Source organism: Streptacidiphilus melanogenes, assembly GCF_000787835.1.
Lineage (GTDB): Bacteria > Actinomycetota > Actinomycetes > Streptomycetales > Streptomycetaceae > Streptacidiphilus > Streptacidiphilus melanogenes.
This window is the reverse complement of sequence record NZ_BBPP01000006.1, coordinates 34,186-117,923: the sequence shown is the minus strand read 5'-3', so window position 1 is coordinate 117,923 and position 83,738 is coordinate 34,186. Positions and strand designations below refer to the sequence as shown.

66 protein-coding genes, 1 tRNA gene and 3 pseudogenes are annotated in these 83,738 nt (G+C 72.5%); 22 read left to right on the top strand and 48 right to left on the bottom strand.

Going from position 1 to position 83,738, the window contains the following annotated elements; all coding sequences use genetic code 11:
• Window positions 1-1,352 (bottom strand): helix-turn-helix domain-containing protein (locus TR49_RS09245; RefSeq protein WP_439654093.1); only part of this gene is annotated, 1,352 nt, incomplete at its 3' end.
• Between the two features lie 616 nt (window positions 1,353-1,968).
• Here TR49_RS09245 and TR49_RS09240 point away from each other — a divergent pair.
• The gene (locus tag TR49_RS09240; protein WP_042379313.1) at window positions 1,969-2,793 is read left to right on the top strand and encodes a GNAT family N-acetyltransferase; all 825 of its coding nucleotides are present in this window, start codon (window positions 1,969-1,971) and stop codon (window positions 2,791-2,793) included.
• Between the two features lie 145 nt (window positions 2,794-2,938).
• On the opposite strand, the gene TR49_RS09235 is transcribed toward TR49_RS09240, so the two are convergent.
• On the bottom strand, window positions 2,939-3,625 hold the full coding sequence (locus tag TR49_RS09235; RefSeq protein WP_042379310.1) for an HAD family hydrolase: 687 nt from the start codon (window positions 3,623-3,625) through the stop codon (window positions 2,939-2,941).
• A gap of 355 nt (window positions 3,626-3,980) precedes the next feature.
• Here TR49_RS09235 and TR49_RS09230 point away from each other — a divergent pair, with 355 nt between their 5' ends.
• Window positions 3,981-4,511: a universal stress protein gene (locus TR49_RS09230; RefSeq protein WP_042379308.1), complete on the top strand. Its 531-nt coding sequence runs from the start codon at window positions 3,981-3,983 to the stop codon at window positions 4,509-4,511.
• A gap of 87 nt (window positions 4,512-4,598) precedes the next feature.
• Here the strand turns inward: TR49_RS09230 and TR49_RS09225 are convergent, their stop codons facing one another.
• The 4 genes from TR49_RS09225 to TR49_RS09210 all read right to left on the bottom strand — a co-directional run bounded on the left by TR49_RS09225 (window position 4,599) and on the right by TR49_RS09210 (window position 10,761).
• Window positions 4,599-5,774 carry an acyl-CoA dehydrogenase family protein gene (locus TR49_RS09225; RefSeq protein ID WP_042379549.1) on the bottom strand — a complete coding sequence of 392 codons (1,176 nt, stop codon included), beginning with the start codon at window positions 5,772-5,774 and terminating at the stop codon, window positions 4,599-4,601.
• Window positions 5,775-5,943: 169 nt separating this feature from the next.
• Complete coding sequence (locus TR49_RS09220; RefSeq protein WP_042379548.1) at window positions 5,944-6,876, bottom strand: hydroxymethylglutaryl-CoA lyase; 933 nt, start codon at window positions 6,874-6,876, stop codon at window positions 5,944-5,946.
• Between the two features lie 81 nt (window positions 6,877-6,957).
• Window positions 6,958-9,066 carry an ATP-binding protein gene (locus TR49_RS09215; protein WP_042379305.1) on the bottom strand — a complete coding sequence of 703 codons (2,109 nt, stop codon included), beginning with the start codon at window positions 9,064-9,066 and terminating at the stop codon, window positions 6,958-6,960.
• Between the two features lie 27 nt (window positions 9,067-9,093).
• The gene (locus TR49_RS09210; RefSeq protein WP_042379302.1) at window positions 9,094-10,761 is read right to left on the bottom strand and encodes a carboxyl transferase domain-containing protein; all 1,668 of its coding nucleotides are present in this window, start codon (window positions 10,759-10,761) and stop codon (window positions 9,094-9,096) included.
• Window positions 10,762-10,933: 172 nt separating this feature from the next.
• Here TR49_RS09210 and TR49_RS09205 point away from each other — a divergent pair, with 172 nt between their 5' ends.
• From TR49_RS09205 to TR49_RS09195, 3 genes are all read left to right on the top strand, one after another.
• Window positions 10,934-11,551 (top strand): SACE_7040 family transcriptional regulator, encoded by a 618-nt coding sequence (locus tag TR49_RS09205; RefSeq protein WP_042379544.1) that lies wholly within the window; start codon window positions 10,934-10,936, stop codon window positions 11,549-11,551.
• A gap of 147 nt (window positions 11,552-11,698) precedes the next feature.
• Window positions 11,699-12,157 (top strand): PPOX class F420-dependent oxidoreductase, encoded by a 459-nt coding sequence (locus TR49_RS09200; protein ID WP_042379300.1) that lies wholly within the window; start codon window positions 11,699-11,701, stop codon window positions 12,155-12,157.
• A 72-nt stretch (window positions 12,158-12,229) separates the two neighbouring features.
• On the top strand, window positions 12,230-16,444 hold the full coding sequence (locus TR49_RS09195) for an ABC transporter ATP-binding protein (RefSeq protein ID WP_042379298.1): 4,215 nt from the start codon (window positions 12,230-12,232) through the stop codon (window positions 16,442-16,444).
• A gap of 108 nt (window positions 16,445-16,552) precedes the next feature.
• Here TR49_RS09195 and TR49_RS09190 read toward each other — a convergent pair whose 3' ends face one another.
• Both TR49_RS09190 and TR49_RS09185 read right to left on the bottom strand, forming a co-directional pair.
• Window positions 16,553-17,404: a hypothetical protein gene (locus tag TR49_RS09190; protein WP_042379297.1), complete on the bottom strand. Its 852-nt coding sequence runs from the start codon at window positions 17,402-17,404 to the stop codon at window positions 16,553-16,555.
• A gap of 97 nt (window positions 17,405-17,501) precedes the next feature.
• On the bottom strand, window positions 17,502-18,794 hold the full coding sequence (locus tag TR49_RS09185) for an MFS transporter (RefSeq protein ID WP_052434136.1): 1,293 nt from the start codon (window positions 18,792-18,794) through the stop codon (window positions 17,502-17,504).
• 107 nt (window positions 18,795-18,901) lie between these two features.
• Here TR49_RS09185 and TR49_RS09180 point away from each other — a divergent pair, with 107 nt between their 5' ends.
• The 4 genes from TR49_RS09180 to TR49_RS09165 all read left to right on the top strand — a co-directional run bounded on the left by TR49_RS09180 (window position 18,902) and on the right by TR49_RS09165 (window position 22,808).
• Window positions 18,902-19,501, top strand: coding sequence for a winged helix-turn-helix domain-containing protein (locus TR49_RS09180; RefSeq protein WP_042379296.1), 600 nt, complete (start codon window positions 18,902-18,904; stop codon window positions 19,499-19,501).
• A 137-nt stretch (window positions 19,502-19,638) separates the two neighbouring features.
• Complete coding sequence (locus TR49_RS09175) at window positions 19,639-21,009, top strand: restriction endonuclease (RefSeq protein ID WP_152627146.1); 1,371 nt, start codon at window positions 19,639-19,641, stop codon at window positions 21,007-21,009.
• A gap of 242 nt (window positions 21,010-21,251) precedes the next feature.
• A complete protein-coding gene (locus tag TR49_RS09170; RefSeq protein WP_042379291.1) occupies window positions 21,252-21,695 on the top strand; it encodes a DUF6278 family protein in 444 nt (147 codons plus the stop codon).
• Between the two features lie 225 nt (window positions 21,696-21,920).
• Window positions 21,921-22,808, top strand: coding sequence for a ZIP family metal transporter (locus TR49_RS09165; RefSeq protein WP_042379289.1), 888 nt, complete (start codon window positions 21,921-21,923; stop codon window positions 22,806-22,808).
• A gap of 20 nt (window positions 22,809-22,828) precedes the next feature.
• Here TR49_RS09165 and TR49_RS09160 read toward each other — a convergent pair whose 3' ends face one another.
• On the bottom strand, window positions 22,829-23,767 hold the full coding sequence (locus tag TR49_RS09160) for a LysR family transcriptional regulator (protein ID WP_042379288.1): 939 nt from the start codon (window positions 23,765-23,767) through the stop codon (window positions 22,829-22,831).
• Between the two features lie 116 nt (window positions 23,768-23,883).
• A complete protein-coding gene (locus tag TR49_RS09155) occupies window positions 23,884-24,645 on the bottom strand; it encodes a trypsin-like serine peptidase (RefSeq protein WP_042379536.1) in 762 nt (253 codons plus the stop codon).
• 172 nt (window positions 24,646-24,817) lie between these two features.
• On the opposite strand from TR49_RS09155, the gene TR49_RS41270 reads away from it, so the two are divergent.
• Window positions 24,818-25,858 (top strand): EamA family transporter, encoded by a 1,041-nt coding sequence (locus tag TR49_RS41270; RefSeq protein WP_201776167.1) that lies wholly within the window; start codon window positions 24,818-24,820, stop codon window positions 25,856-25,858.
• A 103-nt stretch (window positions 25,859-25,961) separates the two neighbouring features.
• Here the strand turns inward: TR49_RS41270 and TR49_RS45400 are convergent.
• Window positions 25,962-26,168 (bottom strand): annotated as a pseudogene (locus TR49_RS45400) (MarR family winged helix-turn-helix transcriptional regulator); the annotation flags it as partial.
• Between the two features lie 239 nt (window positions 26,169-26,407).
• Between TR49_RS45400 and TR49_RS09140 the strand changes: the two are divergent.
• Entirely contained in the window at window positions 26,408-26,752 is a 345-nt protein-coding gene (locus TR49_RS09140) for a DUF2218 domain-containing protein (protein ID WP_042379284.1), read from the top strand.
• Window positions 26,753-26,762: 10 nt separating this feature from the next.
• On the opposite strand, the gene TR49_RS09135 is transcribed toward TR49_RS09140, so the two are convergent.
• The 3 genes from TR49_RS09135 to TR49_RS09125 form a co-directional block, all read right to left on the bottom strand.
• Window positions 26,763-27,218, bottom strand: a complete 456-nt coding sequence (locus tag TR49_RS09135) for a GNAT family N-acetyltransferase (protein WP_042379531.1) — start codon at window positions 27,216-27,218, stop codon at window positions 26,763-26,765.
• Between the two features lie 38 nt (window positions 27,219-27,256).
• Window positions 27,257-27,745 (bottom strand): glutathione peroxidase, encoded by a 489-nt coding sequence (locus TR49_RS09130; protein ID WP_042379283.1) that lies wholly within the window; start codon window positions 27,743-27,745, stop codon window positions 27,257-27,259.
• 156 nt (window positions 27,746-27,901) lie between these two features.
• Window positions 27,902-28,675, bottom strand: a complete 774-nt coding sequence (locus TR49_RS09125; RefSeq protein ID WP_042379281.1) for a VOC family protein — start codon at window positions 28,673-28,675, stop codon at window positions 27,902-27,904.
• A 177-nt stretch (window positions 28,676-28,852) separates the two neighbouring features.
• Here TR49_RS09125 and recD2 point away from each other — a divergent pair, with 177 nt between their 5' ends.
• The 3 genes from recD2 to TR49_RS09110 all read left to right on the top strand — a co-directional run bounded on the left by recD2 (window position 28,853) and on the right by TR49_RS09110 (window position 33,690).
• Entirely contained in the window at window positions 28,853-31,072 is a 2,220-nt protein-coding gene (recD2, locus tag TR49_RS09120) for an SF1B family DNA helicase RecD2 (protein ID WP_042379529.1), read from the top strand.
• A 167-nt stretch (window positions 31,073-31,239) separates the two neighbouring features.
• Window positions 31,240-32,529 carry a citrate synthase gene (locus TR49_RS09115; RefSeq protein ID WP_042379279.1) on the top strand — a complete coding sequence of 430 codons (1,290 nt, stop codon included), beginning with the start codon at window positions 31,240-31,242 and terminating at the stop codon, window positions 32,527-32,529.
• 441 nt (window positions 32,530-32,970) lie between these two features.
• Window positions 32,971-33,690 carry an SDR family NAD(P)-dependent oxidoreductase gene (locus tag TR49_RS09110; protein WP_042379277.1) on the top strand — a complete coding sequence of 240 codons (720 nt, stop codon included), beginning with the start codon at window positions 32,971-32,973 and terminating at the stop codon, window positions 33,688-33,690.
• Between the two features lie 149 nt (window positions 33,691-33,839).
• Here TR49_RS09110 and TR49_RS09105 read toward each other — a convergent pair whose 3' ends face one another.
• From TR49_RS09105 to TR49_RS09085, 5 genes are all read right to left on the bottom strand, one after another.
• Entirely contained in the window at window positions 33,840-36,110 is a 2,271-nt protein-coding gene (locus tag TR49_RS09105; RefSeq protein WP_042379275.1) for a heavy metal translocating P-type ATPase, read from the bottom strand.
• A 44-nt stretch (window positions 36,111-36,154) separates the two neighbouring features.
• Window positions 36,155-36,370: a heavy-metal-associated domain-containing protein gene (locus TR49_RS09100; protein ID WP_042379274.1), complete on the bottom strand. Its 216-nt coding sequence runs from the start codon at window positions 36,368-36,370 to the stop codon at window positions 36,155-36,157.
• 205 nt (window positions 36,371-36,575) lie between these two features.
• Complete coding sequence (locus TR49_RS09095) at window positions 36,576-37,379, bottom strand: SGNH/GDSL hydrolase family protein (protein ID WP_042379272.1); 804 nt, start codon at window positions 37,377-37,379, stop codon at window positions 36,576-36,578.
• 181 nt (window positions 37,380-37,560) lie between these two features.
• Window positions 37,561-37,986 (bottom strand): hypothetical protein, encoded by a 426-nt coding sequence (locus TR49_RS09090; RefSeq protein ID WP_042379270.1) that lies wholly within the window; start codon window positions 37,984-37,986, stop codon window positions 37,561-37,563.
• A 151-nt stretch (window positions 37,987-38,137) separates the two neighbouring features.
• Window positions 38,138-39,148, bottom strand: coding sequence for a PrsW family intramembrane metalloprotease (locus TR49_RS09085; RefSeq protein ID WP_063770056.1), 1,011 nt, complete (start codon window positions 39,146-39,148; stop codon window positions 38,138-38,140).
• A gap of 120 nt (window positions 39,149-39,268) precedes the next feature.
• On the opposite strand from TR49_RS09085, the gene TR49_RS09080 reads away from it, so the two are divergent.
• A complete protein-coding gene (locus TR49_RS09080) occupies window positions 39,269-40,429 on the top strand; it encodes a PP2C family protein-serine/threonine phosphatase (protein ID WP_152627145.1) in 1,161 nt (386 codons plus the stop codon).
• Between the two features lie 29 nt (window positions 40,430-40,458).
• On the opposite strand, the gene TR49_RS09075 is transcribed toward TR49_RS09080, so the two are convergent.
• Complete coding sequence (locus TR49_RS09075) at window positions 40,459-42,111, bottom strand: alkaline phosphatase family protein (protein ID WP_042379265.1); 1,653 nt, start codon at window positions 42,109-42,111, stop codon at window positions 40,459-40,461.
• 420 nt (window positions 42,112-42,531) lie between these two features.
• Here TR49_RS09075 and TR49_RS09070 point away from each other — a divergent pair, with 420 nt between their 5' ends.
• Window positions 42,532-43,572: a hypothetical protein gene (locus TR49_RS09070; protein WP_152627144.1), complete on the top strand. Its 1,041-nt coding sequence runs from the start codon at window positions 42,532-42,534 to the stop codon at window positions 43,570-43,572.
• Between the two features lie 7 nt (window positions 43,573-43,579).
• On the opposite strand, the gene TR49_RS42565 is transcribed toward TR49_RS09070, so the two are convergent.
• Together TR49_RS42565 and TR49_RS09065 are read right to left on the bottom strand one after the other, a co-directional pair.
• Window positions 43,580-43,804, bottom strand: a complete 225-nt coding sequence (locus TR49_RS42565; RefSeq protein WP_152627143.1) for a hypothetical protein — start codon at window positions 43,802-43,804, stop codon at window positions 43,580-43,582.
• A 76-nt stretch (window positions 43,805-43,880) separates the two neighbouring features.
• On the bottom strand, window positions 43,881-44,867 hold the full coding sequence (locus tag TR49_RS09065) for an aldo/keto reductase (protein ID WP_042379260.1): 987 nt from the start codon (window positions 44,865-44,867) through the stop codon (window positions 43,881-43,883).
• A gap of 118 nt (window positions 44,868-44,985) precedes the next feature.
• Here TR49_RS09065 and TR49_RS09060 point away from each other — a divergent pair, with 118 nt between their 5' ends.
• A complete protein-coding gene (locus tag TR49_RS09060) occupies window positions 44,986-45,408 on the top strand; it encodes a MarR family winged helix-turn-helix transcriptional regulator (protein ID WP_042379259.1) in 423 nt (140 codons plus the stop codon).
• A gap of 39 nt (window positions 45,409-45,447) precedes the next feature.
• Here TR49_RS09060 and TR49_RS09055 read toward each other — a convergent pair whose 3' ends face one another.
• The 11 genes from TR49_RS09055 to TR49_RS40770 form a co-directional block, all read right to left on the bottom strand.
• The gene (locus TR49_RS09055; RefSeq protein ID WP_042379525.1) at window positions 45,448-46,764 is read right to left on the bottom strand and encodes a M1 family metallopeptidase; all 1,317 of its coding nucleotides are present in this window, start codon (window positions 46,762-46,764) and stop codon (window positions 45,448-45,450) included.
• A gap of 112 nt (window positions 46,765-46,876) precedes the next feature.
• The gene (locus tag TR49_RS09050; protein ID WP_042379257.1) at window positions 46,877-50,815 is read right to left on the bottom strand and encodes a Pls/PosA family non-ribosomal peptide synthetase; all 3,939 of its coding nucleotides are present in this window, start codon (window positions 50,813-50,815) and stop codon (window positions 46,877-46,879) included.
• 304 nt (window positions 50,816-51,119) lie between these two features.
• Entirely contained in the window at window positions 51,120-55,181 is a 4,062-nt protein-coding gene (gene hrpA, locus TR49_RS09045) for an ATP-dependent RNA helicase HrpA (RefSeq protein ID WP_084724709.1), read from the bottom strand.
• 132 nt (window positions 55,182-55,313) lie between these two features.
• The gene (locus tag TR49_RS09040) at window positions 55,314-55,790 is read right to left on the bottom strand and encodes a GNAT family N-acetyltransferase (protein ID WP_160311559.1); all 477 of its coding nucleotides are present in this window, start codon (window positions 55,788-55,790) and stop codon (window positions 55,314-55,316) included.
• Window positions 55,791-55,852: 62 nt separating this feature from the next.
• Window positions 55,853-56,827, bottom strand: coding sequence for a quinone oxidoreductase family protein (locus TR49_RS09035; protein ID WP_042379255.1), 975 nt, complete (start codon window positions 56,825-56,827; stop codon window positions 55,853-55,855).
• 88 nt (window positions 56,828-56,915) lie between these two features.
• A complete protein-coding gene (locus TR49_RS09030) occupies window positions 56,916-58,730 on the bottom strand; it encodes a bifunctional 3'-5' exonuclease/DNA polymerase (RefSeq protein ID WP_369405301.1) in 1,815 nt (604 codons plus the stop codon).
• Between the two features lie 147 nt (window positions 58,731-58,877).
• Window positions 58,878-60,152, bottom strand: a complete 1,275-nt coding sequence (locus TR49_RS09025; RefSeq protein WP_042379251.1) for a DNA polymerase III subunit beta — start codon at window positions 60,150-60,152, stop codon at window positions 58,878-58,880.
• Between the two features lie 332 nt (window positions 60,153-60,484).
• A complete protein-coding gene (locus TR49_RS09020) occupies window positions 60,485-61,138 on the bottom strand; it encodes a DUF8010 domain-containing protein (protein WP_042379250.1) in 654 nt (217 codons plus the stop codon).
• Window positions 61,135-61,578, bottom strand: coding sequence for an acyl-CoA thioesterase (locus TR49_RS09015; protein ID WP_042379246.1), 444 nt, complete (start codon window positions 61,576-61,578; stop codon window positions 61,135-61,137). The genes TR49_RS09020 and TR49_RS09015 overlap by 4 nt, the downstream gene beginning before the upstream one ends.
• A 96-nt stretch (window positions 61,579-61,674) precedes the next feature.
• Window positions 61,675-63,339, bottom strand: a complete 1,665-nt coding sequence (gene ettA, locus TR49_RS09010) for an energy-dependent translational throttle protein EttA (protein ID WP_042379244.1) — start codon at window positions 63,337-63,339, stop codon at window positions 61,675-61,677.
• 91 nt (window positions 63,340-63,430) lie between these two features.
• Window positions 63,431-64,117, bottom strand: a complete 687-nt coding sequence (locus TR49_RS40770) for a single-stranded DNA-binding protein (protein ID WP_063770055.1) — start codon at window positions 64,115-64,117, stop codon at window positions 63,431-63,433.
• A gap of 401 nt (window positions 64,118-64,518) precedes the next feature.
• Between TR49_RS40770 and TR49_RS09000 the strand changes: the two genes are divergently transcribed.
• Window positions 64,519-64,591, top strand: a tRNA-Arg gene (locus TR49_RS09000).
• A gap of 247 nt (window positions 64,592-64,838) precedes the next feature.
• Here TR49_RS09000 and egtD read toward each other — a convergent pair.
• The 4 genes and pseudogenes from egtD to egtA form a co-directional block, all read right to left on the bottom strand.
• Window positions 64,839-65,828, bottom strand: coding sequence for an L-histidine N(alpha)-methyltransferase (gene egtD, locus TR49_RS45395; RefSeq protein ID WP_169789977.1), 990 nt, complete (start codon window positions 65,826-65,828; stop codon window positions 64,839-64,841).
• Between the two features lie 198 nt (window positions 65,829-66,026).
• Window positions 66,027-66,797, bottom strand: a pseudogene (locus tag TR49_RS45390) (class II glutamine amidotransferase domain-containing protein); the annotation flags it as partial.
• A complete protein-coding gene (egtB, locus tag TR49_RS08990) occupies window positions 66,797-68,185 on the bottom strand; it encodes an ergothioneine biosynthesis protein EgtB (protein WP_042379505.1) in 1,389 nt (462 codons plus the stop codon). The gene egtB and the pseudogene TR49_RS45390, both read right to left, overlap by 1 nt.
• A 110-nt stretch (window positions 68,186-68,295) precedes the next feature.
• Window positions 68,296-69,606, bottom strand: coding sequence for an ergothioneine biosynthesis glutamate--cysteine ligase EgtA (gene egtA, locus TR49_RS08985; protein ID WP_042379240.1), 1,311 nt, complete (start codon window positions 69,604-69,606; stop codon window positions 68,296-68,298).
• A 359-nt stretch (window positions 69,607-69,965) separates the two neighbouring features.
• Between egtA and TR49_RS45385 the strand changes: the two are divergent.
• Window positions 69,966-70,502, top strand: a pseudogene (locus TR49_RS45385) (Pr6Pr family membrane protein); the annotation flags it as partial.
• 5 nt (window positions 70,503-70,507) lie between these two features.
• On the opposite strand, the gene TR49_RS41260 reads toward TR49_RS45385, so the two are convergent.
• The 6 genes from TR49_RS41260 to TR49_RS08955 form a co-directional block, all read right to left on the bottom strand.
• A complete protein-coding gene (locus TR49_RS41260; RefSeq protein ID WP_236653281.1) occupies window positions 70,508-71,452 on the bottom strand; it encodes an STM4011 family radical SAM protein in 945 nt (314 codons plus the stop codon).
• A gap of 4 nt (window positions 71,453-71,456) precedes the next feature.
• On the bottom strand, window positions 71,457-72,893 hold the full coding sequence (locus tag TR49_RS08975; protein WP_236653280.1) for an STM4012 family radical SAM protein: 1,437 nt from the start codon (window positions 72,891-72,893) through the stop codon (window positions 71,457-71,459).
• A complete protein-coding gene (locus tag TR49_RS08970; protein WP_169789976.1) occupies window positions 72,890-73,756 on the bottom strand; it encodes an STM4013/SEN3800 family hydrolase in 867 nt (288 codons plus the stop codon). Before TR49_RS08970 ends, TR49_RS08975 begins: the two co-directional genes overlap by 4 nt.
• 47 nt (window positions 73,757-73,803) lie before the next feature.
• Window positions 73,804-74,949 (bottom strand): STM4014 family protein, encoded by a 1,146-nt coding sequence (locus tag TR49_RS08965; RefSeq protein ID WP_236653293.1) that lies wholly within the window; start codon window positions 74,947-74,949, stop codon window positions 73,804-73,806.
• Between the two features lie 68 nt (window positions 74,950-75,017).
• A complete protein-coding gene (locus tag TR49_RS08960) occupies window positions 75,018-75,209 on the bottom strand; it encodes a hypothetical protein (RefSeq protein ID WP_042379235.1) in 192 nt (63 codons plus the stop codon).
• Window positions 75,210-75,229: 20 nt separating this feature from the next.
• Complete coding sequence (locus TR49_RS08955; protein ID WP_042379233.1) at window positions 75,230-76,177, bottom strand: STM4015 family protein; 948 nt, start codon at window positions 76,175-76,177, stop codon at window positions 75,230-75,232.
• A gap of 204 nt (window positions 76,178-76,381) precedes the next feature.
• Here TR49_RS08955 and TR49_RS08950 point away from each other — a divergent pair, with 204 nt between their 5' ends.
• Together TR49_RS08950 and TR49_RS08945 are read left to right on the top strand one after the other, a co-directional pair.
• Window positions 76,382-76,708, top strand: coding sequence for a DUF8820 family protein (locus tag TR49_RS08950; RefSeq protein ID WP_042379232.1), 327 nt, complete (start codon window positions 76,382-76,384; stop codon window positions 76,706-76,708).
• Window positions 76,709-76,861: 153 nt separating this feature from the next.
• Window positions 76,862-77,986, top strand: a complete 1,125-nt coding sequence (locus TR49_RS08945) for a DUF6745 domain-containing protein (protein WP_042379230.1) — start codon at window positions 76,862-76,864, stop codon at window positions 77,984-77,986.
• A 30-nt stretch (window positions 77,987-78,016) separates the two neighbouring features.
• Here the strand turns inward: TR49_RS08945 and TR49_RS08940 are convergent, their stop codons facing one another.
• Both TR49_RS08940 and TR49_RS08935 read right to left on the bottom strand, forming a co-directional pair.
• A complete protein-coding gene (locus tag TR49_RS08940; protein ID WP_052434133.1) occupies window positions 78,017-78,793 on the bottom strand; it encodes a 4'-phosphopantetheinyl transferase family protein in 777 nt (258 codons plus the stop codon).
• Complete coding sequence (locus tag TR49_RS08935; protein ID WP_042379227.1) at window positions 78,790-79,659, bottom strand: ATP-grasp domain-containing protein; 870 nt, start codon at window positions 79,657-79,659, stop codon at window positions 78,790-78,792. The genes TR49_RS08940 and TR49_RS08935 overlap by 4 nt, the downstream gene beginning before the upstream one ends.
• Before the next feature lie 228 nt (window positions 79,660-79,887).
• Between TR49_RS08935 and TR49_RS08930 the strand changes: the two genes are divergently transcribed.
• On the top strand, window positions 79,888-81,159 hold the full coding sequence (locus TR49_RS08930; RefSeq protein ID WP_052434132.1) for a glycosyl hydrolase family 8: 1,272 nt from the start codon (window positions 79,888-79,890) through the stop codon (window positions 81,157-81,159).
• Between the two features lie 133 nt (window positions 81,160-81,292).
• Here TR49_RS08930 and TR49_RS08925 read toward each other — a convergent pair whose 3' ends face one another.
• From TR49_RS08925 to TR49_RS08915, 3 genes are all read right to left on the bottom strand, one after another.
• Entirely contained in the window at window positions 81,293-81,835 is a 543-nt protein-coding gene (locus TR49_RS08925; RefSeq protein ID WP_174501560.1) for an MOSC domain-containing protein, read from the bottom strand.
• 89 nt (window positions 81,836-81,924) lie between these two features.
• On the bottom strand, window positions 81,925-82,425 hold the full coding sequence (locus tag TR49_RS08920) for a hypothetical protein (RefSeq protein WP_063770053.1): 501 nt from the start codon (window positions 82,423-82,425) through the stop codon (window positions 81,925-81,927).
• A 2-nt stretch (window positions 82,426-82,427) separates the two neighbouring features.
• A complete protein-coding gene (locus TR49_RS08915) occupies window positions 82,428-83,597 on the bottom strand; it encodes a molybdopterin-dependent oxidoreductase (protein WP_084724704.1) in 1,170 nt (389 codons plus the stop codon).
• Between the last annotated feature and the right edge of the window lie 141 nt (window positions 83,598-83,738).

Below are 83,738 nucleotides of genomic sequence, written 5' to 3'. Positions count from 1 at the left end.
CTGTCGGGGTGGCTGAGGGCCTGAGCGGGCCCCGGGCGGCCGTCCTCCGTAGGGGAGGAGTGGTCGGCTGACGCGGGGCGGCTGGGGGCGGGCTGGCGTGAGCGGCTGCTCACGCGCGGGGCCGGGCGGCCGCGGCTCGGGCCGCCCTGGGGCGGCACCGTGGGCAGCGAGGAGCCGAACTGGTCCCCGCCGGCCGTCGTCGTCGCACCCTGCGTCGGCACGGACGTCCCGGTGCCCGTCGTGGTGCCACCGGCGAGCCCGCCCGTTCCGCCGTTCCCGGCCGACGTGCCGGGCTCCGGGCGGCGGGCCCGGAACGTGCTGCGGTACACCGCGGGGGAGACGCCCAGCTGACGCCGGAAGTGGCCGCGCAGCGCCACGGGCGAGCGGAAGCCGCAGCGGCGTGCGACCTCGTCGACCGAGAGCTCTGTGGTCTCCAGCAGCCGTTGCGCCTGCAGTACGCGCTGCGAGATCAGCCACTGCAGCGGCGCGCTGCCGGTCAGCGACCGGAAGCGCCGGTCGAACATGCGACGGCTCATGTACGCGCGGGCCGCCAGCACCTCCACGTCGAACTGCTTGGAGAGGTTGTCCAGCGCCCAGGTGACGACCTCGGCGAGCGGGTCGTTCCCGATTTCCTCGGGTAAAGACCGATCGACGTAGGGGGCCTGTCCGCCCGAGCGGCGGACCGGCACGACGAGTCGGCGGGCCAGGGCAGCCGCCGCCTCCGCGCCGTGGTCGGTGCGGACCACGTGCAGGCACAGGTCGATGCCCGCGGCCGTCCCGGCGCTGGTCAGCACGTCGCCCTCGTCGATGAAGAGCTCTCGCGGGTCGACCTGGATCTGCGGGTAGCGCTTGGCCAGGGTCGGCGCGTACATCCAGTGCGTGGTCGCGGGGCGGCCGTCCAGCAGGCCCGCTGCGGCGAGGACGAAGGCGCCGGTGCACAGGCCGATGATCCGCGCGCCCTCGGCGTGGGCCTTGCGCAGCGCCGCGAGCGCCTCGGCCGGCGGGGTCTGGCCGGCGGAGCGCCAGGCGGGCACGACGATGGTGCCGGCCCGGGCCAGACCCTCGAGGCCGTAGGGCGCCGTCATGGTGAGGCCGCCCGTCGTGGACAGCGGGCCGTTCTCGCCCGCGCACACGAGCAGGCGGTAGTGCGGGAGGCCGGTGTCCTGGCGGTCGATACCGAAGACGGAGAGCGGGATCGAGCTCTCGAAGATCGGACCGCCGCTGAAGAGCAGCACCGCCACGATCTCGGCGCGGCGGCGGCTCGAGAGTTTGCGGGGGGCGGCGGTGGCGAGGCCGGTTGATCCGCTGGCGAGGCTGCCGGAACCGGTGGCGCCGACCGGTACGCCGGCGATCGCCTCGTCCCCGGTGACGGTAGTCCTGCTGACCCTGCTCAAGGCGCTCCGGCCCCCCTCGCTGTCATGGTCGTCCCGGTCCTGTGGTTCCGCGGTGCCGTCCGCACCCGTCCTTCGATGGCGCTTGGGAGCCCCCGCCCTCTCGCATGCTTCCATCAAGATCGAATCTACTGGCTCGGATACGACTGTTGCGACTAGTTCACCATCAGACGCTATGTCGACATGGCAATTTGGCGTGAAGCATTCGATCTCGAAGCGTGGCACCCATCACCCCGTCAGGGAAGGGGGCATGCCGCGCTGTGGCCAGTTGTCGCGCGGTTCCAACACAGTTGACGACCGGCCGGAGTCTCGGCCGAGGGGCCTGGACTGGGCATATGGCCAACCACGACCATGTGTCCCGAAGTTGACCGAAAAGAGGCGTCCTGGAGCGCAGGGGGCGCACGGACCGCGCACAATTTCTCCTGCACTCCACGCCGAGCCGGTCCGTGCGACATCACTACCTGGCGGCCACCGGATCGGCTCGGAGGCGCCATCGCTCCCTGTGAGGCGAGATGGGACGTGCCCGGATGAGGTCGTCGCCACCCGGGCGGAGGGGGTCAGGCCCTAGGGTGAACGGATGGGAGTCGAACTCGCGGTCGGCAATGCCGCAAGCCACTGGACGGCCATGGCGCGGGCACGTGGCTGGGCGTGGGTCGACGGTCCCGGCTTCCTCGCGGTGCGGGCCGACAGCGCCCACCGGGTCCTGCTGGCGGCCCGGCCGGTCGCGGACCAGGCGGCGCTGCGAAGTGAGTTGCTGGCGGTGTTCCGGGCATGGGAGTCCCGACAGCTCTGCATCGAGGACCCGACGCGGTCCCTCGACTTCACCGACCTGGGGTTCGAAGCCGCCCTGACGATGCCCATGATGGTGCGTGAGCCGGGTGCGTCCGAGACGCCGAGCCTCCGTCGTCGGGCAGCCGCTGTGGTTGATGCCCAGGTGTCGGACGGCGGCGCGTCCGCAGGGGCGCCGGCGGCGGACGGCGTGTCCGTGGGCGAGGCGGTGCGCGAGGAGGATCTGGCAGCCGTCGAGCGCGTGGTGGTGGAGGGCTTCCCGATACTTCCTCGGCTGCCTTGGCGCCGAGGTGAGCAGTTCCCGGCGCACGCCGCGGTGCCGGGGCAGCGGAGCTGGCTCGCACGGGTGGACGGTCGTCCGGCCGCGGCTTGTGTGACGCACGACGACGGTGCGGCGGTCGGCTTCTACTGGGTGGCCACCCTGCCGGAGTTCCGCTCGCGCGGTGCGGGCCGGGCGGTGATGCGCGCGGGGCTGGCGGCCCACGCGGACCGCCCTGCCACGCTGACGGCCACCCTGCTCGGAGAGCCGCTCTATCGCCGCCTCGGCTTCACCGAGCGCGGCCTCGCCCGCTGGTGGCAGTTCCCGGCCACGCCCGAGGAACTGCGGCGCTGAACCACCGCCTCGGTTCGAGCTGCTCCGACGGGTGGCGGTGGCTCGGGTGACTCGCAGTGGCCCGAACCGGCGGGCCGGTGGGCCACGTCGGATTGTGCGGGCCCTTCCCGGCAGTCCGCCCCCTGTCAGGTGAGCAGCGGGGCCGTCACGTGAGCAGCGGGGCGCTCAGCACCTCGTCCACGGCCTCCGGGATGCCGGTCGCCGTAAGGGTGGGCCGGTAGTCCAGCTCGGGCCAGGGTCGCCCGTGGTCGAGCCATACGCTGCGAAGGCCGGCCACGGCCGCGCCCGCGATGTCGGCCGGGGCGTGGTCGCCGACCATCCAGGTGCTGCGGGTCCAGTCCGCTTCGTCCGTGAGGGCCGGGCTCCGTCTGCAACGGTCCGCCGCGAGCCGGAAGATCAGCGGATCGGGCTTCTCGCAGTCGGCCTCCTCGGAGATGATCCAGCCGTCCACGAGGTCGTCCAGCCCGGTCCGCTCGATCTTCGCCCGCTGTTGCTTGGTCGAGCCGTTGCTCACGATGCCCAGCGTCCATCCGGCCGCCCGTGCCTTCCGCAGCGCCGTTCGGTGCTCCTCGGGGCAGTCGATGAGCTCGATCATGGTCTCGGCGTAGTCGTCGAGCAGTTTCTCCAGTGAGACGTGCAGGCCGTAGCGGGCGACCGTCGCCCGCATCAGGGCCTCGCGGGGGAAGTACCCGCCGCAGTCCAGGGTGGACAACCAGCCGAGATCCTCCAGGGGGAGCGCCCGTGCGCGGAGGAAGCGCTGCGCCCAGCCACGGAAGGCCTGGTTCCGATCGATGAGGGTGTTGTCAAGATCGAACAGGAGGAGAGGCGGCATGAGCGCATGGTTTCAGTCTGCTGGCATATGCGACAGGCAGATCGCATGCTTTTGTCCGAAAGTGAATCGGGCGTGAGCGCCAGCTGACCGCGCCTGCACCGTTGCACATGGCCCGGAGCTCAGGCATGCTCCATGCACGCCCCAGGCGTGCGCATCCTCCTTTCGCGGGAACTGCGCGGCCTGTGCGCTCCGCATCTGGGCGCGGACACAATGTCGCCGTACCCTTGAGGGAAGGGGAAAACCGGCCGCTCACGGCCCACCTCGCCACGACTGCCGCCTGCTTCCCCGCGCTCCGCCCCACGTTCCGCCCCGCGCACCACATCTCGTATCCCACCTCGCGAAACGTCCTCAAGCCATGGCCGGTTACGAGCACCGAGAGCCCCGCGACCCCAAACAGACGACGGGACCCCAGCTGCCGATGCCCAGTTTTGAAGTCAAGTCACAACGGGTCCGCCCCTGCGACCCCGCGTTCCTCCACGGTGTCGTGGTTGGCTTCGACGGTTCCGTGTCCAGCGAGCGGGCGCTCGCCTACGCGGTCGGGATGGCACGGCGGTCAGGTTCCGGACTGGTACTGGTGCATGTGGCCAACAGACTCCCCGCGACAGTCTGGGCCGGTTGCGAGCCGCCCGTCTTCGTCGACGTGCCGGACCACCGCACCGAGGTGCTGGGCCTCGAGCTGGCCTGCGCCGACTACCTGGCCGACGTCCCCTGGGTGCTGGTCGAGCGTGGCGGAGACATCTGCCACGAGCTCGAAGAGGTCGCCAAGGAGTACGCCGCGGACGCCATCGTCGTGGGCGGCTCGCACGGCTGGCTCGGCCGCCTGTTCGGCTCGGTGGCCGGACGGCTGGCGAAGCGCGCCAACCGCCCGGTCGTCGTCATTCCCTGAGCCGTCCCGCCCCGAGCCGTCCGTGCGGAGCGGGCCGTCCCGAGCCGTCCGTCCCTGAATCGTGCGCCTGGGTGTCGGCGCCGGCCGTCAGGCCGGCATGCCCAGCTCGCGCGAGATCAGCATGCGCTGCACCTCGGAGGTGCCCTCGCCGATCTCGAGGATCTTGCAGTCACGCCAGAAGCGGGCTACCGGGAACTCGTTCATGAAGCCGTAGCCGCCGTGGATCTGCGTGGCCTCGCGCGCGTTGTCGACGGCCGCCTCGGAGGAGTACAGCTTGGCGATCGCCGCCTCCTTCTTGAACGGCTCGCCCGCCACCATCCTGCTGGCGGCGTGGTACCAGGCCAGGCGGGCCATGTGCGCCCGCGTCTCCATGTCCGCGACCTTGAACTGGATCGCCTGGTTGGCGCCGATCGGACGGCCGAAGGCGTGCCGCTCGGCGGCGTAGCGGACGGACTCGTCGACGCAGCCCTGAGCCAGACCGGTGGCCAGCGCGGCGATCGCGATCCGCCCCTCGTCGAGGATCCGCAGGAACTGGGCGTAGCCGCGGCCCAGCTCGCCGACCAGGTTGGCGGCCGGCACGCGGCAGTCGGTGAAGGAGAGCTCCCGGGTGTCCGAGGCGTTCCAGCCGACCTTCGAGTACTTCTTGGAGACCGTGAAGCCCGGCGTTCCCGTGGGGACGATGATGCTGGAGATCGAGCGGGTGGGCGAGGACTTGTCCGATTCTTCGCTCGAACCGGTGATCGCCGTGACGGTCACCAGGCCGGTGATGTCGGTGCCGGAGTTGGTGATGAAGCACTTCGTGCCGTTGATCACCCACTCGTCGGTCGCCTTGTCGTACCGGGCGGTGGTGCGGGTGGCGCCCGCGTCGGAGCCGCCCTCCGGCTCGGTGAGGCCGAACGCGCCGAGCATCTCGCCGGAGCAGAGCTTCGGCAGCCAGGTGCGCTTCTGCTCCTCGGTGCCGAACAAGTAGATCGGCATGGCGCCGAGCGAGACGGCCGCCTCCAGGGTGATCGCCACGGAGGAGTCGACCCGCGCCAGTTCCTCCAGGGCCAGGCCCAGGGTGAAGTAGTCGCCGCCCATGCCCCCGTACTCCTCCGGGAAGGGCAGGCCGAACAGGCCCATCCGGCCCATCTCGCGGACGATCTCGTAGGGGAACTCCTCGTGCTCGTAGAACTCGCCGATCTTGGGGGCGACCACGTCGTGGGCGAACTCCCGGACAGTGCGGCGCAGTTCCTCGTGCTCTGGCTCGAGACGGTGGTCCAGCATGGTGGTCTCCTGAGGGTGGGGAGGCGGAAGAAGGGAAACGGGTAGCCGCCGTGCGGCCTTGTGGGCGATCTCGACGGCCGTCCGGTGGTGGTGCGTGGGTGGTGTGCAGTTGTGTGTGGTCAGCTCCGCTGCGGGGCGGCCGGTCGGTCGGCCGGTCGGTTGCCGTTCAGTCCGATCCGACGAGGGCGCGGACCGCCCGGGACGGGCTCGGCCTGCCGAGGTGTCCGGCCAGCCACTGGCTGGTCGTCGCCAGCGCGGCGAGGTCGACGCCGGTCTCGATGCCGAGGCCGTTCAGCATCCAGACCAGGTCCTCCGTGGCGAGGTTGCCCGTGGCGCTCTTGGCGTAGGGGCACCCGCCCAGCCCGCCGGCCGAGGCGTCCACGACGGAGACACCGCAGCGCAGGGCCGCGAGCGTGTTGGCGAGCGCCTGGCCGTAGGTGTCGTGGAAGTGCACCGCGAGCTGCTCCGGGCCGACGCCGGCCGCGGCGAACGCGCCGAGCAGCGCCTCCACCTGACCGGGCGTGCCGGTGCCGATGGTGTCGCCGAGGCTCAGCTCGGCGCAGCCGAGCTCCAGCAGCGCCTTGCCGACGGACACGACCTGCTCGGCCCCGACGGGGCCCTCCCACGGGTCGCCGAAGCACATGGAGAGGTAGCCGCGGACCCTGACCCCGGCCTCCGTGGCCCGGTGCACCACGGGGGCGAACATCTCCAACGACTCGGCGACGGTCCGGTTCAGGTTCCGCGCGGCGAACGTCTCGGTGGCGCTGCCGAAGACGGCGATCTCGGTGGCGCCCAGGGCCAGCGCCCGGTCGAGCCCGCGCTCGTTGGGCACCAGGACCGGGAGCCGCAGCCCAGGGTACTTCTGCGGCAACGCCGAGACCTGCGGGAAGAGTTCCTCGGCGTCCGCCAGCTGGGGGACCCACTTGGGGTGGACGAAGCTGGTCGCCTCGACGGTGGTCAGGCCCGCCTGGGCGAGCCGGGCGATGAACTCCGCCTTGACCCCCACCGGCAGTGCGACGGACTCGTTCTGGAGCCCGTCGCGGGGGCCGACCTCGTGGATCCGGACACGCGTCGGGAGGCCGTCCGCGCGTACCGACATCGGCAGCCCGAGCTCCAGCACCGTCGGCTCGTGCGGCGCATTCCGGTCGGTGCGGTCAGTCTGATCGGTCATCACCACTCCTCAGGATTCCGCGGTCTCGCCGGTCGGGTCGTCCGCGGGAGCGATCACCGCGAGCAGGTCGTCCATGGCGACGGTGGCGCCCGGGACGACCTTGAGCTGCGCGACCGTGCCGTCGTGCGGCGCGGTGATGACGTGCTCCATCTTCATCGCCTCCAGTACCAGCACGGCCTGACCGCGCTTCACCGTCTCGCCCACGGAGGCCTTGACCAGGGTCACGGTGCCGGGCATCGGCGCGGTGAGCGAACCGCCATGGGCGCCCGCCCCACCCAGGGCGAGCTCGGCGAGCGGGTCGTGGACGTGGCAGGCCCAGCTGTCGCCGTCGCGGGAGAGCCAGACGGTGCCGTCGCCGTGCTCGGCCCCCTCCACGCCGCAGGCGAACCCGCGCGTCACGCCGTCGACGGTGACGGCCAAGCGGCCGGCCCCGCCGGACAGCTGCGCACGGGCCTCGGCCCTCAGGATCTCGCCGTCCCCGATCCGGACCTCGAAGGCGCCCGCTCCGGCGTCGACACCGGCTGCGGTGTTCTCCGCGCCGCGCCGCGGACGGACCAGGACGAGTACCGGGTCGGCGCCGGGAAGCCGCAGATGGTGCCTGGTCCAGGCGGGCGTGCCGCCGATCCGCCAGCCGCTGGGCCGGGCGAACGGGTCGGTCCACCCCGAGCCGTCGGTGGCCCGGGCGGGCGCGAGAGCCAGCTGGCGCAGCAGCGAGGCGGCCAGCAGCGGGAAGTTGTCCACAGGCTGCGCGGTGCCCGCTTGGCCGGTGTCGCCGGTCGGGACTAGCGTGAGCTCCGGGTGGCGCTCGACCAGACCGGTGTCGAGGCGCCCCGCGACGACGTCGGGATGAGAGATGAGCCGGCGCAGGTAGCCGGCGTTGGTGACGACCCCGAGCACGACCGTGTCCGCAAGGGCGGCGCGCAGCCTGCGCAGGGCGGTGTCCCGGTCGGGGCCGTAGGCGATGACCTTGGACACCATCGGGTCGTAGGTGCTGCCGACGACCAGCCCGGGGGCCAGTCCGGAATCCACCCGGACCCCCTCCCCTTCGGGCTCCTGGAGCAGCAGGACCTGCCCTCCGGAGGGCAGGAACCCGCGGCTCGGGTCCTCGGCGCAGATCCGCGCCTCGATGGCGTGTCCCGTGAGCGTGACGTCGTCCTGGGCGAAGGGGAGCACTTCGCCCGCGGCCACGCGGAGCTGCCACTCCACCAGGTCCAGGCCGGTGACCAGTTCGGTCACCGGGTGCTCCACCTGGAGCCTGGTGTTCATCTCCATGAAGAAGTGGGAGGAGGGATCACTGCCTGGAACGATGAATTCGACGGTGCCTGCGCCCGTGTAGCCGCAGGACTTCGCCGCACGCACGGCCGCCGCACCCATCTCGGCGCGCGTGGCCTCGTCGAGGAGCACGGAGGGGGCTTCCTCGATCAGCTTCTGGTGGCGCCGCTGGAGGCTGCACTCACGCTCGCCCAGGTGGACGACGTTGCCGTGCGTGTCGGCGAGGATCTGGATCTCGATGTGGCGGGGGCGGTCGATCCACCGCTCCAGCAGGAGGGTGTCGTCGCCGAACGAGGTGCGGGCCTCGCGCCTCGCGGCGGCGATCTCCTCGGCCAGCCGGTCCGCCTCGCGGACGAGTCGCATGCCCTTGCCGCCGCCACCGGCGGACGGCTTGAGCAGCACCGGGAAGCCGATCTCGGCCGCGGCCGCGATCAGGGCCGCGTCGTCGAGGTCGTCGCCACTGCTGCCCGGGACGACCGGAACGCCGGCGGCCTTGACGGCCTCCTTGGCGTTGATCTTGTCGCCCATCAGCTCGATCGCCCCGGCGGGCGGGCCGATGAAGACCAGGCCGGCCTCGGCGCAGGCGCGGGCGAAGCCGGTGTTCTCGGCGAGGAAGCCGTAGCCGGGGTGGACGGCCTCGGCTCCGGCCCTCTGGGCGGCGGCGACCAGTTCGGCGCCGTCGAGGTAACTGTCGATCAGAACGGCGGTGTCCGCGGCGAGAACGTGCGGCGCGGAGGCGTCGGCGGCGCTGTGCACGGCGACGGAGCGGACACCGAGCCGCTTCAGCGTGCGGATGACCCGGACCGCGATCTCGCCGCGGTTGGCCACCAGAACACTTTCGAACATAGGCACTGGAGGTGACCTCTCGTCATGTCACATGCGGAAGACGCCGTAGGGGCGCGGCTCGGGCAGGGGCGCGTTGGCGCAGGCGCTCAGCGCCAGGCCGAGCACGGTGCGGGTGTCCAGCGGGTCGATCACGCCGTCGTCCCACAGGCGGGCCGTCGCGTAGTAGGCGTTGCCCTGGCGGTCGTACTGCTCGCGCACCGGGCGGCGGAACTCCTCCTCCGCCTCGCTCGGCCAGTCCTCGCCGCGGGCCTCCATCTGGTCGCGACGCACCGTCGCCAGCACCGAGGCGGCCTGCTCGCCGCCCATGACGGAGATCTTGGCGTTCGGCCACATCCACAGGAAGCGAGGGGAGTAGGCCCGCCCGCACATCGAGTAGTTGCCCGCGCCGTAGGAGCCGCCGATGACGACGGTCAGCTTCGGCACCCGGGTGGTGGCCACGGCCGTCACCATCTTGGCGCCGTGCTTGGCGATGCCGCCGGCCTCGTACTTCTGGCCGACCATGAACCCGGAGATGTTCTGCAGGAAGAGCAGCGGGATGCCGCGCTGGTCGCAGAGCTCGATGAAGTGCGCGCCCTTGAGCGCGGACTCGGCAAAGAGGATGCCGTTGTTGGCGACGATCCCGACGGGGTGGCCCTGGATCCGGGCGAAGCCGGTGACCAGCGTCGGGCCGTACTCGGCCTTGAACTCGGCGAAGCGGCTGCCGTCCACGATGCGGGCGATGACCTCGCGCACGTCGTAGGGGGTGCGGGAGTCGACGGGGACGGCTCCGTAGAGGCTCGCCGGGTCGACGGCGGGCTCCTCGGAGGCCTCGACGGTCCACGGACGCGGGGCGCGGGGGCCGAGCTCGCCGACGATGGTGCGCAGGATCGAGAGCGCGTGGCCGTCGTTCTCGGCCAGGTGGTCGGTGACGCCGGAGGTGCGGGAGTGCAGCTCGCCGCCGCCGAGCTCCTCGGCGGTGACGACCTCGCCGGTGGCGGCCTTCACCAGCGGCGGCCCGCCGAGGAAGATCGTCCCCTGGTTGCGGACGATGACGGCCTGGTCGCTCATGGCCGGCACGTAGGCGCCGCCCGCGGTGCAGGAGCCCAGCACGGCGGCCAGCTGGGGGATGCCGGCGGCCGAGAGGCGGGCCTGGTTGTAGAAGATCCGGCCGAAGTGGTCCCGGTCGGGGAAGACCTCGTCCTGCATCGGCAGGAAGGCGCCGCCCGAGTCGACGAGGTAGACGCAGGGCAGGCGGTTCTCGAGGGCGACCTCCTGGGCACGGAGGTGCTTCTTGACCGTCATCGGGTAGTAGGTGCCGCCCTTGACGGTGGCGTCGTTGGCGACGATGACCACCTCGCGGCCCGCGACCCGCCCGATGCCGGCGATCACACCGGCGGCGGGGGCGTCCCCGTTGTAGAGGCCGTCGGCCGCCAGCGGCGCGAGCTCGAGGAAGGGCGAGCCGGCGTCGAGCAGTGTGTCGACGCGGTCGCGCGGCAGCAGCTTGCCGCGGGAGGTGTGGCGTTCGCGGGCGCGCGCTCCGCCGCCCGCCGCGGCCGCGGCCAGCTTGGCCCGCAGTTCGTCGGCCAGGGCCTGGTGTCCCTCGGTGTTGCTCCGGTAGGAGGCCGAGGTGGGGTCCACCGTGCTCTCCAGCCGCGGAGCGGCGGCCCGGGCCTGTGGGCTCGGGGGAAAGCCGGTGGGGAGTGGAGCGGGTGCCATCGCCGAGAGCTCCTTTGCTCCTGTGAACGAGCGTTAACTTATACGCCTCAGGTTAACGCGGCCTAACAGGTCTGTCTACGATGGCCCAATGGTCAAGCCTTCGAGTCCCTCCGGCGCGGCGACCGGGACGTCGGCCGGCGCTTCCGGTGGCGGTGCGGGTTCCGCCGCGTCCATGGGTTCCACCGGCGTCGCGCCGGAGAACCCCAGGCGGGCACAGATCCGCCGTGAGGCGGCTCGTCTCTTCGCCGAGCGAGGCTTCCTCGGCGTGGGCGTGGACGAGATCGGCCGGGCCGTCGGCATCAGCGGGCCGGGCCTGTACCGGCACTTCGCCGGCAAGGACGCGATGCTGGCCGATCTGCTGATCGGCATCAGTGAGCGGCTGCTGGAGCAGGGAAGGCAGCGGGTCGACGCCTCCGTCGATCCGCAGGAGGCGCTGGAGTCGCTGCTCCAGTGCCACATCGACTTCGCCCTGGACGAGAGCGCACTGATCACCCTGCACGACCGGGAGCTGCTCAACCTGCCGGACCGGGAGCGCCGCAAGGTCCGCAGCCTGCAGCGTCAGTACGTGGAGCTGTGGGTCGGCGTCGCCCGGGACGTGTTCCCGGGGTTGGGGGAGGAGGCACGTCCGGCCGTCCATGCCGTGTTCGGGCTGCTCAACTCCACACCCCACAGCGCCGCCGTCGGCCCGTCCGTCGCGGGTCACCCGGACGGACGCGCGGCGATGGCCGCACTGCTGCACCGGCTCGCCCTCGGTGCCCTGGGGGCGGCGACGGAGTCGCGCGGCCGGTAAGACCCTCCGTGGACGGCGTCTCCGTCCACGGACCTACGACCATCGCGGAGTCCCACCGCGACCGTCGGCCGGTGCGCGACGGGAACACCCGGCGGCAGTCTGGTGCTGTGCCCAAAGGGCATCATCAGGCGCACGGGAGGACGCACGATGGCGAACAAGGACCTGCTGGATCTGGTCGCGCGGTCGCAGACCGGAGCGGTGGTCACCCTCAAGCGGGACGGTCGACCGCAGCTCTCGAACGTCAGCATCACCTTCGACCCCGGCTCGGACGGCACCACGGGCGGCCGTGCGGACGGTGGCGGAGTGATCCGCTTCTCCACCACCGCGGACCGTGCGAAGGTGGCGAACCTGCGGCGGGACGCCCGGGTGAGCCTCTATGTCACCCGTCCCGACTTCGGCGGCTACGCCGTCGTCGAAGGCACGGCGCAGCTCACGCCGGTCGCGGCGAAAGCCGACGACGCGACCGTCGACGAGCTGGTCGACGTCTACCGGCGGATCGCGGGCGAGCATCCGGACTGGGACGAGTACCGCGCCGCGATGGTGGCCGATCGGCGCCTGGTGGTGCGGATCCCGGTCGAGCGGGTCTACGGCTGGGGTGGCTGGTGACTCGAGCGGGGGCGGGTAAGCCCCTCAAGTGGCATGGACAGCTGACCGACGAGAAGATTAGTATCGCTAAATATGTCTCAGGCTCATAAATCTCCGGGGGAAGTCGCAGCCCCCTCCACCGGTTCCGGCGCCGAGCGCGGGTCCGGCTGGGTGCGTCGGCTGAGCGGGTATGCCTGGCGCTACCGCACCAACGTCCTTCTGTCGTTCGGCGCCTCGCTGGTCGGCATGGCGATCAGCGCCCTCGTGCCGCTGATCCCGCGCCACATCATCGACGACGTCATCACCACCCACAGCAGCTCGCTGGCCCCCTGGGCGATCGCGCTGGTCGCCGCCGCGGTCGCGGTCTTCGTTCTGACCATGGTCCGCCGCTACTGGGGTGGACGCCTGGCCATGGATGTGCAGCACGACATGCGCCAGGACCTCTTCGACTCGCTGACCCGGCTCGACGGGGTCAAGCAGGACGGGCTCGACACCGGGCAGGTCGTCGGCCGGGCCACCTCCGACCTGCAGATGATCGTCGGGCTGCTCAGCATGCTGCCGATGATGACCGGCAACGTGCTGATGTTCCTGCTCTCCATCGTGGTGATGTTCTTCCTGTCGCCGATGCTGACGCTGATCGCGCTGGCGATGGCCCCTGCGCTGTGGTGGTTCGCGTCGCTCAGCCGCAAGCGGCTCTTCCCGGCGACCTGGTCCGCCCAGCAGGAGGCCGGCCGGGTGGCCGGCGTCGTGGACGGGGCGGTCTCCGGCGTCCGCGTCGTCAAGGGCTTCGGCCAGGAGGAGCAGGAGCTCGGCCGGCTCGAGTCCGCCAGCCGCCGCCTCTACGCCAGGCGCCTGCGCGGCATCCGGCTCAGCGCCCGCTACAGCCCTGCGATGCAGGCGATCCCGGCCCTGGCCCAGGTGGCGGTGCTGGCCCTGGGCGGATGGCTGGCCGTGCGCGGCCAGGTGACGCTGGGCACCTTCGTCGCTTTCTCCACCTATGTCGCACAGATGACCGGCCCCGTCCGGATGCTCACCATGCTGCTGACGGTCGGGCAGCAGGCGCGCGCCAGCGTGGAGCGCGTCCTGCAGCTGATCGACGAGCGTCCGGTGATCAAGGAAAGCGCCTCGGCGACCGACCTCGACCTGGGCGAGCTCACGCAGCTCGAGGCCGCACAGAGCATCGACGGACTCGCGAGGGCCGGGTCGGGCCTGCCCGCCGTCTCCTTCGAGGACGTCGACTTCGCCTATGCCTCCTCGTCCGGACCCGTGCTGCGCGGGCTGAACCTGAGCGTGCGCGCCGGTGAGACCGTCGCGCTCGTCGGAGCCTCCGGCTCCGGCAAGTCCACGGTGGGGATGCTCGTGCCCCGCTTCTACGACGCGAGCAGCGGTACGGTCCGCGTGCACGGCCACGACGTGCGGGACCTCACGCTGCGGTCGCTGCGCGCCGCGATCGGCATCGTGCCCGAGGACAGCTTCCTCTTCTCGGAGTCCGTGCGCACCAACATCGCCTACGGCCGCCCGGACGCCACGGACGACGAGGTCGTCGCCGCCGCCCGTGCCGCGCAGGCCGACGGCTTCATCCGCGAGCTGCCCGACGGCTACGACACCGTGGTCGGCGAGCAGGGGCTGACCCTCTCCGGCGGTCAGCGTCAGCGTGTCGCCCTTGCCCGGGCGATCCTGGCCGACCCGCACATCCTCCTGCTCGACGATGCGACCTCCGCCGTCGACGCGCAGGTCGAGGCCGAGATCCACGAGGCGCTGCGGACGGTGATGGCCGGCCGCACCACGCTGCTGGTCGCGCACCGGCGGTCGACGCTGCAGCTGGCCGACCGTATCGGCGTGCTGGACCAGGGGCGTCTGGTCGACCTGGGCACCCACGAGGAGCTCGACGCCCGCTGCCTGCTCTACCGCTCGCTGCTGACCGACCCGGACGCCATGGCGGCCGACATCCGTCAGGCCGATCCGGCTGCGCAGATGCTCACCGACTCGCTGCTGGCCGCCGAGCTGGCCGACGACGAGCTGACCGACATCCGGCCCGCCGACGCCGTGTTGCTGGAGGCGGAGGCGGCCGCCGCGCTCGAGCTCGACGACCTGGAGCTCGACGGTGCCGGGAACACCGCCGCGACGACCGAGCGGGCTCAGCTGGACGGCGCACCGCTCGACGGGGCTCGGCTCGAAGGAGCGGGGCTCACCAGGGTGGACGCCGCCGCCCGAGTCGGCGGCGTGACGCCCGCGCTGTGGGACCGCGAGCGCCATCCTGAACCCGACCCGGACGCGCCGGTGACCGCGGACCGCCCCGGCGCGGGCGGCGGACACATGGGCGGACCCGGCGGCATGCACGCGGCGATGGGCGCCATGGCCGCCACGCCCGAGCTGCTGGCCAAGGTCGCGGCCCTGCCGCCGGCCGACGAGACCCCGGCCATCCCCCTGGACGAGGCCCGCAGGCCGGACCCGATGTTCAACGTCCGCCGGATGCTGGCGCCGTTCAGGGGCCCGCTGATGCTGGCACTGCTCCTGGTGACCCTCGACGCGATCGCCTCGCTCGTGCTGCCGATCCTGATCCGTCGCGGTATCGACGACGGCGTCAGCAAGGGGGCGGCCGGCGCGGTCGGGCTCGTGTCGCTGGTCGCGCTCGCGGTGGTGCTCGCCGACTGGGGGGTGCAGACCGCCGAGACGCAGGTCAGCGGCCGCACCGGAGAGCGTGTGCTGTACGGGCTGCGCGTGAAGATCTTCGCCCACCTGCAGCGGCTCGGCCTCGACTACTACGAGCGCGAGCTCGGCGGCCGGATCATGACGCGCATGACGACGGACGTCGACGCGCTCACGTCCTTCCTGCAGACGGGCGTGGTCACCGCCGTGGTCAGCCTGCTCACGTTCTTCGGCATCTTCGTGGTGCTGCTGGTCCTCGACGCGGGGCTCGCGCTCTACGTCTTCGCGGTGCTGCCGGTCCTGATCGTGGCCACCCTGGTCTTCCGCTCGAAGTCGTCGAAGATCTACCAGCTGGGCCGGGAGAAGGTCAGCACGGTCAACGCCGACCTGCAGGAGAACGTCGCGGGCATGCGGATCGTGCAGGCCTTCCTGCGCGAGGACCACAACCGGGCGCGCTTCGCCGAGCGCAGCGACGACTACCGGCGCACCCGCGTCCGGGCGCAGCTCTACATATCGCTCTACTTCCCGTTCGTGCAGATGCTCTCCAGCGTGGCGGCGGCCCTGGTGCTGATCGTCGGCGCCAACCGGGTCAACGCGGGAACGCTGACGACCGGCGCGCTGGTGGCCTACCTGCTCTACATCGACCTGTTCTTCTCGCCGGTGCAGCAGCTCAGTCAGGTCTTCGACGGATACCAGCAGGCCGCTGTCGGACTCAGCCGGATCCGGGAACTGCTGCGCACCCCGACGTCCACCCCGCAGGCGGCGCAGCCGGAGGCCGTGGGTCGCCTGACGGGCGACATCCACTTCGACGACGTGCGCTTCGCCTACAACGCCCTCGGCGCGGACGCGAACCTGTCCGACCCGAGCCTGTCCGGCGCGACCGCGTCCCCCGCGTTCGCCGCGGGCGCGATCGTGGCCGCCTCCGCGAAGAAGCCGGGGCGGAAGCCCGAGGCGATCACCGGTGTGGACCTGCACATTCCGGCCGGTCAGACCGTCGCGCTGGTCGGCGAGACGGGCGCGGGCAAGTCCACGCTGGTCAAGCTGCTGGCCCGGTTCTACGACGTCACCGGAGGCGCGGTCCGCGTGGACGGCCGCGACGTGCGCGAGATGGACCTGGCCGGGTACCGGCACCGTCTGGGTGTCGTCCCGCAGGAGGCCTACCTGTTCGCGGGGACGATCCGGGACGCGATCGCCTACGGCCGGCCGGACGCGAGCGACGCCGAGGTCGAGGCGGCGGCGCGGGCGGTCGGCGCGCACGAGATGATCGCCCGGCTGGACGGCGGCTACCTCTACCGGGTCAGCGAGCGGGGCCGGAACCTGTCGGCCGGTCAGCGGCAGCTGATCGCCCTCGCGCGCGCCGAGCTGGTCGACCCGGACCTGCTGCTGCTCGACGAGGCGACCGCGGCGCTGGACCTGGCCACCGAGGCCGCGGTCAACCGCGCCGCGGACCGTCTGGCCCGGCACGGCGGCAAGCGCCGCACCACCGTGGTCATCGCCCACCGCCTCAGCACGGCGGCCCGCGCCGACAGAGTGGTGGTCATGGACCACGGCCGCGTCGTCGAGGACGGCACCCACACCGAACTCCTCGCCGCGGACGGCGCGTACGCCCGCCTGTGGCGCGCGTTCGTGGGGGAGGAGCAGACGGCCAAGGTCGGCTGACTCCAGTCCGAACCGTCGCACCGCGCAGCACCGCAACGCAGCGCCCGTCTCCCGGCCGACGTGTCGGCGCGAGACGGGCGCTGCCCCGTGAGGAGCGTCGGCGCCGCCTCACTCCGGCAGTTGCAGGACCTCGATGCGACGTCGGCCCGGTTCGGCGGGCGGCGCGGCGAACGCGCTGTCGCCGGAACGGGGCGGGACCACCTTCTCCGATGCGTCGACGCGGGCCGTCACCGCGCGCCACCACAGCGCGAACGGGACTCCGCCGTTCTCCTGCTCGACGCGGAGGCGAGCCGGTTCGTCCCAGACGATGCGGCGGACGGTCCATTCGGCGCGGAGGCGCAGCAGTTCACGGTCGAGGTCCTGGGCGGCGAAGCGGTCGGGTGAGACGAAGTCGGCAGGACCGGTAGGCGGTTCGCCGTCCCACCGGAACACCGTCAGCTCCACCGACCCGGCGGCCTCCTCGTCGTCGAGCTCGCGCAGCGACCAGCCCCAGACGGGTTCCGCGCCCCGCCCGGCGAAACGGGAACGGATCTCGACCCAACGGCGGGCGGCGGCCTGGGAATCGAGGCGGCGGCGGATCTCGCAGTGGATCGGCCAGTAGCCGGTCGTGGCCGTGCGCACCGCACCGGCGTAGTCGGCGACGGCCGCCTCGAAGGCGCTCTCGGCCGCACGGGCGGCGCGGCGGCGGACGCCCGGGAGCAGGCGGCCCGCGGCCCGCTCTGCGCGTCGCTCCGCGAGGGCCAGCAATCGGGCGGCGTCCGCTACGGCGGCCTGGTAGTCGGCGGCTGCGGTCCGCCAGGCGTCCCATTCGACCCGGTCGACCGGGATCAGGCCGTCCACGCGATCGGCGTCGGCGGTGTCCGCCTCGGTCAGCGCGAGCAGGCGTGGTTCATCGACCTCGGCCCCTTTGCGGGCCGGGTTCTCCAGCAAGGTCACCAGCACCCAGAGATCGCCGATCATCCAGCCACCCGTTCCGACAGCCGTCCGTCGCAGGTGACCTACCCACGGACCTCGATCGATAGGCCGCGCCGGCCCCTCGCATCGCTCCGAGGGGCCGTCATGCGGCGGGCGACGGCCAGACCGCGCGCCGCAGCTCCGGCACGGCCGCAGCACGCAGGGCGGCCAGGAAGAGCACGGCCCCGAGCAGGAGCAGGCAGCCGGTGCCGCCGAGGAACTGGAGCAGCAGGCCGACGGCGCCGCTGCCGAGCGGGATGCCGAGGCCGACCACGGTCATCGTCGCGGTGATGGTCCGACCCCGCTGGGCGTCGGGGACCTGGCGGAAGATCAGGACATCGAGCAGCACGCTGAGGGCGGGGATGCCGAGCATGCCCGCGAGCAGCAGTGCGCCCGTCGCCCACGGGCCGCGCACGACCCCGAGCGCGGCGAAGACCGGGGCTTCCAGGCCGACGATGCCGATCAGCAGCGTGCCGGGACGGAACCTCCGGTGCAGGACACCGACCAGCGCGGCGCCGGCCAGGCCGCCGACGGCTGAGCCGGCGAGCGCCGCGCCGATGGCCCAGGCGGGCGTGTGCTGCTCGCGGAGCCGGTAGATGACGGCGAGGCTGAGCGGAGCGCCGCACGCGTTCAACGCGGTGACCAGCAGCAGCGCCAGGCGCAGGGTCGGTGTCCGCCACAGGGCGCGGACGCCGTCGAAGACGGTGCGCAACGAGGCGCCCGGGTCGGTGGCCGTCGGTTGCTGCGGACGCACGATCAGGGCGCAGAGCAGGGACACGGCGAAGCCGAACGCACTGAAGACGAACGGCACCGCGCGGCCGAGGCCGTAGAGGAAGCCGCCCAGCGGCGGACCGGCCAGCTCGGCGAGACTGACGCGAAGTTCGTCCTGGGTCAGCGCGGCGGTCAGCTGTTCGGGGGCGACGACGGCGCGGACGAGCAGCATGCGCGCCGCACCACCGAGCGGCTGTGCCGCGCCGAGCGCGGCGGCGACCAGGAGGAGGTGAGGCAGCGTCAGCGTGCCGAGCAGGCCGACCAGGAAGACGGAGCCGGTGGCCGCGACGCGCAGCGTCTCGGCGGCGACGAGCACGCGACGGCGGTCGCAGCGGTCGAGCAGGACGCCCGCGGGCAGGCCGCACAGCACCGTGGCGGCGGCCTGGATCACGCCGAACAGCCCGGCCCAGGCCGGGGAACCGGTGAGCGCCAGGATGACCAGGGGATAGGCGACGTCGGCGGCGGTGACCCCGGTCAGCGCGGAGGCGGAGCCGATCCACAGCAGCTGGAAGCGCCAGTTGCGGCGCAGCGGGGGCTGCAGGGGCTGCGGGGGCAGTGCGGACTGCTGAGGCGCCGGTGCCCCGGTCTCCTCCCGGTTGTCGCCGTCGATGGTGCTTGCGGTCATGACAGGCCCTCCCCGATCCGTCGACTGGCGTGAACGTTCTCGCGTTCGCTTACGTTCACTATGGCGTGAATGGTGTCGCATCGGTGAGCGCCTGGCAAGATGGAGGCATGGACGACGTTCGGGACGTGCGCATCGTGGAGGACGTGGAGACGCTCAAAGCGCTCTCCGACCCGCTCCGGCTCAGCATCCTCCAGGCGATGAGCGGGGCCCCCGGCGACCGGTCCTGGACGGCCAAGGAGCTCGCCCGCGAGCTGAAGGAGCCGCAGACCAAGCTGTACCGCCACCTCAAGCACCTGGAGGAGGCCGGGCTGATCCTCGTGGCCGAGACGCGGGTCGTCTCCGGGATCGTGGAACAGCGCTACACCGCCGCACAGCGCCGGATCCAGCTGAGCCGGGGATTCCTCGCCTCCACGGCCGCCGGTGCGAGCGACGAACGCGACGCCGCGCTCGAACTCGTCAACTCGGCGCTGACCTCTTTCGAGCGGGAGCTGGCCGGGGCGCTGCGCTCCGGGCGCGTCCGTCTCGACGACGCCGACGAGCGGCGCCGGCCCATGGTGATGATCGCCGACTTCCGGCTCGCCGCCGACCGCGCCGAGGCCTATCGGGCACGGTTGCGGCAGCTCATGGACGAGCTCAACGCGGAGCCCGACGACCCGGACGGAGTGCCGGTGCACGTCATGCTGGCGATGTACCGTCCCGACGAGTGACCGTGGAGACGGTGGGAGGAGCACCCGCTGACGGCCCGTGGGCTCGCGCGGTGTGGCATATCGGGGACATGGACAGACTTGCCGATGAGATGCTTGGTCCCTTGTGGCGTGGGCGGCGCGGTGGAGGGGACGGCGAAGTGACGGGGCGTCGGCGGGCGGTGCTGGCCCAGCAGTACACCGAGGTGGCGGAGGCCGCCGAGCAGCGTCTCGACGAACTGCTGGACCTCGCGGCCGACCCCTCGCCCGCCGTGGACTTCGAGGCGCTGCGCCGCGATTACACGCCGCGCCCGCTGCCGCCGACCGCCGTCTCCGAACCCCCGCGCTGGGCGGACTTCGAGCCCGACGCGGGCCAGCTGCCCGTCGGCCGCTCCGGGCAGCCGCTGCTCGACCCCGCCTACCAGCAGAACCTCGCCTCCGCCCGGCTCGCCCACCAGCGCGCCCTGCGTGAGTACCGCGAGCAGGAGCGAACGCTGCGCGACCGGGCCGAGGAGGTCCGGCTCGCCTACGAGCGCGAGGAGCGCGAGCGCGCCGACGCGGTGCGCGCCTACAACGAGCGCCTGGTCGAGTACCGGCACGCCTACGAGGACGGCGAGCCGGCCGCGGTCGAGTCGGTGATGGAACGCGCCCTCGCCGCCGCCGGACGCCTCCCCGGCCTGGAGGTCCCCGCCCGCGTCGGCTACCGGCCGCTCACCAGGACCGCCGTGATCGACCTGGTCCTGCCCGGAGTCGGCGTCGTCCCGCCCGCGCTGGCCTTCCGCGTCTCGTCGGACGACGCCGAGGGCGGCATCGAGCCGGTGCCGCGTCCGCGCGAGGAGTGCGTGGAGCGGTACCTGCTCCTGGTCGCCCGCCTGGCCCTGCGCGCGCTGGACGCCGTCGTCGCGGCCGACACCGAGTCGCACCTGGACGGCGTCGTGCTGAACGGACGGGTCGTCACCGCCGAGGCCGGGGAGACGACGCTGCTCAGCGTCGACGCGCGCCGCCACGACCTGTACGCGCGAACCCTGCTCCCCACCGAGCACGCGGATGCGCCGGCCCGGCTCCGGGAGCTGCCCTGCCGGATCACCGTCGACCCCTACGCCCCCGCGCCCGTCGTCCCCTTCGGCGTCAGCAGCCCGACCGCGCCCCTTCCGGAGGAGCTCTCCCCCGGCGAGTTCGCCGGCCTCGCGGCGGAGTTGTTCGCCGCGATGGGCCTGCCGGACTGGGACGCCCGGCTCGTCGGCCGCGACGGCCTGCTCGCGATAGCCCACGGCGACGGCGTGGGCTTCGCCGACCACCCCCACGTCGTCTGCCTCGCGCGACGCCCCACGGTGGTCGGCGAGGAGGCGGTCCGCAACGTCGCCGAGGTGATGGAGGAGGAGCAGGCGGAGGCGGGCATCTGGGCCACGACCGGCAGCTTCCATCCGCAGGCGGTCCTGGCCGCCGCCGAACACGCGAGCCTGCGGCTCATCGACGGCGGCGAGCTCCGCGCGCTGATCCGCGAGCACCTCGGCGCGGAACTCGGCGGCTGAGGGCAGCCACGCGCATCAGCGTCGCGCCCAGACCGCACCGCTCCGCGCCGGGGCCGCTCCGCTCGGCGCTGCAACGCGCTTGGCCTCGGCCGGACTGCGGCCGTGTTCGGGCAGCTGTCCATGGCGCGGTGGAGCAGGCTGTGAGGCGAGCCGGGCTCCGGACCGGCGGTGTCGCGGGTGGGCCGGGCAACTTCCCCGTGCCCTTCAGGGGCTGGGCGCCGCCGCGGTGTCACCCTTGAGGCATGAGCTTCCCCTTCATGGATCGCTGGCGGCCGCGCCGGGACGACGCCGAGGCGCGGGCCGAGCGGTATCCGGGAGGAGTGGGAGATCCGGCGGGCCTCGCGGAGGTGCTCGGTGAGTGCGCCCTCCTGCGTGGCCGCGCGGCGGACATGGGGGTGGAGTTGGACGACGCCCCCGAGTCCCTCTCGGCGCTGGACCAGTTGCCGCCGCGCTGGCGCGACGATCCGCAGGAGGCGGCCGAGCTGGGGCACGACGCGGGGCTCTACCTGGGCTCGGTGATCGTCGCGTCCGTCGCCGGCGCGAGCTGGGAGCTGCTGCGGGACGGGCGTCCGTTCGTCCGGTTGGCGAGCGGACGCGAGCTGGACGTGGCCGCGGTCGGCCGCGACTGGGCCGCACAGGGAGCGCCCTCACTGTGGCAGGTGTACTCCGAGGCTGACGAGGGCTGACGAGGTTTGATACGGCCTGAGGCGGTCGGGACGGGAGCGCGGAGGCGGCCCGGTGGCCGGTCGCTCGTGTGGGGTAATCGGCGCGCGGGTGGACGGGCCGTCAGTGAGGATGGTGCCGAGGGCGCCGAGGGTGGGCCCGCAAGCAGGGCGGCGGCGACTGGGCAGGGCGCCGCCGCCCTCGCACGTCGTCCCGCCCCGCGCCCGTCCCCGTCCTCGGGAGGGCCGATGCCGGTACTGGTGGCCGCAGGGGCCTTCGTGATGACCCTCCTCGGCGGGCTCGTCGCCGGCAGGTTCGGCGACCGCCGACACCTGCTCCTGGGACTGGCTGCCGGGCTGATGCTCGGCGTCGTCTCCTTCGACCTGCTGCCCGAGGCGGTCCAGGCGGCGGGCCGGCATCTGTGGGGCGTGCCCGAAGCGCTGCTGATGTTCGTGCTCGGCTTCCTGGTGTTGCACATAGCCGAGCGCTCGGTGGCGATCCACCGGGCGCACGAAGCGGAGTACGCGGCCCACGAGCACGCCGGACTTCCGCACGTCCACGGCCCCGCGCACGGCCAAGGCCAAGCCCAAGCCCAGAGCCGGTCCCAGGCCCCCCAAGCCCAGGCCCCCCAAGCCCAGGATCACGGCCACGCACACGCCCACGGTGTCATGGCGGCTGTCGGCCCGGACGGGCGGAGCCAGAAGCTCGGCCTCGCGGCCGCGTCCGGCCTCTGCGTGCACAGTCTGATGGACGGCTTCGCGATCGGAGCCTCCTTCCAGGTCGGGAACAGCTTCGGCGCGGTGGTGGCGGTCGCCGTGCTGGCCCACGACTTCGCCGACGGCTACAACACCTTCACCATCACCCGGCTCTACGGCAACGACCTGCGGCGGGCGGTCATCCTGCTGACTCTGGACGCGATCGCCCCGGTCGTCGGTGCGGCGGTCACCCTCGCCTTCACCATCCCCGAGCATGTCGTCGGCCTCTACCTGGGCTTCTTCGGCGGCTTCCTGATGTACCTGGCGACCTCGGACATCCTGCCCGAGGCCCACAGCCCCCACCCGTCACGGTCGACGTTGCTGTGCACGGTGGCCGGAGCGGGCTTCATGTGGCTGGTCATCGGCCTCGCCAACAGCTGACCCCGACCCGTGCGACCGGCTCAGCCGCGCTGCGCGATCAGCGTCGGTTCGGGGGCCGCCGTGCGCTCCGGCCAGTGCCGGCGCAGCGTGTCCAGCGCCGCGATGATCGCCGGACGGCGTGAGGCGTGCTGCCGCCACAGCACCGAGACCCGACGCGTCGGCTCCGGCATGATCGGTCGGGCGACGACCCCGTGCGGCAGGGGCGCACGGCCCAGGCGCGGCACCAGGCCGAGGCAGAGCCCGGCCGCGATCAGCGCGATCTGCGTGTCGAACTCGGTGGCCTGGAAGCGTGTGTCGGGCTCCTCGCCGGCCTCCCTGAGGGTGCGGATCAGCCAGTCGTGGCAGATGGTGCCGGCCGGGGTGTTCACCCAGGTCTGCCCGAGGAGGTCGCCGACGCTGAGCACCTCGCGCGCGGCGAGCGGATGGTCGACGGGCAGGACGGCGTCGACGACGTCCACGCCCAGGTGGCGGCGGGCGACCCCCTCGGGCGTGGCGAGGGGGGTGTTGGGCCAGTCCTGGACCACCGCGAGGTCGATCTCGCCGCGGGCGACGAGTTCGGCCATGAGATACGGGTCGCTCTCCAGGACCCGCAGCTCCAGCTCCGGGTAGCGGGCGGTCAGGTCGGCCAGGACCGCGGGCAGCAGGCCGCGGGCCGCGGTGGCGAAGGCCGCGACGAAGAGCCGTCCGGTCACCTGCCCGCGGCGTGCCTCCAGGTCCACCTCGGCTTGGTCCACCAGCGCCAGCACGGTTCCGGCGGTCCGCACGAGCTCCTGCGCGGCGTCGGTCAGCACGACGCCGCGGCCGCGCTTCTCCAGCAGCGGGGTCCGTGTCTCCCGCTCCAGCTTGCTGATCTGCTGGGAGACGGCAGACGGGGTGTACCCCAAGGCCGCGGCCGCGCGCCCCACGGAGCCGTGCACGGCCACGGCGTGAAGGGCGCGGAGTCGTCCCAGATCCATCATGCAGGCAGCTTATGACCTGCGGTCGCACCGTCCAGGGGCCTGCGGAGCCTCGCCGCGCGGGCGCGCCCGCGACCGACCCGAACAACATCCGGATGTCAGCCGGTCAGGGCCGGACGTCAGCCGCGTGCCACCGCGGCCCGGTAGACCGCCGCGATCGAGGGGCCGAAGTACGCCGAGTACGAGACGTTGGCCGTGGCGCCGCCCCCCTCGTAGCCGCCGATGACACCCGCGACCGCGCCGCGGGTGCGGGCGTCGGCGGCTACGCCGACCAGGAACGGGCCGCCGCTCGTGCCGCCGGGCAGGCCGGGGCAGTCGAACTCGAGCTGGTGGGCGTTGAAGCGCCGCAGGCGGGACGAGCAGTGGACCGGCCGGTCGGTGCGGCTGGGGTAGCCGATGGCGACGGCGCGGGTGCCGGGGCGCGGGTTGAAGGCGAGGGCCTCCGCGCCTGCCACGTCCTGGATCCTCCGTCCGGCCGCGTCCGGACGCAGGATCAGGAACGCCACGTCGGAGTTCTGGTTCCCGCGGGCGGTCCAGCCGCTGTCGGCGACGACCGTGGCCACCGACCAGGTGCCGAAGGGGCGTCGTCGGTCGTGGTAGCCGGGGACGAAGGTGAGGCCGCCACGGGCGCGACCGGTGCCGGGGGCGATGACGCAGTGGGCCGCCGTCACCACGATGTCGCGGGTGGGACTGTCGACCACGGCGCCGGTGCAGAAGTGGTGGTCGGGGTGGGCGGCGGAGGAGCCGAAGATCGCACCGACGCGGGAGGCCCCGCCGAACGCCGTGGAGTCGGTCGCTCCGGCGGCGGAGACCTGGGTCTGGGGCGCGGTCAGCAGCACGGCGAGCATCGCACCGGCGGCCGCCAACGAACGAAGCGTCATGTACCGCATGATTTGCCAGGAAGGGGATGCTTGCCACCATTGTCGGCAAGCGAGTGAACTGACGGTCTGTCGGACAGGCCCGAGTCCAAGCTCAATCATTCAGCATCCATGAACGATTCGCTGAAGAACTGTTTGCTGGTGCTGCATGGATGCCAGGGGTGATCCTCGGATCATGACAGGTCGCCACTTCGGACTCGCCGTCCTCGTCGCCGCCGTCTGGGGCGTCAACTTCGTCGCCATCGACGCCGGGCTGAGCCACTATCCGCCGCTGCTCTTCACCGCTCTGCGCTTTCTTGTCGCGGCGGTGCCCGCCGTCTTCCTGGTCGGACGGCCGGGGGTGCCCTGGCGCTACGTCCTGGCCGGCGGGCTGGTGCTGGGCGCACTTCAGTTCGGGCTGCTCTTCGAGGGGATGAAGGCAGGCATGCCGGCGGGGCTCAGCTCGCTGGTCCAGCAGGGGCAGGCGATCTTCACGGCGGTCTTCGCCTCGGCACTGCTGCGCGAGCGGATCGGTGCACGCCGACTGCTGGGGCTCGGGGTCGCCGTGGTCGGCATGGTCGTCGCGGCGCTGGACCAGGCGTCACGCGGGGGTGCCGCGCCCCTGGGCGCGTTCGCCCTGGTGGTGGGAGCGGCGGCGGCGTTCGGGTTCTCCAACATCATCACCCGGAAGGCCGCGCCGCCGGACGCGCTGCGCTGGATGGTCTGGGTCAGCGTGGTGCCGCCGCTGCCGCTGGCGGTGCTGTCGCTTCTCACCGAGGGTCCCCGGGCGGATCTGCGGGCGCTGACCACCTTCAGTCCGAGTGCCGTGGGCTCGCTCCTGTACGTGGCGTGGGGTGCGACCCTGGTCGGCTTCGGGCTCTGGGGGTACCTGTTGCGGCGTCACGACGCGTCCGTGGTGGCACCGTTCTCGTTGCTGGTGCCGGTCTTCGGGATGTCCTCGGCGTGGCTGCTCCGGGGGGAGGCGCTCAGCCCGCTCTCCGGAGCGGCGGCCGCGCTGGTGATCTCCGGGATCGCGATCGCGTCCGTGACCCGCCCGCGGCTCGGGCGGTCGGTGATCAGTCCTGCGCCGAGGGCTGACCACCCTGAGCGGGGCCGGGTGCGTGCGGGTGGGGTGCATGGGGGTGGCCGTGCGGGCCGTGGTGGGGGTGTGCCTGCTCGTACGCCTCTTCCGCCACGTGCAGCAGACGCAGCAGCGTCACCCGTTCGGCCGAGCTGACCGGGCCGAAGTACTCGGCCGCGACCTCGCGGCGGACCGCCGCGATCCGGGCCACGGCCGCCTCGCCCTGCTCCGTCAGATGGAGCAGTGTGGCGCGGCGGTCGTCCGGGTCGGGAGAGCGGGTGACCAGCCCGGCTGCCTCCAGGGCGTCGACGACCGTGGTGGCCGAGCGCGGGGCGATGCGCAGCCGATCCGCGAGCTGGTTGAGGCGGATGCCGCGTCCGCCGCTCCAGGCCAGGGTGTCCAGCGCGCGGCCCTGGGAGGGCGTCAGCCCGTGGGGGGCCAGCCGGTGGAAAGTGGCCTTCCGCATGCGCTTGCTCGCGCGCATCAGCGCGTCGGCGAGCTCGACCTCGGTGGGGATCGGCTCGGGCGCGGTGGCGGACGGGGCTGCGGCGGTCACGGAAGGGCTCCTGCGTAGGGGGAGGCCAGGATATCGACAGAGTCGGTCAGGACCGGCGAGGGAAATAATTAGAGAGCCAAGCTCATTATGCCTTAGGCTCGCCTAAGCAGCCAGGGGTCCGCCGTGGCTGCCGTCTCTTGGAGGTTTCCATGGCCCGCTCTCATGCGCGCGTCGCCACCGACCGCCCGAACCGCTATGCCAAGCAGCTCGCCTCGCACTTCGGTCGCAAGATCGAGACCCACTGGGACGAGGAGACAGGGCAGGGCTCGCTCAGCTTCAGCTTCGGCACCGCCGCCATGACCGCCACCCCGGACGCCCTGCTGCTCGTCGTCGAGGGCGCTGCCGACGACCTCGACCGTCTGGAGGACGTCGTCGGCCGTCACCTGGTCCGCTTCGGGAGCAAGGACGAGCTGGTCGCCGAGTGGCACCGCGCCGACGGCACGGCCGGCACCGTCCAGCGCAACGAGGAGGAAGCCGCGGCCGAGCAGGCCTGACCGGCGGAGATCAGCCCAGCGGCAGCTTGAAGCCGACGTGTGAGCCGGTGAAGCCCAACCGCTCGTAGAAGCGGTGCGCGTCGGTGCGGGTGTTGTCGCTGGTCAGCTGGACCAGCGAGGCGCCGAGGCGGCGCGACTCCGCGACCGCGTGCTCCATCAGCTCCGTGCCCAGCCCGCTGCCGCGCTGGTCGGCGCGGACCCGGACGGCCTCGATGACGGTGCGGGTGGCCCCACGCCGTGAAAGGCCCGGGATCACCGTCAGTTGCAGGGTGCCGACCACCTCGCCCGCGCGCTCCGCCACGATCTGGTGCTGGTTCGGGTCGGCCTCGACCCGGGCGAACGCCTCCTCGTAGGGGGTCATGTCGTCCGGCGACTCCCGGCCCACGCCGAGCGAGTCGGCGGCGAGCATCGCGACGATGGCGGGCAGGTCGGCGGCGGTAGCCCGCCGGAAGATGACGTCGGTCATGATCATCACCCTACGCGGCGGGCCGTGCGACGCGTCGCTCAGGCGGAGAGCTGGGCCTCGATCGCGGCGACCAGCTCAGGCGCCTCCGGCTCGGTTCGCGGGCGGAACCGGCCCACGACCTCGCCCTTGGGCGAGAGCAGGAACTTCTCGAAGTTCCAGGTGATGTCGCCCGCCTCGCCGGCGGCGTCCTCGGCGGCGGTCAGCTCGGCGTAGAGCGGGTGCCGCTCCGGGCCGTTCACGTCCGTCTTCTCCAGCAGCGGGAAGCTGACGCCGTAGCTGGTCGAGCAGAAGGTCTGGATCTCCTCGGCCGAGCCGGGCTCCTGGCCGGCGAACTGGTTGCACGGGACGCCCAGCACGGTGAAGCCGCGCCCGGCATAGGCCTGCTGGAGGCGCTCCAAGCCGGCGTACTGCGGGGTCAGTCCGCACTTGGACGCGACGTTGACCAGCAGCACCGCCTGGCCCGCGTAGTCGGCGAGGCTGGTGGGCTCGCCGCCCAGGGTCTTCAGCGGAATGTCGGTCAGGCTCATCTTGGATCCTCCGGGGCTCTGCTCGTCAGGGCGCGGTCGGCCGAGGTCGAGGGTAGCCCTCGACCTCGGCGACAACCGCGTCACCGGCCCGCTTCTTCCCGACACTCCCGATGCTCGCGACGTTCCCGGCGGCCCGGTGAGGAGGCCCGGGGCGTGTCAGCCGGCCGGGGGAGCGCTGGTGATCACCGAGAACATGGAGCCGTGCGGGTCGCGCACGGAGGCCATCCGGCCGACGCCGTCCAGCGAGGCGGGGCCCATCAGCACGGCGCCACCGAGCTCGGCGACCTTGGCGACCGTCGCGTCGCAGTCCGCGACCTCGAAGTAGGGCAGCCACATGGTGACCGTCTCCCCGGGGAAGTGGCCCATCAGACCGCCGAAGGACGACTCCTCGCTGCCCATCGAGGTGACGGTGTAGGTGAACTCGCCCATGTCGTTGTCGGTGAGCGACCAGCCGAAGACGGAGGTGTAGAAGCCGCGGGCGCCCTCGGCGTCGGCGGTGTGCAGCTCCGTCCAGGAGAGGGAGACCGGGACGCCCGCGATGTCGAAGCCCTTGGTCAGCTGCGGCTGCCAGACGGCGAACTCGCCGCCCTGCGGGTCGGTGAACTGGGCCATCCGGCCGAAGCCCATCACGTCGGAGGCCGGGACGCGGACCTTGCCGCCGGCCTGCTCGACAGCACGGACGGCTGCCTCTGCGTCGTCCGTGCCGAAGTAGATCGTCCAGGCCGGGGAGGCGCTCGGGTCCATCAGCGGGCCGACGCCACCGATGCGCTTGCCCCCGCTCCGGTAGAAGCCGTAACCGCCCGCCTCCGGCCCGGCGTCCTCCTTGTCCCATCCGAAGAGGCCGGTGTAGAAGGCGTCGGTGGCCGTGACGTCCGGGCTGCCGAGGTCGATCCAGCGCGGGGTGCCCGGGGTGTACTCGGTACTCAGCATGGGTGCTCCTGTGGGTTGTCTCCGTTGAGCCGTTCCCCAGTCTTCCGCGCCCCACTGACAATTCACCCCCTCCGGGACGGCCGGGGCGTGAACGATTCTTATCGGTCATTTTCGAGCCGATTCGAACGGAAATGAGCGGATCGAGACTTGTCAGCGGCACCCGCTACGGTGCTGCCCATGAACCAACTGGCGGTCGTCGAGGGGGTGCTGGAACGCATCACCTTCGCGAGCGAGGAGACGGGCTGGACGGTGGCCCGTGTCGACACCGGTCGCGGCGGGGGCGAGCTCCTCACCGTCGTCGGCGCGCTGCTCGGCGCCCAGCCGGGGGAGAGCCTGCGCATGCACGGCCGCTGGGGCAGCCACCCCCAGTACGGCAAGCAGTTCACCGTCGAGAACTACACCACCGTGCTGCCCGCCACCGTCCAGGGCATCCGCCGCTACCTGGGCTCCGGGCTGATCAAGGGCATCGGGCCGCGGCTGGCCGAGCGGATCGTCGACCACTTCGGGCTGGAGACGCTGGACGTCATCGAGACCGAGCCGGCCCGCCTGATCGAGGTGCCCAAGCTCGGGCCCAAGCGCACCAAGCTGATCGCCGCCGCCTGGGAGGAACAGAAGGCGATCAAGGAGGTGATGGTCTTCCTCCAGGGCGTCGGGGTCTCCACCTCGCTCGCCGTGCGCATCTACAAGAACTACGGGGACTCCTCGATCTCCGTGGTGAAGAACGAGCCGTACCGCCTGGCCGCCGACGTGTGGGGCATCGGATTCCTGACCGCGGACCGGCTGGCCCAGGCCGTCGGCATCCCCGAGGACAGCCCGCAGCGGGTCAAGGCCGGGCTCCAGTACGCCCTGTCGCAGTCCTCCGACCAGGGCCACTGCTACCTGCCCGAGGAGCAGCTGATCTCCGACGCGGTCAAGTTGCTCGCCGTGGACACGGGCCTGGTCATCGAGTGCCTGGCCGAGCTGGTCGCCGAGGAGGGCGTGGTCCGCGAGCCGGTCCCCGGGGAGGAGCACGACGAGTCGGGGCACGCGGTGCCGGTCAGTGCGATCTACCTGGTCCCCTTCCACCGGGCGGAGGTCTCCCTGGCCGCCCAGCTCGGGCGCCTGCTGCGCACACCCGAGGACCGGCTGGGCGGCTTCGCCGACGTCGACTGGACCCGGGCGCTGGCGTGGCTGCGCGGACAGACGGGGGCGGATCTCGCGCCCGAGCAGGAGGCGGCTGTCAGGCTCGCGCTGACCAGCAAGGTGGCCGTGCTGACCGGCGGCCCCGGCTGCGGCAAGTCCTTCACCGTCCGGTCGATCGTCACCCTGGCGTTGGCCCGCAAGGCCAAAGTGGTGCTGGCCGCGCCGACGGGGCGGGCCGCCAAGCGGCTCGCCGAGCTGACCGGGGGTGAGGCCGCCACGGTCCACCGGCTGCTGGAGCTCAAGCCGGGCGGGGACGCCGCCTACGACCGCGACCGGCCCCTCGACGCCGACCTGGTCGTGGTCGACGAGGCCTCCATGCTGGATCTGCTGCTGGCCAACAAGCTGGCCAAGGCCGTCCCGCCCGGCGCGCACCTGCTGCTGGTGGGCGACGTGGACCAGCTGCCGTCCGTCGGTGCGGGCGAGGTCCTGCGGGACCTGCTCGCCCCGGGCAGCCCGATCCCGGCCGTCCGGCTGACCAGGATCTTCCGGCAGGCGCAGCAGTCCGGCGTGGTCACCAACGCCCACCGGATCAACGAGGGCGTCCCGCCGCTCACGGTGGGCCTGGCCGACTTCTTCCTCTTCGCCGAGGAGGACACCGAGCGTACGGCCGATCTGACCGTCGACGTGGTCGCCCGCCGCATCCCGAAGCGCTTCGGCCTGGATCCGGGCCGCGACGTGCAGGTGCTGGCCCCGATGCACCGCGGCCCGGCCGGGGCCGGCAACCTGAACACCCTGCTGCAGGCGGCGATCACGCCCGCCCACCCGGACCGGCCCGAGCGCCGCTTCGGCGGGCGGACCTTCCGGGTCGGGGACAAGGTCACCCAGATCCGTAACAACTACGACAAGGGGCGCAACGGCGTCTTCAACGGCACCGTGGGGGTCGTCACCGCGCTGAACCCGGAGGAGCAGCAGCTCACCGTCCGCACCGACGAGGACGAGGACGTCGACTACGACTTCGACGAGCTGGACGAGCTGGCCCACGCCTACGCGGTGACGATCCACCGTTCGCAGGGCAGTGAGTACCCGTGCGTTGTGATCCCTCTCACCACCAGCGCCTGGATGATGCTCCAGCGCAACCTGCTCTACACGGCCGTGACCCGCGCCAGAAAGCTGGTGGTACTGGTCGGCTCCCGCCGGGCGCTCAGCCAGGCCGTTCGGGCGGTCTCCGCAGGTCGCCGACACACGGCTTTGGACCATAGGCTGGCTCGGGGGTAGGTTCCGCTGTCAGAACTTGAAAGCGAATGACCCGATTCTTTGTGACCTTCGGCTCTTTCGAGCCACCCCGCCTGCACAGGTGTAACCCGCCTGGGGGAAGGTAGGAGGGAGTCAGGGCACCCCTTGAACCCTTGAACAGGGTCATTCCGCTGGTGATGAGGGAAGACGTGAGCGACAACTCTGTAGTACTCCGCTACCAGGGCGGCGAGTACGAGTACCCGGTGACCGAGGCCACCGTCGGCAACGGCGGCTTCGACATCTCGAAGCTTCTTGGCCAGACCGGCCTGACCACCCTGGACAACGGCTTCGGCAACACCGCTGCCTGCAAGTCCGCGATCACCTACATCGACGGTGACGCCGGAATCCTGCGCTACCGCGGCTACCCGATCGAGCAGCTGGCCGACCAGGGCACCTTCCTGGAGACCGCCTACCTGCTGATCAACGGCGAGCTGCCCAACGCGGAGCAGCTGCGCATCTTCCAGCACGACATCTCTCAGCACACGCTGCTGCACGAGGACGTCAAGCGCTTCTTCCAGGGCTTCCCCCGGGACGCGCACCCGATGGCCATGCTGTCCTCCGTGGTCAGCGCGCTGTCGACGTTCTACCAGGACAGCCACAACCCGTTCGACGCCGAGCAGCGCTACCTCTCGGCCGTCCGCCTGATCGCCAAGCTGCCGACGATCGCCGCCTACGCCTTCAAGAAGGCCCAGGGCCACCCCTTCGTCTACCCCAAGAACGACCTCGGCTACGTCGAGAACTTCCTGCGGATGACCTTCGCCGTCCCGGCGGAGGAGTACGAGCTCAACCCGGTCGTGGTCAGCGCGCTGGAGAAGCTGCTGATCCTGCACGCGGACCACGAGCAGAACTGCTCCACCTCCACGGTGCGTCTGGTCGGATCCTCGCACGCCAACCTGTTCGCCTCGATCTCGGCCGGCATCAACGCCCTGTGGGGCCCCCTGCACGGCGGCGCCAACCAGGCCGTGCTGGAGATGCTCCAGGGCATCAAGGCCGACGGCGGCGACGTGGACGCCTTCATCCGCAAGGTGAAGAACAAGGAGGACGGCGTCCGCCTGATGGGCTTCGGTCACCGCGTCTACAAGAGCTTCGACCCGCGCGCCCAGATCATCAAGGTCGCGGCCCACGACGTGCTCTCGCAGCTCGGCAAGGCCGACGAGCTGCTGGACATCGCGCTGAAGCTGGAGCAGCACGCCCTGACGGACGACTACTTCGTCTCCCGCAAGCTCTACCCCAACGTGGACTTCTACACCGGCCTGATCTACCGGGCCATGGGCTTCCCGACCAGCATGTTCACCGTGCTGTTCGCGCTGGGCCGACTGCCCGGCTGGATCGCCCACTGGCAGGAGATGATCACAGACCCGACCAACAAGATCGGCCGTCCGCGGCAGATCTACACCGGCGAGGTCATCCGGGACTACGTCCCGATCGAGGCGCGCTGACGCGCCGACTGACGGCGTGAAGCGTTGAACGGGCCCCTGCGGCCGCTACGGCGGCCGCAGGGGCCCGTTCCGTGTCTGCGGCGGTGGGAGCGCTTGCGGCGCACGGCGGGGCGCGGGGGAGGCCGCTCAACCACCCTGATCACGCCCGCGCCGTGCGCTGTCGGCCGCCCAGCGACGGCGGCCGTCCACCGGGATCCGCCGGAACCCCGGCTCTGGAGTTCTAACACAAACTTGGCCGGACGAAGTTACGGTCGGCCGATGTGACGCCACACTCACCAGCTCCGCATATGCCGGTCGGGAGCGGTCCCATCGCCGTTCGTGGTCGCTTGTGTGCCCGCAGTCCCGAATGTCCACGGGGCGGGTCGGGGCGACCCGGTGCGAAGCGGGCGAAAGGACGCGTGGTAGGAATCACGTGAGCTGAGGTATGGAGTGGGGGCGTAGATGGCTAGAAGTGTCGTCGTCACGGGCGGCGGTACCGGGATCGGCTTCGCCGTTGCGCGGCGTTTCGCGGAGGGGGGAGATGTCGTCACCATCGTGGGCCGGCGCAGGGAGGTGCTCGAACGAGCGGCCGCGCAGCTCGGCCCGACGGTGCGCCCGCTCGCCTGCGACCTTGCCGACCCGGACCAGGTCGAGGCGCTGCTCGAGGAACTACCCGCAGCCATCGACGTGTTGGTGAACAACGCGGGCAGCCGGGAGTCCCGGGTCGGGGGCGGCCCGCATGCGCTGGTGGCGCGCTGGCGCGGGGACTTCGAGCGCAACGTGCTGACCGCGGTGCTGCTCACCGAGTCCGTCCGGGACCGCCTGACGCCCGGTCAGGGCCGGGTGGTGACGGTCAGTTCGATCGCGGCGCTGCGGGGCGCCGGTTCCTACGGCGCGTCCAAGGCCGCGCTGCACGCCTGGAACCACTTCCTGGCGGGGCAGTTGGGCCCCAACGGCATCACCGCGAACGTGGTGGCCCCCGGCACGGTGGCGGGCACGGAGTTCTTCGGCGACCGCCTCGACGACGCGGAGGTCGTCCGCCGCGCCGGCCGGACCCTGGTGGGCCGCGTGGGCGAGCCGGGGGACGTGGCGGCGGCGGTCCACTTCCTCGCCTCCCCGGAGGCGGGCTACATCACCGGCGAGATCCTCCACTGCAACGGTGGCGAGCTGCTGGGCAGATGAGCGCCCCACTGCTCGGCCGCGCCGGCACCGGCGCAGGCCTCCCGCAGCGGCATGCCCCGCGGCCGTCGCCACGGTGGCGACCGGGGGGCACCGCGGACGCGGCCCGCCCGGCCGACGGATCGACGCCGGACGGTGGGCGCGAGGGGGCCTCAGGCTGACTCGGCCTGGAAGCGGCGCAGCCGGAGGCTGTTGGTGACGACGAAGACCGAGGAGAAGGCCATGGCCGCCCCCGCGATCATCGGGTTCAGCAGCCCCAGCGCGGCCAGCGGGAGCGCGGCCACGTTGTAGCCGAAGGCCCAGAAGAGGTTGCCCTTGATCGTGGCGAGGGTGCGGCGGGACAGGCGGATGGCGTCCGCCGCCGAGCGCAGGTCTCCCCGGACCAGCGTCAGGTCCGCGGCCTCGATGGCCGCGTCCGTGCCGGTGCCCATGGCGAGGCCCAGGTCGGCCTGGGCCAGCGCGGCCGCGTCGTTGACGCCGTCGCCGACCATGGCGACCGTGCGGCCCTCGGCCTGGAGCCTCGCGATGACTCCGGCCTTGTCCTCCGGGAGCACCTCCGCGATGACCCGGTCGGCGTCGATGCCGACCTCCGCCGCCACCGAATGCGCCACTGCGGCGTTGTCGCCGGTGAGCAGGACGGGGGTGAGTCCCAGCTCGCGCAGGCGGGTGATGGCCTCGGCGCTGGTGGGCTTGGCGCGGTCGGCGACCTCCAGCACGGCGCGGGCGGCGCCGTCCCAGCCCACCAGGACGGCCGTCCGTCCGGCGGCCTCCGCCGCCGCCTTCGCCGCGGCGAGGCGCGCGGGCAGGTGCATGGCCCAGTCGTCCAGCAGCCGCTCCCGGCCGGCGACGACGGCGTGGCCGTCGACGACGCCCTGGACGCCCAGGCCCGGGAGGTTCCGGAAGTCCTCGACCGGGGCGGGGTGTTCGACCGCCGCCGCGACGGCCGCGGCGATCGGGTGCTCGGAGGCGTGCTCGACCGCGGCCGCCAGCCGCAGTGCCTCGGCCTCGTCCACGCCGTCGGCGACGTGCACGCCGACCAGGGCCATCCGGCCGGTGGTGACGGTGCCGGTCTTGTCCAGCACGACGGTGTCGACGCGGCGAGTGCCCTCCAGCACCTCGGGGCCGCGGATCAGGATGCCGAGCTGAGCCCCGCGTCCGGTGCCGACCATGAGGGCGGTCGGGGTGGCCAGGCCCAGGGCGCAGGGGCAGGCGATGATGAGCACGGCCACGGCGGCCGTGAAGGCCTCCGTCGCGCCGTGGCCGCTGGCGAGCCAGGCGACCAGCGTGCCCACCGCGATCAGCAGCACCACGGGGACGAAGACGGCGGAGATCCGGTCGGCGAGCCGCTGCGCGGCGGCCTTGCCGGTCTGGGCCTGCTCGACCAGGGCGGCCATCCGCGCAAGCTGGGTGTCGGACCCCACGCAGGTGGCCTCGACGACCAGCCGACCGCCGGAGTTGACGGTGGCTCCGGTGACGGCGTCGCCCGGACCGACCTCGACGGGCACGGACTCGCCGGTCAGCATCGAGGCGTCGACCGCCGAGTTGCCCTCGACGACGCGGCCGTCCGTCGCGACCTTCTCGCCCGGCCGGACCACGAAGCGGTCGCCGATCGCCAGCTGCGCCACGGGGACGCGCTCCTCGCGGCCTCCGCGCAGCACCGCGACGTCCTTGGCGCCGAGTTCCAGCAGGGCGCGCAGCGCCGATCCCGCGCGGCGCTTGGCGCGGGCCTCCAGATAGCGCCCGAGCAGGATGAAGGCGGTGACACCGGCGGCCGTCTCCAGGTACAGCGCCTGCGAGGCGTTCTGGGAGGAGAGGCTGAAGTCGAAGCCGTGGCGCATGCCCGGCATGCCGGCGTCACCGAAGAAGAGCGCCCAGACCGACCAGCCGAAGGCGGCCAGGGTGCCGACCGAGACGAGGGTGTCCATCGTGGCCGCGCCGTGCCGGGCGTTGGTCCAGGCGGCCCGGTGGAAGGGCAGGCCGCCCCAGACCACGACGGGGGCGGCGAGGGTCAGCGAGAGCCACTGCCAGTTGCGGAACTGCCAGGCCGGGACCATGGCCAGCAGGACCACCGGGATGCTGAGCGCCACCGTGACCAGCAGGCGCCGCCGCAGCCTCGCCGTCTCCTCGTCCGGCGGGGAAGCCGCGTCCGCGTCCTCCTCCGCGGGCGTGGCGACGGCAGGCGGCGGGGGTGGCTCCGCGGTGTAGCCGGCCTTCTCCACCGTGGCGACCAGGTCGGCGACGGCCACGTGCGGGGGGAAGTCGACGCTGGCCTTCTCGGTGGCGTAGTTGACCGTGGCGGAGACGCCCTCCATCCGGTTCAGCTTCTTTTCGATCCTGGCCGCGCAGGAGGCGCAGGTCATGCCGCCGATGGCGAGCTCGATCCGCTGGGCGGCCGGTTCTATGCCCGACGTGGCCGTGGTCATGCCGTTCCCTCCTCGATGGACGTCTTCCCGCTCGGCGACTCGGGTCAGGCGCTGCGGCCGGTGAGCTCGTAGCCGGCCTCGTCGACGGCGGCCCGGACCGTGGCGTCGTCGAGCGGGTGCTCCGATTCGACGGTGACCGTGCCCGCCTTGGCGTCGGCGGAGACCTGGAGCACACCGGGCAGGCCGCCGAGCTCCTCGGAGACCGACTCTTCGCAGTGGCCGCAGGTCATGCCGGAAACGGTGAAGACGGCGGTGGTCATGGCTGCCTCCTGAAGGCTGGCTTACTTGTCGTGTCTTTCGATGATGACAACACCATACCCCCCTAGGGTATGCCGCCATATGGGGGGCGGATGGAAGAAATTCCACCTGTACCGAGAGTAATGTTTCGTCGCTTGGGGTAGCAGAAAGCCCGCCGACCACACCCGAAGGTGTTGCGGCGGGCATGCCGGGGGCGGGCCTCCTGGCCTACAGCAGTTCCAGCTCCGGGCGCTTGGCGACGACGTGGTCGCCGGAGGACTCGCCGCGCAGACGGCGACCGACCCAGGGGAGCAGGAACTCGCGCGCCCACTGGATGTTCTCCCGGCGCAGGTCCGCCGAAGTGTGCGGGGCGGCCGGCGGCCACGGCGACTCCGGGTCCCCGGTCGGCACGCCGAGCGCGCGGGCGGCGAGCTGGGCCACGCGCTCGTGGCCCTCGGGGGAGAGGTGCAGTCGGTCCTCGCTCCAGGCCCGGCGGTCGCGCACGGAACGCAGCGCCCAGACGTCCGCGACGGCGAGGTCGTGCCGGTCCGCGATCGCGCGCAGGTGCGCGTTGTAGGTGGCGATCTTTCCGCGCAGGTGCTTGAGCACCGGGGTGTCCCTGGTGTCGAAGCCCGTGAAGATCAGCACGCGTCCGGCGTGCGGAGTGATCCGGCTGACGGCCTGTTCGAAGCGCTCGGCCACGTCGTCCGGGTCGCTGCCCGGGCGCAGGATGTCGTTGCCGCCGGCGCAGATGCTGACCAGGTCCGCCCGCATCTCCTCGAGCAGTGGCACCTGCTCGGCGGCGATCTGGTCCAGCAGACGGCCGCGCACGGCGAGGTTGGCGTAGCGCAGGTCGTAGTGGCCGGACTCCGTCTGGGGGCGCTGCTCGGCCAGCAGTCGTGCCAGCCGGTCGGCCCACCCGGCGAACCCGCCGTCGGGGCCGGGGTCGTTCAGCCCCTCGGTGAAGCTGTCACCGATGGCCACGTAGGACGTGATCTCTGGGGTCTCCTGGAGTGATCGCGAAGTCGGCATGGCACGATACTTCACCTCATGAAGTGACCTACGCCACCGTAGGTAGGCCTTGACGAAGGTGAGATGAGCCACTTCTCGCGCGGGGGACAGGCGCGGGGGCCAGACGCCCGGTCACGGCTCGGCCGGTGTCGCGTCGTGACGCCACACCGGCCGAGCCGTTCACGCACTCACCGCCGGCAGCTCAGCGGTGGACCTTCAGGATGTGCTGCGAGGACCAGTCGAGCTTCGTCCAGACACCCGCGCGCGGGTGCGACTCCAGGACGAGGCGCAGGTCGTACTCGCCGACCGGGAGGCCGTGCGACGCGAGGGCGTCGAAGCCCACGTGGTGGCCGGAACGGCGGTCCCCCTCGCACAGCGCGGTGTTCCAGGCGCTCCAGCGGCCGTGCACGAGCACGCGCTCCTGCAGGCAGATCTCCCCCGAGGTGGTGCGGTAGTCGTAGCCGGTTCCGGTCACGTGGAAGGCCTGGCCGGTCTTGACGCTGGACGGCGCGCTGATCGAGACGTAGTGCGACGACGCGGCGGACGCGGTGCCCGCGGCGGCCACGGTGCCGGCGAGAGCGCAGGTCGCGACGGCCGCCACGGCGGCGGCGCGCATGGTGGTACGCATGGTGATTCCCCCCAATATGCAGTTGATCGCATGTCGTTGGCGCGAGAGGACCCGCGTGGGGTCCGCAAGCGCTGACGCCGAGGCTACAGAACCGGTTGCCGGCCGGCTCCGGTTTTTTTCACGGGGAGCGCGGGGCCACGGGGAGGGACCGCTACCGGTTCGGCGGATCCGGCGGCCGGTACCAGCGCTGGTGCGGTTCGAGCGGAGGCTGCGGCGGCCGCGGTCGGCGGCGGCGCGGCGGAAGGTCGCCCTCGCGGCGGGCGCGGTGGACGATCAGGCCGAGCCAGCCGAGGCCCAGACAGGACACCAGCACCAGGCCGAGGGTGGAGAAGAGGGCGAACAGCTCCACCTGGTAGCGGGTCGGGTTGGGCAGATAGCCGAGCTCGAAGACGGTCCGCTGCCACCGCGTCTCGGTGAGCCTGCCGACGATCCAGGTGGCGATGCCGTGGGTGGAGTCCCACAGCGCGTGGAGCACGGAGACACCCAGATAGGTGAGCAGCACCCGCAGGTTCAGCCGGAACCGGCCGTCGCCGCGTCGCTCGTGGAACAGCGCCGCGCCCAGGATCGCCGTCCACAGGCCATGGCCGAGGGGCGCCAGGATGCCGCGCAGGATCTCGGTCGAGACCAGGTCCGGCAGCGAGTAGCCGTGCTCGGTCAGCACCGCGGCGAAGGCGTATCCGGCGCTCTCGAAGGCCGCGAAGCCGAAGCCCACCGTCGCGCCGAGCACCAGGCCGTGCCGGACGCCACCCGCGGGGATCCGGCGGGTCAGCAGGATCAGCGCCCAGGCCTTGACCGCCTCCTCGATCAGGCCGACCCCGAGATAGAGCCAGACCGAGGACCTGAGCAGGTAGTACTCGAGCAGTGAGGCGCCCAGCACGCCGATGACCCCGCCCACCGCGAAGCAGGCGACGATCCGGTCGGTGCCCAGGTCCTGGCCGTACCGCTCGTGGGCCCAGACCACGAAGGTGCCCGGTACGAGAAAGCTGCCGAGCAGGACCACGGTCGGCACCAGGTTGCGGTTCCCGGTCCAGTAGGTCACGGTCACGCTGGCCACCCACAGCGCGAGGCCGACCAGGAAGCAGCTGCGCCAACGGTGGGTGCGCAGGTCGGGAAAGGGCGGGCGCTGCGGCGGGCGCGGGGGTGGGGCGGCCGCAGCGGACATGGTGGGGCCTCCAGGCGAGTGGATACATCCCCTTTCTGTCATATTTCCGAATCAGTCGCAGCGCGGTGCGTCACGTGCTCCACACGTGTTGCTTACCGGGCGTTCCGATAAGTTCGGCATGTGAGAAGCACACGGCCCGGCGACCGAGCGGGCCTCCCCGCGTCGTCGGCCGGACTGGCGCTCCACGACGGAGCAGCCCTGCTCGGGCTGCCCATGTGGCAGCGGCTGCTGCCGATCGGCGCGGCGATGGCGGTCGTCTGCGCCGCCGACCTGCTGTCCGGTCAGGACACCTATCTGGCCTCGCTGATGTCCGTGGTCCCGCCGCTGGCCGCGCTGCTGCTGTATCCGCTGGAGGTGGTGGTCAGCAGCTGCCTGGGCCTGGTGCTGATGATCGGGCTCACCCACTACGACGGCCTCGGCGACGCGGAGGCGCGCCGCCTGTTCGAGGGCACCCTGGTGGCCTACGCCGCGCTCACCGTCGCCGCGGTGTTCATCTCGCACGCCCGGATCGTCAGGACACGTCATCTGGTGGCCGTCCGGACGGTCGCCGAGGCGGCCCAGCTCGCCCTGCTGCCGCCGCCCGAACCGCGCGTCGGCCCCGTGCGGGTGGCCGCGCGCTACGTCTCGGCGGCCGACCTGGCCCAGATCGGCGGTGATCTGTACGCCGTGCTCGACACCCCCTACGGCGTGCGCGCGCTGATCGGCGACGTCCGGGGCAAGGGCCTGCCCGCCGTGCGGATGGCGTCCTTGGTGCTGGGCGCCTTCCGCGAGTCCGTCTACGACGAGCCGGAGCTCGCGGGCGTCGCCGCGCGACTGGACCGCAGCGTGGCGCGCCACGCCGCGACGGGCGAGTTCACGACGGCGTTGCTGGTGCAGTTCGAGCCGCCGGACACCGTCGAGCTGGTGCACTGCGGTCACGTCCCGCCGCTGCGCGTCCGCCCGGACGGCACGGCGAGCGTGCTGGAGCCGCCGGACCCCTGGGTCCCGCTCGGTCTGGCCCGCCTGGCCGGGGGCAAGCCCCAGCCCTGGCGCGAACGCCTCGCCTCCGGCGACCGGCTGCTCCTCTACACCGACGGCGTCGCCGAGGCGCGCGACGCGGACGGCGCGTTCTATCCGCTGGCCACCCGCGTCCCCGAGCTGATCCGCTCCGCCTCCCCGGATCTCGGCGCGGGCCTGGCCTCCGTCCACGCGGACGTCACCCGCGCCACCGGCGGCCCCCTGCGCGACGACGCCGCCCTGATGCTCCTCACCTGGGCGGACGACCCACCCACGGAAGCCTGAGCCCGCCCCCGGGGGGCGGGCCGGAGCGGTCAGCGGATCGGGAGGTCCTCGGTGTGCTCCTTGTCGACCGCGACGAGCGAGCTCGGGTCGAGGCCGAGCAGGGTGAGGATGGTCGGGGCGATCTGCTTGGTCTCGACGGGAGCGGTGTCCACGACGTGGTTCGGCGTGAACGCGCCGCTGAGCACCAGCGGGACGTTCAGGTCGTCGGGCTGGGCCCCGCCGTGCTCGGCGATCTTGCCGGTGCCGCCGGTGTACACGACGCCGTACTGGCTGATGCCGAAGACGTCGGGGACGCGCGCGTCGCCGGGCTTCACGCCGAAGTACTTCGCCGCCGCCGCGCCCGCGTAGACCGTGGCGAGGCCGCTGTGGGTGAACGCCTTGGGCGCCTTGTCGATGTCCGTGCCCTTGCCGGACTGCGCCAGCAGGTACGACTTGGCGAAGTCGGTCGCCGCCGGGGAGCGGTCGCTCAGCCAGAGCAGCATGCCGTCGTCGTCGACCGAGTGGACGACAAGGTTGCCGGCGCTCGGGTGGAGCCTCTTCCACGCGGCGTTCAGGCCGGCCAGCAGCGGCCCGTCGTCGATGCGGGTCAGCGCCTTCGGGTCGGTCGGGGACTGGCCGTGCTTGGCGGAGAGGATGATCGTGGTGGTCTTCTCCATGTGGCGCTTGTGCAGCTCGGAGACCATGCGGCCGATCTCGTCGCTGACGAAGTCCAGGTTCTTGACCAGGAGCGGGCCGGGCACGTTGGTCGAGACGTAACCGCCCTTCAGGCCGTCGGAGGAGGGCAGCTTCTGGGCGGTGGAGACCGCCTGGAAGTCCATGCCGAAGATGGACGGCGTGCCGACGCGGTCGGTGTGCTGGTGGTTGAAGCCGTCGATCTCGTTGAGGACGGCCTGCACCTTGTCGTTGTCGTACTGCTCGGTGGCCTTGTTGTCGGTGGTCCAGTCGCTGCCGGCCGGGTAGCCGTTCGCATCGGAGTTGATCTCCGGCGTGAACAGGTCGTCGATGCCGGTCCCGGTGGGGCCGTCGAGGATCTCGTAGGCGGCGTGCTTGTCCGACCAGGCCGTGCGCAGGCCGGCGTTCTGGGCCACCTCGAAGACCGTGTTGGCCAGCAGGTAGGAGTGCGGGTACACCGGCTTGCAGGTCTTCGGGTCGACCGGCAGCTTGCTCGGGTCGATCAGCTTCTGCGGGGAGCCGGTCATCTGGAGGACCGAGCCTGGCAGGCCCGGCAGACCCTCGCCGGCGTCGATGCTGGACTTGTTCCTGTCCAGGTCCTCGGTGAAGTCGACCTCGGCGCCGGGCTTGACGCCCTTGCAGTCGGTGGTGCCCGCCGGCAGCAGCCTGGCGTTCCAGGTGTCGTCGTAGTAGACGCCGGTCAGGCCGGGGTCGCCGCCGGTGAACTGGGCGATCATGCCGGGGAAGCTGTCCGACGGCACGGTGGTACTGGCCTGGGTGTACTGGGTTCCGGTCTCCACCAGGTGGGCCAGCGCCGAGCTCGGGTGCGACGAGACGTACCACTCCAGGTCGGACTGGTGCATGCCGTCGACGGAGAGGACCAGGACGTGGTGCGGCTTGCCGGTCGAGGCGCCCTTCAGCGGGGAGGCCACGGCCTGGGCGAAGAACGCACCGCCGAGCATCCCGAAGGAGCCGAGCACGGCCGCGAGGCGCAGAGTACGTCGGGTCACTGGAACGATTCTCCTCGTTGCGCGCTGTAGCTTGAAATGATCAAGTGGTCTGGGCCAGCGCAACGCCCGCGACATGAGTAGTGGCCCGGGGTTGCCCCGGGTGAGACGGTCGCTGAACAGCGGACGACCGGAGCGGGCCTCTTACCGGCTCCCTACCGTCGAACGGCTGCAGCTCCCCCTTCACCCCCATCGGGTTCCGTCGAGCGCACTCAGATCATATGCGGACGGATTCGGGCCAATGGTTAACGTCAGGCAAGGGACCGGGAAGTTCCGGCTCAGTTTCCCGGGGAGTCTCTTGCCGGTCTCCTGTACGTCTCCCGTGCGTCGGCCGGCCAAGCGGCGGCTTCCCGCCACCGGGTGGTGCGGGCCCGTCCGGTCGGGGGTGGCCGCGCTGTCGGTGAGCCGCCCTATGCTGGCGCGATGGCAGCAGTCGACCCCACCCGCACCAGGCCGCCCGTCGGGCTCGGTCCCCGCAGGTCCGGGGCCGTGCCGCGCGACGCATGGCTGTGCGTCACACTGCTGCTGACGCTGGGTTCGCTGCTGGGCGCCGCGCTCGCCGCGCCCCCGGCCGGGGCGAGCGCCGGGGCGGCCTTCGGTGGGCTGCTCTTCCTCGGCTCCTCCGTGCACGTCGCCAGCAGCGCCTGGTTCTGCACGGTGCCGGAGGTGCGCCGGTTCATGGCCGCCCGACGGGGGCGGTACCTGGCGGCGCCGGTCGGCCTCGTCGTCGGGATGTCGGTGCTGGGCGCCCTGGTCCCGCCCCAACCGTTCGCGCTGCTGCTTCTCGCCTTCTTCGCCTGGCAGTTCTTCCACTTCCAGAAGCAGAACCTGGGCCTGGCCGCGCTCGCCTCAGCCGCCTACGGCACCGGACCGCTGCGCCGGGGCGAGCGCCTCGCCGTCACCGCGTCCGGGGTGTTCGGCACGTTCGGCCTGCTCTGCCACCCGGAGCTGCTGCAGCTCACCGGCTCGGTGCCCGGGCTGACCGCGCTCTTCCCTTTCGCGGCGGCGCTGTTCGCCGCCTCGGTCGGCTACGGCGCGGTGCAGTTGCTGCGCCGCCGCCCCGAGGAGCGGCCGTGGCAGGTGGCGACGCTCTTCGGTACGGCGGTCGGCTTCTTCCTGCCGGTCTTCCTGTTCGACTCCCCGTATGCGGCCGTCGCCGGGCTGACCATGGCGCACGGCTTCCAGTACCTGGTGATGATGGGGCTGGTGGCGGGCGGCGGCCCGGTCGAGCGAATACCGCGACTCATCTCGCTGGCCGTGCTCGTCAACATCGCGCTGCTGCTCGGCCTGCTGCTGAACCTCGCCTCCCACCTGCACAGCGGAGGCCCCGCCGAGCGTGCGCTCTACGGGGCCTACCTGGGCGCGGTGATGGCCCACTTCGTCGTGGACGCCGGCCTGTGGCGGCTCCGCGACGCGTTCCCGCGCGCCTTCCTGCGCGAGAGACTGCCCTACCTGCTGGGCTGACGCCGGCTCACCCTCCGCCGCAGCCGCCGACCGCGCTCGCGCTCGCTCCGAGCAGCAGCACGAACCCCACGGCGAGCCCCGCCAGCGCGACCAGGGAGATCAGCACCGCGAGCGTGGCCTTCCGGTTGCGCCGACGAGCCGCGTCGGCCCGTGCCGCCTCGATCCCCGGCCCCGGCCCTGCTCCCGGCCCTGGGCCTGGAGGAATGTCCGTCCAGATGGCGTCCGTCGTCATGTCCCTTCGGACGTGGGTGGCTCCGATTCGGTTTCATTGTCGCCGCCGCAGGGGCTGTGACGGAAGGTCAGGGACGTCAGTAGCGCGAGCCGGTGGGGGTCGGGAGGGCGTCCAGCTCGGCCAGGTCCGCCGCGTCGAGCGTCAGTGCCGCCGCGCCGGCGTTGTCGGCCAGGTACTTCGGGGTCTTGGTGCCCGGGATCGGCACCACGTAGCGGCCCTGGGCCACGGTCCAGGCCAGCGCGACCTGGGCCGGCGTCGCGCCGTGGCGCTCCGCGACCTTCCTGACGGTCTCGACGATCGCCTGGTTGGCGGCGAGCGCGTCCGCCTGGAAGCGCGGCAGGGTGGAGCGCCAGTCGTCGGCGGGCAGATCCTGCGAGCCGGAGAAGCGCCCTGCGAGGAAGCCGCGGCCCAGCGGCGAGAACGGCAGGAAGGCGATGCCCCGGCTCTCGCAGTAGGGGAGCACCTCGTCCAGCGCCTCCCGGGTCCACAGCGACAGCTCGGACTGGACGGAGGCCACCGGGTGCACGGCCTGTGCGCGCTCGATCTCGTCCACGCCCACCTCGGACAGGCCGATCGCGCGGGCCTTGCCGGCCGCGACGGCCTCGGCCATCGCGCCCCAGGACTCCTCGATCGGGACCTCGGGGTCGACCCGGTGCAGCTGGTACAGGTCGACGTGGTCCGTGCCGAGACGTCGCAGACTGGCGTCGATCCCGGCGCGGATGTGCTCCGGCCTGCCGTTGCGCGCCAGCGCGGCGGCGCCGCTGCCCAGGCCGCCTTCCGGCACGACCAGTCCGACCTTGGTCGCCAGCACGGCGCGATCGCGGCGGGCGCCGCCCAGCGCGCGGCCGACCAGCTCCTCGTTGGTGAAGGGCCCGTACACGTCGGCGGTGTCGATCAGTGTCACGCCCAGGTCCAGCGCCTGGTGAATGACACCGACGGAGGTCTCGTCGTCCCGGCCGTTCGGGTCGTAGGCGTGGGACATGCCCATGCAGCCGAGGCCGACGACCCCGATCTCGGGCCCGTCGGCGCCGAGTGTGGTGGTGCGGATGCTGCTGCCGCTCATCTGTGTGCTCCCCCTGTGCGGGCGGCCCGATGGACCCGGCTCGCGGGCCCGGCCGGTGCGAACTGTTCGTGATCAAGGATAGTTGAGGTCATCAATTTCGCGGACGTAGACTCACTCCATGAGCACCAGCAAGGCGGAGTTGATGGACGTGATCGCGGCCGTCGGCGGCGCGTACTACCAGGACTTCGCCGCCGTCGCGGCCCGGCAGGGCCTGACCCCCGTCCAGGCGAAGGTCCTGGGCGCGGCCGTCCGCGCGCCGCTGCCCATGCGGGCCCTGGCCGAGGCGCTGGTCTGCGACGCCTCGAACGTGACGGGCATCGTCGACCGGCTCGAGTCCCGCGGCCTCGTCCGGCGGGAGGCAGGCCCGCAGGACCGCCGCGTCAAGATCGTCACCGCGACGGACGAGGGCCGCGCGGCGATCCTCGCCGTCCGCGAGGACATGAAGTCCGTCCACGACGCCCTCGACCGCCTCGACGAGTCCGAGCGGGACGCCCTGCACGACATCCTGCAGAAGCTGCTGCCGGAACTCGCCGCGCGCTAGCGACCCACGCCGGGGGGCCCGAACGCGCGTGCCGCCGCACTACCGGGGGAACGCCGGCAGCGTCGTCTCGAAGAGCCACTCCTGCAGCAGGCCGTCGATCGGTTCGGCGGCGTAGCGGCGGACGTGGGCCAGGAAGGCGTCCGTGCTCACCACACCGTGCCGGTGCAGGCGGGTCCAGTCCCGCAGCATGCGGAAGAAGGCCTCGTCGCCGAGGGCCACGCGCAGTGCGTGGACGGTGACACCGCCGCGCTGGTAGAGGCGGTCGTCGAACATGAGGCGGCGGCCGGGGTCCGCGAGGCGGAGGTCCTGGGGGAGCGAGACCAGCAGCTGGTACGCCTTGACGGCGCGTTCCGCCGCGACCGCGCCGCCCGTCGCCTCTGACCAGAGCCACTCCGCGTACTTGGCGAAGCCCTCGTTGAGCCAGATGTGGCTCCAGTCCGCGACGGTGAGGCTGTTGCCGAACCACTGGTGCGCCAGCTCGTGGGCGACCATCCGCTCCGAGTGCCAGCCGGGTTCGAGGTGGTTGGTGCCGAAGGTGGCCATCGCCTGGGACTCGACGGGGACGTCCAGCTCCTCGTCGACGACGACGGCCGTGTAGCGGTCGAAGGGGTAGGGGCCGAAGAGGTCCTGGAACAGCCGCATCATCTCCGGCTGCCGTGAGAACGCGGCGGCGAAGGCCGGCACCTTGGGGTGTGGCGCCCAGCCGTACTGCGGGACGCCCTCGGCATCCGGGTCGTCCAGGCGGATCTGGTGGAGCGGGCCGACGGCGATCCCGACCAGGTAGCTCGCGGTCGGCGCGGGCTGCTCGTAGACCCAGGTGGTGCTGGACGACTTGACGGTCCGGGTGAGCAGCTGCCCGCCCAGCGCGACCGCGTAGGACGAAGGCGTCGTCAGCGAGATCTGGTACGAGGCCTTGTCGGCCGGGCGGTCGTTGCAGGGGTACCAGGACGGCGCGCCGATCGGCTGGCTGGCGACGAGGGCGCCCTCGTTCAGCTCCTCCCAGCCGATGCCGCCCCAGGGGCTGCGGACCGGCTTCGGGTTGCCGGTCCAGTGCACCTCGACGGTGAAGGCCGCACCGGGCAGCAGCGGCTTGGCCGGGCGGACGCGCAGCTTGCCCGCACGGTGGGCGTAGTGCGGGGCCTTGCCGTTGACCAGGACCCGGCCGATGCGGAAGCCCGCAGCCAGGTCCAGGGCGAAGTCGGCGAGCGGGCCGCCGCCCTCCGCCGCTATGGCGCTCAGCCGTGCACTCCCGGCCAGACGGTTCGGCTCCGGGCGGTAGTCGAGCGCGATCTCGTAGCGGTGGACGTGGTAGCGCGGGTCGCCGTTGGTCGGGAAGTACGGGTCGACGTCGGGCACGCCCGGTCTGCCCGTCGCGTGCTGCTGCTGCCGGGCCTGTCGGGGACTCACCGGTGTTCCGCTCCCTGCCGCTGTGCTTCCGTGCGTCGCTTTTTCCCGCGCGGGGCAGGTGTCAGTCCTGCCACGCCTCGATCGGGTTGCCGAGCCAGCGGGTGTCCGCGGGCACCGATTCGCCGCCCATGACGAGCGAGGCCGGGCCGAGCGTGGTCCGGGCCCCGACCCGGCTGCCCGGGAGGACGATGCCACCCGGACCAAGGGTGGCTCCCTGATCGAGGACCACAGTATCCATGCGCATGATCCGGTCGTGGAAGAGATGGGTCTGCAACACGCATCCGCGGTTGACGCTGACCCCGTCCCCGAGGGTGACCAGATCGGACTCCGGCAGCCAGTAGCTCTCGCACCAGACGCCGTGTCCGACGCCCACGCCCATCGCGCGCAGCCACGTGGTCATCACGGGCGTGCCGGTGGTCCGGCCGACCAGCCACGGCACCGCCAGCACCTCGACGAAGGTGTCGGCGAGCTCGTTGCGCCACACGAAGCCGCTCCACAGCGGGTGGTCCACCGCCTTGAAGCGACCGACCAGCAGCCACTTCGCCACGACCGCGACGACCGCCGCCAGCAGGCCCGCGCCGAGCAGGACGAGGCCCGCGAGGACGGTCCAGCCGCTCTGCCACAGCGCGCACAGTGCCGCCCCGGTGAGCACCGCGAGCGCGGCCGAGAAGAAGACCGGGACCAGGCGGCACAGCTCGACCAGGCCGCGCGCCCACAGCAGCCGCGCGGGCGGGTCGTAGGTGAGGCCCTCGTCGGACTGCTCGGCGGCGCGCGGCAGGCGGACCGGGGGCAGGCCGAGATAGGAGGAGCCCTTCTTGGCCTTCTTCGGCGTCGCGGACAGCACGCCGACCAGGCCGCCGTCCGGGACGGAGCGGCCGGGGCCGGTCATGCCGGAGTTGCCCAGGAAGGCCCGGCGGCCGATCTCGGCCTTGCCGATCCGCATCCAGCCGCCGCCCAGCTCGTAGGGGGCGGTCAGGGTGTCGTCGGCCAGGAACGCGCCGTCGCCCACCTTGGTGAGGCTGGGCAGCGCCAGAACGGTGGAGACCTCCGCGCCGCGGCCGACCTTCATGCCGAGCAGCCGCAGCCACACGGGGGTGACCAGGCCCGCGTAGAGCGGGAAGAGCGTGTCGCGGGCGGCGTCCATCAGCTGGCTGACCGTCCACGCCTGCCAGCCGACGCGGCTGTGCACGGGGTGGTGGCCGGTGCGCAGTCCGATGCTGAGCAGTCGGACGCCGGCCAGCACCAGCAGCGCGTAGGTCGCGCCGTAGGCGAGGGCGGCGGGGACGACGGCGAGCAGCGCCCCCTGCAGGGCGGCGCCGCCGCCGTCGGCCGGGGTGACGAACTGGGCGGCGATCAGCGCCGCCGGGGCGGCCGCGAGGAACGGCAGCAGGGTGAGGAACGCGCCGCTGACGCCGTAGGCGGCCGACCAGCGCAGGTGGCGCGCCGGGCGGCGCTTGGGCCAGGCGTGGTCGGCCTTGCCGAGCTTGACGGCCGGGACGCCGCCCCAGCGCTGGCCGGTCGGGATCTGGCCGGTGACGCCGGAACCGGGCACGACCTCGGCGCGCTTGCCGACGCGGGCGCCGGGGAAGAGCACGGTGCGGGTGCCGACCACGGCCTGCGAGCCGACCTTGATCGGGCCGACCTCGAGCCGGTCCCCGTCCAGCCACCAGCCGGCCAGGTCCACCTCGGACTCGACGGCGCAGCCGCGGCCGAGCTTGAGCATGCCGGTGACCGGCGGCAGCGAGTGCAGGTCGACGTCCTCGGCGATGCGCGCGCCGAGCGCGCGGCCATAGCGGATCAGCCAGGAGCCGGAGAGCTCGGTCGCGCCGCTGAACTCCGCGATCCGCTCGGCGGTCCACAGCCGCAGGTGCGTGGAGCCGCCGCGCGGGTAGCTGCCCGGGGTCAGGCCGCGCAGCAGCAGGCGGGCGCCGCCGGCCGCGATCGCGATGCGTCCGGGCGGGGAGAAGAACAGCACCGCGGCGGAGCCGACCAGCCACCACGAGGCTGTCGGTGCCCAGGTGTACGGTCCGAACCAGTGCAGGACGTTGCCCAGGGCGAGCAGGGCCGTCGCCCAGCGCAGTCCGACCAGGGTGAGGAGCGGCACCAGCAGCGCCAGCTGGATCGCCTGTGCGCGGCGCGGCGTCGGGGTGATGACGCGCTGCTCGCCGCCGGTGCTGGCCGAGCGGTCCAGCAGCTTGGCCTGCTTGCGCAGCGTCGGGTAGGCGTAGACGTCGAGGACGGCCACAGAGGGGTAGCGCTCGCGCAGCAGCGTGGCCAGGCGCGCGGCGGCCAGGCTGCCGCCGCCGATGGCGAAGAAGTCGTCCTGGTGGCCGGTCACGGACACGCCGAGGATCTCGGTCCACTGTTCGGCGAGCCACGCCTCGGTTCCCTCGAAGCGCTCGGCGGCCTCGTCCTGACCGGCGTCGGGCAGCGGCCAGGGCAGCGCGTTGCGGTCGACCTTGCCGGAGGTGCGCGTCGGCAGGTCGTCCACGACGGCCAGGATCGGGACGAGCGCGGCGGGCAGTTCCTTGCGGAGCCGCTCGACGGCCTCCGTGCGGTTCCACTCCTCGCCCGCGACGACGTAGCCGACGAGCAGCTGGTTGCCGCCACGCGCGGTGCGGACGGCGGCGGCCGCGCCGGCGACCCCGGGCAGGGCCTGCAGCGCGGCGTCGACCTCGCCCAGCTCGATGCGCCGGCCGCCGAGCTTGACCTGCTCGTCGGCGCGCCCGAGGAAGACCAGCCCCTCGGCGTCGGCGCGGACCAGGTCGCCGCTTCGGTACGCGCGCTCCCAGCCGAGCGAGGCCAGCGGCGCGTACTTCTCGGCGTCCTTCGCCGGGTCGAGGTAGCGGGCCAGGCCCAGGCCGCCGATGACGAGCTGGCCGGAACCGCCGATCGGCACCGGCTGTTCCTGCTCGTCCACGACGGCCAGCTCCCAGCCGGAAAGCGGCAGGCCGATACGGACCGGCTGGTCGCCCTCCATCAGCGCGGCACAGGCGACGACGGTCGCCTCGGTCGGGCCGTAGGTGTTCCACACCTCGCGGCCCTCGGTGACCAGGCGCGCCACCAGCTCGGGCGGGCAGGCCTCGCCGCCGAAGATCAGCAGCCGGACCTCGCTCAGCGCCTCGGCGGGCCACAGCGAGGCGAGGGTGGGCACGGTGGAGACGACGGTGATCTCCTGGTCCACCAGCCAGGGCCCGAGGTCCGCGCCACTGCGCACCTGCGCACGCGGCACGGGCACCAGGCACGCGCCGTGGCGCCAGGCCAGCCACATCTCCTCGCAGGAGGCGTCGAACGCGACGGACAGCCCCGCCATGACCCGGTCGCCGGGCCCGATCGGCTCCTCCTTGAGGAACAGCGCGGCCTCGGCGTCGACGAACGCGGCGGCGCTGCGGTGGGAGACCGCGACGCCCTTCGGCTTGCCGGTGGAACCGGAGGTGAAGATGATCCACGCGTCGTGCTCGGGCGTGGGACGGCCCGCGTCCTGCGGCTGGGTGGCAGCCTGCGGCGCGGCCGGTGACGGCCCGTCCGGTGACGGGTCAGCCTGCGACGGCGCCGTTTGCGGCTGGGCGTCCTCCACCCTCTGGTGCAGCGTCAGCTCGTACCTCGCGCCCATGACCGCGCGGACCTCCGCCTCGCCGAAGACGAGCGCGGCGCGCTCGTCCGGGTCCTCGAAGTCGACGGGCACGTAGGCCGCACCGGCGGCGAGGACGGCGAGGATGCCGACGTAGAGATCGTTGGTGCCCGAGGGGATCCGCACCCCGATCCGGTCGCCGGGGCGGACGCCCGCCGCGACCAGTCGCCTCCGCTGAGTCTCGACCGCGGCTGCGAGCGCGCGGTAGCTCAGCTGCGTCTGGCCGTCGTCCAACGCGGGCTCGTTGGGGTGCGCCCGGACGGTCGCGTCCAGGACGTCCACGAGGGTACGCGTCGGAGCACCCGCGCCCGCGCTGAACAGCGCGGTCGGTGCGGCGGGTGCGGGCTGGGCAGTGGTGGCGGTGGTCATCAGGCCCTCGTCCCTTGGTGACAAGAGAGTCGAGTTTACCGAACCGGGTCAGGCAAACCGGGCATGTGTGACGCGTGACCGCTCCCGGGACCCCCGTGACGGCCCGGCCGTACCGGGCTCCCGTCCCGACGACGGCCCTGCTCGGAGCATGCTTGCCGCGCTCGCGGCGGGGCGCCTGGACATGGCCGGGGGCTTGCGCCGTCAGGGGCACGCGAGGCCGCGGGTGCACGTCCGTCGAGCCGTGTTCGAGGTGTCCGCGTTGTCCGGGGCCGCAGGCACGCCCGCCCGCCCCGGACGGCGGGCGTCAGCCCAGAAGGGCGTCGACGGCCTTGAGGATCCGCTGCTCGGAGATCGAGTACGGGGTGCCCAGGGGCTGCGCCCACAGGCTGACCCGCAGTTCCTCGATCATCCAGCGGATCTGCAGGACACCGTCCTCGTCGCGGCGCTCCGGCGGGAGCTCCGCGAGCAGGTCGGCGTAGGCGTCCTGCATGCGGATGACGGCGCTGGTCCGGTCGCGGTCGCGGATCGGGTCGTCCTGGAGCTTCACCAGGCGGCGCTCGACGGCCTTGAGGTAGCGCAGCAGGTCGGGCAGGCGGCGCAGACCGGTCTCGGCGACGAAGCCGGGGTGGATCAGCTCCTTGAGCTGCGTCCGCACGTCCGTCAGGCCCGTCAGCAGCGCGAGGCTGTTGCCGATGCCCTTGAGGCGCTCCTGGACCCGGTGGTGTACGGCCAGGATGTTGGCGGTCTTCACCACCGCGTCCGCCGTCGCCTCGTACAGCTCGCCGCGGACGTGGTCGCGCAGCTTGGCGAAGTCCTCGCCGTCCCAGGCCGGGCCGCCCGCGTCGGCGATCAGCTTGTCCGCGGCCGCCGCCAGGCAGTCGGCGAAGAGCGCCTCCGTGCTGCCGTGCGGGTTCGCCGCCAGCGCCAGCTTGGCGCCGTTGCCGAGGCGCGACTGGATCGAGTTGACCGGCGAGTTCGCGCCCAGCAGGATCAGCCGCCGGGTGCCCGCGGCCATCGCGCGCCGCTGCTCGTAGGGGGTGTCGAGCAGCTGGACGGAGACCGAGTCGCCGTCGTCGACCAGCGCCGGATAGCCCTTGACGGTCTGGTTGCCGCGCTTGGTCTCGAAGGTGTGCGGCAGCTCGCCGATCGTCCACTTGGTCAGGCCGCGCTTCTCCAGCCCGCCGGCCGCCTTGGCGATGGCCTGCTGGGTGCGGGACTTCAGCTCCAGTTTGAGCCGGTCCAGGTCCTTGGCCTCGGCCAGCTTGCGACCGCGCTCGTCCTCCACCCGGAAGGTGATCCGCAGGTGGTCGGGCACCGCGTCGAGGTTCCAGCTGTCCCGCGGCACGGGGATGCCGCGCAGACGGTGCAGCTCCCACTCGAGGAGCTCCACCAGCGGCTTCTCCTCGGCCTCGTCCACATGCGCGGCCATCGTCTGCATCAACCGCTTGGCGTAGTCGGGCGCGGGGACGAAGTTGCGGCGCAGCACCTTGGGCAGCGAGCGGATCAGCGCGGTGACCAGCTCCTCGCGCAGGCCCGGGATCTGCCAGTCGAAGCCGGACGGCTTCACCTGGTTGAGCAGGGTCAGCGGGATGTGGACGGTGACGCCGTCCTGCTCCGTGCCCGGCTCGAACTGGTAGGTGAGCGGCAGCTCCAGGTCGTTCTGATGCCACACCGACGGGTAGTCCCGCTCGGTGACGGCCTCTGCGCTGTCGTTGACCAGCAGGTCGGGGGTGAAGGTCAGCAGGTCGGGCTTGGCCCGGTGTGCCTTCTTCCACCAGCTGTCGAAATGGGCCGCGGAGACGACCTCCTGGCCCACGCGCTGGTCGTAGAAGTCGAAGAGGGTCTCCTCGTCGACCAGGATGTCGCGGCGGCGGGCGCGGTTCTCCAGCTCCTCGACCTCGTCGAGCAGCTTGCGGTTGTCGTGGAAGAACCGGTGGTGGGTGCGCCAGTCGCCCTCGACGAGCGCGCGGCGGATGAACAGCTCGCGCGAAAGCTCCGGGTCGAGCTTCCCGTAACCGACCTTGCGGCCGGCCACGAGCGTCAGCCCGTAGAGGGTGACCCGCTCGAAGGCGACGACCTGGCCGCGGTCCTTCTCCCAGTGCGGCTCGCTGTAGTTGCGCTTGATCAGGTGCTCGGCGAGCTCCTCGATCCACTGCGGTTCGACCTTGGCCGCGATCCGCGCCCACAGGCGCGAGGTCTCCACCAGCTCGGCCGCCATCACCCAGGCCGGCGTCTTCTTGAACAGGGCGGACCCGGGGAAGACGGCGAACTTCGCGCCGCGCGCGCCGAAGTACTCCTGCTTCTCGGCGTCCTTGGAGCCGACGTGCGAGAGCAGGCCGGAGAGCAGCGAGCGGTGGACGGCGTCCCCGTCGACCTCCTCGGGCATGTGCGCCGCGCCGAGGTCCACGTCGAGGGACTTGGCCACCTGGCGCAGCTGCGCGTCGATGTCCTGCCACTCGCGGATCCGCAGGTAGTTCAGGAACTCGGCCTTGCACATGCGCCGGAACTGGCTGCTGCTGAGCGCCTTCTGCTGCTGCTTCAGGTAACGCCACAGGTTCAGGTAGGTGAGGAAGTCCGAGGTCGGGTCGGTGAAGCGGGCGTGCAGCTGGTCCGCGTGCGTGCGTTTCTCGACGGGCCGCTCGCGCGGGTCCTGGATGGAGAGTGCGGCGGCGATCACCATGACCTCACGGATCACGCCGTTCTTCTCCGCCTCCAGCACCATGCGGGCCAGGCGCGGGTCGACCGGCAGCTGGGCCAGCTTGCGGCCTATGGGCGTGAGCCGCATCGCCTTGCCCTGCTGGGCGGCGGTGTCGGCCTCCAGGGCGTGCAGCTCCTGGAGCAGGTCGACGCCGTCCTTGATGTTGCGGCGGTCCGGCGGCTCGATGAACGGGAACGCCGAGATGTCGCCGAGGCCGGCCGCCGTCATCTGCAGAATGACCGAGGCCAGGTTGGTGCGCAGGATCTCCGGGTCGGTGAACTCCGGGCGGGAGAGGAAGTCCTCCTCGGAGTAGAGCCGGATGCAGATGCCGTCGCTGGTACGGCCACAGCGGCCCTTGCGCTGGTTCGCGCTGGCCTGCGAGACCGCCTCGATCGGCAGTCGCTGCACCTTGGTGCGGTGGCTGTAGCGGGAGATGCGGGCCGTGCCCGGGTCGATCACGTAGCGGATGCCCGGGACGGTGAGGGAGGTCTCGGCGACGTTGGTGGCCAGCACGATGCGGCGGCCGGTGTGCGCCTGGAAGACGCGGTGCTGCTCGGCGGAGGAGAGGCGGGCGTAGAGCGGCACCACCTCGGTGTTGCGCAGCTTGGCCTTCTCCAGGGCCTCGGCGGTGTCGCGGATCTCCCGCTCGCCGGAGAGGAAGACGAGGATGTCGCCCTGTCCCTCGTGACCGAGCTCGTCGACGGCGTCGACGATCGCCTGGACCTGGTCGCGGTCCCGGTCGATCCCGCCGCCGCCCGACCCGTTCTCGTCGTCGTCCTCGTCGACGCCGTCGTCGACGATCGGACGGTAGCGGACCTCGACCGGATAGGTGCGGCCGGAGACCTCGATGATCGGCGCGTCCTTGCCGGTGCGCGGGTCGGCGAAGTGCCGGGCGAAGCGCTCCGGGTCGATGGTGGCCGAGGTGATGATCACCTTGAGGTCCGGGCGCTTGGGCAGCAGCTGCTTCAGATAGCCCAGGATGAAGTCGATGTTGAGGCTGCGCTCGTGGGCCTCGTCGATGATCAGCGTGTCGTACTGGCGCAGCTGGCGGTCGTTCTGGATCTCGGCGAGCAGGATGCCGTCCGTCATCACCTTGATCGCGGTCTGCTCGCCCACCTGGTCGGTGAAGCGGACCTTCCAGCCGACGGTCTGGCCGATCTCGGTGCGCAGCTCCTCCGCTACGCGTTCGGCGACCGTGCGGGCCGCGATGCGGCGCGGCTGGGTGTGCCCGATCAGGCCGCGTACGCCGCGGCCGAGCTCCAGGCACATCTTGGGGATCTGGGTCGTCTTCCCGGAACCGGTCTCACCGGCGATGATCACGACCTGGTGGTCGCGGATGGCCTCCAGGATGTCCTCCCGGCGGCCGCTGACCGGCAGCTCCTCCGGGTACGCCGGGGTGGGCACGGACGCCCGGCGGTTCTCCAGCCGCAGCTCGGCGGCGTCGACCTCGGCGGTGATGGAGGCGAGGACGCGCTCGCGTTTCTCGGGCTCGCGCACCTTCCGCAGCCCCTCGAGCCGACGCCCGAGCCGCGACTCGTCACGGAGTGAGAGCCCGGTCAGCCGGGCGGCCAGTGCGCCGAACTCGCCGCTCGGCGCGGCCTGCACGGAGGCGTGCGCGGCGCGGCGGCGGGGACGGGGGGACGCGGTGTTCTGCTGCTGGGTTCCCATTGCACGGACAAGCGTACGCAAGGGGGTGCGCCGCATGTCGAGCCGTTATCCGTGAAGCGGCTCAAAGGCGCGGACCCGGAGCCGGATCACGGGCGCGGCCCGTCCGGCGGCTCCTCGTTCAGCCGGAGACGTTCAACCGGAATCGTTCAGCTGGAAGTGCACCATGCCGTCCGCCGGAGGCACGGGCACCCGGGCGAACCCCGCCCGGAGCAGGACTGCCTGCGAGGCGCTGTTCGACGGCGCGGTCCGCGCGGTGACGGCGCCGACCTCCGCGTGCTCCAGCGCGAGCGCGGCCAGCGCCCGTACCGCCTCCGTCGCGTATCCCGCGCCGCGCGCCGTGGGTGCGAGCTCGTACCCGATCTCGACCTCTCCGGTCGCGGTGGGCGGCCCGTGGAACCCGATGCCGCCGATCGCCTGATCGTCCGCGCCGCGCACGATCACGAACAGCCCCCACGGCGGCACGTACCACCCCACCTCCGCGGCACGGGCGGTGATCCCCGCCAGCTCCCACACCCCTGGGCCGGGCGCCTCCACCACCCATTCGAACCCACTGGGGTCGAACGGCGGAGGCGCGAGACAGAGCCGCAGGCGAGGCGTGGTGAGGAGCACCAGCCGACTATGCCACTCGCATGGCACTTTTGCGGACAGCGGGGCGTGGTCGGGGGAGTCCCTCAGCGCACGCGGAGGAGGAGCTTGCCCGTGCTGGTGCGGCTCTCCAGGAGGTGGTGGGCGTCGCCCGCGTCGTCGAGGCCGAACTCGCCCGTGACCGGGATGGTGATGCCCGAGCGCTCCGCCTCGCGGAACGCCTGCTCGGTCAGGACACGCAGGCGGGCCGGGTCAGCGGCGGCGAGGCCGAGGATGGAGAAGCCGGCCACCGAGAGGCCGCGCGGGGCGAGCTCGGCGAACCCCGCGCTCCACGCCTTCGCGTCGCCGGCGTTGCCGAAGGAGACGGCACGGCCGAAGCGCGCCAGGGCCGCGACGCTGCGGCGCCAGCTCTCCCCGCCGACCGGGTCGAGGGCGATGTCGACGCCCCGGCCGTCCGTGGCGCGCAGCACCTGCTCGTCGAAGTCCTCGCCGACCAGGATCTCGTCGTAGCCGGAGTCCTTCGCGTGCGCGGCCTTCTCCGGGCGGGAGACGACGCCGAAGACCCGTCCGGCCCCGGCGGCGCGGGCCAGTTGGCCGGTGACCGTGCCGACGCCTCCCGCCGCGCCCTGGACGAGCACGGTCTCGCCCTCGCGCAGCCGGGCCACCTCGTGCAGGAGGGCGTACCCGGTCGCGAGCACGGTGCCGAGCGCCGCCGCGTCGCGCAGGCCGAGCGCTTCGGGCACGGCGAAGGTGGTGGCCGCCGGGGCGACGACGGTCTCCGCGTAACCCTTTCCGTTCAGCATGGCGAAGACGCGCCGGCCGACCGTCAGGCCGGTGACACCGGAGCCGACCGCGCGGACCGTGCCGGAGACCTCGAGGCCGGGCCGGAACGGGAGGGACTCGATCCGGTAGCCGATCGACCGCGCCTTGGCATCGGCGAAGTTGACGCCTGCCCAGTTCACCTCGATCACGACCTCGCCCTCGGCAGGCTCGGGCTCGGGAACATCCACGACCTGGAGCACCTCGGGGCCGCCCAGCTTGTCGAACACCACAGCACGCATGTCGCACTTCCCCCAGCGAAGTCGGAGTGTTCGGTGACCATCGAACACTTTCGTGGCTCTGAGTGTACGACATTCGACGAACACTGTCTCAGAACTCGGGGACGTCCTCGTCGTCCAGATCCGGCTCCGCGGACTCGCCGCCCTTCGCGTCGGCGTAGCGCTCGACGATGTGTGTGTCCATCGGGAAGTGGACCGGCGTGTCGCCGAAAACGAGACGGCGGGCCTCCTCCGCCGAGGCGGTGACCGCCGCCGCGACCGCCTCCGCCAGCGGGGACGGGCTGTGCACCACGATCTCGTCGTGCTGGAAGAAGACCAGGCGTGCTCGTTCCCCGGCCGGGCCGACCGGGAGCTCCGCGAGACGGCGGCGCAGCGCGGCGATCAGGGCGAGCGCCCAGTCCGCGGCGCTGGCCTGGATGACGAAGTTGCGCGTGAAGCGGCCGCGGGAGCGGGCCGCGGAGCCGGCGCGCCCGCCTCCCTCCTCCGCCAGAGCGTCCACGTCGCCTCCGAACGCCGCGGAGGTGGCGTCCTGCCAGGCCGCCGAGGGCGGCGGGCAGACCCGGCCCAGACGGGAGCGGACCGTGCCGCCCGCCTCGCCCGTGCGCGCCGCCGCCTCCACCAGCCCCATCGCCTGCGGGAAGCGCCGCCGCAGCACCGCCAGCAGCGGGCCGACCTCGCCACTGGTCTGCCCGTACATCGCGCCGAGCAGGCCGAGCTTGGCCCGAGCCCGATCCCCGCCGAAGGCGTCCGCGGCCAGCCCGGCGTACAGGTCGCCCGCCGCTCCCGCGCGGATCAGGCCCGGGTCGCCGGACAGCGCCGCCAGTACCCGCGGCTCCAGCTGACCGGCGTCCGCCACGACCAGCCGCCAGCCCGGATCGGCGACGACCGCCCCGCGCAGGATGCGCGGGATCTGCAGGGCGCCGCCGCCCCGGCTCGCCCAGCGTCCGGAGACGACGCCGCCCACGACGTACTCCGGTCGAAACCGGCCGCCCCGTACCCAGGCGTCCCGCCAGGCCCAGCCGTGGGCCGCGTAGATGCGCGACAGCTCCTTGTAGCGCAGCAGCAGCGGCGCGGCCGGGTGGTCGACCTGGCGCAGCAGCCAGTTCCTGGTCGAGGTGAGGCTGACGCCCTGCTTGGCGAAGGCCTGCAGCACCTGGCCGGGGGAGTCCGGGTTCAGCTGCCGTGCGTGCAGGGCCTCCTGGAGCTCGATGCCGAGCGCCGCCAGCTTGGGCGGGCGCGCCCCGCTCGCCGCCTGAGCCGTCGTCGGACGCGAGCCGAGCAGGTCGTCCAACAGCGCGTCGTGGACGGCCGTGCTCCACGGCAGCCCGTCGTACGCCATCTCGGCGGCCGCGAGCCCGCCCGCGGACTCCGCCGCGACGAGCAGCCGCAGGCCGTTCCGGTCGGCCTCCGGCAGGGACGCCAGCCGACGCAGCTGTTCGGCGTGAACGGCCACCAGAGCGGTCAGCGGGTCCACGCCCGGTTCGAGCCGACTGCGGTCCGGCGCGAAGAGGGCGTCCTGCGCGTGGGCGTCCGCCTCGGCCCCGGCTAGGCCCAGCGGCAGATCCGCCGGGACGGGCAGCCCGCGCAGCCGCGCCCATGCCGCGCCGAGCGAGCGCGGCGCTCCGTACAGCCCCTCGTGCGCGAGCAGCAGCGGCTCGACCAGCTTGACGTCGTGGCAGCGGGCGAGCCGGCTCTCGGGCAGCCGCGGCAGCAACCGGGCGTACACCTCGTCCGTGGCGGCCCAGACCCAGCGCGGGCGGTCCGCCCGCTCCCGGGCCGCCATGGCGGCCGCCAGATCCCGCACCCGGTCCGCCGGCCCCCGGGCCTGCCCGCGCTCGTCCAGGGGTTGGAGCCGTCCGCCCGGACCGTCCTGGTCCGCGTCGACCGCGATCCGCAGCTCCGCCACCGTTCGTCGTTCCTGTCGTCGTCCTGGTCGGTTGTCCTGTCGCGAACGTAGCACCGCCCTCTGACAGCGACCGCGGCTCGCCCTGGTCATGGCAGCCGGCGCGCACGGGAGCAACCGAACGAAGGACCCGCGGTTGCGTCCTGGGGGTCAGTTCTGGCGCAGCGGCATGAAGAGGTAGCGGTACCCGTCCCCGCCCCGGCCGGTGAGCACGGCCGGGCGGGTGGGGGTGGTGTAGTGCAGCTCCACCTCGTCGGAAGTGAGGGCGGAGAGACCGTCGACGAGATAGCTTGCGTTCGCCGCCAGGGTGATCGGCTCGGCGTCCGCGGGGAACCCCGCCGCCAGCGACTGGCGTCCGCGTGCCTCGCCGCCCGCACCCACGTCGACGGAGACCCGCCCGGCCTCGAACGCCAGCCGCACCGGCCGGTGCCGGTCCGCGACCAAGGCCATCCGCCTGACCGCGTCCAGGAGCGGCTGACGCTCGATCACGGCGCTGCCGACGTAGGAGCTCGGGAAGATCGACTGGTACGTGATGAAGTCCGCGCCGAGCAGCCGAGTCGTCGCCTCGCGTTCTCCGGCCGCGAATCCGATCAGGCCGCCGCCGGAGCTGCCGGCACGGGTACCGGTGTCGTCCGCCGCGGCCGAGACGGTGACCCGCTCGCCCTTGGTGAGGGAGCGGGCGATCTCGTGCAGACTGCGCGCCGGGACCAGCGCGACGATCGGCTCCTCGATCCGCCCGCCCGCCGCTCCGCCGCCCGCTGCGGAGGTCTGCTCCGGCCCCGTCCTCGGCTCCGGCCCCGTCCTCGGCTCCGGCCCCGTCCTCGGCTCCGGCCCCGTCCTCGGCTCCGGGGCCGACCCCGGTTCCCAGGCGATGTCGCGCACCGCGAGGCGATAGCGGTCGGTGGCGACCAGGCGCAGCGCGTCCGCCGTGAACTCCAGGCGGATCCCGGTCAGGAACGGCAGCGTCTCGTCCCGCCCCGCCACGACGGCGACCTGCGCCACCGCCTCTGCGAACAGCGCGCCGTCCACCGAGCCCAACACCGGCGGCAGCGAGGGCAGCCGCGGGTAGTCCTCGACCGGCACCAGTGGCAGGTCGAACCCGGCCGGCCCGCAACGCAGGGACAGATCCGAGCCGGAGACGGCCAGTTCGACGTCGTGGCCGCCCCCGGGCAACGCCCGCGCCAGATCCGACAGGAGCCGCCCCGGTACCAGCGCGGCCCCGGGCTCGGCCACCTCCGCCCCGGCCCGGAACCGGGCGGAGACCTCGAAGTCGAACCCGGACACGGCAAGCATTCCTCCGGCGCCGTCCTGGCTCGCCGTCAGCAGCAGCCCGGCGAGCGCCGGGACGGTGGACCGGGCCGGAAGCGCGTGCGCGGCCCAGGAGACGGCCTCGGCCAGGGCTTCGCGGGGGATTCGGAGTTTCACCAGGCACCGGCTTTCGCGCGAGGGACGTGGATGCTCTGCTCTTTCGCATCCTGCACCCCGGCACTGACAGCGCCCTCCGGCCGAAACCGGCGACGGGGTGCGCCCAGCGAGCGCGTGCGGGTCTCGGCGAGGGTGCTCGGCGGCGGTGCAACTCGGCCGAAGCCTTCGAAGTCCTCCCGCGGGTGGAGATCCCCGGATCGGGGAGCGCCGGCTCCGTCAGGCCTGGGACCGGTCCCGCGTCGGCGTTTCCCGTGCGCGTGGGACGCGACCGCGAGCGGTGAGTCGGCCGTACGTCTTCGGCACGGAACGTCCCTCCGGTCCGTGAGGGCGCGTCAGCTCGGTGTCAGGCTCAGGCCCAGACCCGGGGTGCTGCGGCGGATGGCGACCGAGCCGCGGGGAGCGGTGAGGCGGAGCCAGGAGGGGTGCCGGTGGAGGGCCAGCTGGGGGGACTGGCGGAGCAGGCCGGTGAGGTGGGCGGCGTGGAGGGCGCGCAGGGTGAGCCCCGAGGGGTGGACCCGGCGCGACCAGATGGCCTCGGCCAGGGCGTCGCCGCCCTCAGCGGCCTCGGCTGCCTTGCGGAACTCCCCGATCGCCGCGGCGACCGCTGCGCCGAGGGGCGCGGTCGCGAGGTCCTCGACATGCTCCCAGCCGGAGCGGGGCGGCAGCAGACCGGCCCAGGACGGGCCGGTGATGGCGGGCGGCAGGGGGACGTCCGTGACCGCGGTGTCGCGGGCCAGCTCCTCCAGCCACTGGCCGGCCGAGACCGTCACGTCCAGGGGGAGAGCCTGGGCCAGCCGCGCCGTGCGGACCACCAGCGGGCCCGTCCGGCCGAGCGGAAGGCGGGCGAAGACCGCCAGCGTCGTGCCCGCCGTCTGCAGGCGCACGGCCGACGCGCGGTCGTAACGCAGCAGCCGCTCCAGGAAGTCGGCCAGGGGCGCGGCCTCCTGCGGCTCGGCGAGGCGCAGCGGCTCCAGGGCGGTGCTCATGCGGTGACCGTGCTGGGTTCCAGGTACTCGGCGAGGAAGGCGCTCTCGCCCGCGGTCAGTCGACGCGGGCGTCCGGCCGCCAGGTCGTAGGGGACGCAGACGGTGGTGGCACGGGCGTAGACCTTGTCCTTGCCGCCCGGCCCGGCGCCGATGTCCTTGACCTCGTACGTCACCGTGAAGGACGCGCGGCCGAGCTTGGTGATCCAGGTCTCGATGGTGATCGGCTCGGGCCGGTAGACCAGCGGGATCAGGTAGTCGATCTCGTGTCGGGCCACGACCGAGCCCTCGGCCATGGCCTTCTCGCCGACCTCGCCGGCGGTGGTGAAGGTGAAGTCGATCCGGGCCTCCTCCAGGTAGCGGAGGAAGTTCACGTTGTTGATGTGCCCGAAGACATCCATGTCGGACCAGCGCATCGGGCAGGCGTATATGTGGCGGGCCACGGAGTCTCCGTCGGTTGCTGTGCCGGGGCAGGAGGGACGTCGGCCGTCCGTCCTGCCCCGGTCACTGGTCGTGCGGGTGTGCGGGACGCTGCTCGCTCAGTCGCGGGTCAGCTTCTTGTACGTGGCGCGGTGCGGACGGGCCGCGTCGGCGCCCAGGCGCTCGATCTTGTTCTTCTCGTAGGACTCGAAGTTGCCCTCGAACCAGAACCACTTGGAGTCGCCCTCGTAGGCCAGGATGTGCGTGGCCACTCGGTCCAGGAACCAGCGGTCGTGGGAGATGACCACGGCGCAGCCCGGGAACTCCAGCAGCGCGTTCTCCAGCGAGCTCAGCGTCTCGACGTCGAGGTCGTTGGTGGGCTCGTCGAGGAGGAGCAGGTTGCCGCCCTCCTTGAGGGTCAGCGCCAGGTTCAGGCGGTTGCGCTCACCGCCGGAGAGGACGCCGGCCGGCTTCTGCTGGTCCGGGCCCTTGAAGCCGAACGCGGACACGTAGGCGCGGGACGGCATCTCGACCTGGCCGACGTTGATCCAGTCGAGGCCGTCGGAGACGACCTCCCAGAGCGTCTTGTTCGGGTCGATGTTGGCGCGGCTCTGGTCGACGTAGGAGACCTTGACCGTCTCGCCGACCTTGACGTTGCCGGCGTCCGTCGGCTCCAGGCCGAGCAGCATCTTGAACAGCGTGGTCTTGCCGGCGCCGTTCGGGCCGATGATGCCGACGATGCCGTTGCGCGGCAGGGTGAAGCTCAGGTCGTCGACCAGGACCTTGTCGCCGAAGGCCTTGGCGAGGTGCTCGGCCTCGACGACGATGCTGCCCAGACGCGGGCCCGGCGGAATCTGGATCTCCTCGAAGTCCAGCTTCCGCATCTTGTCGGCCTCGGCCGCCATCTCCTCGTAGCGGGCGAGACGGGCCTTGGACTTGGCCTGGCGGCCCTTGGCGTTGGAGCGGACCCACTCCAGCTCGTCCTTGAGGCGCTTGGCGCGCTTCGCGTCCTTCTGGCCCTCGATCTTGAGGCGGGACTGCTTGGTCTCCAGGTAGGTGGAGTAGTTGCCCTCGTAGGGGTAGGCGCGCCCGCGGTCCAGCTCCAGGATCCACTGGGCGACGTTGTCGAGGAAGTACCGGTCGTGGGTGACGGCGACGACGGTGCCCGCGTACTTCTCCAGGTGCTGCTCCAGCCACTGGACCGACTCGGCGTCCAGGTGGTTGGTGGGCTCGTCGAGCAGCAGCAGGTCGGGCGCCTCGAGCAGCAGCTTGCAGAGCGCGACGCGGCGCTTCTCACCGCCGGAGAGGTTGCCCACCGCCCAGTCGCCGGGCGGGCAGCCCAGCGCGTCCATGGCCTGCTCGAGCTGGGCGTCGAGGTCCCAGGCGTTGGCGTGGTCCAGGTCCTCCTGGAGCTTGCCCATCTCGTCGAGCAGCGCGTCGGAGTAGTCGGTCGCCATCAGCTCGGCGATCTCGTTGAAGCGGTCCAGCTTCTTCTTGACCTCGGCGACGCCGTCCTGGACGTTCTCGAGGACGGTCTTGCTCTCGTCGAGCGGGGGCTCCTGCAGCAGCATGCCGACCGTGTAACCGGGGGAGAGGAAGGCGTCGCCGTTGGACGGCTGCTCCAGTCCGGCCATGATCTTCAGCACCGTGGACTTACCGGCGCCGTTGGGTCCCACGACGCCGATCTTCGCTCCAGGCAGGAAGCTGAGCGTCACGTCGTCAAGGATGACCTTGTCGCCGTGCGCCTTTCGCGTCTTGCGCATGGTGTAGATGTACTCAGCCAAGATGAACCGTCCGGCGTCGTTGTTGGGGTGTGGCTACAGCCTTCTATTGTGCCGCACCCGCCGAGGGACCCCGACCGGCCGGCCGGGCCCGCTACGCCGGGCCGGGGGGAGTCGAGGCGGCCGCCGCGCCGCGACCCGCGGTCGCCTCGGCAGGGGCCGGCTCGCGGGCCGGGGCTGCCTGGCAGGCCGAGGCGAGGACGAGCACCTTGCCCTCCGGTACGGCCGCGGTCGCCAAGGTGGCCGAGGGATCCCTGCTCTGGATGCTCTCGGACCCGCGCTCCGCACGTGGCTCGCCCTCTCCACGCTGTTCGCGCTCCGCCGCGGGCGGACGCTCCCCCCGGATCGACGTGCGGCGCTGCTCGGCGATCCGGTTTCGCTCGGAGGCGGAGGCGACCAGTTCGGGCCGGCCGCGCAGCGTACGGCGGAAGACCGTCGTCCCCCGCGCCAGGTCGTGGCCGAGCGCGGTGGCCTCGATCTCCGCGGAGACGCCCTTGGGCTGACCGTCCGGGCGCTCCCACTCGCGGATTCGCATCCGGCCCGTCACCAGCAGCGGATCGCCGCAGCCGATCGAGGTGAGGGCGTTCTCTGCGAGGCTCCGCCAAGCCCATACTGTGAAGTAGCTGGTGTCACCCTCCACCCAGACCTGCCGAGGCCGGTCGAAGCGACGCTCCGTCGCCGCCAGACGGAAATGCGCCACCGGCACCCCGCCGACCGTCGTCGCGTACCGGACCTGGCTCACCGCGACCCCGACGAGCGTGACCATCGTGCCGTTCATCATCGTGCAGCCCCCACTGGTCGTTCTCCGGCCCCGCGGGGCCGCCTGCGACCACACTGCCTCGCGGCGTGGACGTTCGCGCGGGCCTCCGTCCGGCCTGTGGACAACTCTGGGGGTGTGGACAACATCGCCACCCTTATGGGTGCACTTTCACGAGAACCCCACACTTTTCGCCCGGCCGTGCGACTCCATAACGGCTGAGGGGGCAGCGCAGTAACGAGTGAACAACAGCAGGGGTCCATTGTTCCGCGACCGCTGCGCCCGACCGACCCCACCTGCGATTATCAGACCGCCTCGCGGCAGGATTCGCCCGAACGACCCGGCCGCACGCACCCGACGCCACGCCCGGCGCTGCTTATCCTGTCCCTCGACAGGACCAGGCCGCCCGCCAGGCTCCGCGCCATGCCCCCGTAGCTCAGTGGATAGAGCAGGTGCCTTCTAAGCACTTGGCCGCAGGTTCGAGTCCTGCCGGGGGCGCGTCTGCAGAACCCCTGCGCCATCCGGTCTTCTGCGGTGTTTTCGCAGGTCAGGTGGCTTGAAGTTGTATGGCGTGTACATTACCAGCCACGTGCCGCCAGCAACAGGGGCAGTCCGGCCGAGTCCGGCGGATTCCGGGCCGTTACGAGTGGCCGCGACGAATGCGCGACGAAGACACGACGCGAGCGGGCCGAGACCGGGCAGGATCGCCAGGGGGTCTCGGCCCGCCGTCAGGCCAGGGAGCGGTTCAGCGGCTCGGGACCGCCAGGAGGAGGGCGAAGCGGGCGGATTCGTCCGTCCACCAGTGGCGGACGGTGAGGCCGCCGGCGGCCAGTTCGGTGGTGAGGGATTCGCGGCGGAACTTGCAGGAGATCTCCGTGCGCATCAGCTCGTCGGCGGCGAAGTCGACCGAGAGGTCGAGCGCCGGGACCTTGACGGTCTGGGCGCGCAGGGAGCGCAGGTGCATCTCGATGCGCTCCTGCTGCTCGTTCCAGAGAGCGACGTGGGCGAAGGCGTCCACGTCGAAGTCGGCGTCGAGCTCGCGGTCGAGGACGCTGAGGACGTTCTTGTTGAACTCGGCCGTGACGCCCTCGCCGTCGTCGTACGCGCGGACGAGGACCTCGGGGTCCTTGACGAGGTCGGCGCCGAGCAGCAGCACGTCGTCCGCGCTGAGAGTGCGGCGCAGAGAGCGGTAGAACGCCGCGCGTTGCTGCGGGTCCAGGTTGCCGATGGTGCTGCCGAGGAAGGCGACAAGGCGCGGGCCGGGGGCGTCCGGCGGGAGGGTGAGGTCGGACTCGAAGTCGGTGACGGTGGCGGCGACGCGCAGGTTCGGGTAGTCGCGGACGAGGGCCGAGCCGGCCTGCTCCAGGGCGCTCGGGCTGACGTCGAGCGGGGCGTAGCAGGAGAGCGTGCCGGCCTCGGTGAGAGCGTCGAGGAGTAGACGGGTCTTGCGGGAGGAGCCGGAGCCGAGCTCGAAGAGGGTGCCGGCGCGGGTGAGCGCGGCGATCTCCGGGGCGCGGCGGGTCAGGATCTCCTGCTCGGCGCGGGTCGGGTAGTACTCGGCGAGATGCGTGATCTGCTCGAACAGCTCGCTGCCGTGGGCGTCGTAGAACCACTTGGGTGGCAGGGACTTGGGTTCGGCGGTGAGGCCGGAGGCGACGTCGTTGCGCAGGGCCTTGGCCAGGTGGTCGGCGGGAAGCCGGTCGTCCAGGGTGAAGCGGGGTCGCTGCGTGATCATGGTGAGTCTCTCCGGTTCTGTTCCGCCGTCGGCGGGCAGGCACAGGTCGGGCCTGCGGATGGAACGGGTAGGACGGGAAAGGCTGTCGGTGGCGTCCGCGGGGCCCGCCGTCAGGCGGGGAGGCTCCGTCGGCGGGCGCAGCGGGACGACGCGGACGCCGGCCCGGGTCGCGAGGAGGAGGGAGTGGTCGGGGACCTCCTGCCAGCTGCCCAGTGCCTCCGACGACGGTTCGTCGTCGGGCTCGGAGGCGACGAGGACGCGGCCCGGCGCGTGCCGGTACCAGAGCGTGTCGCCGTAGCGGGTGGCGGCGATGGTCGCGCCGTCGGTGAGCAGCAGGTTGAGCCGCGCGTCCGGCCGGACCGAGGCGACCTGCCGGACGAGTGCGGCGAGCGCGCCGCCCGCCGTCTCGCCGCGGCGCAGGCGGCGGGTGAGCATCGCCCACAGCAGCGCGGAGTCGCTGCGCGCCGCCAGCGACAGCAGCGCGGCGCCGTCGAGCGGCGCGTCGGCCCCGGGGCCGCCCGCGGCGGCGATCGCCGCCGGCAGGCGGGTCCAGTCCCGGATCGCGCCGTTGTGGCTGAACAGGCGACGCCCGTCGCGGAACGGCGCGGCGGCCGACTCGTCCTGTGTGGTGCCCGCGGTGGCCGAGCGCACGGCGGCGAGGATCGCGCCGCTGCGCACCGCTCCCGCCAGCTCGGGCAGGTTCGGATCGGCCCAGATCGGGACCGCGCGGCGGTAACGCGCCGGTTCGGGAGCCTCGGCGGCCTCGGCCGCCTCCTTGGGCGCCGCCTCCGAATCGCGTGGAGGCGGAAGGGGCTCCGGGTACCAGCCGAGACCGAATCCGTCCGCGTTCACGGTGCCGTAGCGCTGGCGGCGGGGCGCCCAGGACTGCTCGTAGAGTCCACCCGCAGGACGCAGCACGATCTCCGCGAGCGACACCTCCGGGCCAAGATAGGCGAGGTGACGACACATCAGTCGCGTGCCTCCGCCGGGTTGTCGGCCGTCCCGTCGGCGGCTCCGCCGGGGGCCGCGTCGCGCGCGGTGCGGAAGCCGGCGAAGATCTGCCGGCGGATCGGGTAGTCCCAGTTGCGGAAGGTCCCGCGACAGGCCACCGGGTCGACGCCGAAGGCGCCGCCGCGCAGGACCTTGTAGTCCGGGCCGAAGAAGACCTCCGAGTACTCCTTGTACGGGAAGGCCGTGAAGCCCGGGTGCGGCTCGAAGTCGCTCGCAGTCCACTCCCACACGTCGCCGATCAACTGCCGTGCGCCGTGCGGGGAGGCACCGGCCGGGTAGCTGCCGACCGGGGCCGGCTGGAGGTGGCGCTGACCGAGGTTGGCCAGCTCCGTCGTGGGCTCCGCGTCGCCCCACGGATAGCGGCGGGAACGGCCGGTGGCGGGATCGTGGCGCGCCGCCTTCTCCCACTCCGCCTCGGTGGGCAGGCGGCGTCCGGCCCAGCGGGCGTAGGCGTCGGCCTCGTACCAGCACACGTGCAGCACCGGCTCGTCGAGCGGCACCGGCTCGACCACGCCGAACCGACGGCGCAGCCAGCCGCCCTCGACCGCGTCGGGGTCGTCGGCGCGCCGCCAGAACAGCGGCGCGTGCAGGCCCGCCTGGACGCGGTGGGACCAGCCCGCGGGGCTCCACCAGCGCGCGTCCTCGTAGCCGCCCGCAGCGATGAAGGCCTGGTAGGCGCGGTTGCTGACGGGAACGGTGTCCAGCCAGAAGTCCGGGACGTCGACCGGGTGCGCGGGCCGCTCGTTGTCGAGGGCCCAGGGCTCGTCGTCCGTGCCCATGACGAACGGGCCGCCCGGGATCCGGACCTCGGACGGAAGGTCGCCCGCGTCCGCCGGGGCAGGGTCCGGCGGCGGCGCGTGGAGCACGGCCGGGCCGCGGCGCAGCTGGTGGGTGGCGAGCATGGTCTCGTCGTGCTGCTGCTCGTGCTGGGCGAGCATGCCGAAGACGAAGCCGTCGGCGAGCAGCGGGTCCTCACCGGGGCCGAACGGCGCGTCCTCCAGCACCGCGAACGAGCGCTCGCGGACGGCGGCGACGTAGCGGCGCGCAGGCTCGGGGGGCAGCAGCGGCAGCGCGGGCCGGTCGGCGCGCGGGTGCTGGAAGGCGTCGTAGAGAGGGTCCAGGTCCGGCCGGATCGCGTCCTGGCCGCCCGCCGCGCGGACCAGCCAGATCTCCTCCTGGTTGCCGATGTGGGCGAGATCCCAGACCAGCGGCGACATCAGCCGTGAGTGCTGCGCGCCGAGCTCCTCCTCGTCCAGGCAGTCGGTCAGCGCGAGGGTGCGGCGTCGGGCTCGCTCCAGGGCGGCCCGGGCCGTCGCGCGGAGGTCGTCCGCGGTCCTGCGGGGCATGGTGCTTTCCGCAGGGTCGGTCGTACGTGTCGGGTCGGTCGTGCCTGTCGCGTCGGTGCTGTCCATCGCGTCGGTCTTGCTGGTGGGGTCGTAGGGACGGGAGGTCGCGGTCATCGGAGGAGTCCTTCCGGATGGGCGGGTCGACCAGCGACGCGGTCGTCCAGGAGGTCGTCGGCGGGACATCGCCCGCGGGCGGGGTAGCGCTCGGCGAAGGCCGCAACGGCTTCGCGCAGCGAGGCGGGGACGCCCGCCCGGGTGAGCGCGGCGTCCGCGACCTCGAAGCAGGCCAGTGCGGCCTTGGCGAACTCGGGCGCGGACGGGCCCAGCCGTGCCGCGCGGGACCAGACCGACTGCGCGGGGAACGGCGAGGACGCCGCGCAGAGCGGTTCCGTCGCCGACCAGGCCGCCCGGGCGGCGTCCGGGTCGTCCAGCAGCACCGTGGTGAGCAGCGCCGGGACGAGCCAGCCGTCGCCCGGCTGGGCGTCGATCATCCGCAGCTCCAGCCAGCCGCGGGGGCGGACGGGCGGGAAGAGCGTGCTCAGGTGGTAGTCGAGGTCCTCCTGCGTGGGCGGACGCTCGGTGATGCCGCCCTGCAGCCAGCTGGCGAAGGTGTGGCCGGGCGGGGCGGTCCAGTCGGCGGGCGGGGTGCGCTGCAGGCAGAGCAGCCCGGCGTCGAGGGCGAAGCGCGCCCACGCGTCGCGCGGGTCGGCGTCGGCGGGCAGACCCAGCGGGGGACGGGTGCGGCTCGGGTCGAGGTGTTCCCAGACGGCCTGGCGGGTGGACCGCCATCCGGTGGGTTTGCCGTGCCACAGCGGGGAGTTCGCGAAGGCGGCGACCAGCACCGGGCCGAGCCGGTGGACCAGCTGCCAGCGGGCGCGATAGCCGTCGATGCCGCCGTTCTCGGTGCCGGCGTCGAGGTTGAGCTGGAAGGCGGCGGTGGAGCGCATCATCATCCGGCCCCATGGGCCGATGCGGTCGAGGTAGGCCTCCATGGCCGCGTAACGCGGATGGTCGAGCACCCGCGGCGAGTCGCGGTACGGATCCAGGCCGTAACCGGAGAGGTCGAGGCCCTGCTCGTCGAGGGCCTGCCGGACCAGTGCGAGGTCGTCGGCGGCCGTGGTGACGCAGGCGAGGGGGCCTGGCGCGCAGGACGTGCTCAGTTCCAGCTGCCCGCCGGGTTCGCGGGTCAGCAGTGTGCCGCTCGGCAGTCTTCCGTCCCTCGTCGGAAGGGGCGCGAGCGCCGCGTCGAGGCGCTCGGGCGGTACGGGACGGTGCGGCTGTGTGCGGTCGAGGACCAGCCATTCCAGCTCGACGCCCGCGTTTCCGGGCGGCCCGGTCTTGAAGCACACGCCGTGGATGTGGCCGGCCGCCCTGTCGAGCGTGAGCTCGTCCGGCCTGCCGGCATCGCGTTCATGGTCCACGGTTCTCCTCCTCCCAAGTCCACCTAACCCCCCGACGTGCCGGGCGGCACGCCGAGCGCGTCCATCCTCCGAGCCGGAACAGAGGATCGACAGGAGGGTCTGAGCCGTTTGCCGCCTGCGAACTGTCGTCGGTCCGGCGTTCGAGAACTGGTCGAACACAAGTGCGGTAAGGGTGCATCGTATGCGGAGGGATCTTCCCGACATGGCTGGAAATATGCGTTTGGCGTGGCGCGTGTCGTTCGGTCGGGAGAGCTACCCCCGGGGGCTACCCGCCGGTAGAGTGCGGCGATCCGGTCCGACGTCGCGAGGCAGTGGTACAGAGCGTGGAACAGAACGGCGAAGCAAACGGGTCCGTGTGGATGAGCGCCGCCCTCTGGTGGCGGATCGGCATCGTCCTCTCCGCCGGAGGCGGGCTGATCACCGGGACCAGTTCGCTGGTGTACTTCACCGTCGAGAGCAACGTGCTCGTCCTCGGCTACTTCACGGCCGCCCTCTACCGGATGGTCACCCGGCGCACCGTCGACGGCCCGGCGCCGCGGCTGCGCGGCGCCGTGACCCTTTACATCCTGATCACCGGCCTGGTCGCGCACATCGTGCTCAACCACGGAGCGAGCCCGCTCCCCGGCCTGACGCACGGCAGCGGCGCGGACCGCCTGCAGAGCTGGTCGCTGCTGCTCCTGCACTACACCACGCCGATCATGGTGCTGGTGGACTGGCTCTGCTGCCGCCCGCGCAACGCCTCCCGCTGGCGCGACCTGCCCCTCTGGCTCGCCTTCCCGCTCGGCTACGCCGGACTGACGGAGCTTCGCGCCGCACTATTCCCCTACTTCCCCAACCGCTACCCCTACTTCTTCCTGGACCCCACCGGTCACGGGTACGGCTGGGTCGGCCTGCAGATCGCTCAGCTGACCGTAGAGTTCGTCGTGCTCGCGGCCGTCGTCGTCGGCCTCGACCGGCTCGGTACGGCCGCCCGGTCGGCGTTCGCCGGTCGCGGCCAGGCGGCGGGGATCCGCTCGAGCACGCCGCCCGCGAAGACGTCGTAGAGCGGGAGCGACTCCAGGTGCACGTAGCCGATGTGGCAGTCGCAGACGGCGAGCGGGCACGGTCGCGGGCGTAGCGCGGCGCGGTACGAGCCGTCGTAGAGGTTGCCGAGCGGCTGCTTCACGAAGTGGCAGCGCCGGACCGTTCCCTCGCCGTCCACCGAGACCACCGTCTCACCCGTCCGGCAGACCCGACCCGCGCTCGGGTGCGGGTCACGGCTGAAGGGGAAGAGCGGGTCCAGCGCCACCCACGGCTCGGCCTCGGCGTCGGTGTAGCGGCGCCCCTCCTGGGCGTTGACCCAGAGGTAGACGTGCTCGGGCAGGGCGGCACGCATCCGCCGGGCCGCCTCGAGGTGGGCCGGATCGCCGACCACGCCCACGCTGTAGCGGATGCCGCGCGCGTCCAGCTCGCGGCATTTGGCGAGGAAGCGGTCATGGCCGACCTGTCCCGGGTGGTACGTCGTCCACAGGGCGAGCGTGGCCGGGCAGGCCTGCCCGACCCAGTCGGTGCGGTGGCTGAGATTGGTCTGGATCGCCACCCGCCGCACGTGCGGAAGCCGGCTCAACTCGGCCAGCGTGCGCCGGTACCAGGACCGGACGAGGCCCTCGCCCCAGGGCGTGAACAGCAGCGAGAGCCCGGTCTCCCGCTGCCCCCGCACCCAGGCGGCGAAGCGCTCCAACGCCTCGCGGTCGGCCGTCAGCTCGGCCCGGCTGTCGCGGCGCTTGGCGAACGGGCAGTAAGGGCAGTCGTAGTCGCAGGAGGCGAGCGGGCCCCGGTAGAGGATGGTCAGCGCGTCGTCGCCCACGGGCTCACCTCGCCTCGTAGGCGGCCATCGCGGCACGGACCCCGGGAGAGAAGAACGCGGGACCTATCGCGTCGGAGTGGGCGAGCCCCTCCGCCGAGAGGCGGATCCGGTCCGCTGCCGTCGTCGCGGCGTCGAGCCAGCCGCGTTCGTGGAGCCGGGTCAGCTCGGTGGCGAAGTCGGCGGACGGATCGCCGCCGAAGCGGCTCCGGTAGCCGGGGACGTCCAAGCCCTCGGCCTGGAGCAGGGACTGCACCAGATGACGGCGCCGGGCCTCGTCCGGAGTCATCGCGAAGCCCACCTCGGCGTACCCGAAGTCCGCAGCGGAACGGGCGACGTAGTCGTCGATGATGCCACGCACCTCGGCGGTGGAGACCGCGTAGTCGAAGGAGTAGTGCAGACGGCTCGTGTAGGAGCGGGCGCCGCAGCCCAGCCCCACCATGCCGTCGGTCTGGCAGCAGTACTCGGTGCCGCCGGCCTGCGGAGAGGCGGCACGCCGGAACATCCGCATGGAGACCTGCTCGTAGCCGTGAGCCAGCAGGTGGTCGCGGCCCTGCCGGTAGAGGGCGAGGCGCTGGGCGTCCCAGACCGGATCGGTGCCGGTCGGGGTGGTGTCACCCTGCGCGGGGTCGCCCGGGGTCGCTTCGCCCGGCCGGGCGCCTGGCTCGGCTCGGCGGCCGAGGCCGGTCAACGGGCGGACGTAGAGCGGGTAGAGGTACAGCTCCTCGGGCTCGAAGGCGAGCGCCGCGTCCAGCGACCGGCGCCAACTGGTCTCGGTCTGGCCCTCGATGCCGTAGATGAGGTCGAGGTTGAGGATCGGTATCCGCGCCTCGCGGACGCGGCCGATCGCCGTCTCGACATCGGCCCGGTGCTGCGGCCGGACCGCCGCGCGGGCCTCCGCGTCCACGAAGCTCTGCACGCCGAGGCTGAGCCGGGTGGCGCCGCGCGACGCGAGGACGGCGAGCCGGTCGGCCGTGGCCGTCGCGGGCGAGGCTTCGACGGAGAGCGGCACCGCGCGCAGGTCGACGCCCAGGCGGCGTTCCATGATGTCGCAGAGGCGCGTGAGTTCGTCCGCCGTCAGGAAGGTGGGGGTGCCCCCGCCGAAGGCGGCCTGGGCGAAGCGCGGCTCGTCGCCGGGGGCGGCGTTCAGCGCCTCGGCGGTCCGGGCGGCCTGCCGGTCGAGCGCGTCGAGGTAGGCGGTGCTGAGCCCGTCCGGGGCGCCGATCCGGGTGAACAGGTTGCAGAAGCCGCAGCGGACCTCGCAGAAGGGGATGTGCGCGTAGAGCGAGAGGGCGTGCTTGGGCTCCGCCGCCCAGAGGTCCGCGAGGCGCGGGCGCGGGGACAGCGGCCGGTACGCGGTCTTGTGGGGGTACGCGTAGACATAGCTCTGGTACGGGGACTCACCCGTGTCCAGGCCGGGGATGCGCAGGTCGGTGACGGTCACGGCGTCTCCTCAGGCGTGGGCATGGGCATGGGCGTGGGTGCGGAGGAGGCTTGGGGCTCGGCCGGCAGCACCGCGTGGGCGTAGGGGACGGTCCAGACGACCTCGTGGCCGAGGCGGTGGCCGTGGTACTCGTCGTCCCCGTAGGCGGTGCCGTGGTCGGAGCAGACGATCGCGAGGCAGGGACGGCGTCGGCGCATCGCCCCGAAGAGGCGGCCGATGTGGGCGTCGACGTACTCCAGGGCGGCCGCGTGGGACGCGCGGTTGTCGCCGTGCTCGCGTGTCGCGCCGGGCAGGTGGAACCAGTTGGGCTGGTGCAGCGCCGGGACGTTGACGAAGAGGAAGAGCGGCTGCTCGGGCCGGTGTCCGGCCGAGATCTGCTCGGCGAGGGCGACCTGTGACTCGAAGGAGGTGGGCGAGGTGACCCCGAGCTCGGGCGACCAGTGGCTCTCCTGGAACAGGCCGGGCAGCACCGAACCCAGCGCCGCCTGCTTGTTGAAGAAGCCGACACCCCCGATGCACACGGTCCGGTAGCCGGACGCGGCCAGGCCGGAGACCAGGTCGGGCGTGTCGTAGACGTACGTCGCCGGGGCGGTCGTCTCGCTGCCGGCGAAGCGCGCGGCGAAAAGCCGCTCGCGCGGGCCGTCCGGCTCCGCCGGGGTCGGCAGGAAGCCCGCGAAGATGGCCTGGTGGGCCGCGTAGGTGAAGCTGCCGGGACTGTGCCGGCGCTCCCATCGTCCGGACGGCAGCACCGCGGCGGCGAGGTTCGGCAGTCGACCGGCCGCGGCCAACTCCTGGGCGACGTCGTAGCGCAGGGTGTCCAGGGTGACGAGCAGGATGTCGTGGCTGCCGACGATCTCGTTCATGTCGAGGTCGGGGGAGCGCGGGATCGCGCCCGGCGCGGGAGGGTCGGTCAGGGGCATGGGATGAGCTCTCGGTGCGTGGTGGTGCGGGGGATCCCGGTGTGGGATGTGGACGGGGTGGCGGCGAGGCGCGAGGTGGTCGCGGTGACGAAGGCGGCGTACGTGTCCAGGCCCTCCGCGCCGCTGCCGGGCAGACCGGTGAGACCGGGCAGCAGGTCGCCGAAGGCGTTGACCTCGCCGACGCGGAAGCGCTGCCAGCCCGTGGCGGGCAGGATGTCCACGCCGACGGACGGGCTGCCGGGGAAGCAGGCCGCAGCCTGCTCTGCCGTCTCCAGCAGCGCGGACCAGCGAGCGCCGACCGCCTCGCGCAGCTGGGCGACGTCGCCCCGGCTGCCGCCGAGGTGGAGGTTGGTCATGGGGTGCGAGCTGGTGCGGACGACCAGGTGGGTGGCCCGACCCGCCGTCACCACGACGCGCAGGTCGGCCGGGCGGCCGCCCTGCGCGGCCTTCGGGAGCCAGCGCTCGACGTGCAGCCGCTCGGAAGCCAGCGCGTCGAAGAGCGCGCGCAGTTCCGACTCGTCCCGGTAGCGCCGCACCCGGAGGGAGTTGAACAGCTCCACCGCGCCGTCCGCGGTCGTGGTCAGCTGGGCGGAGGTGGTGGCCGTGGCCTGCCCGTCGGGACCGAGCTCCAGAGCGACCACGCCCGAACCCGACGATCCGTGTGCGGGCTTGACGAAGACGCGGGGCATGCGCTGCTCGCGCAGCAGCTGCCGCAGCTCCTCCCAGCCGGAGACCCCGCCCGCGCCCTGGAGCAGCACCGGCGGCACCGGAACGTCCGCGGCGGCGAGACGCGCATGGGTGAGCCGCTTGTCGAACATCACGGCGATGTCGTCCGGATCGGCGAGCAGTCGGCAGTCGGGCGTCGCCGCAACGGCGTCGGCGAGCGTGCGCAGACCGCTGCGAAAGCCCGCGTACCAGGCCGCGCCGCCCTCGACCCTGGTCGGCGCCCAGCCCCCGCCCAGCGCCTCGCCGCGCAGCAGTCGGTCCACCGCCTCGTCCTCGCCGGGCGAGTCGACCCGGACCAGGCAGCCCGGCGGCAGAACCGGCCGGTCGGCCGCGCCCGGAGTCAGGACCTCCAGCCAAGGGACGACAAGGGGCGTGTCGAGACCGGCTGCGCGCACGGCCTCGGCGAACATCTCGACGCGCCGGTTGCCGGGCACGCCGACGACCGCGAAGCGGACGGAGGCAGGGGTGGACACGTCGATCACTCCGAGACCGCGACGAAGAGCCACGGGTGCTCGTCGTCGTCCTGCTGTGGGACCTGCGCCTCGCTCAGGTCCACGGCGACGCCCGCCGGTTCCAGCGCACCGCGCAGGCGCTCGGCCCTCTCCGTCAGTTCGGTGACGTCGACGACGGGCGGGGAGTGGAAGGTGCTGAGGTGGTTCTCGACAGACATGGTCCGGCCCCTTCCCGCCGCTACTCCGAGACCGCGACGTAGTGCCAGACCTGGTCGTTCCACTGGTGCGGGGTGCTTTGCCCGCTCAGGTCCAGCTCGACCTCGGCCGGTTCGAGCGCCTCGCGCAGGCGCTGCATCATGCCGTCGGAGAGGAAGTGGTGGTGCAGGTCGAGCCGTTCGAGGTGGGTCAGCGGCTGGCCGTGCAGCAGTGCCTCGGCGCCCGTGTCGGTGAGCACGCCCATGGAGAGGCTGAGCGAGGTCAGCATCGGGACGACCGGGGCGGCGGCCACGGCCGCGGCGATCTCGTCCTGGATTTCGCTGTCCTGCAGCCCGAGGTGACGCAGCGCCGGGAAGCGGTCGCCGGCCAGCAGCGGCGCGAGATCGGCGACGGTCGTGTCGCCGCCGTAGTTCTCGGAGCCGAGCCAGAGTTCCAGGTACTCCAGCGCCGGGAGCTTGCTCTCGCTGACACCGTGCACCACCTCCTTGGCCAAGCCGCCGGATTCGAGGCGCAGCCTGCGCAGTGACGCGTGCTGGACCGGCGTGAAGACGCGGTGGGCGCCGCGCGCGCCGAGCTCCTCCAGGGTGGGGAACGCCTCCAACAGCGGTGCCAGGTCCTGCTGCTGGATCCAGGAGATCTCGTTCTCCTCCGACTCGAGGTCGGCGAGGAAGAAGGCGCGCAGGCGCGGGAAACGGTCCTTCGCGTCGAGGACGGCCTGCAGCACCGGCGCGAGGGCGTCGTCCTCGTACATCTCCTCGTCCCAGGCGCCGATGACCAGCGCCCGCACGTCCTCGGTGCGGACGGCGTCCAGGAAGCGCCGCCAGAGGCCGTCGAAGTCCTCCTCGTCGTCCCAGTCGCGGCGCAGGCGCCAGGCCACGGAGTCGGCCGCCGGGAGCGGCTCGGACGCGTCGGCCGACGGAAGGTCGAAGACCGGAAGGCCGTGGAACGTGGTCAGGTGGTGAGCGGACATCGGTGGCACTCCAGAGCGGAGAAGGGACAGCCGGACGAGGACAGCGGCCCATGTCCTATCAGGCCCGACCGACAGCGCGCGGACCGGGGTTCGCCCGTGCGACCGGGTGGCCGCGCTCGCGACGTCGATTGTCAGACCCCCCTCCTACTGTTCCGGACGTGGGGCGACGCGGGTCGTCCCGAAACCGTCGAGGGGGTCTGGTCGATGTATCGCCAAGGAGACGTCCTGCTGGTCCCGGTGGCCGAGGTCGCGGTGCCGGCGTCGGTCGCGAACCTGCCGGCGCAGCCGCGCGACGGGCGTGGGCGGCTGGTGCTGGCGCGCGGCGAGGTCACCGGCCACGCCCACGCCGTGCAGGGGCCGGGGCGTCTGTTGCGCAAGGGGGACCAGTTCGCCCAGGCCTGGCTGGAGCTCACCGAGAGCGGCCGGATCGTCCACGAGGAGCACGCGGCGATAGCGCTGCCGCGCGGCTGGTACCGGGTCGTCCGGCAGCGGGAGTACACGCCGGGCGCGGTCCGCGTCGTCGCCGACTGACACGGACGCCGGAGCCGGACCGCCGTCGGCGGCGCCGACAGCAGCCGAGCCGGGATCAGCAGCGGAGCCGGGATCAGCCGAGCCGGGATCCGTACATCAGCACCGGGACCGGATGGGCCCGTTGGACACCACACAAGGCGAGGAGCGCAGACCATGGGGACCGAGCGGGACGACTGGGCGCGGATCGGCCTGCGGGTCGCTCCGGCGGAGCGGGCCGAGGCGGAGGCGGGCGTGCGCGCGGCCTACCGGCGGGCCGGCTTGGCGGAGCCCAGGGCGGTGGTGTGGTGCGACTCGCCACTGGTCGCCGCTGCAGCCGCACTGCAACTGACCGGCAGCACCGCTGAGATGACCGGCCCTGAGGCCGAGCGCGCCGGCGTGCGGGCGCGTCGGCTCCTCGGGGAGCACGGCTTCGCGTCGCACGGGGGCGAGTCGCTGGTGACGAGCGTGCGGGACGCCGTGCGGACGGCGCCTTGGCAGCGCGCCCGTGCCCGCCTCGTCGGCCGGCTCGGCCAGGCCGGATGGTCGGAGCGGTGGACGAGTACCGCGGGCGAGCTGTGGCCGCGCCTGCACGGGCTGGGGCAGCGGATACGGGACGCCGTCGTGGACGCGCTGGCCGGGGCCGAGGCCGGGCAGGCGGTGCCGTCCGATGGTGCGCGGTCGGCCGTGCGGCTGGCGCTGCTCGACGCGGTGCTCGGCCAGCAGGACGCGGCATGGCTCGCCGCCCTCGCGGACGACGAGGAGCTGGCGGGTCTCGCGGCCGTGGCGCGCAGCGCGGGCTGGTGGTGGCCGTACGCCGAGGTGGTGCTGCTGGCGGAGCGTCCGGTCGTGCTGGACCTGGACGAGGCGGGGCGCCTGCACCGTGGTGACGGCCCGGCGCTGGCCTATCCCGACGGCTTCGCGCTGCACGCCTGGCGCGGCATGCCGGTGCCGGCCTCGCTCTTCGCGCGCCTCGCCACGCTGACGGTCGAGGAGATCCGCGAGGAGGGCAACGCCGAGGTGCGCCGCGTGATGCTGGAGCACTTCGGCTACGACCGCTACCTCGCCGAGTCCGGGGCGCAGCCGCTCGGCCGGGACGAGACGGGGGTGCTCTGGCGCATCCAACTGCCGGGGGACGAGCCCCTGGTCATGGTCGAGGTGGTCAACTCCACGCCGGAGCCCGACGGTACGAACCGGGTCTACTGGCTCCGGGTTCCTCCGAGCACGCGCAGCGCGCGGGAGGGGGTCGCCTGGACGTTCGGCCTGTCGGTGGAGGAGTACCAGCCGCAGAGCCAGACGTGAACTCCCGCCCCAGGGCGAGGGCGGACGCGCTCAGAGCTCGTGGAAGGTGAACGTCGCCGCGGAGGCCGCGACGGCGAAGGCCGCCGCGTGGGTGGGGCCGGCGTCGAGGGTGGCGATGGTCCAGCCCTGAGGGAGCGCTGCCGGATCCGCCTCGCCGACGTAGTCGGCGGAGGGCTCGCGGCCGAGGCCGGTGCCGAGTGCCTTGAGATAGGCCTCCTTGCGGGTCCAGATCCGCGCGAAGGCCTCGGGGGAGGGGCCGCCGGCAGCGGCGGCCAACTCGGTGCGCTCCGCCGGGTGGAGGGTGGCCGTCGTCTCGCGGACCGTCTCCGGTCCGGGGAGCCGCTCCACGTCGACGCCGATCGGCGCCGACTGCGGGGCCAGGCCGATGAGGACCAGGTCGCCGCCGTGGGAGAGGGAGAACTCGGGGCCGTCCGCCGAGGCGAGGCGGGGGCGGCCGTGGAGCGCGCCGCAGCAGGGGCAGGGGGCGCGTTCGAAGCGGAGGTCCGCCGCCGGCACGCCGGTCCGTGCCGCGAGCACGGCGCGGAGGGCGGTGTGGGCGACGGTGTAGAGGACGCGGTCGCCCTCACGGAGGAAGCGGGCGGCGCGTTCGCGTTCCTCCGCGTCGAGGACGGCGGGGTCAAGTGCGGGCTGGGGAGCCCGCACATCGAGCAGCCAGAGGTCGACCTGTGCCAACTCGACCCTCCCCGCCTGGGTCTGCTCCGCATTGCTCTGCCCCGGCTCGGGCTGCCCCGGCTCGACCCTCCCCGCCTCGGCCTGCCCCGGCTCGGCCTGCCCCGCCTCGGTCATGGCAGCAGCTCGGCGAGGTGGTGGGCGTAGCGGGCCGTCGCGCCCGGCGTGTGGGGGAGGAAGAGCTCGGGCTCGATCAGCTCTAGCTCCATGACGGCGGGGCCGTCGGCGAGTTCGACCAGGTCGACGCGCCCGTAGGCGACCGGCGCGGGCGCCGCCGCCAGTGCGGCCCGGGCGACCGCGAGTTCGGCCTGGGAGGGGGTGTGCTGTCGCACCGTGCCGCCGTGGTGCTCGTGGATGCGGTACTCGCCCGCCGCGGGGACCTTGCGGACGGCGTGGCTGAACTCGGTGCCGAAGAAGATCAGGGAGGTCTCGCCGCGGGTCAGGATGGAGTCGACGAGGGGCTGCAGCAGCGCGTCGCCGCGGCTGACGAGCGTCTCCAGGTGGGCGGCGGTCTCGGGTGCGTCGACGTGGGCGCGCAGGGCGCCGCGCGCTCCGGCGGAGACGGTCGGCTTGCCGACGATCTCGATGTCGCCGTGGCGCTCCCGGAACTCGGCGAGCGTCGCGTCGACCGCGCGCCGGTCGGAGCCGCGGGGCAGGAGAGCGGTGGGCACCACGGATATGCCCTGCTCCGCGAGGGCGACGAGGTAGCCCTTGTGGTGGTTCCAGGCGATGACCTCGGCGGGGTTGCGCAGCGCGGTCTGCCGCCCGGCCCGGCCGGCCCAGGCGAGGAACTCGTCCAGCCGGTCCCAGTAGTCCCAGGTGGTGCGTACCAGCGCGAGGCCGTACGCGCTCCAGTCCAGTTCCTCGTCCCAGGGGTGGATCTCGGCGGTGACGCCCAGCGTGCGCAGCTCGTCCACCAGGAGGTCGTTCTCGTGGACCTCGCGGGGCATGGTGCGGCCGGTGAGCAGGACGATGTCGGTCACGGGACTTCCGCCTCTCGTGGTGCTTGGATGACCCGTTCGTGAGCCTAGCCGCTCCCGGCGTGGGACGGGATCTTGATTCTGCGTGGTGTGTGCGTCATGTGGGGGCGGTGTGTGCGGGATTCGGGGGTTACGGGGGCGTTGGATGCAGGGGTATTGACGTCTCGCCAGGTGGACGGAAGACTCCCAGAACCTGGTTAGGAAGGTTTCCTAACTCACGAAGGAGTGTCGATGTCCCGTACTCCGCAACGCCTCGTGGCCGCACTGGTGGCCACCGCCGCAGTCGCCGCGGGCGCGTACGCCGTCGGCGGCAACGCGGACGCCGCAGCCACGGCCGGCGCGGCCGGATCGGCCCCCAAGCTCGCCTTTCCGCAGCACCAGACGTACAAGACCGGCGTGATGCCCGCCGTCTCGCAGTCGACCCGCGACGCCGCAGTGGAGAAGCAGTACGACGCCTGGAAGAAGACCTACCTCGTGCACGGGTGCGCGAGCAACGAGTACTACGTCTCCACCAAGGGTGACGGCGACGCGACCAACAACGGGCCGGTCTCCGAGGGTCAGGGCTACGGCATGAACATCGTGCCGCTGATGGCCGGTTACGACTCGAATGCGCAGACCGAGTTCAACGGCCTCTGGCAGCTGGTGAAGGACCACAAGGACAAGTGGGGCCTGATGCAGTGGCAGCTGGACGGCAAGAGCTGCAAGTACTACAGCTCGGGGACGCCGGACGCGGCCACCGACGGCGACCTGGACATCGGCTACGGCCTGATCCTCGCCGACAAGCAGTGGGGTGGTTACACCACCGACGCCGAGTCCTGGCTGGCGAGCGTCTACGCGCACGACGTGGCCTCCGACGGCCACCTCAAGTGCGAGGACGACGGTCCGTCCACCGACACCCGGCCGTCCGACAACATGCTGGACCACCTGCGCGCCTTCGCCGCCTACGACAAGGCCCACGACTGGACCAAGGTCGTGAACCGGATGCAGCAGGTCGTCAGCGAGTTCACCGCCAAGTACTCCTCGAGTGCCGGGCTGATGTCGGACTTCGTGGTCCATGCCGACACCACCTCGCCGTCCCCTGCGCCGGCGAACTACCAGGAGGACCAGCCCGACAACATCGTCGGCTACAACTCCATCCGCGTACCCTGGCACCTGGGCACCGACGCGCTGCTCTACGGCTCCGGGACCGCCGCCGTCTCGCTCGACGACGCGAAGAATTGGTCCGCCTGCACGAAGAAGCTCTCCGGCGGCAACCCCGCCAAGGTGCAGCCGCACATCAAGCTGAACTGCGCCAACGGCAACGTCTCCGGCGACACCCAGGCGGAGGAGGCCGGCGACTCGATCGGTCCGGCCGCGATGGCCGCCGGTGACCAGACCTGGACGGACGCCATCTGGAAGCAGTTGCAGAGCAACCCGTTCGGCGACGGCTACTACGGCGAGACCATCAAGACGCTCGTGATGATCGTGATGGCGGGCGACTACTGGAACCCCGCGCAGCACTGACGTGCGCGTCGGTGCGTGCCCCGACCGTGGCCGGGCGGCGAACTCGCCGCCCGGCCACGGTCGTTCCGAAACCGACCAGCGGACCAACGGACCGGCGGACCAACAGACCGGCGGACCGGCAGAACGTCAGCCGTCAGACCCGCTCGAGCGGCTGGTGCGGCTCGTCGGGGAGTTCGACCGTGATCGGGTCGCCGGGGCGGACCTCGCCGCCGCGCAGCACCACGCCCATGATCCCGGCCTTGCGCACCACGTTGCCGTCCGCATCCCTGCCCGCACAGAGCTTGAGCAGGCCGGGCCGGAAGTCGTTGATCTGCGGACAGGGGTTGCGCAGGCCGGTGATTTCGACCTCCGCCTCGGCGCCCAGTCGCAGGCGGGTCCCGCGCGGCAGCCCCAGCAGGTCCAGGCCCCGGGTGGTGACGTTCTCGCCGAGCGCGCCGGCGGCGACCTCGTACCCGGCCTCGCGCAGCTCGTCGTGGAACTCGGCGTGCATCAGGTGCACTTGGCGCAGATTGGGCTGTGTCGGGTCGGCGGCGACCCGCGACCGGTGCTGGACGGTGACGCCGAGGTGCGTGTCGCCCTCGACGCCGAGGCCGGCGAGCAGCCGGATGGCAGGCGCGTTCGGCTTGCTGAAGGAGTGCTCGGCGTTCCGGCTGACGGCGGTCACGGTCGCGGTCATGGTGGCGGTCCGGTGGATCACGGTCTGGTCGGTCACATAGGGCCCTTCTGTCGGGTCTGTCGCTCTGACAGCTCACGTGGGCTTGCACCCTATTCTCGCAGGTGCGCCCGTCGCGTGGCCCGGCGGCGGAGAGCGGACCGGCCTCCCCTGCCCCGACGCCCGAACGCCCGTGCCGCGCCCGGGACTCTCGGCGCGGCCGCGAACACGGCGGTGAGCACGGCGACGACAGCTGCGACCACGCCGAGCAGCAGCAGCCAGTTGTGCAGATACGGCAGCGGCAGCAGGGTCGCGTTGCCGCGGTCGACGCCCGCCCGCAGCACCGCGGGCAGGCCCACGGCGGTGAGGGCCGCCGCGACCACCAACCCGCCGCGCAGCAGCGGCCGTCGCAGCAGCGTGGTGCGGCTCAGGACCATGCCGGCGAGCAGGACCAGGGGCAACCAGACACCGTCGTGCAGGACCAGTCCGCCGAGGCCCCAGACCAGGACGTCGGCGGGGTCGCGGATGTACGGGTCGTGGAGCAGGCCGTAGATCCCGTAGCCGATGACGCCGACCCCCACCAGGGCCAGGCCCGTGCGCAGTGTGCGGAGCATCGTCACAGCACCTCCAGACGGGAGACCCACTTGGTCTGCAGGACGCCGGGGCGGTTCGGCGCCATGATGCGGGCCGGGTAGCCGTGATCCGGCGCGAGGGCCTGGCCGTTGACGCGGAGCGCGAGCACGGTGAGGGGGTCGCGCGCGTAGGTGTGCGGCATCGTCATCACGGCGTACGGGCCGCCCCGCTCCAGCGAGGTGACCCGGACTGACGCGCCCGGCGAGGCGCCCGCGCGGTCCAGCAGGTCCCGCAGCCGGACCCCGCCCCAGCGGGCGGAGGCGCTCCAGCCCTCCACGCAGGCGATCGGCAGGTCGACCTCCGTCTGCGGCAGGGCGAGCAGTTCGTCCATGGTGAGCGTGTACGGGCGCGGCCCGTCGACGTGCAGGCGCCAGTCGGCGGGTGTGTGCACCGTTCCGGCCTGGGCGGCGGTGCGGTTGACGGGCAGTCCCTGCGGGCCGAGGTCCGGGCGACGCGGGCCGAGCAGGTCCAACGAGCGCAGCCACGGCACGGTCTGACCGGCCGTCACCAAAGTCACCGCGCCGACGGCGGCCGCCACCGACCCCAGCAGCGCTCGCCGTCCCGCGAGAGCCGGCTTCGTGCGCCGCCAGTGCGCCGCGATCTCCGGCCCCTTCACGGCGATGTGGAGCAGCAGGCCGCCGACCGCGATCCAGGCCAGCCAGAAGTGCGTCTGCCGGAACGGGAACGGCCACGGGTACCACTGCAGTGTGTTGAGCAGCCCCGTGAACAGCTCCAGCAGCAGGGCGCCGACGAGCAGGGCGATCCCGAGACGCTCCAGCGCGTGGCGGAGCGTCCGTGCGGGCGGCCAGGCGAACAGCTGCGGGTAGACGGTCCACAACTTCGCGCCCAGCAGCGGGATCGCGGCGATGCCGCTGATCACGTGCAGGCCCTGGGTGATGCGGTAGCCCTGCACGGGCCTGCTGGGCAGGTGGTCCCGCAGCCAGCCGGGAGGCTGTTGGAGCACATGGCTGATCAGGCCGGTGACGAAGCAGACCAGCACCGCCGCGCCGAGCCATCGCCCCAACACCACGGCGGTCCGGGGCTCGTGCAGCCGGGACCGGAAGGCCCCTTCCTGGAACGGCCCCTTCCGCAGCGAGTCGGGCGGGACCGGCAGGGGTGCGTCGAGGGGGTCGCGGAGGCGGAGGCGTCTCATGCCTCCATCAGACTCCTGAACTGGGGTGTTGAGGTCGAGCAACCCGGCTACGGAAGTCTTACGGCGCGCGGGGGCCGCACCGTCGGTGCGGCCCCCGCGCGCGGAGTGATCGGTGCGGCAGGCCCTAGCGCAGCATGCCGC

Bases quoted from the DNA above. Each gene is read 5' to 3' on its own strand.
- TR49_RS09240 (WP_042379313.1), top strand. From the start codon at position 1,969: ATGGGAGTCGAACTCGCGGTCGGCAATGCCGCAAGCCACTGGACGGCC.
- TR49_RS09235 (WP_042379310.1), bottom strand. From the start codon at position 3,625: ATGCCGCCTCTCCTCCTGTTCGATCTTGACAACACCCTCATCGATCGG.
- TR49_RS09230 (WP_042379308.1), top strand. From the start codon at position 3,981: ATGGCCGGTTACGAGCACCGAGAGCCCCGCGACCCCAAACAGACGACG.
- TR49_RS09220 (WP_042379548.1), bottom strand. From the start codon at position 6,876: ATGTCGGTACGCGCGGACGGCCTCCCGACGCGTGTCCGGATCCACGAG.
- TR49_RS09215 (WP_042379305.1), bottom strand. From the start codon at position 9,066: ATGTTCGAAAGTGTTCTGGTGGCCAACCGCGGCGAGATCGCGGTCCGG.
- TR49_RS09210 (WP_042379302.1), bottom strand. From the start codon at position 10,761: ATGGCACCCGCTCCACTCCCCACCGGCTTTCCCCCGAGCCCACAGGCC.
- TR49_RS09205 (WP_042379544.1), top strand. From the start codon at position 10,934: ATGGGTTCCACCGGCGTCGCGCCGGAGAACCCCAGGCGGGCACAGATC.
- TR49_RS09200 (WP_042379300.1), top strand. From the start codon at position 11,699: ATGGCGAACAAGGACCTGCTGGATCTGGTCGCGCGGTCGCAGACCGGA.
- TR49_RS09195 (WP_042379298.1), top strand. From the start codon at position 12,230: ATGTCTCAGGCTCATAAATCTCCGGGGGAAGTCGCAGCCCCCTCCACC.
- TR49_RS09190 (WP_042379297.1), bottom strand. From the start codon at position 17,404: ATGATCGGCGATCTCTGGGTGCTGGTGACCTTGCTGGAGAACCCGGCC.
- TR49_RS09185 (WP_052434136.1), bottom strand. From the start codon at position 18,794: ATGACCGCAAGCACCATCGACGGCGACAACCGGGAGGAGACCGGGGCA.
- TR49_RS09180 (WP_042379296.1), top strand. From the start codon at position 18,902: ATGGACGACGTTCGGGACGTGCGCATCGTGGAGGACGTGGAGACGCTC.
- TR49_RS09170 (WP_042379291.1), top strand. From the start codon at position 21,252: ATGAGCTTCCCCTTCATGGATCGCTGGCGGCCGCGCCGGGACGACGCC.
- TR49_RS09165 (WP_042379289.1), top strand. From the start codon at position 21,921: ATGCCGGTACTGGTGGCCGCAGGGGCCTTCGTGATGACCCTCCTCGGC.
- TR49_RS09160 (WP_042379288.1), bottom strand. From the start codon at position 23,767: ATGATGGATCTGGGACGACTCCGCGCCCTTCACGCCGTGGCCGTGCAC.
- TR49_RS09155 (WP_042379536.1), bottom strand. From the start codon at position 24,645: ATGACGCTTCGTTCGTTGGCGGCCGCCGGTGCGATGCTCGCCGTGCTG.
- TR49_RS41270 (WP_201776167.1), top strand. From the start codon at position 24,818: ATGACAGGTCGCCACTTCGGACTCGCCGTCCTCGTCGCCGCCGTCTGG.
- TR49_RS09140 (WP_042379284.1), top strand. From the start codon at position 26,408: ATGGCCCGCTCTCATGCGCGCGTCGCCACCGACCGCCCGAACCGCTAT.
- TR49_RS09135 (WP_042379531.1), bottom strand. From the start codon at position 27,218: ATGACCGACGTCATCTTCCGGCGGGCTACCGCCGCCGACCTGCCCGCC.
- TR49_RS09130 (WP_042379283.1), bottom strand. From the start codon at position 27,745: ATGAGCCTGACCGACATTCCGCTGAAGACCCTGGGCGGCGAGCCCACC.
- TR49_RS09125 (WP_042379281.1), bottom strand. From the start codon at position 28,675: ATGCTGAGTACCGAGTACACCCCGGGCACCCCGCGCTGGATCGACCTC.
- recD2 (WP_042379529.1), top strand. From the start codon at position 28,853: ATGAACCAACTGGCGGTCGTCGAGGGGGTGCTGGAACGCATCACCTTC.
- TR49_RS09110 (WP_042379277.1), top strand. From the start codon at position 32,971: ATGGCTAGAAGTGTCGTCGTCACGGGCGGCGGTACCGGGATCGGCTTC.
- TR49_RS09105 (WP_042379275.1), bottom strand. From the start codon at position 36,110: ATGACCACGGCCACGTCGGGCATAGAACCGGCCGCCCAGCGGATCGAG.
- TR49_RS09100 (WP_042379274.1), bottom strand. From the start codon at position 36,370: ATGACCACCGCCGTCTTCACCGTTTCCGGCATGACCTGCGGCCACTGC.
- TR49_RS09095 (WP_042379272.1), bottom strand. From the start codon at position 37,379: ATGCCGACTTCGCGATCACTCCAGGAGACCCCAGAGATCACGTCCTAC.
- TR49_RS09090 (WP_042379270.1), bottom strand. From the start codon at position 37,986: ATGCGTACCACCATGCGCGCCGCCGCCGTGGCGGCCGTCGCGACCTGC.
- TR49_RS09085 (WP_063770056.1), bottom strand. From the start codon at position 39,148: ATGTCCGCTGCGGCCGCCCCACCCCCGCGCCCGCCGCAGCGCCCGCCC.
- TR49_RS09070 (WP_152627144.1), top strand. From the start codon at position 42,532: ATGGCAGCAGTCGACCCCACCCGCACCAGGCCGCCCGTCGGGCTCGGT.
- TR49_RS42565 (WP_152627143.1), bottom strand. From the start codon at position 43,804: ATGACGACGGACGCCATCTGGACGGACATTCCTCCAGGCCCAGGGCCG.
- TR49_RS09065 (WP_042379260.1), bottom strand. From the start codon at position 44,867: ATGAGCGGCAGCAGCATCCGCACCACCACACTCGGCGCCGACGGGCCC.
- TR49_RS09060 (WP_042379259.1), top strand. From the start codon at position 44,986: ATGAGCACCAGCAAGGCGGAGTTGATGGACGTGATCGCGGCCGTCGGC.
- TR49_RS09050 (WP_042379257.1), bottom strand. From the start codon at position 50,815: ATGACCACCGCCACCACTGCCCAGCCCGCACCCGCCGCACCGACCGCG.
- hrpA (WP_084724709.1), bottom strand. From the start codon at position 55,181: ATGGGAACCCAGCAGCAGAACACCGCGTCCCCCCGTCCCCGCCGCCGC.
- TR49_RS09035 (WP_042379255.1), bottom strand. From the start codon at position 56,827: ATGCGTGCTGTGGTGTTCGACAAGCTGGGCGGCCCCGAGGTGCTCCAG.
- TR49_RS09020 (WP_042379250.1), bottom strand. From the start codon at position 61,138: ATGAGCACCGCCCTGGAGCCGCTGCGCCTCGCCGAGCCGCAGGAGGCC.
- TR49_RS40770 (WP_063770055.1), bottom strand. From the start codon at position 64,117: ATGATGAACGGCACGATGGTCACGCTCGTCGGGGTCGCGGTGAGCCAG.
- egtD (WP_169789977.1), bottom strand. From the start codon at position 65,828: ATGATCACGCAGCGACCCCGCTTCACCCTGGACGACCGGCTTCCCGCC.
- egtB (WP_042379505.1), bottom strand. From the start codon at position 68,185: ATGCCCCGCAGGACCGCGGACGACCTCCGCGCGACGGCCCGGGCCGCC.
- TR49_RS08970 (WP_169789976.1), bottom strand. From the start codon at position 73,756: ATGAACGAGATCGTCGGCAGCCACGACATCCTGCTCGTCACCCTGGAC.
- TR49_RS08965 (WP_236653293.1), bottom strand. From the start codon at position 74,949: ATGTTCGCCGAGGCCGTGCGCGCAGCCGGTCTCGACACGCCCCTTGTC.
- TR49_RS08960 (WP_042379235.1), bottom strand. From the start codon at position 75,209: ATGTCTGTCGAGAACCACCTCAGCACCTTCCACTCCCCGCCCGTCGTC.
- TR49_RS08955 (WP_042379233.1), bottom strand. From the start codon at position 76,177: ATGTCCGCTCACCACCTGACCACGTTCCACGGCCTTCCGGTCTTCGAC.
- TR49_RS08950 (WP_042379232.1), top strand. From the start codon at position 76,382: ATGTATCGCCAAGGAGACGTCCTGCTGGTCCCGGTGGCCGAGGTCGCG.
- TR49_RS08945 (WP_042379230.1), top strand. From the start codon at position 76,862: ATGGGGACCGAGCGGGACGACTGGGCGCGGATCGGCCTGCGGGTCGCT.
- TR49_RS08940 (WP_052434133.1), bottom strand. From the start codon at position 78,793: ATGACCGAGGCGGGGCAGGCCGAGCCGGGGCAGGCCGAGGCGGGGAGG.
- TR49_RS08930 (WP_052434132.1), top strand. From the start codon at position 79,888: ATGTCCCGTACTCCGCAACGCCTCGTGGCCGCACTGGTGGCCACCGCC.
- TR49_RS08925 (WP_174501560.1), bottom strand. From the start codon at position 81,835: ATGACCGCGACCGTGACCGCCGTCAGCCGGAACGCCGAGCACTCCTTC.
- TR49_RS08920 (WP_063770053.1), bottom strand. From the start codon at position 82,425: ATGCTCCGCACACTGCGCACGGGCCTGGCCCTGGTGGGGGTCGGCGTC.
- TR49_RS08915 (WP_084724704.1), bottom strand. From the start codon at position 83,597: ATGAGACGCCTCCGCCTCCGCGACCCCCTCGACGCACCCCTGCCGGTC.